Origin of the sequence: Shewanella sp. MF05960, assembly GCF_050849305.1 — a bacterium.
GTDB lineage: Bacteria > Pseudomonadota > Gammaproteobacteria > Enterobacterales > Shewanellaceae > Shewanella.
The window spans coordinates 1-115,343 of sequence record NZ_JBOZPS010000012.1 but is presented as its reverse complement, the minus strand read 5'-3'; the positions used below and the strand labels follow the sequence as shown (position 1 = coordinate 115,343).

The following is a 115,343-nucleotide window of genomic DNA, read 5'->3' as shown; positions in this document are numbered from 1 at the left end:
TTTAAGCGCAATGGACAAGGTGTTGGTGATGGATAAAGGTCTTATTGTGCAACAGGGTCATGTGAGCCAATTACAACACAGTGATGGATTGTTAGCGCAAATGATTAATCAGCAGCAGGAGGTGTACTAATGAATCACTCAACTGAGCAATCCTCACTGCAAACTGACTCGCCTCAAACTGCAGCACAATCGATATCAACGCGGAACACATTATTGCGAGTATTAGTGCCGTTTTTAGCCTTGTTTCGTCGCCAGTGGTTAATGATGCTGACCGGCTTAATATTAACCTTTATCACCTTATTAACCGGCATTGGTTTATTGTCGCTATCGGGCTGGTTTTTATCGGCGACGGCAATCGCGGGCTTATCGATTGTCACTGCGCAAATGTTTAACTTTTTTACCCCAGCAGGTGGGGTACGTTTTTTCTCTATCGCCCGAACCGCCAGCCGCTATGGTGAACGTTTAGCCACCCACGAAGCGACATTTAAGCTACTCACTCAATTACGGATTTGGGCATGGCAAAAACTTTTACCGCTCAGTGCTGCCAACCTGCAAGGTTTACGTAAAGGTGATTTGCTTAATCGTTTAGTGGCCGACATCGATACCTTAGATCATTTGTATTTACGCTTGCTTACGCCTTTAGTGGCATCGCTACTGATGATTGCAGGCTTAGGTGTTTTTCTAGCTTGGTTTGATCTCAGCTTAGCCTTGAGTTTGTGCAGCATTTTATTGTTAGCCTGGTGCGTTCTACCTGTGGTGTTTTATGTGCTCGGTAAAGCGCCTGGTCGGGCATTAATTGATGCGAAACAGCAATATCGAGTCATGTTATTAGATGTTATTCAGGGCCAAGCCGAATTAAGTCTATTTGCGGCTAACAATCGCTATTTAGCTAAACTTGAGCAAGCGCAAGCGCGATTGTTTAGCCAACAAACAGCCATGGCCAATATTACCGGCTTAAGCCAAGCTATGCTGATTATCGTTAACGGTATTGCGGTAGTGGTGATGTTGTATTTGGCAAGTCATGGCGTGGGAGATAAGGTGCCGCCAGGCCCATTAATGGCATTGATGGTGTTTGCCACCATGGCCAGCCTCGAAATGATGATGCCCATCGCCGGTGCATTTCAACATTTATCCAGTACCTTATTAGCCGCACAGCGTGTCACAGACATCACAGAACAAGCCCCTGCGGTAAGCTTTAATGCCCAAAGCCCGCTTCAAGCTAGCTCCGGCGCATTGCAATTGCATCAGGTGTATTTTGCTTATCAGCCAAATTCGCCGATTTTACAGGGTGTTAATTTAACCCTTAACGCGGGTGAGAAGGTGGCGATATTAGGCCCTACAGGCTGCGGTAAATCGAGCTTGTTTGGGCTAATTACCCGAGAATGGTTGTCACAGCAAGGCAATATTACCCTCGATGGGCACCCAATAGCCGATTACAGCGAAGCTGAACTGCGGGCAGCAATGACGGTGGTGAGCCAACGTATTTATTTATTTGCCGGCACATTGCGTGATAACTTAGCGCTAGCGTTACCTTTTATTCAAGACGAGCCGAAAAAAGCCCACGATGAGCGCTTTATAAATGTATTACAGCAAGTGGGTTTAGGGACATTGTTGCAAGGCGATAAACCTTTGGACATATGGATTGGCGAAGGTGGGCGACAATTATCGGGCGGCGAACAGCGTAGAATTGGCGTGGCGAGAGCGTTACTGCGTGATGCCCCGCTATTATTATTAGATGAACCTACAGAAGGTCTCGACAAACGTACCGAGCGCGAAATACTGTCACTGTTATTGAATTTTGCTGAAAATAAAACCTTATTAATGATTAGCCATCGCACCACAGCCTTAGACAAAATGGATGCGGTTTATACCATTGAACAAGGTATGTTACAGCGAACAAGTGCTGTGAATTAACCCGCTAAACACCCCGCCAATACTGAGGTTTATGCTTATTTGCTTTATTAGCGAGTAAGCATAAATGCTCATGTATGTAACAACCTTTCTGATACAAAAATTACATAAAGTGATTTCGCTTGTTGCGATAAATTGATCCTCCTCACAAATTTGCGATTAGGTTATGTTTCAAAATTACAGTCTGCGCTGGGAGTGTGATCTTTGTTCATATATTAGCAGTTGCAAACATATATCATAAGCTATCGAAATTTTTTATAGATGGTGAATGACATGTCTGGTGTTGCAAACCCAGTGATAACCATTAAGCGGGGGCTTGATATCCCGATTGCTGGTGAACCACTTCAGCAAATAGATGGCATGCCTAAAGCGACGCAAGTGGCGTTGATTGGCGAAGAATATGTTGGTCTAAAACCAACTATGATGGTTGAGGTTGGCGATCGCGTAACAGCAGGCCAAACGCTATTTGAAGACAAAAAAACGCCTGGCGTGCGATTTACCGCGCCAGCAAGTGGTGTGGTATCTGCGATTAACCGTGGTGATCGTCGTGTTTTACAGTCGGTAGTGATTGATTGTGATGCTGAGCAAACAGCGACTAAGATTTTGCAACCACAGGTGCTTAGCGGTTTAAGTCTTGAAAGCGTTAAGCAAGGCTTAGTCGACAGTGGCTTATGGACTGCATTCAGAACTCGTCCGTTTTCGCGCGTACCGCAACTTGATGCCACTCCAGCAGGCATATTTGTCACCGCCGTTGATACCAATCCGTTAGCGGCCGATCCTCGCGTCGTTATTGCTACTCAAACGGCAGCATTTGAGGCCGGGTTATATGTGTTGAGCATATTAACCTCTGGCAAAGTGTACTTGTGTCAGGACGCGGGTGAGTCTCTGATCAAGCAAGCAAATGAGTATGACTTATCAGACATTAGCGTTCAGCGTTTTAATGGCGTACACCCTGCTGGTCTAGTCGGTACCCATATACATTATCTCTTGCCAGCCAGTATTGAGCGTCAAGTGTGGCATTTGGGTTATCAAGACGTGATTGCCTTTGGCAAATTGTTTTTAACCGGTGAACTGTATACCGACCGCATCGTCGCTATTGCTGGCCCAAATGTATTAAAACCGCGTTTGGTGCATACCCAATTGGGGGCAAAGCTCAGTGAATGGGTTAATAGTGAAATTGACCAGCGTCAGTCGCGCATCGTGTCTGGGTCATTATTGTCAGGCCACACGGCGGCAGGGGTTTATGATTACCTTGGTCGTTTCCATAATCAGGTCAGTGTGCTAACTGAGAATGATCGCCAGGAGGTGTTACCTTGGGTGCGTCATGACAACAATAAGTTTTCGCTCACCGGTATCATGATGTCTGGCTTTAGCCGCACCAAAAAACTATTCGATTTTACCACTCATGCTGGGGGCTCTCCTCGCGCCATGATGGCCTTTGGTCAACTTGACCATGTTATGCCGCTGGATATTCTCCCTATCTTATTAGTACGTGATTTAGTGGTACGAGATACCGATGAAGCGCAACTGCTGGGCGCATTAGAGCTAGATGAAGAGGATTTAGCCTTATGTACGTTTGTGTGCCCAGGAAAGTATGACTTTGGTAAAGAACTTCGTGCTTGCCTAGATATTATCGAGAGGGAAGGTTAATGAGTCAGCAACAGAAAAAGCCCAGCCAAGATAGCTATTACGCTCATGGCGACTCGATGCGTAGCTTCTTACGTTCATTATGGATAGCCAATGGCCGCAGCACTAAAGGCCATGTGCATATTCGTGATGCAATTGATGTTAAACGCACCATGCACATTGTGGGTATGTGTTTATTTCCGGCGATGTTATTTGGCATGTACAACTTGGGGCTACAAGCTCAGGTCGCCATTATGGCCGGTGCCACGCAACCAGAAGCATGGCAACTGGCCATTTATAACTTATTGTTTGGCCCGTTAACTGAAAGCTCTGGCTTAATCAGTTTGTTTGCCTATGGTGCCAGTTTTTATGTGCCATTTTACCTCACCGCATTGGTAGTGAGCCTAGTGTGGGAGGTGGTATTTGCTAAAGTTCGCCACCAAGAGTTACACGAAGGCTTCTTTATTACTGCGTTGCTGTTCTCACTTATTTTACCGATTTCGACACCATTATGGATTGTGGCGTTAGGCCTCAGTTTTGGTGTTGTGGTGGCAAAAGAGATGTTTGGCGGCATGGGGTATAACTTCTTAAATCCTGCGCTTGCGGGTTATGCCTTTATTTATTTTGCTTACCCAACAGAGGTGGTCGCATTAGGCCAGTTTGTTGCGGCTGATGGCTATTCTGGCGCAACCACGCTAACGCTGACTGTGGCGAAAAAGCTCAGCTTCGTCGACACAAGTTGGTTCAGTGTGTTTAGTGATAGCACCTGGTGGGATGCCTTTTTAGGCTTTACGCCAGGCTCTGTTGGCGAAACCAGCACCTTAGCGATTTTAATTGGCGGCGGCATTTTATTCATGACCCGTATTGCTGATTGGCGCGTTGTGGCGGGTGTAATGGTTGGGATGATATTAACCGTCTTATTGTTTAACTACTTTGGTTCAAGCAGAAACCCTATGTCAGCAATGCCGTGGACATGGCACTTAGTGACAGGCGGTTTTGCCTTGGGGATGATGTTTATGGCAACCGACCCGGTTACCGCCTCATATACCCGCAAGGCCAAGTTTGCTTATGGTTTTACGATTGGTTTGATGACCATCGTTATCCGTTTACTCAATGCAAAAATGCCTGAAGGCATTATGTTAGCCATTTTGTTTACCAATTTATGGGCACCGTTATTCGACTACCTAGTCGCTCAAGCCAATATTAAACGGAGACTAAAACGTCATGGCCTTTAAAAAAGATACCGTTACCGGAACAATGATTTTTATCATCGTTTTAAGCTTGATTTGCTCGTTTATGATCACTGGTACTGCCGAGATTTTAAAAGAGCGTAAGTTGGCCAAAAAGCGTGATGAAGTGAAGCAATTTGTACTAAAAGCCGCGGGTATTGATATTAGCCAGGGTGACTTTAGCGAGCTGTTTGCGCAGCGTGTTAAGCCTAAAATGGTTAATTTAGCCAGTGGGCAAGTCACTGAAAAAGACAACTTGCTCGACTTTGACGAGCGTATGGCGGCCATCAATCCTGACACGTCTAGTAAACCTAAAAAAGACATCGCCAAGATTAAAACCATGGCAAATGATATCCGTATTTTTGAGGTTTACGATACCAATAACCAGCTGTCTAGCATTGTAATGCCAATTTACGGTAAAGGTTTATGGTCGATTATTTATGGCTATATGGCAATTAAACCAGACCTTAATACCATTGAAAATATCGTATTTTACGAACACGGTGAAACCCCGGGTATTGCCGATTTTGTTACCGACCCACAGTGGTTAGCGTTATGGCAGGGTAAAAAACTGTTTGATGAAAAAGGTAAAATGGCGATTAAAGTCATTAAAGGCGGCGCTAAAGACGGTGATATTCACGGCATCGATGGTGTCAGTGGGGCAACGCGAACAGGAGTTGGGATCCAACGTTTAGTTGAGTTCTGGTTTGGCGTTGAAGGATATCAAACCTATCTACACGCGATTGCTGCGGAGGGTAAGTAAATGAGTAATAACACGTCTACTCGCGAGATTTTAACATCGCCAATATTTGAAAATAACCCCGTCGCCATGCAGGTGCTCGGTGTGTGTTCAGCGTTGGCGGTGAGTAACTCAATGCAAACCGCATTAGTGATGACTTTAGCCGTGACCTTTGTACTGGTGTTTTCTAACTTAATTATCTCCAGTATTCGCCACTTTATTCCTAACAGTGTGCGGATTATTGCGCAAATGACCGTGATTGCCTCATTGGTGATTATTGTCGATATGGTGCTGCAAGATGTGGCGTATGAACTGTCAAAACAGTTATCTGTGTTTGTCAGTTTGATCATTACTAACTGTATCATCATGGGCCGTGCTGAAGCCTTTGCCATGAAACACCCACCACATTTAGCTGTGGTTGATGCATTAGGTAATGCCATGGGCTATGGCTTAATTTTACTGGGCGTTGCTTTTGTCCGTGAATTGTTAGGCCGTGGCAGTTTGTTTGGTCACGACATATTTACCACCATTGAAAACGGTGGTTGGTATCTTGCTAACGAAATGTTCACGTTACCGCCGAGTGCATTCTTTTTAATTGGCGTGATGATTTGGGCCATTAAAGTCGTTCAGCGTAAGCGCAGATAAGGAAGCATCATGGAACACTATATTAATTTATTTATCCAAGCTGCATTTATCGACAACATGGCCCTGTCCTTTTTCCTGGGTATGTGTACGTTTCTTGCCGTGTCTAAAAAGGTCTCTACCGCGTTTGGTTTAGGGATTGCCGTGATTGTGGTGATGGTGCTGGCTGTGCCATTAAATCAAATCATTTATGTGAATATTCTTGCACCTGGTGCGTTAGCCTGGGCAGGTTTTGCTGAGTTAAATTTAAGCTACTTACAGCTGATTACCTTTATTGGGGTGATAGCCGCATTAGTGCAAATTTTAGAAATGTTTTTAGATCGTTACATTCCTACTTTGTATCAGTCATTGGGGATCTTTTTACCGTTATTAACCGTAAACTGCGCCATTTTTGCTGGGGTTATTTTTATGGCTAACCGTGACTATAACTTTACTGAATCTGTGGTGTTTGCATCGGGTTCGGCTGTGGGTTGGGCAATGGCGATTGTATTACTTGCAGGCTTACGTGAGCGGATGAAGTTTCATGCCATACCTGATGGTTTACAAGGTATCGGTATTACCTTTATCACGACAGGGTTGATGGCGCTTGGGTTTATGTCTTTTGCTGGCATCACGTTATAACGCATTGATAAGAAGGGCTATGTAATGGAAATGGCAATAGGTATAGGCATGTTTACCATTGTGGTATGCATCCTAGTAATGGTGATTTTACTCGCCAAACGTAAGTTAGTCAGTACCGCTGATGTCACTATTGGCATTAATGGTGATGCAAGTAAAAGCGTGACAACACCCGCTGGTGACAAGTTACTTAGCGCGTTAGCAGGAAAACAAATTTTTATTCCATCGGCTTGTGGCGGTGGCGGAACCTGTGGCCAATGTCGCGTTAAAGTAAAATCGGGCGGCGGTGATATTTTAGCCACTGAGCTTGATCATATTACTAAAAAAGAAGCCAAAGAAGGTTGTCGCTTGGCGTGTCAGGTTGCCGTGCGCACAGACATGGAACTTGAAGTTGACGAAGAAATCTTTGGGGTTAAAAAATGGCAATGTGAGGTTATTTCAAATAATAACCAGGCAACCTTTATTAAAGAATTGCTATTAAAAATTCCTGATGGCGAAGAAGTATTATTTAAAGCTGGTGGTTATATTCAAATTGAAGCGCCTGCTCATGTAGTGCGTTATGCCGATTTTGATATTCCTGAGGAGTATCGTGGCGACTGGGTTAAGTACGGCTTATTCGACTTAGTGTCTACCGTTGATGAAGACGTTTTACGTGCTTACTCAATGGCAAACTACCCAGATGAAAAGGGCCGTATTATGCTTAACGTGCGTATTGCGACCCCGCCAAAAGAGGGCTTACCTCCGGGTAAAATGTCGTCGTACATCTTTAATTTAAAAGCCGGCGACAAGGTCACGATTTCAGGACCCTTTGGTGAGTTTTTTGTCAAAGAAACCGATGCTGAGATGGTGTTTGTTGGCGGTGGTGCGGGTATGGCGCCAATGCGTTCACACATTTTTAATCAATTAAAAAGTGTTAAAACCAAGCGTAAAATGAGTTTTTGGTACGGCGCTCGTTCAACTCGTGAAGTGTTTTATCAACAAGACTTTGATCAATTAGCTGCCGAAAATGATAACTTTGTCTGGCATGTAGCGCTGTCTGATCCGTTGCCAGAAGATAACTGGACGGGTTACACCGGCTTTATTCATAACGTGCTGTATGAGAACTACTTAAAACAGCATAAAGCGCCAGAAGATTGCGAGTTTTATATGTGTGGCCCGCCAATCATGAATGCATCAGTTATCGCCATGCTAGAAAGTCTGGGTGTGGAGTCTGAAAACATTTTACTCGATGACTTTGGCGATTAGTGCCAATGTATTTGAGGCGTTAACCGATTCAGTGTAGCGGTGAGATAACAAAAATCCCCAAGCGCGTTAAGCGCTTGGGGATTTTTTATGTGCTTGATGGTGTTTATCGCATTAACCTAAGCGGTCTGAAAAAGTTAAATAGCGCATGACTTCCACTTTATTAAAACTCAGTTCTTGGCCATTTTGCTCACTCAATAACAGATTCTCTCGAGCATAGCGTCTAATCGTTGTAGGACTTTTATCGAGTATTTCGCAGACTTCATCTAAAGTTAAATAATCATTGTCATTCATATTCTTCTCCATCCTTACCGGTTGCTTGCTAGAGTCTTTTACATCGTTAATCTATTGCTTCGTTTCGCTATTATCTCGTATTTCGTATTTCGTATTCCGAGCTCAGAGGCTTAATGTTGGCTGTTATGCATCATCACATTGGTGATTATTCTGGTTGTTGGTGCGGTTTGAGGCTTGAGTGCGACTTGGTACATCGCCTCCGCAACTGTGTTTGCATCAATCGGTTGAAACTTGCGTAATGGCCCAATGAATAGCCAGCCAAGAATGCTAAATAATGTTTGTCCAATCCCTTCTAAAAAACGCCCTTGAGCGCGCTCGCCTAATAATAAGCTAGGTTGGAAAATATTTAACACAGGCAATGCCATAGCCGTTAACCCTTGTTCGACTTCACCTTTAATCCGATTATAAAACACGGTTGATTTGGCGCTAGCGCCTTGCGCGGTAACCACCATAAATTTAAGTGTGGGATTATTTTGCACCAGGCATAATTTAGCAAAGGCGAGTACCGCAAGTTTATCGACTTGAATAAAGGCTTCTTCGCTACCGGCTTCTTTTATGGTGGTACCGAGGCAGCAAAACGCATGGTCGATTTTTTCTGATAAGGTTAACTCACGTAACTCATCAATTTGGCAGGCAATAAATTGCACTTTTTCAGCGCCAAATTGATGCTCAACCAGTGCAGGTGTTGAACGTCCAATCACGATAACTTTGCTGTACTGTTCACTTTCAATTAATTGGCTCAGTAACGCATTACCGACTAAGCCAGTCGCGCCCATTATCGCTGCAATCATATAATCCTTTATTATGCTAAAACGTTGAACTCATGCTATTGACTGTAATCTGTCGGCGATAGGGATTCAATAAGAATATTTGTATAGCATTTTTAGTGATGTTTGTTAGCTTATAGCATTATCTCAATCGGCTCATTTTAAGGACATGTTATGACAGCGCATTTGCCGCTTACCGATTTTATAGAATACCCGCAAGATGAAATGCTTAAACGTGCCCAAGATAACTATCAAGAGGTTAAGCGTCGTCACTCTATTCGGGCCTTTTCCGATCGCGCAGTACCGCAAGCCATTATTGAACAATGTATTTTAGCTGCAGGCACAGCGCCTAATGGGGCTAATCATCAACCTTGGCACTTTGTGGCGATTAATAGCCCTGAGATAAAAGCACAAATCCGTCAACAAGCTGAAGCGTTAGAGCAGGCTTTTTATGCTGGCCGCGCTGGAGAAGAATGGTTAGATGCGTTAAAACCATTAGGTACAGATGCAAATAAACCTTATTTGGAACATGCGCCCTGGTTGATTGCGGTGTTTAGTCAAAAACGCAGTGAGGATGAAGGCGAGCAAAAGACCAATTATTATGTACATGAGTCTGTGGGTATCGCGACTGGTTTTTTAATTCAGGCGCTTCATCATGCCGGGCTTGGTACATTAACCCATACGCCTAAACCCATGAGCTTTTTGAGCAAAGTATGCGGTCGAGACAACGATAACGAACGGCCATATATGTTAATTATTGCCGGTTATCCTGCCGACAATGCCACGGTTCCACAGCATGCAATGGATAAAAATCACTGAATGAAATGTGTGACTTTTTGTAAATAGACCAAGGCAGTCACAGCCATGCTTTCGGCCGAGGTGTGATTGCTATTCGTGACGGTGTTTCACGCTATAAAGTATTAAAAGGAGTTAATATGAAATTATCAAGCACGGTACTGACGTTGGCTTTGGGTGGCATGATGTCGATGTTGGCTGAGGCTGACAACCAAGATACTCAATCGGCTCAGGGCGATCTCGTTGAGTTGTCGATTACACTTAATGAAGATTCAATTGGGTTAAGTTGTTTGCCAAAAACAGAAGCGGCCAGTGTTACTGCCGATTGGGTTGTAGAATGTAATAGTTTGGCTTATTCGTATCTGAGCGCTAAATCCGCGCAAGGAATGATGTTTATGCGCCAAATTAATAAAAAGCCATTTGGTATGGCAGCCGATTTTATTGCAACCAATTTAATGCAAAATCCGGCAGGGTTTAAAGCGGCACATATCTCGCAAGAATTCGAGTTTACGACTAAAAAGACCTAAAGCATTGTTAAAGATTAAATAAAAAGCGCCTTCATGGCGCTTTTTTATTATTTGTATAACGACGGTGAGCCTTTAACTGGCCGAGTTTTAAATCGTCGATGGAGCCACATGTATTGGTTTCGATTGCGATTAATTAATTGCTCAACAATTTGATTACCGCGAATGGCGTCATCGGTTTCGTTGTCGCCGGGGAAGTTGTCGAGCGCAGGCATAATTTCGAGATTATAGCCTGTGTCGTCGGCGTTACGTTCAACAAAAAAAGGCAATACATTGGCTTTACCGAGTCTAGCCAGTGAGGTCGCACCGGTAATGGTTGCCGCATCGGGCACGGCAAAAAACGGGATAAATACTGCGCTTGAACGGCCAAAGTCTTGATCGGCGGTATACCAAATAACATTCGGGGCGCGTAAGCTGCGGATCATTTGGCGGACATCACGTTTGGGCACTAGGCCTTTATTTGAGCGCAACCGACCTTTTACCTGCAAATATTCCATCACCGGATTGTTATGCGGGCGATATACCCCAATACCGGGCGCAAATTGGCCAAAGATACGCGCGCCCATTTCAAGTGGTAAGCAATGCACCGCAAATAAAATCACCCCTTTACCACTGTCTAGGCTGTCGCTGACATGTTCGGTGCCTTTGATGGTCATGTGTTGTTGAATACGATCATTTGACCACCACCATGCGTTAATGGTGTCGAATAACGCTTTGCCGGTTTCTTCAAAGGTGCGGTCGAGGAGCTCTTGCTTATCTGTTTCGCTCATGTCTGGAAAACATAAATCAATATTACGACGGGCGGTATGAGCACGACTTTTAGCCAATTTTTTAACTAAGCGGCCAATGGCGCTGCCCATTTTCATTTGCCAGCGCAAGGGCAGCAATAACGTAGTGCGCATTAATAATACGCCAAACCACATAGGCCAATGTTTAGGATGATATAAATCAGAAGAAAATTCGGCTTTTTCGACCACAGATAACTCGTCTTGTTCTCAAAAATTATTTGTTATTCTAACTCATTATTCTGCTGAAAATTAGGTACAATTGCGGTTAAATTTTTACAACACAGTGAATACACAATGAAGGTTTCTCTCCCAGCGTTTGAAAACGCGCGTATTTTAGTGATTGGGGATGTAATGTTGGATCGCTATTGGGTGGGTCCAACGGGACGCATTTCTCCCGAAGCGCCTGTGCCTGTTGTTAAAATTAACCAGATTGAAGATAGACCTGGCGGCGCTGCCAACGTGGCATTGAATATTGCCGCTCTGGGCGGACATGTTCATTTAGCCGGCCTCGTCGGCCAAGATGAAACTGCCGAAGCGTTAACTCAAGGGGTTAAAGTGTTTGGTGTTGAACCGCAATGGTTAAGCGTTGCCGATAAGCCCACGATTACAAAATTACGAGTATTGTCTCGTAACCAGCAATTAATCCGTTTAGATTTTGAAGAATTGTTCGATAAAGCCAGTAGCCAAGCGCTGTTTGACCAAAGTGAATCGATTTTAGATAACGTAGATGTGTTAGTACTGTCTGATTACGCCAAAGGCGCGATTCACGAACCTAAAGACTTTATCGCCAAAGCCCGCGCGAAAGGCGTGACAGTATTGGTCGACCCTAAAGGCCATGATTTTGCCCGCTACCATGGTGCGTCACTTATCACACCAAACATGAGTGAGTTTGAAGCCGTAGTGGGTACCGTAACCGGTGAAGATGATCTGATTGAAAAAGCGCAGGCGTTAATTAAGCAACATGACTTTAAAGCCATTTTAGTGACTCGTTCTGAAAAGGGCATGACCTTGGTGTCTAAAGATCAGCCTGAACTGCATATTCCAACTGTTGCCCGTGAAGTGTATGACGTGACAGGCGCCGGTGATACGGTAATTTCTGCATTAGCCACATCGATTGCTGCAGGTGCGACATTGGCACAAGCGTGTGCCATCGCCAATACTGCTGCTGGTGTAGTGGTAGGTAAACTAGGCACTTCGACAGTGAGCCGCATTGAGCTGATTCAAGCATTAGCGCTCAATAGTGGTGAGTCTGGTTTTGGTGTTATGACAGAAGATCAATTAGCGTATGCAATGGAGCAGGCCCGTTTGCGTGGCGAGCGTATTGTGATGACCAATGGCTGTTTTGATATTTTACATGCTGGCCATGTGAGCTATTTACAACAAGCTAAAGCCTTGGGCGATCGCTTAATTGTGGCGGTGAATAGCGATGATTCCGTAACACGCTTAAAGGGCCCTGGTCGCCCTGTGAACCCTGTCGATCGCCGTATGGCGGTATTAGCGGGATTAGCGTCTGTGGATTGGGTTGTGCCTTTTGCTGAAGATACACCGCAGCGTGTGATTGCACGGTTATTACCTGACGCACTCGTCAAAGGTGGCGATTATAAAGTAGAAGATATTGCTGGCGGCGCAGAAGTGATTGCTGCCGGAGGCAAAGTGGAAGTGCTTGGGTTTGAAGAAGGCGTATCAACCACTGCAATTATCCAAAATATTATGTCGAAAAAATAGTTGATGGTTAAACACTGGCAATGGTTATTCATCGGCCTTATCGGTTACTGCACTAGCATTGCCAGTGAAACCTTATCTACTCAATCTACACCAACTGCTCAGCTTAAGCATACAGTCACGGCGTCATTGCAAATAGATGCTGTTACTGTATCGCCTCATTCACAAGGGTACTTCACCGATATCGGCATCAAGCGTGCATTAATTTGTCATTTGCCTCAATTAACCGCTTGCTTGCATTTATTGCCCCAAGCCCTGCAACAGCAAGGTGTATTTTCGCCGCAAGCTATTCGTGCTGCCATGGGGTATAAAAGTGCGATGGTGTTGTCGGCTGTTGATGAGCATATTGCCGGTATCATTGTGGTTAATCCAACAAAAGACATTGTCGAGCAAAGTGGCTCGATAGGGTTAACGACCTATCAATTGCCTTTACCCCAGCAAGCACAATTAACCCTATGGCATGAGATAGGACATTTACACAATATACGTCTGCAAAACCATATTTTACCGAGTTCATTAACCAAGTATCAGCATGAATGGCTGGCCGATTTATATTTACTGTGGCGAATTGCACAGCACTATTCTCAGCTTGATCTCGCGTGGCAACAATTTCACCGCCGTAATCTGGCGTTAATTAACGATAGCGGTAATTTATCTCATTGGAGTGCGCCGCAACTGCAAATTGTGTTAACTCACTATAATATTGAGCAATTACAGCATTTTATTCGGTACGATGATTTTATTGCTGAAGTGTATCCGTTAATGCCTTTATGGTCGTCACGCGACATGGGAGAGTTTTCGAGTTTAGTGCAACGAACGTTTGGTGCCGGTGTTGTCCAACCGTTACCCGGCTATATGTTTTGGCGTCAACCTAAGCTAGTTGAAGTGTTATCACCAACACTTGAACAGCTGATGGGCAAAGATGCGACGCAGCAATGGCTACAAAATCAGTTCAATACAATTCAATAATTTGTAACTCTTTGTGACTCAAAAAAAACACATCATATTTTATTGCCCGCCAATCATTTATCAGACAATTTCTATAACCTTTGATTTTAAAGGGGTAAACCATTAGTTATCGCGATAATGTTCTGTTTTAGGCTGCCTTTCTGGATATTGTACGGTTAAATATGTTGTAAATTTGCTAATTCTTAGCAGAATTTTCTAGTATGGTCTGGTAAGCTCTTGCACCAAAATAATTAGAGAGACTATGTTTATGGCCAAGCGTTCACGCGTTGAAACTGAGTTAACCGTTAACCAAATTTTAGACGAAGCCTTTAAGCAAATCCTCACGATTGGTTTTGAGGCCATGTCTTATACCACCTTATCAGCAGCGACTGGGGTAAGCCGAACTGGTATTAGTCATCATTTTCCACGTAAAACGGAATTTTTAGTGCGTTTAGATGAGCGCATAGGGCAGTTTTTCATTGAGGGATTAGATTTTTCTTCAATTGAGTCATTACAGCAATCTTGGTATGCATTGATGCAACAACCCGAGCGGAAAGCCGTATTACAACTATTTTTTAGTTTGTGCGGTAGTGTTGATGACAATGTAAAAACGCTGAAATCGCTTAACATGGCAAAAGAGACTGCTATCAGTCATTTTGCTGAGGCAGGTAGCCAATGTGTTGAGCAACTAATTGGACACAGTGCAATAGCACTGTTACACGATGGAAAAACTGCGCAATAAGCCATTGATCGTAGAGTAGATAATTTGGCTAAATAGTCATTTTACCTTGTAAGTAACACATCGGTGTTTAAATTGGCGAAATGATCAATAAAACACCGACATACCATGGCCTGAAGTGCAGCAATTTACGGGTTAAATTGAGTGTAAAACAGGATAGTAAAATGGTAAAAAACGCGAGCTGCACACCAAAGTGCAGCTCGCGTTTTTTTGTTTGGGTATTATACCAATCTGCATTAATAAGTGACCACTCAGAATGCGTCCAGCGCTTTTTGAGTACCGCGCAATGGTATTAAATACAATTAACGCTGTTTTCTACTTTCATAGGCGTCACACAATAGTTGTGCTTTTTCATCGTCATATTCACGTAAGCCACTCAACACTAACGTTTTCATCCCGCTACCAATCACTTTACCTTCGCTTTGCAGCTCAAAAGTTAGGGTGACATCACCACGCTTGCCATTAATGACCAGGGCCTGGTCAACGAGGTGTAAGCTCATGGTGGTAAAGTCAAAGTGGTCAAGATGGAACGACATGCTTTCGTAAATCACCAGTGGGCGGTCTGGATTAATCATCACTTGATGTTGCTTCATCATTGGCATCAACACATGAATGAAGTTAAGCCCTGAAAACGCCACATAGCTTTTAATGAATGCCGCAGTTTGTACATCGCACTTGCATACCTCACCTTGGCGTTCAATGTGCAGGTATTCTTTACCTTTGGTATCGCAAATACTGAATTTGTCGGTGACACCTTTATCAAGATGCAGTTCGACATTATCACCCACCATGCCGGCAAACTTAAACTTCATATTCGCGCTTAAACCGTATTGCGTTAATACCAAGGCAAAGAGTAAGTCACCAGGCACACAAAAACGCTTGGCGCCTACGTCATGGATAGGGTTAAAGTCTTCAGCCTCTTTTTTGGCAAAGTCACTCGCCTGCTGGGCAGAGATAAACACGCTTTGATCTTGCTGAGTAAAATACGGTGATAAAAACATAAAGAATAATTCTTATTGGTCAGTTGTCTGCTATCGCACAGCAGCGGTTTGTTACTGATTATGCAGCAATAAACATGCTTTTGGGCAACAATATATTAATAAAATAGCTAATTGAGCCAGAGTGTACTTTAAAACATCAAATAAACTCACCCGATGACTAGGGCTTGTCTCGCACTTAAGTTCAGTTTGTCGATAGTTTGTCGGTTATGCAGGTGCGTTTTGGCATGAGCATAAATGAATTGTGCTGCGCAGTTATACAACGTCTTGTTACCAACGGGAAGTTTCTTAACTGGTGTTAGGCGCCTAGTGGCCAATTTTTACCAAAATAAAAAGTTGTGTTTGCCGTGATTTTTGACGCTATACATGGCTTTGTCTGCTTGCTCGCACACGTTAGCAAACTCATCGAGTTCGTCGAATAAACTGATGCCTATGCTCAATCCGATACTTATTGTTTCGCCGTTGAGTTTGAGTGGTTTTCGATATAGGTCCAGTAGCCTGTTGGCCATCTGGGTTAATACATCAATATCATAACATTGGGTTAAAATGACAAATTCATCACCACCAAAGCGGGCAATATGAAAACTATATTGTTTACTTGCTGTATCGGGTGGCGAAAACAGCTGTTGGCATATGCGAGTGAGATCTTTGGCAATATGAATAAGCAAACTGTCGCCATAACGATGGCCTAAATGGTCGTTAATGATTTTAAAGCCATCAAGATCGATAAAGCATAATGCGCCGAGGTGGTGTTTATCTTGTTGTTGTTTTTCATGCTTAAAGGCGGTCACTATTGCCGTACGATTGAGTAAGTTAGTGAGCGGATCTCGGTGGGCGAGTTTGGCTAAATCTTCTTCGTAACGCTTTTCTTTGGTGACATCAATGTGCGTTCCCATAATGCGTAATGGGTTGCCATTAATGTCATGTTCAATAATGCGGCCACGGTCCGATACCCATGCCACAGTGCCATCTTTGTGGGTCATGCGGTGCACTGCTTCATAGGTTTCAGCTTTGCCAGCGACGTGACTTTCAAATGCTGCTATCACCCAGTCTTTATCTTCTGGGTGTAAGTTGTTTTTCCAGCTGTCGATATGGGCAGGGAGTTCTTGACGAGTAAAGCCGAGCAGATTGCCCCATTGTTGATTAAAAATGGTCAAATTACCGCTAGGGATGTGTTGCTCCCACAGACATAACCCAGTGCCATCAAGGGCAGCATTGAGTTGCTCATTTACCCGTTTGTTCACTAAGGTAAGGTGGCTATTCTCTCGCTCTAATTGCTTAATTTTGAGCTTACATTGTTCAAGTTCAAGCTGCAGCGGAGTCATGTTGTCCTGCAATGCCATTGATAACCGATAATCCTTTTAAGTCATATTTGCCTAGTTTAGCGAATTTTGAGGTAAAAAAATACCAGCTAATGAGCTGGTATTTTAACTGATAACGTCAAGCGTTAAAGTGCTTTTAAAATCGCTTCTACGCTGTCTTTGGCATCGCCAAATAACATTTGGGTATTGTCTTTAAAGAACAATGGATTTTGTACACCGGCATAACCGGTATTCATTGAACGTTTAAAGCCAATCACGTTTTGTGCTTTCCACACTTCGAGTACAGGCATACCCGCGATAGGGCTGCTTGGATCTTCCATAGCCGCAGGGTTAACCGTATCGTTTGCGCCAATCACTAAAACTGTATCGGTGTCGCTAAAGTCTTCGTTGATTTCGTCCATTTCGAGCACGATATCGTAAGGCACTTTAGCTTCTGCCAATAGTACGTTCATGTGGCCGGGTAAGCGCCCTGCAACAGGGTGAATACCAAAGCGAACCTTAATGCCTAATGCACGTAACTTTTTAGTGATTTCAGCGACTGGATATTGCGCTTGCGCAACTGCCATACCATAACCTGGGGTGATGATGACTGAGTCCGATGCTTTAAGCATATCAGCGACATCTTCAGCGGTAGTTTCACGGTATTCGCCCACAGTGTCATCACCCGTTGATGCCACGCTATCGTTACCAAAGCCGCCGGCAATTACTGAAATAAACGAGCGGTTCATGGCTTTACACATAATGTAAGACAGAATCGCACCTGACGAGCCCACTAAGGCACCGACAACAATCAGTAAGTCATTTGATAGCATGAAGCCCGCTGCTGCGGCTGCCCAACCTGAATATGAGTTCAGCATTGACACTACCACTGGCATATCTGCACCACCGATAGATGCCACTAAATGCCAACCAAATGCAAAGGCGATTAGGGTCATCAAAATGATGGGCGTTACTGCGCCGCCAGCTTGAACAAACATCACCATCAAAATGAATGAAACCACTACCGCAAGCAAATTAAGCTTGTGGCGGTGCGGTAACATTAATGCTTTTGATGAAATCAGCCCGCGTAATTTAGCAAACGCCACAATCGAACCGGTAAAGGTCACTGCACCGATAAACACGCCTAAAAACACTTCAACCAAGTGAATGTTGAGCATGGCACCGGTTAGGTGTTCGGATTGTTGTGCTGCGTTGGCTTCAATAAACGCCGCTTTGGCGCTAGCGAGAGTGGTATTCAGGTCTTGCCCTAATACCAACACGACTTCAGACACTTCATGGGGCTGAATATCAATAAAGCTGTTAAAGCCTACTAATACCGCAGCTAAACCAACAAAGCTGTGCAAAATGGCGACCAGCTCCGGCATTTCAGTCATTTCGACTTTCAATGCTAAGCGGATACCAATTGAACCACCAATGACCATGGCGAGAATAATCCATTCTACGCCGCTCGTAGCAGGATTGAGTATGGTTGCAATAAGCGCAATCGCCATACCAATAATGCCAAATAAATTACCATTTTTAGCGGTTTCTTGTTTTGATAACCCAGCTAGGCTGAGAATAAAAAACACCGCGGCAATGATATAAGATGCTGTAACCAGTCCTTGAGACACGATATGACTCCTTAATCTTTACGGAACATCTTCAGCATGCGCTGAGTGACGGTAAACCCGCCAAAGATGTTGATACTGGCGATAAGCACCGCAACAAACGCAAGCGCCGTGACTAATGCTGAACCTTGACCTATTTGCAATAACGCGCCCACCACAATAATGCCTGAAATGGCATTGGTGACCGACATTAGTGGGGTATGCAATGAGTGCGACACATTCCACACCACGTAATAACCCACCACACACGATAGGATGAATACGGTGAAGTGTGATAAAAACTCCGCCGGTGCAACCGACGCGACAGCAGCAAAGCCTGCAAGCCCTAACGCGCCTAAAATATACTTAAGTTTTGACGGTGCCTTTTCCACTTTTGCCGCTTTGGGTTCAATACTCGCGGCAGGTTTTTGTGGCGCAGCTGATACTGAAATTGCTGGTGGTGGGAAAGTAATTTCGCCGCCACGGGTCACAGTCATATTACGCATAACCACATCATCAAAATCGAGCACGGCATTACCGTCTTTGGCTTTACACATTAACTTCATCAAATTGACTAGGTTAGTGCCATAAAGTTGTGACGATTGCGCCGGTAAACGACCCGGTAAATCGGTGTAACCCAATACCTTAACGCCGTTGTCGGTAATAAAGCGCTCACCAGTAACGGTATATTCACAGTTACCACCCGTCGCGGCTGCTAAATCGACAATCACTGACCCCGGTTTCATGGTGTCGACCATGTCTTTAGTGATCAGCTTTGGCGCAGGACGACCAGGAATTAACGCTGTGGTGATGATGATGTCGACATCTTTGGCTTGCTCGGCAAATAATGCCATTTCAGCGGCAATAAACTCATCTGACATGACTTTGGCGTAACCGTCAGATGATCCGCCTTCTTTATTTTCAAATTCAAGCTTTAAGAAACTGCCGCCCATTGACTCAATCTGCTCAGCGACTTCTAAGCGAGTATCAAATGCGCGTACGATGGCCCCTAAAGAGCCAGCAGTGCCAATAGCGGCAAGACCGGCTACACCAGCACCAATAACCAACACTTTGGCGGGTGGCACTTTACCTGCAGCGGTAATTTGTCCGGTAAAGAAACGACCAAATTCGTGTGCAGCTTCAATCACCGCGCGATAGCCACCAATGTTAGCCATTGACGATAATGCGTCTAGCGATTGGGCGCGTGAAATACGCGGCACCATGTCCATTGCCATTACGGTAATATTTTGACTTGAAAGTTTTTCAACTAACTCAGGGTTCTGTGCTGGCCAAATAAAACTGACCAACGTCGTGCCCGGTTTCATTTTTTTAATTTCGTCATCGGTGGGTGCATTCACTTTAAAAATAAAGTCAGCGTCGAACACATTGTCGACTACCTCAGCCCCAGCGGCTTCAAATGCAGCATTATCAAAGCTCGACTTCACACCTGCCTGTGCTTCGACTGCCACACTAAAGCCGAGTTTTTTTAGTTGTACCACAGTGGCTGGAGTCGCCGCGACTCGAGTTTCACCTTCGATACTTTCTCTCGGTATTCCAATCTGCATGACTGTTTCCTGATGGTTAATAAAAGACCGTCTATTGCTTTCCCCATCAATAGACCATTGTGTTTGAGTATTACTAGCTTCACATGGGCACTTATAGGATAGAAAAAGTGCAGCATATGACCATTGAAGTCGGGTAAACTATTTAACCAATGGCATTGCTATGACATCGCGATATCATATTCATATGTCGTTTTACTCAGAGAACAATCAACCTGATAGTTTTTCATTAGTTAATTGGACCTCCTAGCTTGCGACATGAGGCGTGTTCGGTACAAGTGCCTTTAGGCTAATTCCTTGGTTTTAAATTGAGGTAATTTAAAAACTTTTAACTCCGCCACACTTTTGTAGCCTAAAAAAACACCTTTGCATATTCCTAAATGGAATAAAAAATTATCTTTTATTCTTTTTTGGTTTTCGAACCTAGTAGTAAGCTAACTCACATTACACTGTTATAAGGCCGTCTTATGTTGTTAAAAGAACTCTCAGCGCTAGCATCGCCATTGTCTCAAGGGCAAGTCGACAAGCTAAAACAATTCACATCAGAATTATCGTCTGTGCAACTTGCATGGGTTAGTGGTTATTTGGCAGCAAGTGCAAGTCAGGGCCAAACAGCAGGTGCGCCTGTTGCAGAGACTTCTGCAGCACAAACAGTAACCATTTTATATGGCAGCCAAACCGGTAATGGCCGTGGTGTTGCGCAGGCATTAGCCGCTAAAGCACAGGCACAAGGTTATGCTGTTAACTTAACCTCAATGGGCGAATACAATGTCCGTCAATTGAAGCAAGAAACAGTGTTACTGCTTGTTGTCAGTACCCACGGCGAAGGTGAAGCACCTGATGATGCCATTGAACTGCATAAGTTTTTAGCCTCAAAGCGCGCGCCTAAATTAGATAACCTACATTACTCGGTTTTAGCATTAGGCGATTCAAGCTACGAGTTCTTTTGCCAAACCGGTAAAGACTTTGATGCGCGTTTAAGTGCATTAGGTGCCAAAGCACTTTTGCCTTTAGTTGAATGCGATGTTGATTACGAAGATGCCGCGGCGCAATGGCAAGACAGTGTCGTCGAAGCGGCGAAGCCTCATATTCAAACCTCAGGTGCCAGCGTAACCGCTATTGGTGCAACTGCAGTAGTAGGTGAAAGCCAATACACCAAGCAAAATCCATACAGCGCAGAAGTGCTTGTAAGCCAAAAAATTACCGGCCGTGATTCAGACCGTGACGTACGCCATGTTGAAATTGATTTGGGCGAGTCAGGATTAAGCTATCAAGTGGGTGACGCGTTAGGCGTGTGGTTTAGTAACAACGAAGCCTTAGTTGATGAAGTGATCAACGGCCTTGGTTTAGGCGCTGACGAAAACGTTACTGTATCTAAAGAATCGTATTCATTAAAAGCGGCATTAACAGACAAAAAAGAACTCACTCAGTTATACCCAGGCCTTGTTAAGTCTTGGGCTGAGTTAAGTGGCAATGCTGAACTTGCTGCCATTTGTGAAGATAAAGAGCAAACCAGACAGTTTATTTTAGCAAATCAATTAGCCGACTTAATTGCAGCTTACCCAGCCAAAGTCAGCGCGACACAGCTTGTTGATATGTTACGCCCATTAACGCCACGCCTATATTCTATTGCTTCAAGTCAGGCAGAAGTTGAATCAGAAGTGCATTTAACCGTGGCGCTTGTTGAAGATGAACGTCAAGGTCATGCCCGTTTTGGCGGCGCATCGCACTTTTTAGCGTCAGCTGAAGAAGGCCAACAAGTTAACGTTTATGTTGAGCCTAACAACCACTTCCGCTTACCAGAAAACCCAGAGACACCTGTGATTATGGTGGGTCCTGGTACTGGTGTTGCGCCATTCCGCGCCTTTATGCAGCAACGCGCCGCAGACGGTGTGTCGGGCAACAGCTGGTTATTCTTTGGTAACCCACACTTTGAACAAGACTTTTTATACCAAGTTGAGTGGCAGCAGTATCTTAAAAACGGTGATTTATCACGTTTAGATGTGGCATTCTCACGCGATCAAGCTCATAAAGTGTATGTGCAGCACCGCATAGCTGAGCAAGCTCAAGCATTATGGCAGTGGCTGCAAGACGGCGCCCATGTGTATATTTGTGGTGATGCAGAGCGCATGGCCAAAGACGTACATCAAGCATTAGTGAATATTGCGGTTGAACAAGGTGGCTTAAGCGCTGATGACGCCGAAGCATACTTTGAAACACTGCGTAGCGAAAAACGTTACCAAAAAGACGTGTATTAAATTCGGTCTAGGTCAGTTTTCAATACCCAATCGCACTAATGAATTGAACAGAATTAAGAGAGGCCAAGGCCATGAGTGAGCAAAAGTTAGCGTTAAACGAATACTTAAAAATCGACAGTGATTATTTACGCGGCGACATCCAGGGTGGGTTAGATACCCAGGTGACGGGATCGTTTAGTGATGGCGATCAGCAGTTGATCAAATTCCACGGTTTTTATCAACAAGACGACCGCGATTTACGTAATGAACGTAAAGAGCAAAAGTTAGAACCATTACATAGCTTTATGCTACGTGCTCGTGTACCTGGCGGTATTTGTACCCCACAGCAGTGGTTAGAAGTGGATAAAATTTCATCTACGCTAACCACCTCAAACAGCATTCGTTTAACCACACGTCAAACGTTTCAGTACCACGGCATTCCTAAGCGTAATTTAAAAACCTTGATCCAGGGTCTTGATCGCGCTGCGCTAGACTCTATTGCCGCCTGTGGTGACGTAAACCGTAATGTGATGTGTAACCCAAACCCAGTTGAGTCTAAGTTACATGCGCAGGCTTATGCGGTTGCCAAGCATTTATCTGACCATTTATTACCACACACTCGCGCGTATGCTGAGATTTGGTTAGATGAAGAAAAGCTATTAGGCACCGAAACGGTAGAGCCGGTTTATGGCAAAACTTATTTGCCACGTAAATTTAAAATGGCTGTTGCGGTTCCGCCACATAACGATGTAGACGTGTATACAAACGATCTTGGTTTTATCGCAGTAGCAGAAGCTGGCGAGTTAATTGGTTTTAACTTGGTAGCGGGTGGCGGCATGGGCTCTACCCACGGTGAAGTTGAAACCTTCCCGCGTTTAGCGGACGACTTTGGTTTTATTAAAACGGCTGATGTCACCAAGTTTGCCGAAGCGGTAATGACCGTTCAACGTGACTGGGGTAACCGTGTTGTGCGTAAACGTGCGCGTTTAAAATACACCATTGTTGACCATGGCTATGATGCGTTTAAAGCCGAAGTTGAGAAACGTGCTGGGGTTAAGTTTGAGCCTAAACGTGATGTGATCATTGGCGATCGCGGCGATCGTTATGGCTGGGTTGAAGGTATCGACAATAAATTCCACTTAACGTTATTTATTGAAAGTGGTCGTATTAAAGATATGCCGGGTCAAACCTTGCAAACCGGTTTACGTGAAATTGCCAAAATCCACAAAGGCGATTTCCGCATGACATCTAATCAGAACATGATTATTGCCGGCGTTTCAGCAGAAGATAAAGCTGAAATCGAAGGTTTAGCGCGCAAGCACGGCTTATTAGGCCAGGTGCTAAGTGGCACTCGCGGGCATTCAATTGCTTGTGTGGCATTACCAACTTGCCCATTAGCGATGGCAGAAGCTGAACGTTATTTCCCAGAGTTTATCGATCACATCGATGCGCTGCAGGCTAAGCATGGCATTAGCGAGCAATCAATCGTGGTGCGTATGACCGGTTGTCCAAACGGCTGTGCTCGTCCATTTGCGGCTGAAATCGGCTTAGTGGGTAAAGCCCCTGGTCGTTATAACTTGTATTTAGGCGCCAGCTTTGAAGGCACGCGTTTAAACAAAATGCATAAAGAAAACATTCAAGAGGCTGAAATTTTAGCTGAATTGGATGCCTTGTTTGGCCGCTACGCCACAGAGCGTGATGCTGGCGAAACCTTTGGTAACTTCACAGTGCGCATTGGCGTTGTGAAGGCGGTAATAGACGCCGCTAAGGATTTTCATGCCTAATGAAGTGGTAACGACTGCATCGAAAGGTGCAGGCGTCGATCATAGTGTCACACCCGCTCAACTGCAGGAGTTGTTATCAGCGCCTAAAGCTGAGCAAGTGGCCGCGCTGGAAAGCATTAATCAGTTTTTAGCGGGATTAACGGCTCAGGAGCGGGTTGCTTGGGGGCTAGCGTATTTACCGGGCGAGCATGCGTTATCGTCAAGCTTTGGTATTCAAGGCGCAGTGATGTTACATATGGTCACTCAAGCGCAAAGTGATATCCCAGTGATTTTAACCGATACGGGCTATTTGTTTCCTGAGACATACCAGTTTATTGATCAGTTAACTGAGCGCTTAAATCTCAATCTTAACGTGTACCAGGCTGAGCAAACTCAAGCGTGGCAAGAAGCGCGTTTTGGTAAGCTTTGGGAGCAGGGGATTGATGGCCTAGAAAAGTATAACCGCATCAATAAAGTTGAGCCTATGCAGCGTGCATTAGCTGAGCTCAATGTGAGCACCTGGTTTGCGGGGTTACGTCGCAGTCAGTCTAGCACCCGTGAAGCATTGCCTATTTTAGCTATTAGTGGCAAACGTTTTAAGTTGCTGCCCATCATTGAGTGGAGCAACAAAGACGTGCACATGTACTTAACTGAACATGACTTACCCTATCACCCATTATGGGAGCAGGGGTATGTGTCGGTAGGCGATACTCACTCAAGTAAACCACTTGAGCTTGGTATGAGCGAAGAAGAAACTCGTTTTAATGGTTTACAGCGAGAATGTGGTCTGCACTTCGATATCTAGCTTAACCTCTTTCATCCGCGCGATAGAATATTATCGTGTTATATCATCCATCTGCAATTTGCAGATGGATGATAATCAAATTTTTATCCTCGTTTTACTGCTTGGTTATATCCTCTTTTTCTCCCCGTGATTTTTGTCATGCAAAAGTTTGAATTGTTAGCGCAGCTTGGTAGAACGATTATTCAATTTTGCGTCCATATGATTGCGAAAAACCGAGTGTGGGTCTGCGAAAATAGAGGTAACAATCGCCCACATTCCACATGACGGTTTAGATGAAATAATCGCGATAAATAAAAACGTTAAATTTTATTTAAATTTTTATGCATCGATGCCGATAGTAGTCTAGATTTAGATGTTCCCGTAGACGGTTTTTGTCGACGTTTTGGGATTGTTTTTGCAATCCACGTACCTTCAAAAGCTTCGCTCGCATCCTCGAGCACTTTGATTGACTTGTTAGCGTATAAGCAATCATTTGAGTTAGCCCCGATAACCCTGATGTACATGGGTTATCGGGTAGCCTCTTAATCGTTAAATCACATCTCCTCTCTCTACGTCATCATTTGTTTTGCTCAGCTATCGTCTAATTTAATTGTTATTATTTTGTTTATTTTTTTGTGTTTAGGCCTCAGCAGATGCCAAATGACTCAATTAATGTTAAATTAATCCGCTGTTTATCGATGTAATTGATAATTCACACTTAAAGAATTTTAACGCTAACTCATTTCAAGGAAGAGTTAACAGTCATATAAATTGGAGTTTATAGATGAATAAAATGGCAATTGCTGCTGTGGTATTAGCCGTCGGTGCTGGTGGATATTTACTAACACAACAAGGTGGTTCGGTAAGTACAAGTGACCCCATGCTTGATTACATCCCCGCAGACACATTAGCGTTTTCAGGACAATTAGCGCCATTCCCACTAAAAGACTATTTATATAGCATTGCGGGTAATTACCAAGCTCAGGACATTGATGAGTTACTGCAAATTGATGATAGCTCAAGCCCACAAGCGCGCTTCTTTGTAAGCTTATACAAGCAATACATGACATTACTGCCTACACCAGATGCATTGCTTAGCACTTATGGTTTAGCTGATTCGATAAAAAGCTATTTTTATACACTCGGTGCATTGCCTGTGATGAAAACTCAGCTAAGCAATCCTACTGCATTTTGGGCTGAGCTTGACCGTGCAGAGCAAGACAGTGGTTTAGTGCATACCACTGGTAAGGCTGGCGACAGTGAATACCGCGCCTATGCGTTAACCGATGCCGATGACAAAGAGCAAATCAGTATTATCTTTTCTGAAAAGCAAGGTTGGTTAACGGTCACGTTAAATACTTCAGTAAATGATGTGGCGCTGCTTGAAACCGCACTTGGTGAGAAAAAAGTCGATAACCCACTAAGTGGTACCACGATGTTACAAGACATCGCTAAAACACACGGTTTTATGCAAGACAGCATTAGCTTCATTAACCATGTTGAACTGGTTAAAGGATTAACAACCACCGACGGCAACATGCTGGCTAAACAAATTAGCAAAATGGCTGCAGCACAAGGTGAAGACCCACTGGCTGAGCTTAAAACACCGACTTGCCAAGCGGAGTTTTCGGCTATTGCAGCTAACTGGCCGCGCACAGTAATGGGGCTCAACAGTTACTCTATTAGCCGTGCAGAAAGCACCATTGATGCTGCGGTTGTGGTTGAAAGTAATAACCAAGTTATTCTGTCTGCGTTGAACAAAATGCGCGGCTTTATTCCGGCGTTTAATAATAGCGACCACGAAAATATTTTATCGCTTGGATTAGGCATTGATGTTAATCAATTAGCGCCAGCATTGAATGAAATATGGAAAGACTTACAAGCGCCATCTTATCAGTGTGAAGCTCTTGCACAAATGCAAGGTGAGCTAGATGAATTAAACCCTGCAATGGTCGGCATGATGACCGGCATGGCCAACGGTGTTAAAGGTATTAGTGTGACGCTAGCTGATTACAAGTTAGCAGAAACCAATGGTGAACCAAGCTTTGAGAAGCTTGATGCCTTAATCAGTATTTCGGCTGATAATCCAATGATGTTAATTGATATGGCTAAGCCATTCTTTCCACCGTTGGCGAGTATTGATCTTAAAGACAATGGCGACCCAGTTGATATCACTCCAATGTTGATGTTACCTCCAGAGTATGGTGTCAGTGCGAAAGTGGCTATTAAAGGTAATCACCTTGTGGTTTACACTGGCGACAGAGGCACCGAACTGGCTGATGGCCTTTACACGCAAACATTAGACGCGAATGGCTTCTTTGATTTTGCCGTCGATTATCAAAAAATGTTTATGCCGTTAGTGGACATGATTGAAATGAGCGGTGAGCCAATGCCAGAAGAGTTATCGGTATTAAAAGATTACGACATGCGGTTAAAGATGTCTGTCGACTTTACTGATAAAGGCATTGTGATTGGTTCTAAAGTGAACAGCAAAGCCAGCGCTGAGTAGTTCAAAACCAGCCTCAACAAGCAAATAAAAAGGTGACCGAATGAGGTCACCTTTTTTGTCTTTAACCTAAATTCAGGTGAGTTATAAAATATCGTTTAACGCAATACCAATACCAAAACGTTGATTATGATGGTTGTAGTCGATAAGGCTTTCGCCGTAACCATTAAAGTATTGAGTATATATTCGCAGATTACCGATAATAGGATAACTCCAGGTTAACTCGACTGCACCACGATTTGGCGATTCAAAGTTATTACGCAGTAACATCGTAAAACGATGCTCATCTAGGCCATACACACCCGTGAGCTCAAAGTTACCCATGTAGTCGTTAATATCAGGGTTATCATCGCCATCAGCTGAATTAGGCATTTCTTTCTCGTCTTCGGGAATACGCCACCAGACTTTTAATCCTAGCGCGAATGGGCCTTTATCAAATACGGCACTGCCGTAAATGCGGTTCCAGCTGCGCGATAATTCAGTCGTTTGGCCGTTAGATTGATGCACTGCACCAACTCCTAAAAATGAGTTAGTAAAACCACCAATTTTCCAGTCGTTGTTAAACAGCATAAACACTTCAGGTTCGTGGTTAGTTTCACGAAACGGCGACGAAGCATCTTGGTTGTACACTTGCCAATAGGACTGATTAGTATAAGCAAAAAATAAATGGCCGTTGTCGCCAAACACGTTATACCAAACCGGAAACTTAAAACTGATTTGAAACTTAGCTTCTAACTTATCAATGTTAATGTCGTCGTCGGGGTATTTCGCTTCAAATGGTGCAGGGTTCGTTCTGGTTTGATACGTAACCGGCAACAAGTAGTTAGCTTTATGCGGCGTGAGCACAAAAGGCTTTTCTGAGGTAGCAAGTTCTCTTTTAACACGTTCTTCTACTAGTGAATCTTCAGCCAATGCGCTATTGATACTGCCAAGCATTAACAGTGACATTCCAAGGTATTGCGTGCTTTTTTTCATTGCATTATCCATTAGCAAAATAGTCAGTATGAATTCTTTGATACACATTGTTATCAATTGTGCCGCTTTTGTCGAACAAAGTTCGTTTTTGTGTGCTTATCGGGGTAGCTTATACGTTTTGGTGTCGTAAATAGATTAATTTACGGCTTATTCTTTTTGGTTATAAAAACTAACTTTTTACTATTGTATATGGAATATAGAAACCGCTATATTTGAACATAGTAAATTATCTTGAGGTAGATGTGATGGAATTAGTATCGATGCCGGGTCAGAAGGCCAAAGGCAAAGTATGGTTAGTTGGCGCAGGTCCTGGTGACGTTGAGCTATTAACCCTAAAAGCCTATCGCATTCTTAAAAACGCTGATGCAGTGCTATATGACGCATTGGTGAGCCAGGATATTTTAGATCTTATTCCCAACAGCGCTGAAAAAATTGCCGTAGGTAAGCGCGCGGGTAAACACAGTGCCGCCCAAGATGAAATTAATCAGCTATTAGTGACAAAAGCGTATACCCGTAAAAACGTAGTGCGTTTAAAAGGTGGCGACCCATTTATTTTTGGTCGTGGTGGCGAAGAGCTACAAACATTAGTGGCATCAGGCATTGCCTTTGAAGTTGTACCGGGCATTACCGCTGCCAGCGGTACATCTGCTTATGCCGGTATCCCGTTAACACATCGTGATTATGCACAAGGTGTCACGTTTATTACCGGACATTGCCAGTTAGCCAGCCGCCCAATGGATTGGCAAGGTTATGCCAATCCTAACAATACCCTGGTGGTTTATATGGGGATTTTAAATGCCAATATTATTAGCGAAGGGCTCATTGGCGCAGGTAGAAGCGCTGATACACCTGTGGCTATCGTGTCAAAAGCCACGACATCATCGCAACAGCGCTTTATTGGTAAATTAGGCGAGCTTGCACAGTTAGCAGCCGATCCCGCATTACACATGCCAGCATTAATGATCATTGGCGAAGTGGTTGAGTTAGCAGACACTTTACACTGGTTTGAGCCCAACACTGAACAACATGTGATCGATTTAGAGGCTGCAGCCAAAGCGCTGTAGTCACACAATTTTAACCCGCTGTGTAGACAGCATATTAGGTAATGGAGAATCATCATGGCAGGCCGTTCGTTAAGCCATTTACAACAACTGGAAGCTGAAAGCATCCAGATCATCCGCGAAGTTGCCGCCGAGTTTGATAACCCTGTCATGATGTATTCGATAGGTAAAGATTCATCGGTGATGCTGCACCTTGCACGCAAAGCGTTTTATCCAGGCAAAATTCCATTCCCGTTGCTCCACGTCGATACCGGTTGGAAATTTAAAGAGATGATCGCTTTTCGTGATGCCCAAGCTAAGGCGTTTGGTTTTGAGTTATTGACTCATACCAACCAAGAGGGTGTTGAGCAAGGTGTTGGACCCTTTACCCATGGAAGTGCTAAACACACTGACATCATGAAAACCCAGTCTTTAAAGCAAGCGTTAAACAAATACGGTTTTGATGCTGCTTTTGGTGGCGCCCGTCGTGATGAAGAAAAGTCTCGCGCTAAGGAACGTGTGTATTCGTTCCGTGACAAACACCATCGTTGGGACCCTAAAAACCAACGTCCAGAATTATGGCGCACTTATAACGGCGCGGTAAACAAAGGCGAAAGCATTCGTGTATTCCCATTGTCTAACTGGACTGAGTTGGATATTTGGCAATATATCTATCAAGAAAACATTGAAATTGTACCGTTATATTTTGCCGCACCTCGCACTGTGGTGAATAAAGGCGGACAGCTCATCATGAAAGATGATGACCGTATGCCTGTAGAAGCCGGTGATGTTGAGTCTGTTGAGCGCGTGCGTTTTAGAACCTTAGGGTGTTATCCGTTAACAGCCGCGATGCCATCTGAAGCTGATACGTTAGAGAAAATTATTGAAGAGATGTTGCTTACTCGCTCAAGTGAACGACAAGGCCGCTTAATCGACTCGGACCAAAGTGCGTCGATGGAGCACAAGAAACGTCAAGGTTATTTCTAATTAACCCCGCGGGCAACGCCACTAGACCTAATTTGAGTGAGAGAGATGATGGATAAAGCAACAGCAAATACCGACCGCATGGCAGCAGAGATCCAGCTGCATGGTGTAAAAGAATACTTAGCCTTACAACAAAATAAAGGCTTATTACGCTTTTTAACGTGTGGCAGTGTTGATGATGGTAAAAGTACCTTAATTGGCCGTTTACTGCATGACAGCGCTCAGATTTACGAAGACCAGCTAGCCAGTTTAAAAAATGACAGCGCTAAAATGGGCACCACAGGTGAAGCGATCGATTTAGCGTTATTAGTTGACGGCCTGCAAGCAGAGCGCGAGCAAGGCATTACGATTGATGTGGCTTATCGTTACTTTTCAAGCGAAAAGCGTAAGTTTATTATTTCCGATACGCCTGGCCATGAGCAATACACTCGTAACATGGCAACCGGTGCGTCTACATGCGACCTCGCTGTTATTTTGGTTGATGCGCGTTACGGCGTTCAAACGCAAACTAAACGTCATGCGTTTATTGCTTCACTTCTTGGTTTGCGTCACTTTGTTGTCGCAGTAAACAAGATGGATTTAGTGGGTTTTGATCAAACTGTATTTGATAACATTCAGGCAGATTTTGCTGACTTCGTAAAAGACTTCGGCGACTTAGATATTCACTACGTGCCGTTATCAGCATTAAATGGCGACAACGTGGTTAACCGCAGCACGCAGTGTGATTGGTATCAAGGTGGTACCTTATTGGAACTACTTGAAACGATTGATACTCAGCGCGAGCTTAGCGAGTTACCGGTTCGTTTTCCTGTGCAGTATGTTTCTCGCCCTAACCTAGATTTTCGTGGTTTTGCAGGCACATTAGCTTCTGGTGTGCTTAATGTAGGTGATGAAGTTGTCGCACTTCCTTCAGGCAAGCGCAGCAAGATTGAACGCATTGTGACCTTTGATGGTGACTTGCAAGAGGCTGTAGCAGGTCAAGCTGTGACTATTACCCTTGAAGATGAAATTGATATCTCTCGTGGTGATTTGTTAGCGAAACCAGACAGTGCACCAGAAATGGCTAACCATATCGTGGCAGACTTAGTGTGGATGGATGAAAAGCCATTACAAATCGGTCAGTTATACGATGTAAAAGTGGCGGGTAAAAAGACTCAAGCTGTTGTCAGTGAAATCGAATATGTTACCGATGTAAATACCCTTGAACGCAGTGCAGCGACTACGTTGAGCTTAAACACCATCGCGAGAGTTAAGTTAGATCTTACAGAATCGATTGTATTAGATGCATACAGCTTAGTGCGCGATACTGGCGGAATGATTTTAATCGACCGTTTATCAAATGCGACAGTCGCAGCCGTAATGGTTGTGAGTGGTCATCAAGGTGATAAGCAAACCAATACTGAATTTAGTGCATTTGAAATTGAGTTTAATGCGTTGGTCCGTAAGCATTATCCACACTGGAATGCCCGCGATATTAGCGTACTTGGAAAATAATTAATGAGCGAAATATGGTTGTTAGCGATTATCTTGTTAGCACTGGTCGGCGGGCTCCTTGCTGGGCTTGCTACTCCGGCCGCCATGTTTTTTTTCGCTTCATTATTGTGTTACATGCTCGGGTTGGTGGATTTAAATGTCAGCCTGAGTAGTTTTACCAATAACGGCTTAATCACACTTGTGCTCTTGGTGCTTGCCGCCACAGCGCTCGAGAAAACCTCTTTGTTAGGTAAATTAAGCCAAGTGATTGGTAAAGGTTCGCTGTTTTCAACCCTAGCTAAACTCGGTGTCTCGACAGCATTGTTGTCATCGTTTACTAACAATACTGCCGTTGTGGCTTCGCTTATTGGTGTTGTGCGCCGAAACCAAGCACATGCACCGTCTAAGCTGTTATTACCGTTAAACTATGCTGCCATTTTAGGTGGCACGTTAACGTTAATCGGTACCTCAACCAATCTTATTGTTAACTCATTTGTGGAAAATGCGGGCTTAAAGCCATTAGGTTTTTTTGAATTTTCACAGGTGGGTGCACTGTTGGTGGTGGGTGGATTAACTTTACTGACCATTCTCGCTAACTTTTTACCCGACAGACGCGAAGAGTCAGAAGACGAGGCATTGCCTTATTTGCTTGAAGCTCACGTAGCTAAAACCTCCACCCTGGTGGGCAATAGTGTTATCGATAACCGCTTACGTGCACTTAAAAAACTGTATTTAGTTGAATTAGAACGCAGTGGTATTCGCATTTGTCCTGTGCCGCCACAAATGGTGTTGCAAGCAGATGATGTATTGCGATTTAGTGGCGCGGTGGAGTCGGTCGAATTATTGCATCAATTTGATGGCTTAGAATGGTTTGGTAAGCAACACGCTAAAGGCCAAAACTTGGTGGAAGCGGTGTTAGCACCATCATCAAGTTTAGTGGGTACGAGCTTAAAAGACTCTCGATTTCGTGAAGTGTTTGACGCTGCAGTCATGGCGATTCGTCGTGGCAATATGCCGTTAAAGGGTGGCCTGGGTGACATCGTATTACAGCCTGGAGATGTATTGCTATTAACCCCAGGCGATCGTTTTTCAAAATGCCCCAATTTAACCACAGATTTTGCGGCCATTAGTGGGTTAGACCTCAGTGTCCGGTTAGATGAAAAACGTGGTAATTGGGTGTTAGCGGGATTTGCATTAACTATCTTAGCGAGCATTTTTGAAGTATTACCCTTAGCCAAAGGGTTAGTGTTATTACTGCTCAGCTATGTGGCGATTGGCGCGGTAACGTTAACTGAACTAAAACGACGCTTCCCGCTCGAGTTGGTGGTTATCGTCGGAAGTGCGTTAGGGTTAGCCAACCTAATGGTCACCACAGGCCTCGCAGATCAAATGGCTCAGGGCTTACTCAGTGTGTTTAGTGGTTATGGTGTATTTGCTGCTTTTGTTGGCGTGTATTTTATCACTTTGATTGTCACTGAACTGATAACCAACAATGCTGCTGCGGCGTTAGCGTTCCCGGTCGCTTATGCGATAGCCATAAGCTTTGGTGTTGATCCTCGCCCATTTATTATGGCGGTAGTGTTCGGCGCAAGCGCGAGCTTTATTTCTCCTTACGGTTATCAAACTAACCTGATGGTATACAACGCGGGCAACTATAAACTCAGCGATTTTGTGCGTTTAGGTTTACCATTATCAGTTTTGTATTCCGCCATAGTGTTAATGGCTGTACCGTATTTTTTCCCGTTTTAGTATGAGTTTTCGTGCGGTGTATATTGCCGTAGATCAGGAGCTGTTATGAGCAATATTGTTTGGCATCAACATTCGATAGACCAAGCCGCCCGAGGGGCGCAAAAAGGCCAAAACCCAGTGTTGTTATGGTTTACTGGTTTGTCTGGTTCTGGCAAGTCAACGCTTGCTGGCGCCTTAGAGAGGGCGTTATTTGAGCATGGTTTTCATACCTATTTGTTAGACGGTGATAACGTTCGTCATGGCTTATGTAAAGACTTAGGTTTTAGCCTTGAAGACCGAGATGAAAACTTACGTCGTGTGGGCGAAGTGTCTAAATTGATGGTTGATTCAGGCTTAGTGGTACTGTCGGCGTTTATCTCACCCACCCGCGAAGAGCGTGATCGCGTCCGTGCATTATTTCCTCAAGGTCAATTTGTTGAAGTCCATGTTTCAACGCCATTGAGTGTGTGTGAATCGCGAGATCCTAAAGGGTTATATGCTAAAGCGCGTAAAGGCGAAATTGCTAACTTTACCGGTATTTCATCACCATACGAAGTGCCTGAATCTGCTGAGTTAACCATAGACACCAGCAAAGGCGATCTTGGTACTCAAGTGAATGGCTTATTAGCTTATTTAAAAGCAATCGAAGTGTTAAATCCACCGAGACAAATAGCGGGTGCGGGAATTTAAGCTGCACTAAATTGATGAAATAACGATAAGATGTCAATTAACCTATGAAGCTTATTCAGCCCCTGCTTGATGACAGATATAGTCGCCCTGAGTGCTCTGGCTATTGAGATGAAACGAGGTGGGAGTGCTTTTAAGACTGTGACCTATTCAGGTCAACCTTACGTTGTTTTTCAAGGGTATGCTCGTTTAAGGAGAGATTTAACCGGCAGTCGTTATTTGGCTAACAATCCCAAAGTTATTTCATTGGGGATTGGTAAATTGGGTGCCTTAAAATCTATTACTAAGGGGAGTATTCTTACCATACTGATTTCAGGTGCATTTTACTCTTTAGAGCAAATGATGAATGATACCAGAACTTGGCGTCATTTTGTTGGTGGAATGGCCGTTGATATTGCAATTGTCTCTGCTAGTTCATTGATTACTTGGGCTGCGATAGGTATCGCCGGTACAGCAGCTTCATTAACTATTGGTTCAATGGTAGTAATTGTCATCGTAGGTGTGGTTCTGGCTGTCGTGACTAATTTATTTATAGACACTAATTATTGGTCAGATAAAATAAGTCAATCATTGTTATTGGCTGAAAAAAATCTTATTAATAATGGGGATAGGTTGAGCGCTGAGGCTAATCGTTTAATCGATGATTATAATCATGATCCTATGCGTTTTTTACATAAATTATTTGGGATCCCTTATTTTTATGGAAGCCTAAATGAGTGATAAATCAGATATTATTCACGATGAGTATAGTGATAAAAAGAGATATAAATTCTTAGCCATATTCTTAATTTTTTTATGTTGCCTGGGTATTTATGGTACTTTTTTAGGATTTATAGAAGAATATAGTGTTTTAGAAAAGATTAATGAAAAGGCTATTTATATCGGGCATAGAAGCTTTGCTATTGGTGCGTTTTGGGTGGTGCCATTTTTGATTGTATCTTGTTATTTACTGTACCTAAGATTAGTGAATAAACTGACTATTCAAGTGCAGATGTGGCTTGTTAAAACAGCCGGATTTGGATTGGTTGCTTGGTTTTTGACTTGTAGTGTTTATGGTTTTTGGCTTGATTCACACCTCAGAATAAATGGTTATACTCATTGTTATTGGTATGATTCTCCAGCTCGAGGCAGTCCAACGATTTGGGTAGAGTCGGAGCGTTTTTGCCAGAAGAGAGCTTCAAACACTCGGATTGAATTATTTAACTATTTTGACCAGCAAGATGCATTAAATCGTAAACCAACAGATAAAGAGTTAAATGCAGAGATAAAAAATATAGTTGAAAATAGTATTTTTTATAAATATCAGAATGATCTGCTTTAGTATTGTATATAAATGGTAATTTAAATTTGATGTAATGATTATCAAATTTGAAATCAATCACTTAAAAGCTGAGCTTAATGTTCAGCTTTTAAGTAACTTAATATTAAATTTACACCAATACTTTTTTCATCACTCTTTGCCAGTTTCCGCCCATAAAACGATCGCGATCAGATGATTTAAAGCGCGCTTTTTTGAGTGCGTCGTCGATGCGGCTCATGCGATCGATATGATTAAACTCTGGGATCACCACATGCTTAGGTTCTACATCAAAACCGAGTACGTTTCTACTCTGTAAACTGTGCCACCAGTCAAGGTACTCTTTTACCCCTTCGCTATTATTGTTGTTTAACGCTAATAAATTCTCTTGGCCCCGCAGTGGGAAATCATTGGCTATCGCCACGCAATCCACACCACCGATCTTGGCGACATATTCAAGCTGATCGATGTAATCTTCTATGGTTGGAGTGGGGTTGTTTGTGAGCCAAAAACTCATCATAAACACCCCAAATACACCGCCGCAGTCGCCTATTGCACGAATAACCTCGTCTGACGAGCAGCGTGCATGATTGACAAAATGTCTCGCAGCGCCATGGCTTAGCACAATAGGTGATTGGCTAGCCTTGACGGTATCAAGCGCGGTTTGTTCGCTTGAGTGGCTAACATCAATCATAATGTTTCTTTGATTAAGCTCTGCGATTAGCTCAACACCCGCAGCGCTAAGAGGCTCATTAAGGCCCTGGCTGCCATTGTTGTCTAATGCGCCACCTGCAAAACGATTACCGTAGTGATGGGTAAGCTGTAATACCCGCAACCCGTGTTGATGCAGTGAGTCTAGCTGTGGCCAAAGTGGAGGCTTGCCATTGGTTGAAATGCCATCGGCTTCAACACAATCAGCACCTTGGATTTGAAAGTACACTGCTGTGCGTTGTTGTGCTCGAGCCTTGTCTATATCGGCGCCTGTGAGGCCTTGCAAGTAAACGTCAGGGTTAGCATTAACTGAGCTTGCTGCTTGTTTAATGCTGTTAATACAGGCTTGATAAGTGCGTTTATAGTTTTTGGTGCCATCGCTTTGCTCGATGGTTTCAATTGCAGAAATGTCAGCAATAAAAGCATCGAGTTTTGAGGCTTTAACATCATTGATGTCATTGGGTAAAAACGATAGCCCGTCAACATACAGACGGTGAGATTGAGCTCCCCATGCAGGAAGCGTACAAAGTGGACTTAATAATGTGGCTGCTCCAAGGCCTTTTATGATGTGGCGGCGTGTTGGGTTGCAGACTTTTAGGGTCATTATTATTCCTTAGTTGAGGCCGATATTGGCGGCACTTTTTTAGGTGACACTCTCTTTTGCATAACGTTTTATTGCTTCGGCTAATGCATTGAGGCCATTTGTTCGTGATGGACTTAACTGGCCACTAAGGCCTAAGCGATCAAAATAAGCTGATACTTCGAATTGGCTGATTTGTTCAGTGGTTTTACCCTGGGTTGCCACAAGTAAAATGGCAATCAGTCCTTTGACTATCCGCGCATCGCTGTCAGCGAGATAAAAATGCTGGCCGTTGTGCTGATGATGATATAACCAGGCCTGGCTTTCACAACCTTTAACTTGAGCATCAGCTTGCTTGAATTCATCGGCTAATGTCGGTAATTGTTTACCGAGTAGCATAATGTGACGATATTTGTCTTGCCAGTTTTTGGCTTGCTCTATCTGAGTGACTGCCGTAGATAGCTCTGCAGGTAACGAGATAAATAACTGACTTTCTGGTGTATTAGTTGCACTAATTTGGGTCATTAACTGTGTTGTCTCATAAAGCGCGTAGGTTGCCAAGTTATAACAGTAACTCTTTTACCGTAATTAACGCATGAATAAATTGATCTATATCTTGCTTATTAGTATAGATGCCAATTGAAGCGCGGCAGCAGCCGGCTAAATTAAGATCGCTCATTAATGGCATAGCACAATGATGGCCGCAACGAACGGCAACCGCTTGTTGGTCTAGTAATATACCAACATCCTGGTGATGCTCATTCGCTACGTTAAACGCCACAGAGCCAATATTATTATGCAGTGGGTTATCTGCAATGCCGTACAGGGTTATATCACCCAAGCTAAGCAGTTGTTGCTGTAAATAACCCATTAGCTGTTGTTCGTGGGCTTTAATGTGCTGGCGCGGTATGTCTTGTAAGAATGTGATTGCCGCGCCTAAGCCTATGACTTCTGCAATGGCTGGTGTGCCCGCTTCAAGTCTGTTTGGCAACTCACCATATTCAGTACGATCAAAGCTAACGGTTTTGATCATCTCGCCGCCAGTGAGCATGGGGGTTAATGCATCTAGTTGTTCAAAACGACCATATAAAATACCTACACCAGTAGGGCCATACATTTTGTGGCCTGAAAACACATAAAAGTCGCAATCAATGTGTTGTACATCGATATCAAGGTGAGCAATAGCTTGTGCGCCATCAACTAAGGTTAGTGCGCCGACGGCTTTGGCTTTTGCGACTAGCTCATTGACTGGGTTTAATGTGCCCAAGGCATTTGACACATGACATAGGGCAACCACTTTAGGTTTTAGGGCTAATAATTGATCAAAAACGGTTATATCCAGTTGCGCGTCAGTTGTCAGCGGGATCTGTTTGATCACCGCACCGGTGCGTTTAGCAAGCTCTTGCCAGGGCACGATGTTGGCATGATGGGCTGCAGTATCAATTAAAATAATATCATTAGCTTGTAGGTGCGCAGTTAAGCCGTATGCCACCATATTGATTGCTTCAGTCGTGCCATGAGTGAAGATAATTTCTTGCGGCTTTGCGGCATTTATAAAGTGGCCAACCTGCTGCCTTACCGCTTCATATTGGCTGGTAGCTCGAGCCGATAATTGGTGCGCTGCGCGATGAACATTGGCATTGTTGAGCTGATAATACTCATTCATTGCATCTATTACAGCCTGAGGTTTTTGGCTGGTTGCGGCGGTGTCTAAATAACATAAAGGATGATCGCCTAGGGTCTGTTTGAGTGCCGGAAATTGATCGCGAATGGCAGGGTGATCAAATGGCGCTTGCGAGGGCAATGGGGATATCGACTTCATGAATATGGGGTTCTTTATCAAAATTAAAGGCATCAAGATCTTCAGTGATCTTGATGCCTAATGCAAGGTTTGTCGGCAATTAGCGTAATGTTAACCGCGAGCCAATTAACCTAATGCAGCGAGTTTACGGACAAGGAAAACGATACAGTGTTGATAGTTCATTAATCCTAACCATTAATTCCGTCGATAATGTCACTTTATGGCTGTCGATATTTTGTTTGAGCTGATGCAAGTCTGTTGCGCCAATAATGTTAGAGGCCACAAATTTACGGCTATTAACAAACGCTAAGGCCATTTCTGTTGGGGTTAAGCCAAACTCGCGCGCCAGGTCGATATAGGCCTGAGTGGCTTGTAATGCAACTTGTGTGCTGTTGTAACGAGCAAAACGCTTGTATACCGTTAAGCGCGCGCCTTCCGGCCATTGATCATTTTCATATTTACCCGTCAACATCCCAAATGCCAATGGCGAATAAGCCAGTAGTGGTACGTCTTCGCGGTGACTGATTTCAGACATGGCTATCTCATAACTGCGATTGAGTAAGTTATAAGGATTTTGCACACTCACAATACGCGGTAAATCGTGCTTTTCAGCCAACTTAAGGTATTTCATAAAGCCCCAAGGGGTTTCGTTCGAAATCCCAATATAGCGGACTTTACCTTGTTTTATGACTTCAGCGAGGGCTTCAAGGGTGTCTAAAATAGGCGTGTAATGTTCATCTTCATCGTGCTCATACATCATTTCGCCAAAGAAATTGGTATTCCTGTCAGGCCAATGCACTTGGTATAAATCGATGGTGTCGATTTGTAACCGACTTAATGAATCATCCACTGCTTGATGTACATTGCGCCAGTCTAGGGCCATATTGTCGCGAATATAGTCGCCTTTGCCCCCAGGCGCGGCGATTTTAGTGGCGATAACGAGCTCGTCACGATTACCTTGCGCTTTTAAGTAGCAACCTAAAATGCGTTCAGTTTCGCCTTGAGTTTCAGCTTTGGGTGGCACTGGATACATCTCAGCGGTATCAATAAAGTTAACGCCTTGGCCAATGGCATAGTCAAGTTGAGCGAAAGCTTGTGCTTGGGTATTTTGTTCACCCCAAGTCATCGTCCCAAGGCAAATTTTACTCACCTCAAGCGTAGAATGTCCGATACGTTGATATTCCATTACCTTCCTCCTATGGAATGTGCTTAATTTTAGGCTACCAAGCTTTTGCATCCTTGCAAAGCGCTATCAAACGGTTAGGAGAGGACTGCTTAAAAATTACTCTAAAGTAAGCTGAGTAGTAGGTAAATTAATGGAATGCTTTTTAGCTATAAGTCCATTATCATGGCGATTTCGCAGGCATCGTGACCGGTTTCGCCTAAATGCTGACAGTGTTTAAATCCTAATTTTTCATAGAGCGCTAAGGCTTCAACTAACACCGCTGTCGTTTCTAAATACATTGATTGATATTGCTGGTTTTTAGCAAATTCAATGCATTGACGAGTGAGCTTTTTGGCCATACCCTGGCCGCGGATGGCGCGGTTAAAATACATTTTTTGCAGTTCGCACACGCCAATATTCCCCGCAAGCGCTGCAACGCCGGCGCCGCCAACGACCTTACCTTGGTATTTAATCACCCAATATTGTGAGCCTTGTGCTTGATACACTTTACTTAAGCTGTCGAGGGTTTTATCTGCCACGCTAAAGCCTTTGTCTGGGGTTAAGCCGTATTCTGCCGACACTTCACGGATAACAGCAGCTATCGCGGCATCATCTTGTGCTGTGAGTGGACGGATTATGGCATCGACGCTGTGGCTTAAAGTACTAGAGTGTTGAGTCATTAAATAATTCCGCATTAATAAAGGGATTCATGGCCAGTAACAGCGCCTGAGTATAAATGCTTTCACGAGTGGCTAAACCTTGGGTCAGCAAGCCTATCGCGCCGCCTTTTTGTTTAATATTTTGGGTGCTAAACATTCGGTCCATCACATGGCCGAGTTCTTCGCCCGCGGCTAGAGCATCATATACGGTCGACGGTAAGGGTAAGTTGGCGCTACGGCCGACCGATAAAGTGCCATTACTGATAATCGCCATATATGCAAACGTGGCTGGACCATGATCAAAATGATCTACGCCGCCTTCCATTGCTACATAAAAGTCTGCAGCTTGTGCCTGTTGTTGGCAATATCGAGCGCGATTAATGGCGCCTAGTTTGGTTTCGGCTTCGGTCATCGGTTGTTCTGCCACTTGCGAGGGGGCATGCATACCTTGGCAGCGCACAGTGCTGTTGGGGTAATACTGCGCTATGGCGTTTTTGGCAGCATTTATTTTTACTGGATTGGTAGAGCCGACAATGATATCGATGCAATGAAGATGGTCGTGTTGAATTGTTGTCATAAGTTGTCGTTATTCGTTGTTCAATATTTGTTATTCAATATTGGATTTATCGGGTAGTGATATTCACCACTTTGTGTTGTTTTAGATGAAGTTTTAATTTTTTAGCTCAATGAGTATTATCATAAAATAATTATAAGCGATTTAAAACAACAGCTTACTTTTTTGGTATGAAACCTGCTTAGTGATAGTTATATATGGTGATGATATGTATTAGTCAGTTTGCGACTAACCTTGTGTATCAGCCTATTCTATTTCGAATCTCTTTTAAAAGGAATTTAACCTATGTCTATTCGTATTGCGACTATTAGCCTAACTGTAGGTTTAGTATTAGGTGCGACGATTTTTGGCGCGTCATACACTGAAGCTGAGTCGATATTCTCGTTAACAGATTCTGCCGACGTGAATGCAGAACTAACTCATACCCAACAAAAAATGACCCTAGACAGCCAATCACTAAACCAATTAGTGGCTAATACTGGCGCGGGTAAATTAACCGTTAAAGGGGTAGAGGGGCAAACACACATTGAAGTCACGGCCGATATTTATACCGATAAAGACAGTGACGATGTTGAGATTGAATTAACCTTAAACAAACAAGGCGACAATGGCATGTTTGTTGCCGATATTCAGTCTGACGGTTTTATGGAGCAATCTCCTTTTATCGATGTGTTACTGACTGTACCAACGGCTTTAGCACTAGATATTACCGACGGTTCTGGCTCGATTAAGATAACTGATGTAGCGGCCGCCATTAAACTTAAAGACGGCTCCGGTAGCATTGTGATGGACCATGTCGGCGAAGTGACGCTGGCTGATGGTTCTGGTTCAATTAATATGAAAAATGTGAATGGTGATGTGACCTTGCAAGACGGTTCTGGCTCTATCAACATCTCACAAGTGGTAGGTGATATTGAGGTGAGCGATGGTTCGGGCTCGATTAATATCGATCAGGTTAACGGTAAAGTCACCATTAGTGATGGTTCTGGTGGCATTAATGTCAGTAATACTAAAGGACTTGAGATTGTGAGCGCAGGCTCGGGCGGGGTGAATCATCAGCATATCGATGGCCCGATTATCGTCAACTAGTCATATTGTGCGTTGTTGTTTTGATTGATTTGAATAAACAATCAGCAAAACCTGCCTATGTTGTAGGTTTTGTTTTAAAGCCAAAATTAATCGTGGCATGATGTGAATTTGGCAAGGATAAACCACAATGGCAAAGAAGTATTATGTAGTTTGGGCAGGGCGCGAAACGGGTATTTTTACCAGCTGGGATGTGACCAAACGTTCCGTTGATAAGTTTCCTCAGGCTAAATACAAATCCTTTACCACTGAAGCTGAAGCAAAAGCGGCTTTTGCCAAGTCGCCGCACAGCAGTATTGGCAAGGCAGCCGCTAAATCATCGGTCACTAAAACGACAAGCCCTAAGGCGAAAACGAGCACCAGTACTGCAACCCAAGCGTCTAACAATGCGGTACTGTCGCAGTTTGATGTAGTGATTTACACCGATGGCGGTTGTGAGCCCAATCCGGGTAAAGCGGGTTCTGGTATTGCAGTATATCGTCAAGCTCAACTTGCCGAGCTATGGTATGGTTCATTCAACCCTAATGGCACCAACAATACCGCAGAGCTTAATGCATTACATCAAGCCTTATTGATGGCTAAAACGGCTTTAGATGCCGGGCATAGCGTGCAGATTATGAGTGACTCGCAATATTCTATTAAGTGCATTAGCGAGTGGGCTTACGGTTGGAAGTCAAAAGGCTGGACCCGCAAAGGTGGCGAAATCGCTAACCTAGATATTATTAAACAAGCGCATGAACTTTATGATGCGATTAAAGATAAGCTCACCATTCAACATGTTGCAGCCCATATCGGCATTGAAGGTAATGAGCTAGCCGACAGAATGTCAATCTATGCCATTGATCAACAGCACACCGCTTTTAGTCAATTTAAGCCACCATTGGATATCGGTAAAATATTAGCATTGCGTACAGGCTAATTTCACTAACAAAAAAGCCGGATTGCTCCGGCTTTTTACGTTTTAAAAGGCTGCTCAATTAAGGCTGCTCAATTAAGGCTGTTAATTGAGCTTTTGCTTAATGCTCACACAACGCTGTTCTTGTTGGCGAGTTTCAAGCAGTGCGCGTCTGGCCAGTTTTGATAAACCGGTTTCGCTGTTTAACACCTGACTAATAGCATCAATATTGCTTGAACTGCAATCGGTTGGAATTAATTGCGCTGCAAAGCTGCGCATAAACACCGGCCCTTTATCGTCCATTAGCGCTAAGTTTGCAAAGCGTTGATCGGCAGTGGCTGCACTCAATAGCTTTTGCTCGGCAGGATAAAGGTTATACATAGCAACGCGTACCTTTGAAAATGCCATGCTGTCGTTATGTTCAATGGTATTTAACCACTGGCGCTTAAGGGATGATTGTGGGCGGACAACTTCGGCTGCAATCGCGGCCTTTTCACCAGAGTCAGATTGATCAAGGTGTTTCTCTTTAGCCAAGAATGCTTGAGCATCACCGTAATCATAACGGTTTAGCTGGCGGATCATGGCCCAGCGTAAGTCTTGATCTATGCTTAAGCCTTTAATGTGGCTCTTGCTTTGCAGTAACGATTGAATATGCTCAAGCGCATCGCCGTGGCTTGATAAGCTGATGTAGGCATCGAACCAACGACGTTGAAAATCACGATTACGGTAGCTTTCCATGCTCATACGCAAACTCATTTGGCTAAGTGCTTTTGATATTTTGCTGTTATAACTGGCATGCATCGGCGCCATAAGGTCAAGGTAGTTTTTGGCTCGCTGCATGTTATCCAGCACTTGACCTAAAATGGTGTAATCTTTTTCGAGCGGCGCATTAATCAGGGCAATATTTAAGAATTGATCCAGTGATGTTTTACCGTCAATCACGCTGTCCCACATACTTTGCCATAACATCGAACGTAATAACGGATCGCTCACTTGGCTCAGTAATTGTTTGGCGGTCGTGTATGATTTTTGATCTAATTCGACTTTAACAAAACCCCAATCGTCGTAGTTTGGATAGGCTAAATCTGGGCAAATCTCGCCAATCAATTCGTTGACTTCGGTATAAGCCCCTTTATAAGTTACCGCAATAGACTGCAGCATTTCTAAGCCATAACGTTGCTTGCTAAACAATCCAATTTGTACACGTTGCTCACGTAACGTTGGGTGTTGGCTGTCTTCTGCGGTTTGTATTATTGCAAATGAGTCTATTTGATTGCCTTGGCAAGTGTATTGCGCCTTGATGGTGTTAACGCCTGCTGCGTATAACCATTCTTTGGTCCATAGCGATAAATCGCGGCCACTGGCTTTGGCTAAACTGTTAATAAAATCGTTGAGTTCGGCATTTTGATAGCTGTATTGTTTTAAATATTGGCTAACGCCACTGCGGAAAATTTCTTCGCCTAAAAGATGTCGCAGCTGTTTAATGGTCGAGGCGCCTTTTTGATAGGTGATGGCGTCAATGTTATCAAATGCATTTTGGCTAGTGGCTACAGGTACTTCAATTGGGTGAGTGGTGACTAAGCTGTCTTGATGATATGCCGCTTGTTTACCAGAGGCATAAAAGGTGCGCCAAGCATGGCTAAACTCGGTGGCTTCGCTGGTGGCCAATGTGCCCATAAATGAGGCGAAACTTTCGTTTAACCATAAGCCGTTCCACCATTTCATGGTGACTAAATCACCAAACCATTGGTGAGCCATTTCATGCATGATAACCCCGGCTAAACGCTCTTTTTGTTCGGCGGTCATTTTGGCATTAAATAAGAAACGATCTTCTGAGAAGGTAATTGCGCCCGCATTTTCCATCGCGCCGTATAAAAAGTCTGGCACTAGCACCTGATCGTACTTTTTGAACGGGTAAGGAATACCAAAATAGCGGTCAAAAAAGTCTAAACCTTGTTTGGTATAGGTAAACCAATCTTGTGGTGTCACTTGCTCGGCAACCGATTGACGCGAGAATAAGCGCATCGGATAGCGGCCAGAATTGTCTTCCCAGACTTTATAAGGGCCCGCATGCATCGAGAAGTTATATGGGCTTAATTTAGGCGTAACAGGGAAGGTCCACAGGTTGGTATCGCCTTGATCGACCACATTAGTTTCACGCATGGCGCTGATCACTTGCCAGTCTTTGGGCGCGTGTACATTAATTTGGTAGGTGGCTTTTAAGTCTGGCTGATCAAACACGGCAAACATTTGTTGCGCGGCCGCAGGCTCAAAATGCGAGTATAAGTAAACTTTACTGTCTATTGGGTCAACAAAGCGATGTAAACCTTCGCCATTGGTGCTGTGCTCACGAGTAAACTCGACTGCAACAGTGTTGTTGCCGCTCACCAATAAACTTTGATTAATAACGATGTAAGCGCCGTTGTAGTTAGGGTATACCTTGGTGCCGTTAATGATAAATTGTTTAATGTTGGCTTTATTGAGATCGAGCGTTAACGATTTAGGCACACTGCTTAGGTCAAAGTGTACTGTCGAGATGGCACTGAATTGACTGTGTTCACTTAAAAAGAAGGTTAAATCGTATTGTACATTTGATACCACATTGGCACGTGCTTGCGCTTGCACCTGGCTGATATAAGCCGAACCGTCACGTTGTAACGATGAGGTTGAAAGTGAGCTACTGCAGCTGAACACGCTGGCACAACATAATGCAACAAAAGCGGTTTTAATAACCCGTGGACTAAACAATTCAGTGGATAACAATTTCACGTTAGTGTTCCTAACTTATTATTGGGTGTATGAAAAAGCCGACATCAATGTCGGCTTTATTGCTATGTGCTTGTATATTACAAGCCTAAAAATGACTTCGATTTAACCTTACGAATTTCTTTTTCGTCAGACCATTCAATTAAGCCTGTTTCAAGATCCATTAAGCGCATGGTCATTTTGTAGTACACGTCTTTGGTGCTGCCATCTTGCTTAACGATGCTCGATAAGTTGCCGTATAACATGTACTGCGCGCCAATTTGACGGCCAAATTTAATCGCGGTTGTTGGGTCTACCATGCCAGCATTATTTTGATAATCTAGTTGTTTACGCACAGTATCGACTTTTGTCATGTCGATAAAACGGAACTTACCAGAACGGAGTAACTTGTTGCTAATCGTGTCGGTAACAGACTCGGTATCAATATGCTCAGAGGTTTTGTTTTTAATTTTATCGACAAATATAATCGGACGATTATTTTGGGTAATGACAACCACTGGTGGGAATGTCATCATGCTGTCGACCATTTTAGCAGCAATGTCTTGCAGATCAGTTGATCCAAAGTTTTCGTTAACAGTTTCGACTTCAGTAGCATCGCCGTATTCTACTTTAGATTGACAGGCGCTCAGCCCTATCACTGCGGCTAACACAAATATCAGTTTCAAGTTTTTCATAATAAATTCCATTGGTGATGAGTGACAGTTGATAAGGGTTATCATCTATTAGATGATTATCGAATAAAAACGGGTACGATTTCCAGTCTCTATTGCCCAAATTAATGTTGTACGGCTTGGTTTTACTTCAATTTTCACATTTTGGCTGTTATTTAAGCGAATATCGTAGTCGCCAGCATCGATAAATTGCTTTGCTATTTGTGCTTGGCGCGGCAAGGTTAACCAGCTTCTGCGGTCTGCTTGTTCGCTAATCACGTTAAAAATTTGCATCACAAGTGCGCCAGCATCAACTTGATTGTTGGCTCGTCGGCTACTACTTTGCACACTTTGATTTAATTCGTACTTGGCGTAAATCCTTGCTGCCTGGCGAAATAACGCTGCAGGTAGGTCTTCTTTTAAGGCATTAATCGCTAATGCGTCGATATTGGCAATGTTTTGCGCTTCTAGATTATCACCCAAGCCTTGAATTAGACTTGTCGTGGTTAATTGTCGTTGCGGTTGATATGTGGCGAGTGACGCACTTTGTATATTGCCATTAATCGGAAACGGTACAGTAATACTTTGTTTTTCTGGCACAAAGCTTCGCTCAACAATGAATACCACTTGGCCTTGACCAGCCGTTGGCATCACCGCATCGCCCCAACGTTGTTGAAACTCATCAAATTGAGGCATGGCCAATTGCTTGGCTAAGCGGACTAAATCTTGTTGCAAGTAACGATTGTCTGGGGTGATTTGCGCGGCTTTACGGTAATCAATAAATGCATCGTTTGGCTCGTTAGCCAGTTCGTGCAGTAAGCCGGTTATGTAGTAGCTATATGCATTTAAAAATGAACTGGTGACGCTCCCAGCAGATTGGCCCAATTGCGCCATTTGCGCATCGATGGTGCCATTCGCCATATTTTGTACTGACTTTTGCGATTTTTGATAACGCGCTTGCTCAATGCTTTGCAGCTCATTACTGCGGCGCACTTCGACTAATGCGCCTTGTGCATCACCACTAAATAAATAATTAAATGCTTGATACTGGTGCACCATAATGCGCTCATAACCTGGGCCGCGATAAGGTATGGCATTGTCGTTTAGTAATAAACTGCTTGCGCCAGAGCCGAGTTTGCTAGCACTAATAATAGCTTTGTCGTCAAAGGCTTGATATGCCGAAATCGCTTGTTGATAATAGGTTTTACTGCGCTCAAAATCGCCGGCAATTTGCATAATTCGTCCCGACTCTTGGGCATAGAGCAGGCCATCATTGCCGCTAATATTGTCAGCTAAATCGGTGATATTTGCCGCTGGAGAGTCACTACTCAACTGCTGCTTATACGGGGCGATTTGTGAGGGATAATTGACAAACACACTGTTATAAGCACAACCCGACAGCCCGACCATGAGTAAAAACGCTATAGAGAGTGATTTTAGCATGGCATCACCTCTGGTTGAGACGTCATTAAGTCAATGCGTTCAAGTAAAGTAATGCCTTGCAGGTGGTCATATTCATGCTGGAAAATACGCGCAACAAAACCGTTTAACACTTGTTGTTGCCATTGTCCGTCAAGTGATTGGTATTGCACTTCAATTTGGCTATGACGCACAATACTTATGCGTTGCCCCGGGATGGATAAGCAGCCTTCAATGCCAGCTTCTGTGGCCGCTGAGGTTGATAATATCTTGGGGTTAACGACTACAGTTGGCGACATCACTGGGGCATCTGGATAGCGTTCATTTGGATTGGATGCCATGATAAACATTGCCACTGGGCTAAACACTTGTGTGGCCGCGATACCGACACCGTTAGCATTAAGCATGGTGCTAAGCATGCTATCGGCCAATGCACGCAATTTATCGTCAAACACCGTCACAGGCTCAGCTGTCAGCGTGAGAATATCATCGCCTGTTGTGGCTATTGTGAGGTGTTGATTTAAGTTCATGTATGCCTGCTAATCGTTAAGGGGAGCAATGACAAGCTATTTACCAATGAGCCCAACCACACGTGTGTTGTCATGGTATTGAGTATGACGATATTAATAGTGCGGTGGCGGTGTTTCATCGGCTTGGGATGCCATATTACTTGGCTCCATAGCTTGCATTTTGTTGACCATTAATAGCATTTGCTGTTGTAGTCTGGCAACTAATGTATTGAGTTTAATCACTTCTTGATTAAGTTCTTCAATGGTGATGTCTTGAAAAGAAAGCTTCATTTCAAGGTCGTCAATCTTCTGCAAAACGTGCTCCATATGGGCCTCTATTTATCTCTGTTACTGCTGCCAATATTCAATTAAACCTTGGCTACTAATGCTGACAATGGTGCCTTGGGCTGTCATTGCGGCAGAGTATACTACAGCGCCTCTGTTTTGGGTGTTTTTACTCAGCTGAACTTGCCAGTGCCCTGAGGATTCACCAGAGTCAACTTGCCACAAAAAAATCTCTTTTGAGGGCGTACCTGTGAGCAGTTGTGTATCATTTTTGACAAAGCGTGCCGAGGAAAAGTTCATTTGGCGGCGAATAATATTCAGTTTACTCAACGGCTCACCAGAAGCTGATTGCCACACGGTAGCATTGCCGGTGATGTCAGCCGCAAAACTTAAGCTGCCACTGTCGTTGATGAGAACTTTGGTAATACGTGAACTTAATTGCCATTGCTTGATGGGTTGGCCGCTTTGGCTATTCCATAACATCACTTTGCCATCATTTCCGCCTGTTAGCGCCGTTTGACCATCGGCACTTATCGATACGCTATTGACCTTTTCTTGATGGCCTAAAAATTGAATTAAACGACTTTTTTGTGGGGATAGTGACATCACGGAACCATCCACAAGTCCCACTAATGTTTGGCCATTATCGGCGATAGCGACACTTTGAGCATACGAGGGCAGTGACCACCACCCGACTGAGCTGCCATCATTTAAGCGCCAAATGGCTAATGAGCTACTGCTAATGGTCGCGGCAAAGGTATTGTTGGCTGATATTGCCGTATCGATGACATTACTGGTGTTATCTTGCTGACCTTGAAGCCATTGGTAGGACATGCTTGGGCCAGTTAAATCCCACACTTGTACCCCATTGTTGGCGGTGCTCACCAATGCTAATTGGCCGTCGGCAGACAAGCTCGCACTGTAACTGGCGTCAGTCGTGATCTCTACAACCTTGTTTGGTGCGGGTTGGCAACCTGATAAAAGCCATACGCACAGCCAAGTTGAGCAAAAAAACAGCATTGAAACCCGTGTCATGAACTTGCCCCTTGAATTATTGTCGTAAACCTTGTGATATAAGGTTGACCCAATGGTATAACCCCATTAACTAGTATAAAGTGGCAAGCGAACATGACCACTAAAACATCTCATAGTTAGAATGTATTAGGTTATTGTAACCACTAAAGGATGCTGAGGAAGCTTTAATGAAATCTATTTACAAATTATCGTTAGTTGCATTAGCTGTTGTTGGTTTGACTGCATGTAACCAAGAACAAGACGTAGCACAAAAGAAAGTAGAGTTAACAACTGACGCTCAAAAAGAAGCATACAGTGTGGGTGGTTCAATTGGTAAGTACATGTCTGGTCACATTAAAGAGCAAGAAGAGTTAGGTTTTGCTGTTGACCGTACTATGGTTATCAAAGGCTTTAGCGATGGCTTAGGCGAAGAAATGCAGTTGACCGAAGAAGAAATGCAAACTGTATTACAAGACCTAGACAAAAAGTTAAACGACAAGCGTTTAGAGCAAGCTGAAGCGTTAGCGGCTAAATCAGTTGCTGAAGGCAAAAAATTCTTAGAAGACAATAAAGCCAAAGAAGGCGTAACGACGACTGAATCTGGCCTTCAATACGAAGTATTAGAAGCGGGTAAAGGCGACAAACCTGCTGCAGAAGACACCGTTGAAGTACATTACCGTGGCACGTTAATTGACGGTACTGAGTTCGACAGTTCATATGCTCGTGGTGAAACGGCTAAGTTCCCATTAAACCGTGTTATTCCTGGTTGGACTGAAGGCGTACAGTTAATGCCTGTAGGCGCTAAGTATAAGTTTGTTATCCCTGCAGAACTTGCATATGGCGACCGCGATACTGGCACTATTCCAGCTAACTCAACATTGGTTTTCGAAGTTGAACTTGTGTCTGTAGAAAAAGCAGCTGCTGCCGCAGCTGCGACCAAGTAATAGTGTGAATACATGCTGACTCGTGTTTGGTGTTAACGCCCAAATGATTGAGTTAATAACAAAAAGGACGCTAAGCGTCCTTTTTTATTGGGTGTAACTTGGTCGTTTTACCCAGATATATTGCTAATAACCTAAGCCCGGGATAATAAACGCCTTTCAAACAGCCCTTTGCCCTGCTAACTGTGTTGAATCGACTTACAATAGGCTAGCTATTGACGCGTCAATTCGCCTTGTTAGCAGAACAAATGACAATCTTGAAAGTTAGGAGGTGTAACATGCTGATTTTAAATAACATAAGTTCACCCCTTATCCCGTACTCAGGTTAATAAACCTAACGTTTACAGCCACTTTAAACGATAAAATAAATACATTTGCAAGGCGATAAGGCCAAATAAGCCACCGCAGAATGCGGCGAATGCCCAGTTAGTCTCTGCACCTGGAATACCACCAATGTTGACGCCGAGCAGGCCAGTTAAAAAGCCCAGTGGTAAAAATACGGCCGATATCAAAGATAAAAAGTACAGCCGTTGGTTCACCTGTTCTGATTGTTGCGATTGCAGTTCTTCTTGCGTCACACTGGCCCTGTCACGTATGGCATCAAGATCTTCAATCACTCGAATTAAGGTTTCATGAATTTCACGTAAACGGACTTTGTCATTATCGTCAAAGAGCTCGTTGGTTTCGTGTAACATCCGCGAAAAGGCTTCACGCTGTGGCGCTAGGTAACGACGAAGCACTACGGTTTGACGGCGAAGTTCGGCAATGTCGGTACGTAAGCTTTTATTGACTTTAGTCACCACGCGCTCTTCTAACTCGTCGAGTTGCTCCTCAAGTTTACCGATAAATTCAACTTTACGATGCGTTAAACGTTCACAAATGGCCATGATAAATGCAGCGGTATCGATAGGGCCTTTACCTTGGGAAATGGCATCTGCAATGTCGATAACCGATTGCAGCTGACGCTCGCAGGTTGAAATGATTTTATGCTCTTCGGCATAAATGCGTATCGCGACCATATCTTCAGGATCTGAATTGGGATTTAAGTTCACTCCGCGCAGCGCTAACAACACTCCCTTGTTTGAGTTGACGACCCTAGGGCGAGTATCGGTGGCTAATAAGGTATCGGTTTCGACACGGTCGAGCCCCGAGTTAAGGATCCATTTACGGGCTTTAGGTTCACGATAGCGAAGGTGTAGCCACAATAAGCCATCCTGAGGCTGCCATTGAGCCACTTGCTCCTCGCTCAGAGACTGGCCTGCATTTGGCCCCGTTAACAGTAAGCTATAAATAAAACCAGTATTCATTGTTTATCATTCCAAGTGTTCGCTATCACAGCCATTAAGTTTGGCCCAGGTTTATTGGGTATATATATTGATTATAGCGAATGAAACCCTATATTTATCTAACATTTAATCAGATGTGGACTGATCCGACGACATTACAGGCAGCAGGTTTTGGTTTCTTCGGTTAAAATAGTGATAACGCTAATTACAGAGCAACAATAATGGAATATCAATTTCGTCGTAACCGTTTGGAAGGAACGGTTTTTGCTGAGTTTAGTATGGGGCATGAAGTATTAGGCCGCTGGTTTGCTGAAGATCTAGGTGACGATAACAGCCGAGCTAATAATATTCTAACTCAAATTATTTTAATTAAATCAGGCAGTAAAAACCAGTGGCGTCACGTCGGTGCTGACTTGACCATCGATATCGACACAGAACAGGTGCGAGTTTTTGCTAATGTCATCGATTTTGAAGAAGAGCATTATTTAGATGACGCAATGAATTTGTATGATGCGGAGTCGGAGTCGTATTGCGGTTTAGAAGACTTTGAGTCTGTATTGCAAAGCTGGCTTGCCTTTATTAATCAAAAATAATAATACCCCACACTCTGGTGTGGGGTATCGCCAATCGCAATGTTCATCAAAAGCGTGTTGACTGGGTGATTACTTTACAGCGTTTACTTGGCTAGTTATTAAGATAACGTACTGCCATTTCGGTGCGTGATTTGGCATTCGCTTTACGCAGTAAATTTTTTACATGCACTTTTACCGTGCCTTCACTGATGTGTAAGTCTTCAGAAATCATGCGATTACTTTTCCCTTCCGCAAGTTCCTGCAAAATTTGTAATTCACGTGGCGTGAGGCTTTCAATCCAGGTGTTGTCATCAGTAGCATTTTTTAGCTCGTAAAGATAAGCCTCAACTTCTTCGCTAATGACTCTATGGCCTAACATGGCTTTTTTGAGTTGCTCAAGTAATAAATCAGGCTCAGTGTCTTTAAGTAAATAACCATCAGCACCTGCACGAAGCAGTCTAATAACGTCTTGCTTGGCGTCTGATACGGTTAAAATGACAATTCTCGCGGTAACCCCTTCTTGGCGCATGGCGTTAAGCGTGTCGAGGCCTGACATACCTTTCATATTTAAGTCGAGTAAAATGATATCGGGTTCATTGTCAGCAACGGCTGTGAGTGCTTCTAAGCCAGTGCCCGTTTCGCCAAAAAGTAAAAAATCACTGTCTGAGGTGACAAGCTGGCAAATGCCACGGCGTAACAGGGGATGATCATCGACAACAAGTACGGAATACGGCTTACCCATTTAAAGGCTCCTGTTGAGGTGGAAAACTGAGCGTAACGGTGGTGCCGCCATGCTGATTACTGTTGAACGACACTATGCCATCTAGTTTATTAGCTCGTTCATGCATAATACCGATACCAAAATGTTGGTCGCGTTCTTGTAAATGTGCAACACCAATACCGTCATCGCATATCGCTATGGTTATCATACCATTTTTTGTTAACTGACAATCTACCATTATATGAGACGGACTGGCGTGTTTTATTGCATTTAGCGTTGCTTCGCGTATCAATTGCAAAATATGAATATGTTGCTTTGCTTCCAGTAAATGAGCCGACAGTTTGTAATTAAGCTTAATATCAACATCACTTTGTTGGCGCAATTGATCGAGCATGACCTCAATCGCCTGGCTTAAGTTGGGTTCTTTAATGGTTAATCTAAAGGTTGATAATAATTCACGTAATTGTACATACGCTGTACTCACGCCTTCATTGATCTCTATCAACTGCCCCTCAACTACTGGGCTGCGGCAGCTTTGATCTAAGCTTTTTCTAAGTAAACTGACCTGAATTTTTAAAAATGACAATAATTGCCCAATCGAATCATGTAACTCTCTGGCGATAACAGCACGTTCTTCCATTAACGCCAGTTGTTGGCGTTGTTCTGTTGCATTATGAATGGTGATAGAACGCGACAGCATCATGGCAAAATTTTCAAATAGCTGACGGTTTAAGGGCTGACTTGATATGACGTCTAAATAGCCCAGTTTGGTTGCCTCAATCGTTAATGGAAACTGTACTGACTTTATGTTGTTTGCTTCATCTGGCCAGCCGCCTTCCGCTTTAATGACATCGCTTGAGTCATCTTCATGCTTAATCACTAACCTGAGAAAATCCAGGTTTTCAAAGCCTTTCAGTTGATTGATTGCAGATTGTAACGCTTTGTAGTCGAGTTTATCGGCATGGAGCATAACGAGGTTGTCATAGAGGAAACCAAGCTCGTTATTGGCTCGAGTCAGAGCTAGGGTTTTGTCGTTAACTTGACCTTCTAAATCTTCATACAAATCGGCTAACTCGGCCGCCGTTTTTTTCAATGCATTACCCAGCGCGGTGAGCTCTATATAACCCGTTTTAGGCATCTCTACTTTAAAGTTACCCTTAGAGATTGTGGCCGCGCTGTCCATTAATAATTGCAACGGTTTAACAACTCGTTTACGCGTAAATAGTACCGAAATAAATGCAATCACAAGCAAAATCACTAAGCCAATAATTTGGCCAATAACCAGTAGTTTTAGCTTAAATGCCGCAAACAATTCCATCTTCAATACTAACGTATCAATGGTATCGACAAAGTCTTTTAATGCTACTGAATAAAGGCGTGCATTGCCTTCTTCAATGTAGGTTTTCATCACCTGCCATTTGTCGATAACCAACAAATATTGTTCGCTCAATTCTTGTGGGCTGTACCAGGAAAGCGTTCTTTTTAGTGCATCAGAATTAAGGGTATTTTCAAATTCGATAATTTTTTCATCGGTGTTGATGCTGCCGGCATTGGTAAAGAGCAATAAACGGTAACTTTGCATGCGCATTGAGCCAGAAGCATTAATCCCTTTCGCATCGTCTAGACTAAAAGTTAAGTTAACGATGGAAAACACTGCTAAGCTTGATGACAATAAAATCAGCAACAGCATTAAGCTTAAAATGGTGGAGGTAAGACTGCCTCGAGTGAACATAAAATCCTACTTAACATGACGAAAAAATGGAATATTGATCAGACAAAAATAGGGTTTTAACCCTTATCTAATCGTGTGTTCTACATTAGGTGTGTCTGCATTACATTAACCATTTTACAGAAATGTGAGATACATCCTGTTTACATGTTGATCTGGCGCAAACTTTCATCTCTATACCCCATTAGGGGTATGTCTAAGTTCGAGGTTAATGGCTACTTTTGTTAGTGGAGATGTCGTGATTATTAACATAAATATAATGTAACACGGAGATAAAGGGTGATGAAGATGAACGTAAAATCAATTGCACTCAGTGCTGTTATCGCTGCCAGCTTTATGGCTGCAGGCGCAATGGCGAGTGATAAAACCGAGCCTCGTAATGAGGTTTTTAAAGAAAATTTTCAAATCAATATAACAGCTGGCATGAAACTGATGAAAGCAAAGACGTTGTTGATATGTTGGAAAAAGTACCTAGTCTAGTTGTGTTATGGGCAGGTTACGGTTTTGCTAAAGACTATAGTGCACCACGTGGTCATATGTATGCAATTACTGACGTAACCAATTCATTACGCACGGGCGCACCCAAAAATGCAGAAGACGGTCCAATGCCAATGGCATGTTGGAGCTGTAAAAGCCCTGACGTACCTCGTATGATTGAAGAGCAAGGCGAAGACGGCTACTTTAGCGGTAAGTGGGCTAAAGGCGGACCAGAAATCGTTAATGTTCTAGGGTGTGGCGACTGTCATGAAAAGGGTTCACCAAAGTTACGCATATCACGTCCTTACGTTGATCGCGCAATGAACACAATCAATACCCCATTTGATAAAGCCTCTCGTAAAGATAAGCAATCAATGGTGTGTGCTCAATGTCACGTTGAATACTATTTCGAGAAAACAGCAGATCGTCCTGGTTTTGTTAAATTCCCTTGGGATATGGGTACCACTGTTGAGCAAATGGAAGTGTACTATGACAGCATAGAGTTCTCTGACTGGACTCATGCCGTGTCTAAAACACCTATGTTAAAAGCTCAACACCCTGGTTATGAAACTTGGAAAATGGGTACTCACGGTCAAAATAATGTGAGCTGTGTTGATTGTCATATGCCTAAAGTGACTAATGACAAAGGGCGCAAATATACTGACCATAAAGTGGGTAATCCATTTGATCGCTTTGAAGAAACCTGTGCAACATGTCATAGCCAAAGCAAAGAGTTTATGGTTAAGCAAGTTGAAGAGAGTAAGCATAAAGCAGCAGATTTAAAAGCGCGTGTTGAAGCACAACTCGTTAAAGCTCACTTTGAAGCGAAAGCTGCTTGGGATGCCGGCGCGACTGAAGCTGAAATGAAGCCAATTCTAATGGATATTCGTCATTCACAATGGCGTTGGGATTTTGCAACTGCATCACATGGTGCCTCAACTCATGCTCCAGCTGAAGTATTGCGTATTTTAGGTACTGCATTAGATAAAGCTGCTGATGCTCGTGTTAAATTGGCTCAGGTATTAGGTGCTAAAGGTGTTAAACAACCTATTGCATATCCTGATACTTCGACTAAAGCAAAAGCGCAAGCAGCATTAGGCATGGATATGAAAACCATGAATGCTGAAAAAGCTGAATTCAAGAAAACACTTGTGCCTAAGTGGACTGAAGAAGCGAAGAAACGCGAAGCAACCTATAAGTAATCAGCAATGATGGAATAGCGACTTATACCGTTATTTTGTTAATGATTAGCCAAAACCGCTCCCTAGTGAGCGGTTTTTATTTTTGCGGTTTAATACCAATCCGCATTAATAAGTGACCACTCAGAATACATCTAGCGGTTTTTGATTAAGGCGTCGTTATGTCGTCATGGTTGTTCTTTTTCAAATAGCGAGTACGTAGCGTAAAAGCTGCTTATTTCAGCGATAATTCTTTTCATCACTCTGATTTGTCAATAACTACCATTTCTAATCTTTCTCAGCCATCGCGACTTTTTGCTCTTATAACTCTCTGTTTCCACAATACTCATTTTTCAACATCCTCAGTTTTCAACATCCTCAGTTTTCAACATCCTCAGTTTTCATAATCTTATTTTAATTAACAGTGTCCCTCCTTTAACTCATACAAATGGATTGACACCGTTGTTGCACCAAAATAAGGCGCTACTGATTTTTTAATGCACGCCATTGGTGCTTTTGTATACGTCTATAATCAAGAATATAAATTAAAGTGTTTTAAAACATAGCTTTAAAAAAGTGGCCTAATGATTGAATTAGTTAATACAACAAATCAATAACAACTATATTTTTTCACACTTTTGGAGGTCGAGATGAAACTCGTCAGCGCTATCATCAAACCATTTAAATTGGATGATGTCCGTGAAGCCATTGCAGGCATGGGCATTGAGGGTATGACTGTTACTGAAGTTAAAGGCTTTGGACGCCAAAAAGGGCACACAGAGCTTTATCGTGGTGCAGAGTATCAAGTGGATTTTTTACCGAAAGTAAAATTAGAAATTGCCACTAAATCTGAAAACTTAGAAATGTTAATTGAAGCGATCACCACCGCGGCTCATACCGGTAAAATCGGTGATGGCAAAATTTTTGTGACTGAATTAGAACAAGCGATCCGTATCCGTACGGGTGAACTTGATAACGAAGCGTTATAGGGGGCAATTATGGAAGAATTAACAAAATTAGGGCTCACAGTAACTGAATTACGTTTCGCATTAGATACCTTCTACTTTTTAATTTCAGGTGCGTTGGTCATGTGGATGGCTGCTGGTTTTGCCATGTTAGAAGCTGGACTTGTCCGCTCTAAAAACACCACAGAAATTTTAACTAAAAACGTGTGTTTATACTCAATCGCTTGTGCCATGTTTTTGCTTGTTGGCTACAACATTATGTACGTTGACAATACTGAAGGTGGTATTTTGCCATCGTTTGGTTCGTTAATTGGCTCACAAGCAAGCGATGCAGACCATGCATTAGAGTCTGACTTCTTCTTCCAGGTTGTGTTTGTGGCAACTGCGATGTCTATCGTATCAGGTGCAGTAGCAGAACGTATGAAACTGTGGTCTTTCTTAGCATTCTCTGTAGTAATGACAGCCGTTATTTACCCTGTTGAAGGTTACTGGACATGGGGCGGCGGATTTTTATCAGAAGCCGGTTTCTTTGACTTTGCTGGTAGCGGTATTGTGCACATGGCTGGCGCGGCTGCTGCAATTTCGGGTGTATTGTTACTCGGTGCACGTAAAGGCAAGTATGGCGCGAACGGTCAAGTTAACCCTATTCCTGGTTCAAACTTACCGATGGCGACATTAGGGATGTTCATTTTATGGATGGGTTGGTTTGGTTTTAACGGTGGTTCACAGTTATTAGTGTCTGATGCTGAAAACGCAACCGCAGTAGCTAAAATCTTTGTTAATACCAACTCAGCCGCGGCCTTTGGTGCAATCTCTTCTCTACTCGTTTGTAAGGTAGTTTGGGGCAAAGCCGACTTAACCATGATTTTAAACGGTGCGTTAGCTGGTTTAGTTGCCATTACCGCAGACCCATTATCGCCATCATTCTTAATGGCTGCCGTGATTGGTTTAGTTGCAGGTGCCGTGGTTATATTCTCTATCATCGCATTAGACCGTATCAAAATTGATGACCCAGTCGGTGCGATTTCTGTTCACGGTGTAGCCGGTTTCTTAGGCTTAATGTTAGTACCTTTATCAAATGCCGATGCAAGCTTTGGTAGTCAGTTATATGGCGCAGCAGTTATCTTTACCTGGGTATTTTCTGCATCGTTACTCGTATGGTTTGTGTTAAAAATGACCATGGGCATTCGAGTGACAGAAGAAGAAGAATACAACGGTATGGATGTGTCTGACTGTGGTGTTGATGCATACCCTGAGTTTGTGAGTGTTAAATCTGCAAGTTAATTAGATCCGTCAACGACGTATAAAAAACAGAACCTTCGGGTTCTGTTTTTTCATATTTGTAGTAAGTTGGTGGCATATGATGTAAATAATACCATTGCGCATTAATAAGTGACCACTCAGAATGTATCCAGCGGTGTTTGATTAAGGCGTCGCTATGCAGTAATGGTTGTTCCCTTTCAAATAGCGAGAACGCAAAGCAAAAGCCGCAGGGGCATTCCTTTCAGGCGAGTTTTAAAAGGGCTTACACTGCGTTGCATGACTTCGAAAGAGAACAACTATTCATTCAGTCATACGCCTTGTTTAAGCCCTTTTAAATTCTAGCTGAGAGATCATTTACTAACACGCAATGGTATAAAGAGGCATGTGGCAATGGTGAATCAATTTAAGTTGGCTTGCGTAATATCATTGGTGATGTTGAGTTTTGCTGTGAATGCAGGCACTGTTGTGGTGCGTAAATCCTCTGAAGCATTGATGCATTTGCGGTGCGTAACGAGGTTTTGTTGCAACATGAATGGCAACAGTTAATGAGACAACAACAGCAATTAAATATTTTGCAATCTCTCCCGTTAAACTGCATTTCTGTCGATACTACCTACCTATACTTTCAATGTGGTCAATATCATTACCGACCTTATCAATATCAAGACCGACAATTATTTATCGAAATTGACCCTTATCAACGCAATCCTTCTTTACCCAAATAATCATCATAGTGCGCAACACTCTAAGCAATACTCTGCACAATGAGTGTCAATTAGTGGCTGAAATTAGGACTATTGACTACGCTTTTAGATAGCTTAGTCCTATCTGAGGGTTGAATTATGTTCGCTTATCACCCAAGCAGGAGCGCCAAAAAGGCATTATGCCCGAATCAAAATGGATTTTTATCTAGTGTAAAAATATTAAGCTTTATCGCTCTGAGGCTAATCACGCCAAGTGCTAAAGTACTGAGAGTCAGGTCATTTATCTTAATCGGCTTAATATGCAGCTTAACCGCTTGTCAGTCTACCTCATCAGCAGTTAAGCAACTTGATGTACAGACCCTATTTAAAGATGAGCTGTTTACGCCTGTAAGCACCATTAATGTGGATGATATTTATCGTTTGCCTGCATCCTTTGTTGCTAAATTTAGACGTCAATATCAAGCTGAAAATTCTCTTCGTAGTCACAATAAGTTAGCCAATGAATGGTTAGCGCAATATATTGGAGCACAGGCGGGGGGATTTGAATACCGTGATCATTACACTCGTTCTGCCAGTGAAACCGTGTTAAATCGACAAGGCAATTGCATGTCTTTGGTTGTGTTGTCTGCTGCGCTAGCTGACGTGTTAGGCGTACCTGTTGAGTTTAACGATATTGATGTTGAACCTATTTGGGACCGTCGCGGCGGATTTTTCTTGGTCAATGGCCATGTGAATTTGAGTTTGATGCCGCCAGAAAATAATCATACCGTGCTATTTAGAGGGGCAGAGGTGTTGGTTGATTTTTTACCTGAGCGTTCGGTTCGAGCGTACAAGAAAAAGCAGGTCAATAAACGCCAACTTAGCGCTATGTATTACAACAACATTGCCGCTGAAGCTTTAATTAACAGTGATTATGACAGGGCTTATGCTCTGGTGAAAAAAGCCATCATTTTACATCCGCGTTATGTTGCTGCCATTAATACACTTGCCGTTATTTATCGCCATAAAGGTGACAACGATGCCGCCGAACGGGTATATCGCACCGCACTGAATGTTGACCCTCACGATTTATCTACATTGTATAATTTGGCGTTAATATTAGGCGAGCAAGATCGCTTAGAAGAGTGGGCGCAAGTGCATAAAGTGCTTGAACTGGCACGTATTAATAATCCTTTTTATTATTTTGATATGGCTCAGCAAGCTTATTTTGATAAACAATATCAAGATGCGTTGGTGTGGTACAAACGTGCCGTTGAAAAAGCAGATTATCGCCATGAGTTTTATTTTGGTTTATCGCGAGCATATTGGGCAACGGGTGAGGAGCGCTTGGCAGAGAAAAATATGAAGCGGGCTTTAGCGTTAAGTGATGGCAATAATAAACAGCGCTACCAAAGTAAATTACAAGCAATGAAACAGCGTTAACATGTTAATGCTGAGTTGATTCAAGATTTATCTATTCAGTTGTTTAACGCGTTATCGAGTGAGTTGATTGTAATATTGCGCGGGTTGGTAACTATTTTTCTCTGCTAAATCGAGGATCTCTTGGTAACGATAAGACTGCTTTAGCGTTGATATTGCAAGGTCTACGATGGCGGCAGTGTGTTTGTCATGGCAAGCAATTTTGCGTTCAGCAGGAGCAAATAATGCCACTTCAGTCACCGGGAGGCTGGTATTGAGTTTGTCACGTAGTTGGTGGCGATAATACTCAAAAATACGACGCTCGAGCACAATTGATTGTGTATGGCCATTAAACAGCATGACTACCTGACTTTTTTGATTTGATATTTCGCTGTAACTTGAGCTGGCTGTTGCTAATGCTTCAAATTCGTCACCAAGGTAATTTTTTGCGTTTTGAAATCCCAAAATAGTGATGGGTTTAAGATCTTGTACATTATTAACCTGTAAATGATTTTTAGTTAAATAAAATACACTATTTTGATACTCAATTAAGCTTTGGGTGTAAAACATCCCCTCGACATTATCTGGTGTATTCACCATGCAATCGATTATTTTAGTATTCACTAATCGTTGTGCGCGTAGATTCGGCGCATGCACCAGCTCTTTAATTGCAATGTCGTTAAGCTCAAGCGCGGCAAGCAATAAGTCATATTGCACACCCTGTGGTTTATCAGCAAAAAAATAGGGCGCTATGCTGTTACTTGTTGAGAAGCTGATTTGTTTTAAACTTGGTAAGGATGCTTGTTGATAGTGCTCTGCATGCTGGTCAACTAATGGGTGGGCTTTTTCAGAAGGATGAATCGTTTCTGTCGGATCGGCAACAACGGTGACCGTTGAAACGGTGTGACCGATAAATGAGCTAAGCGTGATGAGCAAAAAAATAATGCCAAATTTCAAACGTTAACTTCCTTCTATTGCTACTGACTCATTGAAACGTATGTATTGAAAAATCGCTTCCTTGTAATGACGTCACTCTGCGAAGTATTACGTGTTAAGTATCGAGTGTTAGGGATCGATTGTTAGAGTTCTACGATGATGTCATTGAGCTCATTAAGATAAACACTAACCGTTAAAATATAGTTGTAAAGCGTGCCATTATCAATGCGGTTAGATTGCACGAGTATGACTTTTCTGCACATAACTTAACGTTAATGGTAACGATGACTTATTATCGGCTGTGATGAATAATACTTGATTGATTTGTCGATAGATACTGGTTAAATTGAAGATTCTTGTTCATTTTCCTGATGTACTCTACTCGTTTTCTATATCACTTTTATGAATTAATTTTTCTGTTTTTCAATCTATTGAATCAGAGTTCCAGTAGGTTTTGCCGGAGTTGTAACCACTATGTATTATCAAAATGACGATATTCGTATCGATGAAATAAAAGAATTGCTACCTCCGATCGCGATTCTTGAACGATTTCCGGCAACTGAAAATGCATCAGCAACCGTGTTTAATGCGCGTAACAATATCCATCATATTTTGACCAGAAAGGACGACCGCCTATTAGTGATTATTGGCCCTTGCTCTATTCATGATCCGGTTGCAGCACTTGAGTACGGCCAACGTTTAGTGGCATTGCGTGAACAATATAAAGATCAGCTTGAAATTGTAATGCGAGTGTATTTTGAAAAACCTCGTACTACCGTTGGCTGGAAAGGATTGATCAATGACCCTTATATGGACAATAGCTTTCAATTAAATGATGGTTTACGTACCGCTCGTAAGCTTCTTGTTGATTTAAATGAGCATGGCATGCCTACGGCGGGTGAGTTTCTCGATATGATTACGCCGCAGTACGTGGCTGACATGATGTGCTGGGGCGCCATTGGTGCTCGCACTACAGAATCACAAGTACATCGTGAACTGTCATCAGGTTTGTCTTGTCCTGTTGGGTTTAAAAACGGTACCGATGGCACGATTAAAGTGGCAATCGATGCAATTGGTGCTGCAAATGCACCACATCATTTTTTATCGGTTACCAAGTTTGGCCACTCTGCGATTGTGTCGACCAAGGGTAATCCTGATTGTCATATTATTTTACGCGGTGGCCGTGAGCCAAACTACAGCGCCGAGCATGTCAAAGATATCTCTGTGCAATTGGCAAAAGCAAATGTTGCCGATAATATTATGATCGATTTTAGCCATGCAAACAGTAGTAAAGATTATAAAAAGCAAATGCTCGTTGCTGATGATGTCGCGGGGCAAATCTCTGCCGGTAATCAAGCTATATTTGGTGTGATGGTTGAAAGCCATTTGGTGGAAGGTCGTCAAGACTTAGTGGAAGGTGTAGCGCTGTGTTATGGACAAAGTATTACCGATGCCTGCATAGGTTGGACAGATACCGAGTCATTACTTGCGACACTCAGCCAAAGTGTGATTGAGCGTCGCAAAAAGTAACTAATTGATATTAATAAAAAATAAGGCGCAATATGCGCCTTATTTTTTTACCTGTTCGACTAAATATTCATTTGCTTTTGCCAAGCTGCCAAAGGCTGAAATAAGATTATCGCGGCCTTTATCTTGTAATTCAGGATTACCTGATTCAATCATCATCCATACCCAGGTTTGTATTAGTTGTAATGGTGGGTATTGAACTTTCGTGCTATCCAACATAAAGCATCCTTCAAACTGTAAATCGTTGTTTGCTTATAACCAAACAGTCGTTTCTTTATACCTGAAGAGTATCAAATAATATCCATAGAAATAACTCTATTTGGGCTTTAAAAGCACAAAATGATGAAATAAAACCAGATAGTAGTATAAAAGTGTTTGTTTATGGCTAACGCAGTAAGTCTAAAGTGCTACATTTTTTAATGGCAACAAGTGAAATGGCTTATTATACCTTCGTGTTTAATCAAGTAGAATGTGACGCAAGTCTGATAAGAAAATGCTTTATAATAAGACAATATTGATAAACCTCATGAACACATTGCCACGTTAAGCGGCCTAACATTGGAGTCACGATGAGACCTTCTGCGTATTTTGAAGGCCCAGTAGGGAAACTAAACTGGCATGTTTTACGATTATTATGGCCGTATCTCATTGAGTTTAAAGGCCGCGTTCTATTGGCCATGTTGTGTTTAGTTATTGCTAAAATTGCGAGCGTAGGCTTACCGTTTATTCTGAAAGATCTTGTCGACACCTTAGATAAGTCAAGTACAGCACAGGTCTTAGCAGTGCCGTTTGGTTTGGTTGTCGCATATGGTGCTATTCGTTTTTTAAACGTGATTATTGGTGAGGTGCGCGACACCTTATTTGGCCGGGTGACAGAACGCGCTATTCGTCGTTTAGGGCTGACTGTGTTTGATCATTTGCATCGCCTAGATCTCGATTTTCATCTTGATCGCCGTACCGGGGGTTTGTCTCGTGATATTGAGCGAGGCACGAGTGGTGTGAGCTTTTTAATGCGCTTTATGGTGTTTAATATTGTGCCTACGTTGCTCGAAATTACGTTAGTTATCGGCATTTTCTTTTTTAATTACGGTATTAACTTTGCACTCATCACCTTAGTTTCAGTGATTACCTATATTGGCTATTCGATAAGAGCAACTGAGTGGCGCACCGAATATGTGCGCGATGCAGCAAAAGCTGACTCACTAGCTAATACCCGTGCGATAGACAGCTTGTTGAATTATGAAACGGTAAAATATTTTAATAACGAACACTACGAATCACAGCGTTATGATGATGCGCTAGCCCAATGGGAAGTTGCTAAGCGTAAAAACCGCTTATCGTTATTGGCTCTTAATGGTGGCCAGGCATTAATTATTGCTATAGCAATGACCGCAATGATGGCATTAGCAGCACACCAAGTCGCAATGGATGTGATGACCATTGGTGATTTTGTATTGATTAATGCCTTTATGATGCAGTTATTTATTCCGCTTAATTTTTTAGGTTTTGTATACCGTGAAATCCGTGGCGCATTAGCCAATATCGAACGTATGTTTGATATTATGGCTAATGTACCGCAAGTAGAAGATCAAGATAACGCTTCACCACTAAGTCCAAGTATTGGTGCTATAAAATTCAATGATGTCAGTTTTCAATATGATCAACGGTCTATTTTAAAGCAGGTGAGTTTTGATGTCCCCGCAGGTAAAAAAATTGCTGTCGTCGGCGACAGTGGGGCTGGCAAGTCGACCATTATTAAGCTTCTGTTCCGTTTTTATGATGTAAAAAGTGGTGCAATTACCATAGATGGTGTCGATATACGTGATTTGACTCAACTCGCATTGCGTAAAGCCATTGCTGTGGTGCCACAAGATACTGTGTTATTTAACGATTCAATCTATGAAAATATTCGTTATGGTCGCCCAGACGCGACAGAAGAGGACATTAAGCAAGCGACTCAACTAGCCCACTTAAGCGACTTTATTGAATCACTCCCGGATAAAGGTGACACCAAAGTTGGAGAGCGAGGTTTAAAACTGTCGGGTGGTGAAAAACAGCGCGTCGCTATTGCGCGGGCAGTGTTAAAAGGCGCGCCTATTTTAGTGTTCGATGAGGCAACATCATCATTAGACTCTCGTTCAGAGCAAGCAATATTAAGTGCATTACGCGATGTAGCTAAAGGCCATACGAGTTTAGTCGTAGCACACCGTTTGTCGACCATTATCGATGCGGATCAAATCGTGGTGCTCAGTAAAGGATGTATCGTTGAGCACGGTACTCATAGTAGTTTATTAGCGCAACAAGGCTTGTATTCACGTTTATGGCATATTCAACATGAACAAAATGAGTTGCAGGCAAATTAATGAAAAGGGTTAACGGGGTCAGCACGATTATGAGTGCTGTATTCTCGTGATTGAACTTTATTGGCGATAGATGAGTATTGTTACATTTATAATGAATGTTTGTTTTGACGACAAAGATTAACGCAGTTACCCTTATAGCCAATTAGTTTGAAGATGCTCTGAATCATGTATTTTTTAGCTTGATTGGGGATACCCAATATCAATGATATAACTTATTTGCGATATACTGCTTTGTTTTCTAAATATCTTATTAATCAATTAGTTTTTAAATTAAGGTGCAAAATGATGTGTGGAGGTGACTTGTGCATAATATTGCGTTGATAGCGGCGCTTGAAGGCACCCGGCATCAAGTGACAACAGATTGGTTTGCGATTATGGCCATGCTGAAAACGCGAAATATGTCAGATGATGCTATTGAGATTGTGTACAATGATTTGTGTGCAGGGTTACGCGTTACTACTCGTGGGCTGACGTTAGCTAAGGCTGTTGAAAAACAGCAAAATGAGAATATTGTAAAGTAGAGATATAGACTGCAAAGACGACATTTCGTGCCTATTTTAATCCCCAATATGTTTGACTCATATCTTACTTAACTTAAAAAATGTAACAGAATTGATACTCATTTAGGTATAGATATTAATGAAAATGTGATGCTGGGATAAAAAATGTGATTGGGTAAGTGTGATAGGACTATTAACTGAGTAATAATGCTAAAGTAGGCGTTGCTGATATAAAAAGACTATTTTTTACGCCAACCGATACACACCATTTTGACCAAAGATTTTGGAGAGGTGTCGAGAACTAAACGCTTAATCTTACCGTGTTCAAAGCACACAAGCTCACCTTCGATCTCAATCATGCGATCGCAGTTTTTACAGCTAGCACTTAAGCTTTTTTCGTTAACAGGTATATTTTCCGCTGTAACTTTCAACATATGATCCTTGGCTTACAAGTGTTCCTAAATCACATCAATCTAAATTAATGTGATCAATATCAACTTCTATTCTACACCCTATTAGTATTTTCAGCAAAGCCATGCTGTACAAAAAAAGATATATCAGTACTACCTAATTAGTCTAGGTTAGCCGATCTATTGCATGTGTCGATAATGTTTGTCGAGTGTCACAGCAACGCCCGTGGTTTGCACAATGCGGGCATGGTGACGGGTAAGATGTCTTGGATCGGTAACGCCACATGAATGGGCTATCATCGTTAAATCATAATGTAGAAAATGATTATAATTAGCGACTCGCGCAGACTTGTCTTTAGGATCTAACCCTTGCTGTAAGCGTGTATTGTGGGTGGTGATGCCGGTAGGGCAGGTGTCTTTATTGCACTGTAGTGATTGAATACACCCTAAAGCAAACATATTGCCTCTGGCGGAGGCAATAAAGTCAGCTCCTGTCGCCAAGGCCCATGCAACATAAGATGGCATGACTAATTTACCCGTGGCGATAATTTTTATCCGCTGCTTTAAACCGCGCTCATTGAGTAAATCGACCAATAAAGGCAAGCTTTGTTTTAGGGGTAAGCCTACATTATCCATTAATGCCTGAGGTGCTGCGCCAGTGCCACCGTCTGAACTGTCGAGGGTAAAAAAGTCAGGCGCAGATCCCATACCACGCCGTTCAATTTCATCACATAAATCGTTCACCCAAGTGATATCACCTAATACGGCTTTAATCCCTGTTGGTTTACCGGTGATGTCACGAACTTGATTAATCATGTCAAGAATATCGGCTACGCAGGTAAATTCGATATGACCATTTGGACTAATAGAATCTTGACCGACAGGTATGCCTCTTATCGCTGCAATTTCTTCGGTGACTTTAATGGCTGGCAAAATCCCGCCTTTACCTGGTTTGGCCCCTTGGCTTAATTTAATTTCGAACATTTTTACTTCAGGATGAGCGGCTACCTCGGCGAGCTTTTTAGGATCTAAGTGACCTTGTTCGTTGCGCACCCCATATTTAGCAGTACCGATTTGAAAGATTAAATCACAATGACCTTTTAAATGGTGCGGGCTCAATCCACCTTCACCGGTGTTTAACCAGCAACCCGCTTGCGCGGCGCCATGCGACAATGCCGTGATTGCAGGGCGAGACAAGGCGCCGAAGCTCATTGCTGATATATGGCAAATTTTGTTAGTGCTATATGGATGCTGACAGTCTGGCCCTAAGGTTACTGCGACGGTGTTATGTTGGTCATGATCACTGATAGGAAAGGCTGAGTTCATAAACATCACAGTGCCAGGCTTATCTAATACTTGGGTTGAGCCAAATGCGATGGTGCGATCAACATTTTTGGCGGCACGATAAACCCAGCTACGTTCAGCACGATTGAAAGGCAGTTCTTCACGGTCTTGAGAGAAAAAGTATTGTCTAAAAAACTCGCCTTGTTTTTCAAATAAATACCGAAAGCGACCAATCACAGGGTAATTATGCCTAATTGCCTGTTTAGTTTGTAGTTTATCTGCGATATACATATAAACCACTGCAATCAATAATAGCCAAAATAGCACCAAAAATAGACCTGAGAAAATGTCTATTCCCCACATAAACCAATGTTGTTGCGGCATGATGCTGTCCTTGTTTAACAAATATTTTTATTACCATATTAGCAGACATGTCTTTGAGCAAGTTAAATTGATGATACTAATCAGTAGGCTAACGTTACTCGACTAAAATGATGTGAAAATATGACAACGATGACTTCAGAAATAAATTTTTTGGTCGATAATTAAGCTATCTGCCATTGTAAGTGAGTCAAGATTATGGATATTAAAAGCACCAATAACGCGAGTGTGAACTCGCAGACTAACAATCAAACTAACAATCAGACGACAGCCAGCCAACAAGCAACAAAAAACGCCACCGCTGAGCCTAAAATGACTAACAATCAAATTAGCCGTCAAATGATGAATAATTCGATTTTAGCTGCGCAAGAAGAAGTGAGCATTGCCGCGGGTGATAAGTCGATGGCACTGCTTTATCGCGCAGCTATTGAAGCCATTAACGAAGAGCTCACACCGACCCTAGGCGAAAATTCGGTACAAAAAAATGCCGAAGAAGGCATTGATTATTCGCCTGAAGCGACCGCCGATCGCATCGTGAGTTTTGCGACAAAGTTTTTTGCTACCCATCAGCAACAAAATCAATCAATGGGGTTTGATGACCAAGTTAGTAGCTTTATGGTGAAAATTGGCGACGCCATCGATCAAGGCTTTAAAGAAGCCAGTGATATTTTGTCTGGACTCAAAGTATTGCAAGGTGATATTGCCGAAGGTGTTGATCAAACGTATGAATTGATCCAGCAAAAACTGGCTCAATTTGCACAAGACAGGCTAGATGCTAACGCTGCTAAAGCAGAAACAAAAGAGGCTTAAGCTTACGCAATAACATTTTCGCCCTATTCAAGAGGTTGAGTTTTATATCCTAAACACGCTTAGACTGTTCATTCAGCAAATATCTGTATAGATTGGTATTATTATTCATACCAATCTCAAAGGATAATCGCCATGTGGATTAACGGTACCGTCATTAAACGCATAGACTGGAATGACAAATTATTTTCTTTGCGTATTAAAGCTGATATTGAGCCCTTTATTGCAGGGCAATTTATTAAGTTAAGTCAAATACGCGATGACAAGCGCGTCGCCCGGGCTTACTCCCTCGTTAACCCACCCGGCACCGATTATGTTGAAGTGCTTGCGGTGGCAGTAGAAGATGGTCAGTTATCGCCAGATTTACAAAACCTCAGCCCAGGCGACACCATAGAAATAACCCCTAAAGCCACCGGATTTATGACCTTAGATGAAATTCCCCAAGGCGCATTACAAGGTAAACACTTATGGTTTTTGTCGACTGGCACAGCCGTAGGACCGTTTATTTCAATGCTAGGCACACAAGCGCCTTGGCAACGGTTTGAGAAAGTGGTGCTTGTTTATGGCGTCAGGCTAGCTGAAGATTTAGCTTATCTAGACACCATTAAGCAGCTTCAAGTAAAACACCCGCAACAATTTGTCTTTATTCCCATTGTGACTCGCGAAGCATTTCCTGACGGATTATCTTGCCGGATCCCTGACGGTCTGAGCAGTGGTTTGATTGAACAAAAAGCCGGTTTAGGCATTAATGCCGAACATTCCCAAGTGATGATTTGTGGCAATCCAGGGATGATCAGTGATGCACAAACAGCGTTAATGGATAAAGGTCTCACTAAGAACTTACGAAGAGCACCTGGGCAGGTTACCGTTGAGAAATATTGGTAACTTGCAATTTTGACCAATTGAAACTGGTGCAGAGGCTACGCTGTTTACATTCTGTTGACTTAAAATACGAAAAAATCAAACAGCACTTGCTCAATATGTGACGTTTATTTATTATGCATGCAATTGATAATTATTATCACTTACATTCTAAAGGGCTTATTAAAGCTTGATCACAGGAGAGTGCCACAATGAAATTGCTTAATAACATCGCATTGTTAGGGTTAGCCGGAATGGCTTTTTCGGTCAGTGCTGCTGAACCACTAACCGTTTATTCGTATCGCCAAGCATTTTTAGTTGAGCCAATCTTAGCGCAGTTTACTGAGCAAACAGGCATTAAGGTTAACGTGGTGTTTGCCAAAGACGGTATTGCTGAACGTATTGCCCGCGAAGGCCGTTTATCGCCTGCTGATGTGGTACTCACATCTGACTTTTCTCGCTTGATGGAGTTGGTTGAGAAAGATCTGGTTAGCCCTGTCAATAGCCCTGTCATTAATGACAATATTCCTGCTCAATATCGTTCGCCGAAAAACGATTGGGTTGCCTTAACCATGCGCGTACGTAACGTTTACTCTTCAAAAGAGCGCACGGGTAAGATTGATATTAATTATGAAGACTTAGCTTCTGCACAATACAAAGGTAAAATCTGTACTCGCAGTGGTAAACATCCTTACAATGTCGCCTTAGTGGCCTCGATGATTGCCCATGATGGGGAAGCGCAAACCAAAACCTGGCTAGAAGGCGTAAAAGCCAACCTTGCGCGTAAGCCACAAGGCAATGATCGTGACCAAGTGTTAGCGGTTAAAGAAGGTTTGTGTGATATCGCCATCGGTAACAGCTACTACTTCGGTAATATGTTGATGGATAAAAACCAAAAGAGCTGGGCAGAGGCCGTTAACATTAATTTCCCTAATCAGCAAAACCGTGGCGCGCATATCAACGTATCAGGTATGGCATTAGCAAAACACGCGCCTCATAAAGACAATGCAGTTAAGTTAATGGAGTTTTTAACTTCAAATGTTGCCCAAGGAATGTATGCCGAAGTCAACATGGAATACCCAGTTAAAGCAGATGTACCACCGTCTAAACTTGTGGCATCTTGGGGTGATTTTAAAGCGGATTCATTGCCTATCTATAAATTAGCAGAGCACCATCAAGCCGCGGTTAAATTACTTGATGAAGTTAAATTTGATCTGTAACTGAGTTATAGGGAAAATTTCAGATAACAACAGTGTCGGCACATTATTACCCGTTAATAGTGTGCCGTAATTAATTCGGTAAACGTTATGATTTTAGGGTTAACCAGAAGCTGGTCGCTTACTGGTTATGTGATAACAGCAATATTACTGTTACCACTTTTAGCATTAATCGTACAGGCAACATTGCCAGACGAAGCGGTATTCTCTCATCTGTTTAATACCGTATTACCCACCTATATTTTCAATAGCCTGATATTAATGTTGTTAGTAGGCTTAGGCTCACTAATCATTGCTTTACCTGCGGCGTGGTTTATTGCTCGTTGTGAGTTTCCTGGTCGGCGTTATTTTCAATGGTTGTTATTATTACCTTTAGCCATGCCAGCATACATTGTCGCCTATGTTTATACCGATATGCTTGATTACGCGGGCCCCGTGCAACGTGCATTGAGGGCTTGGTTTGAGTGGCAAACGCCTCATGATTATTATTTCCCTGCCATTCGCAGTATTGGCGGCGCAGCCATTGTATTGTCGCTGGTGTTATTTCCGTATATTTACTTGTTAGCCCGCACCGCATTTATGGAGCAATCATCGAACTTGCTGCACGCGTCTAAAGTTATGGGCTGTGGACCTTGGCGTAGTTTTTGGCGGCTAGCTTTACCTATGGCAAGGCCTGCTTTAGCGGTTGGCGTTGCATTAGTTGCCATGGAAACCGCCGCTGACTTTGCCACTGTCAGCTATTTTGCGGTACCGACATTAACCACGGCGGTGTACGACACCTGGCTAGGTTATGGCAGTTTAACCGCGGCAGCTAAACTCTCTGCAATCATGTTATTAGTGGTATTTAGCATGGTGGGTGTAGAGCGTTTTGCTCGGCGTAAACAACAGCTATTTCAAAAACAAGCGAGATTAGATGAGTCCGACAGGTATCGTTTAACTTCAGTAAAAGCTTGGACTGCATGGGGCTACTGTTTAAGCTTATTAACCCTCTCATTTTTATTACCGTTTGCCGTGTTATGCAGTTATGCCATTGATTACTTTGCCGAGAGTTGGGATGTACGTTTTTGGCAATACAGTTTAAATAGCTTGTATATTGCCGCTGTCGTCAGTGCCGTTTGTGTGGTGTTAGCGGTACTTTTAATGTTTTTAAGGCGTGTGAGCCCACGTTCAAGTGATCATTTAGCCTCACGCCTCAGCAGTACTGGTTATGCATTACCCGGCACCGTTTTAGCCATTGGTGTATTGGTACCACTGACGTATATCGATTTTGCCATTAATGATGTAATGGAATGGTTTGGTGCTCAAGGCCCTGGGTTATTATTTACTGGCAGTGTATTTACGCTGATATTTGCTTTTTGTGTGCGCTTTGTCGCCATCGCGATTGGCAGCTTAGAAAACAGTTACAAGCGTATTTCACCTTCATTAGACATGGCGAGCATTACGTTGGGGCAATCGCCGATGCAATTATTGCGGCGTGTGCACTTGCCGTTATTACGCAAAGGCATGTTTGCCGGTGCGTTATTGGTGTTTATTGAAAGCATGAAAGAGCTACCCGCAGCATTATTACTACGCCCAATAGGCTTCGAAAACCTGGCTACGTATGTGTTTCAATTTGTCTCGGATGAAAAGCTAGAACATGGTGCATTAGCGGCCATTGTGATTGTTATTGTCGGGTTAATCCCATTGATTTATTTAAATCGTTCGTTGGAGCAGTCACACTAATATGTCGACTTTATCTATCAGCAATGTCAGCAGTGACTATCAAGGTCAGGTGATATTACATCAGTTAAATTTAACCCTACAACAAGGTGAAATTGTTGCCTTGTTAGGCCCAAGCGGTTGCGGTAAAACCACATTATTAAAAGCCATCGCGGGTTTGCAGGGAATTAGCCAGGGCAGTATAAAAATTAACGGTGAAGTGCTCAGTGGTGAAGGTATTTTCATTGCCAGTGAACAGCGCGGTGTTGGAATGATTTTTCAAGATTATGCGCTGTTTCCGCATTTAACGGTGGGCGATAATATTTTGTTCGGTGTGAAAGGCTTAAATAAGCTTGAGCGCCAAACAAGATTAGAGGACATGCTTGAATTGGTTAAGTTAACCGGGCTAGGAGGGCGTTATCCTCATGAGCTTTCTGGCGGGCAACAACAGCGAGTTTCGATTGCGCGTGCATTAGCTTACCAACCCGAACTCATGTTACTTGATGAGCCTTTTTCTAACATTGATGCACAAGTTAGGCATGAGATGATGTTAGAGATCCGCGCGATATTAAAACAGCGTAACGTCAGTGCGGTGTTTGTGACTCACAGTAAAGATGAAGCATTTGTGTTTGCCGATAAACTCGCGTTATTTGAGCAAGGGCATATCGTTCAACATGGCGCCGCAGAAACCTTGTATGCCAATCCCAATAGCCGTTACGTCGCAGACTTTTTGGGTACCACAAATTATTTACCCGTTACGTTATTAAGCAGTCATCAGGTACAGAGTCCATTAGGTGTGCTAACCAGTTCTACTGCGTTAAGCCATGCTGTTGGGGCGCAGGGGCAATTATTATTAAGGCCACAACAAATGATGCTGCAAGCCGATCCAAAGGGCCTCGGGGAAGTCATCGATCGGCGGTTTTTAGGCTCAGTGTGTCATTACCAAGTTAAGTTAAATGATATTTATATAGAAGTGAGCAGTCCAATCATGAGTTTTGCAGCGGGCCAGCGAGTCAGCCTTACCGTTGCCGAGCACCCACTGGTGGTTTTTCTTGATTAACATATTGCTCAACTTAGTCGTTATTTGCTTGCTGCGGTGATAATTGACTGTGAATGGCAGTTAATCATCTAAATGTGAGTGTACTTCAAGTAATTTGTGGTTATTTAGGCTAAAGTGATTTGGCTTAATGATTACAAATCTAATATCATCAATTTGTTAAGTAATAAGCATTTAGGCCGACAAACAGTATTAAGGTGGATGAGTTTATATGGGTAACCAAGTTATGCCTCGTGAACAGTTAGGAATTTGCGCAGAAGGGAATTTACACAGTGTGTATTTGATGTTTAACGCTATTGATGGTGTTGAAGAGCAGTTACGCCCATCAATTGCTAATGTGGCGCAATACATATACGAACTCACGGACCAATATGCCGACAGTGCTTTTAATGGCTTTGTGGGGATTGGCGCTAACTTTTGGGATACTTTTTATCCTCAAGCACGCCCTGCATTGTTAAAACCGTTTCCGGCGATGAACGAAGGTAACCGTGACGCACCTGCAATGGAGTATGATATTTTTGTGCATATCCGCTGTGATCGCTACGATATTTTGCATTTAGTGGCCAATGAGATTAACCAAATGTTTGAAGACTTGGTTGAACTCGTTGATGAAGAACGTGGTTTCCGCTTTATGGACAGCCGTGATTTAACTGGCTTTGTCGATGGCACCGAAAATCCGAAAGGACGTCATCGTCAGCAAGTCGCATTAGTGGGTAATGAAGATCCTGAGTTCACTTCAGGTAGTTATGTGCATGTACAAAAATACAAACATAACCTCAGCAAGTGGCATAGATTACCTCTAAAAAAACAAGAAGATATTTATGGCCGTACTAAGGTCGACGATATTGAATATGAATCTGAAGATAAGCCGTTAACAAGCCATACAAAGCGGGTTAATTTAAAAGATGATCAAGGTAACTCATTAGAGATTTTGCGCCAGAGCATGCCTTTTGGTTCGGTAAAAGAGCAGGGATTAGTGTTCATTTCTGTGTGCAAAACACCAGAACATTTTGAGAAAATGTTACGCAGTATGGTGCACGGTGATGCTCATGGTAATCATGACCATTTAATGCTGTTTACCAAAGCCTTAACCGGGTCGTCTTTCTTTGTTCCTTCGCTGGATTTTTTAACCCAGTTTGACGACGCATAATCGGTTCTCTGCTGTTTAGGGTTTACCGTTAGGCAATAAAAAAGCAATGCCGAGGCATTGCTTTTTTAAATCTCAACATTGTTTAATTCGGCTTAATGCTAGAATTAAAATTCAGTTTAAGTGCTTTATTATTCTGTGTAGTTAAACAGAGATTTAACGGTTTCTAGTGTGTCATCAATTGTTTTGATGCTGGCAGGGCAGATGAAAATAGTATCATCACCTGCGATAGTGCCTAAAATACCTTCGGGCTTACCTATAGAGTCGAGTAAGCGAGCAATTAATTGTGCAGCACCAGGACTGGTTCTTACCACAATCATGGCTTGGTTATGATCAACATCTAGCACGAGATTTTTTAGTGGGCTGCCAGCTGTTGGTACACCTAGCTCTGCTGGTAAACAGTACACCATTTCTTGTTTAGCATTGCGTGTACGTACCGCGCCAAACTTGCTAAGCATACGAGATACTTTTGATTGATTAATATTGCCGAATCCTTCGGCTTGAAGCGCAATAACAATCTCACTTTGGCTTCCAAAACGCTCTTCTTTCAGAATCGCTTTAAAAGTTTTAACGAGCTCATCCTGATTTCTTGTCGCTGGCATAATGATATTTCATCTTATAGTTGTTATTCAAAAAACTTGTACATTTTGAATATATCCACTTATTAAGTCAAGAAAGAATCATATTTTCTGAATAAAAATTCAAATTAAGAGTGGAACTTAATGCTGACACCTTGCGGGTTATATGAACAATTATCATCTCGATATGGCGATTACAGTGCTTTTGGTGGTTCGCCTAAGTCATTTAAGCGGCTAAGCACTAATAAAGTATCACCATTTTTAGCCAGTAAATTGAGCTTCCCATTAGAAAAACCTGCATGCTGTACTAATGATATTGCTTGCATTAAGTCGGCTTCTTGCGCCATTAATGAATCGATACATGCTTTCATCGTGGCGCCAGCGGTGGTGAGCTGTAACAGATTACCTTGTTGAGTATATTGGCCAAAAAATTGATTACAGCTATTGTTACCCGTGAGTTGTCCGTCTTGAGCAAACACGATATTGGCTGGGCTGTGGTAAATAGCAGGCGTATCGAGAACAGTTTCGACATGCCATGTGCCAATGAGTTGATCGCTTGAGAGTTGTAATGCTGGGTTTTGACAAGCACTGAGGCCAAAAAGTAAAACGGCGGCAGTAAGAATAGGCTTTATCATGTTGTTAATGTTCCTAAAATAACAAAAGCCATTATTCTACTATTTGTTCAGCGCATTTAGGGGGATAATAACCTAATTATTGGTTTAATTAACATAATTTAACCTGTTTACGGGTACACCATATGATCAAACTACTCAAAATTTTACACTTTATTGGCATCGCTATGTTGCTGGTGGGTGTGTATTTATACCTGCAGACAGAGTTTGGCCAGCAAGTGAGTGGCATGTTAGTGATTGCCTTGCTCATTGGGATTGGCACGTTAATTATGTCGCCGTTACCTGTTGCACTGGTTATCGAGTGGGCACAAAAACAACCTTCTTCTTTCAATTCAAAGGAATAACCATTGTCATTCATCGTCCGTAAAGCTGTATTAACCGACGCCAAAGCCATCGCGCACTTAGAACGTGCCCATGTTGATGACGAACTAACCACCCCTAACGGCATTTTACATGCTCATTCGTTAACCATTAGCGAAGTTAAACAATTAATTATTCAGCACTGGATAGTGGTTGCCGAACAACAAGGCGACATTATCGGTTATGTTGTTGCCGCGAAATGGGTCTTTGTTTCTTCTCAGCCATTGTATCGTAATATTATCCAACGGATTAAATTTGCTGATTTTGAAGGACGTCCTTTATCGACCACCAATACCTGCCAATATGGGCCTGTTTGGATTAATAAATCATATCGAGGTAATGGTATATTTGAGGCGATGGTTAACGAACTTAAATTGCTTTTAAAAGACCGTTATCCGTTTATGGTGACCTATATTGCCGCCGATAATGCTCGTTCACTCGCTGCGCACCAAAATAAAGCGGCTATGCAGATATTAGAAGGCTTTAGTTTTGAGCAGCGTGATTATCAATTGCTGATCACTGAAACACAAAAGTAAGCGGTTGTTCCATACAGTGGCCGTGTGTGATGTCACGGCTGCTTAAATCAATGCCGCAGAGGGTCACCGATGACAACTCGTTTTAACACACTTTTTGAACCGTATTTGGCGCTGACGCTGTCGGCCTTTGATAACATGAAGCTTGTTGTTGCTGTGTTGTCTGAGATTAATGAACCCTATCAATGCGTTGAAGCTAAGATGTCAATATCGCCTGTCAATACTTCAATGGAGACGGGGTATTTTGTGCGTTGGCATGAGGCATGGTTATTTTGCGGGTTAACGAACTCCTATTGTGCTTCTATTGTGTTGTTTACTGAGATTGAGCGAATTGATATGACATCATTAACGAGTCTCAATATCCCTGTAATGACGATGCAACAAGTTGGGTTTATGTGTGTTGAAAGTGCCCATTTTGATCACTGCTAACGTCTGCTATATGCTCATCATGTTTACCGTTTCACGGTAGCTGCATAATAATAAGCGGCCTGCTTTCACTGTGATAACGCTGATACAATTGCATTATCTCTGCAGGAACTTGAGCTATATGAGCGGGTTGTAACCACTGAAATTGTTGTTGCTGCTGATATAACGCCTGCAAGCTGATATCCGTAAAAAGGAAGCACTTTTGCGGTATTAATGTGGGCGCAATAAATTGAAGTAGTTGAGTCGCTAGTTTTTTACCCCGCAGGTGCGGCGCCACTAATAAGCCGCTGATCAGCTGATATTGACCAACATGTTTAATTCTTACAGCAGCAATGATTTCGCGAGACTCCAAACCTTCACGACCAGAGGTGATAGTTGAATTTACCTCATTGTGTGGCAACGCTTGCGGATTAGCCGTATCGAGTGCTTTAACATCCTCTTGATAAATAACCGCAACAGACTCTTTGCTCGATACTCTGGCATAAGCCATATGTTGGCGATAAAACAACTTAATTGCTGACCACTGCTTTATTTGCTGCAACGATGCAGCGCAATGCTCATATTGAGTGGGTAAGTTAGTCTCTACCCAGCGGATGTTTATCATAATGTTTATTTTTCTAATGTTAACAAAAAACCGCCATGCGGCGGTTTTTGTGTAGGCTGGACAGCTCGGTTAATTATAAACCGGCGTCAGCACGTAATGCTTCAGCTTTGTCTGTCGCTTCCCATGGGAAAATATCGCGACCAAAGTGTCCATAAGCTGCCGTTTGTTGGTAGATTGGGCGAGCCAAATCTAACATCGCGGTTAAGCCATATGGGCGTAATTCAAAGTGTTGACGTACTAACTTAATCAATACTTCTTCAGACACTTTACCTGTACCGAATGTTTCGATACTGATTGAGGTTGGTTCTGCAACACCAATTGCATAAGACACTTGAAGCTCACAGCGATCAGCAAGACCGGCAGCAACAATGTTTTTAGCAACATAACGTGCCGCATAAGCTGCGCTACGGTCTACTTTTGATGGGTCTTTACCAGAGAAAGCACCACCACCGTGACGTGCCATACCGCCGTAGGTGTCAACAATGATCTTACGACCTGTTAAACCACAATCGCCAACAGGACCACCAATGACAAAACGACCGGTAGGGTTAATAAAGTATTTAGTGTCTTTATTTAACCACTGTGCAGGTAATACTGGCTTAATAATGGTTTCCATTACGGCTTCAATCAAATCAGCTTGGGTAACATCTTCACGGTGTTGAGTTGACAGTACGATTGCATCAATACCAATAATTTTGCCGTCGTCGTATGCAAAAGTGACCTGGCTTTTTGCATCAGGGCGTAACCAAGGCAAGGTGCCGTCTTTACGAACTTCAGACTGACGCTTCACTAATTTGTGGGCATAAGTAATTGGTGCTGGCATTAATACGTCGGTTTCATTGCTGGCATAACCAAACATTAACCCTTGGTCGCCCGCGCCTTGCTCTGCAGGATCTGAACGGTCAACACCTTGGTTAATATCTGGAGACTGTTTGCCAATCGCATTTAAAACTGCACATGAATCGGCATCAAAACCCATATCTGAATTGGTATAACCGATTTCGCGTACCGTTTTACGGGTAATTTCTTCAATATCGACCCAAGCAGAAGTGGTGACTTCACCACCGACTAATACCATGCCTGTTTTAACATATGTTTCGCACGCAACACGAGCTTTAGGATCTTGCTCAAGGATTGCGTCTAATACCGCATCAGAAATCTGATCGGCGATTTTATCTGGATGACCTTCTGAGACCGACTCAGAGGTAAACAAGTGCTTTGCCATAATAGGAGAATCTCGTTGGTTGCATTTGAATATACGTCTAGACGTCTATTTTAGTCGAAATCGAAATCGATAACACCCCCTAATACGAATTTAACTGGAGAATTGTGCAGTGGTGCATGAATATTTTTTATTTACAAGGAGGATGTTTAGCTTTGAGGTTAATTAACTTTATGATTAAAAAGGTTTTTAAAGTTTTATTTTGTTCTGTTTTAATCACTTTAGTATCATTAATTGAACAATGTTAAGGTTGGTTATTGGGTATTAGCTAAAGATGTAATATGTTTTTTTACTGATGTTGAGTTGCTTTTTAGCTTGACTGTCAATAAATAATTACTCAAAACATCAATGTCTCAGATTGGTTTTTACTTTTGAGAGGTGGTGTATAAAATTGAGCTGTTTTGAGACCTGTAGTGGTCAAAAATGTGCTTTATTAGCGACAAAAAATGTAATGAGAGAAATTTTAATTTGCGTCACATCGCCTTGTAGGGGAAAATATGGCTTCACAATTGCCCGTTAGACCTTACAAACAAGCAGGAGAGAGCATGTCATCTCGTAAAGTACTCGCTAACGCTATTCGCGCCCTAAGTATGGATGCGGTTCAAAAAGCCAATTCTGGTCATCCAGGTGCCCCAATGGGGATGGCTGATATCGCCGAAGTGCTATGGAATGATTTTCTAAAGCACAATCCAACTAATCCTAACTGGGTCGATCGCGATCGTTTTGTTCTGTCAAACGGTCATGGCTCTATGCTTATCTACTCTTTACTGCATTTATCTGGTTATGAATTGCCTATCGAAGAGCTAAAGCAATTCCGTCAGTTGCATTCTAAAACACCTGGTCATCCTGAATATGGTTATACCCCTGGTGTTGAAACCACAACGGGTCCTTTAGGTGCTGGTATCAGTAACGCTGTGGGTATGGCGATTGCGGAAAAAACCCTAGCTGCACAGTTTAACCGTCCTGGTCACGATATTGTTGACCACTACACTTATTGTTTCTTAGGTGACGGTTGTTTAATGGAAGGTATTTCTCACGAAGCCAGTTCATTAGCCGGTACATTAGGCCTTGGTAAGTTAGTGGCATTTTGGGATGACAACGGTATTTCTATCGATGGTCATGTTGAAGGTTGGTTTACTGACGATACCCCTAAGCGTTTTGAAGCTTACGGCTGGCATGTTATTGCGGGTGTTGATGGTCATAATCCTGATGCTATCCGTGCCGCAATTGAAGAAGCTAAGTCTGTAACAGATAAGCCATCTATGATTTGCTGTAAAACCATTATTGGTTTTGGTTCGCCAAATAAGTCTGGCAGCCATGACTGTCACGGCGCGCCACTAGGTGATGCTGAAATTGCAGCCGCACGTGAATTCTTAAACTGGCCACATGCGCCGTTTGATATTCCGTCTGACGTGTATGCTGGTTGGGATGCTAAGCAAAAAGGTGTGGCTAACGAATCATTATGGAATGATAAGTTTGCTGCGTACCAAGCTGCGTTCCCAGAATTAGCTGCTGAATATGATCGTCGTGTATTAAAAGGCGATTTACCTGCAGATTTCGAAGCTAAAGCACAAGCGTTTATCCAAGAAAGCCAAGATAAAGCTGAAGGTATTGCTAGCCGTAAAGCGTCTCAAAATGCCATTGGTTTCTTTGGTGCTATGTTGCCTGAATTACTTGGTGGTAGCGCTGACTTAGCGGGTTCAAACTTAACGCTTTGGTCTGGTTCAAAAGGTATTCAAGACGATCCTGCCGGTAACTACATCTATTATGGTGTACGTGAATTCGGTATGAGCGGTATTATGAACGGCGCGTCGTTACATGGTGGTTTTATTAACTATGGCGCAACTTTCATGATGTTCATGGAGTACGCACGTAACGCGGTACGTATGTCAGCATTAATGGGCATTCAAAACATTTTCGTTTATACCCATGACTCTATTGGTCAAGGCGAAGATGGCCCTACTCACCAACCGGTTGAGCAATTAGCTAACTTACGTTTAACGCCTAATATGGCAGTATGGCGTCCATGTGATGCAGCGGAAACGGCTGTATCTTGGAAAGCGGCCATTGAACGTCGTGATGCACCTACATCATTAATCTTTAGCCGTCAGGGTCTTAAAGCCCAAGCGCGTACCGCTGAGCAATTAGCTAACGTGGCTAAAGGGGCTTATGTACTGTCTGATTGTAAAGGCACTGCTGATGTGATTTTGATTGCGACCGGCAGTGAAGTGCAATTAGCCATGGATTCTGCTGCAGAGTTAACTAAGCTAGGTCAAAAAGTGCGTGTGGTTTCTATGCCATCAACCACTGAATTTGATAAGCAAGATGCAGCATATAAAGAATCAGTGCTACCAAAAGCAGTCACTAAGCGTGTAGCAATTGAAGCTGCGCATGCTGATTTTTGGTACAAGTACATTGGTTTTGACGGCGGCGTAGTGGGCATGACCACCTTTGGTGAATCAGCGCCAGGCGGTGACTTACTTAAGCATTTCGGCTTCACTGTTGATAATGTAGTAAAAACTGTCCAGTCTTTAGGATAATAGCGTGCCATTAAACACTTATCTATTAAGTGTTTAATCTGTATAATGACGACCTGCAATGCAATTGTAGGTCGTTTTTTTATGCCTGCAATTTCACGTAATTTGATAAAATAAATCAATCGCTTAGTGGATTGTTACTTATGCGTAACCCCATTTGTGCGTTGATTAATTACTCTGGACCCTAAATGATTCGAGTTGCAATTAATGGTTATGGCCGGATTGGCCGCTCAATTCTTCGTGCATTGTACGAGTCTGGAAAACGTCAGCAAATTCAGATAGTGGCCATTAATGAGCTCGCCAAGCCTGAGGCTATTTGTCATCTCACTCAATATGACACCACTCATGGTCGTTTTCAGTATGCAGTTAAACTCGATGGCGATAAGTTACTGATTGGCGATGACAGCATTCAATTACTCAATCAAGCAGATGCCAATTTATTGCCTTGGAGCGATCTCGATATCGATATTGTGTATGAAGCGACAGGCAGTTTAATTGAACGCCAAGCGTGCGAAGCGCATATTCATGCCGGCGCCAAACAAGTGTTGATTAGTCACCCATCGTCAGCCGATGTTGATGGCACCATCGTATACGGTGTTAATCATGATTTATTGCGCCCTGAGCACACCATTATTTCTAATGCGTCATGTACAACCAATTGTATTGTGCCGGTTATTGATGTGTTAGACAGGCATTTTGAAGTCAAAAGTGGCGCCATTACTACCATTCACTCAGCAATGAACGACCAACAAGTGATTGACGCCTATCATGATGATTTACGTCGAACGCGCGCAGCGGGCCAATCTATTATTCCGGTAGACACAAAATTAGCGCGAGGCATTGAGCGTATTTTGCCGCACATGAAAGATAAGTTTGAGGCCATATCTGTTCGAGTGCCAACCATCAATGTGACCGCGATCGACCTGTCAGTCACGTTAGAGAAAAAAGTCAATATTGAGCAAATTAACAGTGTGCTGCAACGTGCGTCAAACGGCAGTTTTAATGGTATTTTAGGTTATACTGACGAGCCGTTGGTGTCGTGCGACTTTAACCACGATCCACGCTCAAGTATTGTTGATGGTACCCAAACACGTGTAAGCGCCGGACATTTAGTCAAATTACTTTTATGGTGCGATAACGAGTGGGGCTTTGCGAACCGCATGCTCGATACGAGCTTAGCGATGATCCAAGCAAAGCAACCCGACCAATAAGGTTAAATATTTTAGTAATGGGCGCTAAGCCGGTTACTTGAGAGATGAGCATTAGGATTTGTAAACCTAGTCGTCATCTAACTCAATACAAGATTTGTTTTTAACTTAAAAAGGAAATGCTAATTATGGCAATTATTAATATGACAGATTTAGATCTGCAAAATAAGCGTGTGCTTATTCGTGAAGATTTAAACGTACCTGTCAGTGATGGCGTTGTGACCAGTGATGCGCGTTTACGAGCATCATTACCAACCATTCAACTCGCACTGAAAAAAGGCGCCGCCGTAATGGTGATGTCGCATTTAGGTCGCCCAACTGAAGGTGAGTTTAATGCAGAATATTCAATGCAGCCGGTAGTCGATTACTTAGCTAAAGCGCTTGATTGCCCAGTGCGCTTAGTGAGTGATTATCTTGATGGCGTTGATGTGAATGTTGGCGAAGTTGTTGTTTTTGAAAACGTTCGTTTTAACGTAGGCGAAGGCAAAAACGATGAAGCCCTGTCTAAAAAAATGGCGGCTTTATGTGATGTTTATGTCATGGATGCCTTTGGTACCGCTCACCGCGCTCAAGCATCTACCCACGGTGTAGGTGTTTATGCTCCTGTTGCTTGTGCTGGCCCACTATTGTCACAAGAATTAGATGCATTAGGCAAAGCGCTTGATAATCCTGCTCGCCCAATGGTAGCCATTGTGGGTGGCTCAAAAGTATCAACTAAGTTAACGGTACTTGAAAGCCTGTCGACCAAAGTTGACCAGCTTGTTGTGGGTGGCGGTATTGCTAATACCTTTATTGCTGCTGCAGGTTATAAAGTCGGTAAGTCATTATATGAGGCAGACTTGGTTGAAGAAGCTAAGCGTCTTGTGGCAAATGCTAGAAGCCGTGGTGGTGATATTCCGGTACCAACAGATGTGGTTGTGGCCAGTGAGTTTAGCCCAACGGCCTCGGCTACACTTAAATCAGTCGCTGATGTCACTGATGGCGATATGATTTTTGATATTGGTCCTGATAGCGCAGAAGCACTGGCAAAAATAATTGAACAAGCCGGTACGATAGTCTGGAATGGCCCTGTGGGCGTATTCGAGTTTGATCAATTTGGTGAAGGCACTAAACGCATTGCGCAAGCAATTGCCAATTCGAAAGCATTTTCTATTGCCGGCGGTGGCGACACGCTCGCAGCCGTAGATAAATATAATATTGCTGACAAAGTGTCTTACATCTCTACTGGTGGTGGTGCTTTCCTTGAGTTTTTAGAAGGCAAAGAATTACCTGCTGTAGCAATGCTTGAAAAACGTGGCGCTTAAGTTCACGTATTCAGCATTTGTGTTGTAATACCTAATAATAATTATTATAAAAAAATGCTTTGTCATCATCGACAGGATGTCGATGGTGGCAGAGTTAAAAATCCGTCCAAACGATAGCGACCTAGGTGAGTAATCACCCTATTAATGGAGAACAAAATGGCTCTTATCTCTCTACGACAACTGCTTGATCATGCTGCTGAGCATGGTTATGGCGTCCCTGCATTTAACGTAAACAACCTTGAACAAATGCGTGCCATTATGCAAGCGGCTGAAGCAACAGACAGCCCTGTCATTGTGCAAGCATCTGCTGGTGCGCGTAAATATGCTCGCCCACAGTTTTTAAAATATCTTATGGCTGCTGCTCTTGAGCAGTACCCTGATATTCCGGTTTGTATCCATCAAGACCACGGCACTGATCCTGACATTTGTCAGCGTTCAATTCAGTTAGGCATGTCATCAGTAATGATGGATGGCTCGTTAATGGCGGATGGTAAAACACCTGCGTCATATGACTATAACGTTGATGTGACTCGTCGTACGGTTGCATTTGCACATGCGTGTGGTGTGTCTGTTGAAGGTGAAATCGGTTGTTTAGGCAGTTTAGAAACTGGCCAGGCAGGCGAAGAAGATGGCGTTGGCGCATCAGGTATTTTAAGCATGGATCAAATGCTTACAACACCAGAAGAAGCGGCACGTTTTGTTGCAGACACTCATGTAGATGCATTAGCGATTGCAATTGGTACTAGCCATGGTGCTTACAAGTTTAGCCGTAAGCCTACCGGTGATGTGCTGCGTATTGACCGTATTAAAGAAATTCACGCACGTATTCCAAACACTCATTTGGTTATGCACGGTTCTTCATCGGTACCGCAAGAGTGGTTGCAGATCATTAACCAATACGGTGGTGAAATTCCAGAAACTTATGGCGTACCATTAGAAGAAATCGTCGAAGGTATCAAGCACGGTGTGCGTAAAGTGAATATCGATACTGATTTACGCTTAGCGTCAACAGGTGCTATCCGTAAGTTCTTAGCTGAACATCCTGCTGAATTTGATCCACGTAAATTCTTAAAAGCATCGATGGAAGCAATGGCAGACATTTGTACTACTCGTTACGAAGCGTTTGGCTGTGCGGGTATGGCGTCTAAAATTAAGCCTAAGTCTTTACAAGCTATGTATAAAGCGTATCAATCTGGTGAACTTGATCCAAAAATCATGTAAACCAAATTAGCGCATGTTGTTATTAAATGGCCCACTGAATTCAGTGGGCCATTTTTTTGTAAATAAATTACGAAAAATGTTGTTTTTTTAAACATCATCACGCATGATTTACGCCCTCAAAATGTCATGTTTTATTGATATAACCCTATCTAGAACGCAATTTCAATTTCACAGTAGAATACCTAATGCATTCAAATTCAGACAAGCCTTTATCATTATTTTCATTGACTTGGCCACTACTTGTGGATTTTGCGCTGCATTTTTTAACCGCAGCAATTAACACGTTTATGATCAGCCATGTGTCATACCAAGGTGTAGCCGCTTTATCGGTCGGTAATATGGTGTTTGAACTGGCGATTACGTTATTTAGTTTCGTCAGTATTGGTGCGAGTGTGGTGATTACCCAATATTTAGGGTCACAAAATAAGGCCTCTGCCAGCGCGGTGGTGTACTCATCTATTGGCTTTAACTTTTTAGTGGGATTGGTTGCTGCCGTGGGTATTTTAACCGGCTCCACTATGATGTTGAATTTAATGAACCTGCCCGCAGAATTAATGGCAGATGGAGAGTTGTACCTGCAAATTGTTGGCTTGTGTCTTATTCCCGAAGCCATGGCAATGTGTTTAGCCGCAGGCATGCGTGCCCATGGATTTACTCAACAAGCCATGTGGGTTACGTTGTCGATGAATGTGATTACTTTTGTGGGTAATTTATTACTGCTTTACGGCTGGTTTGGCCTACCGCAAATGGGTGTTGCTGGAGTGGCGATTAGTACGGTTGCAGGTCGACTTGTAGGCATGACTATTATGGCGGTGCTGTTTGTGCGCTATACCGGCATTACGTTACATATTCCAAGCATATTGCGCCCAGAAACAAAGATGCTCAAAAAAGTGTTCCATATTGGCTTGCCCGCAGCGGGTGAAAACGTGTCATGGATGCTGCAATTTATGGTGGTCACCTCATTTGTGGGGTTAATGGGTGATAAAGCGTTGGCAGCACAGTCGTTATATTTTCAGATCTGTATGTTCATTTTGCTGTTTGGATTATCGATTGGTATCGGTAACGAAATCATTATTGGTCATATGGTGGGTGCGAAAAAGCTTAAAGCCGCAGAACACCAAATGTATCGCGCATTAAAGTTAGGCTTAATTGTTACCACGATAGTGGCATTATTTGTGGCGATATGGGGCCCAAATCTTGTGAGCTTATTTACCGATGAAGCTGACATCGCTTTGCTTGTTGGCCAATTATTTATACTCACGTTGGTGATGGAACCTGGGCGAACATTTAATCTTATTGTGATTAATGCATTACGAGCGAGCGGAGATGCTAAGTTCCCGTTCTTTATGGGCTTATTTTCGATGTGGTGCATTGCTGTACCTGGCGCATATTTGCTCGGCATTCATTATGAGTTTGGTTTGTTAGGCATTTGGGCTGCTTTAGCGTTAGATGAATGGGTGAGAGGGTTGGCGATGTTGTGGCGCTGGCGCAGCGGACGTTGGCAAACAAAAAGCTTAATAGCCTAAATATGCTTACCTCGTTTTAAATATTATTGAGTTAAGCAGATCGTTTCGTACTCATGATTCGTATTCATTTTTTAGGATCAAATCTTGGGTTCATGTAAGCAAGTTAATATTGATTTTGGTCACTATTTTTTCAATCCAGTGGTTAAAGTGTTAATATGCGAACAAATTTGGACAAGATAGCCATCCAAACGTTTTTGTAAATCGTAATTAAAGGACGTAATGACATGAAGAAACTGCTACTAACTGCAGCTATTACACTGGCCATGCCATTTGCAGCACATGCTGGAAGTGAGTTTGTTGAAGGCGATGCGACTCTTGCAGGCGAAGCTGAATTGGGCGCTACGTTAACCACGGGTAACACCGATACCTCTTCTTTTAAAGCGCGTTTAGCCTTAAAGCAAGAATTAGGTAATTGGGAAAACCAATATGTCGCCGAAGGTTTATACAAAGAAGACACTGACGAAGTTACGGCTAAACGCTACTTCTTTGGTGTACAGGGCGACTATCAAATTGATGACCTTAGCTACTTGTTTGCTAACACTAACTACGAAGTAGACCCTTTCACCGGTTACGACTTTACCTCTACAACCTCAGCGGGTTACGGTTATCGTTTTATTGACACCGAAAGAATGTCATTAAAAGCAGAAGCGGGTCCTGGTTATATTTATCAGCAGCTTGATGATGAGCTCGCTGTTTCAGAAGGTTATGATAGTGATGACAGCGTGGTTCTTCACGCCGTGGTTGACTTTCAAACTAAGCTTGGCGAATCGTCTAAGTTTCAACAGAAGTTTGTTGCCGACTGGGGTGAAAAATTAGATGCCCGTTCTGAATCCTCACTCACGGCAAACATCGTAGGTGCATTAGCGATGAAATTTGCAGTGATTGTGCGTTACAACAGTGACCCACTTGATGGCAAAGAAAGCACAGACACTGAAACCAACATGACATTGCTTTACGCATTTTAATGCAATGTGTTAACGCTTAAAAAGCTGGCTTAGCCAGCTTTTTTTATGGTTTATTTTTAGCGAAAAAACTCAGCGTATTAGCGTTCGCTATATTTGTAATCATGCAATGATATCTGGCTCAAAAAACAATCATATTCGAGTCTAGGTTCACGGAACCGGACTTTTATCTACTGATTTAGGCCCATTTGCCCATAAGTCTATTGCTTTAGGAGTATACTTTTTTTATCAGTAGCGACGCTGAGAAAGGACGATGCAAATAGGATGTTGTTGGTTTGATAATGAGCGACGTTTGTTGGTTGATCAAACAAATTCGACTCAGTGGCAATTAAACGATAATGAATATTGGGTATTAACTCAATTAGTTCAGCATCGGGGCCAAGTTGTGCCTTTGAGTATGCTAGAAGCAGTGGTGATTTCAGGTGAAATTGCCCATCAACTCAGCCACACTGAGCTCGTTAGTATCATTTACCATACCATCGATTATTTGTGTAACAGTCACAATGACTTAATCGAATATATTCCAGAACAAGGGGTGATTTTATACCCCATGACTCACGTTAAACATCCCAGAATTTTCGATTTACCAAATCGCTTGTTATCGTTGGGCCAATATGGCGTCATTATTGGCGCACTGTTAGCGTTACTGTTTTTTCTCTGGTCACATATTACTCCCCCCTTGCTTGCCAAAGCCGATGTGCTGCGACAGGTTGTAACGCCTAATGGCAAAGTAGTTCAGTTGTCGGTATTTGATGGGAAACACCCGCAAGATGCTATTTTGCATGGCGAGTGTTTATCCACACAATTGCGTTTATGTCACGATGTGCGATGGGATTCGATTAGTGCGGCTATTTCTGCTGATCGTCACTATGTGAGTTTCATGCTAACCCAATCTAATGAGCCGATAAGACGCTTTAAAAATGTGAAAGTTAGGGTAGAAAATATGCACTTGCCATTTATTACCCAGCAATGGCTTCATGAGGTGCATATTTGTGGTTAGGTTATCAGTGCGCACGCGACGATGGCGCAGAAAAACGCGTCGTTTTGTACAATCAAAACGCGGTAAGTTGACGTTGATATTGAGTATTTTGTTACTCGTGTTGAGCGGCGCCAGTGCACTTGAAAAATGGGTAACCCCACATCATCTATGGCGCTTGACCTGCCATGCTGATGGATATTTATCTAATGTTCAACCCCTTAAATCGGATGCTATGCCTACTGATTTAACGCTGAACTTTGACATTGAACATCAACAAGTTTCATTGCATTATCAACTAGGTTCTAACACTACGGTGGCCGAATTTGCCGTATTAACAGGCGAGGTGAATGAGGTTGATTTAAGTTCGCTAAGTTATCAATTAACGTTACAGATAAAAGCACGACAATTGCAAGACGAGAGTATCTTGCATCCCTATCTCATCAATGAGCTTTCATTATCAAGGGATAGATTACAGCTTTTTGAGTCTTTACCGCTTAAGGTACAAATACTCAATATCGATAATGAGCATTCTCGCGCCACAGTGAAGTTTATTCCAAGCAACAGTTTATGGTCTTGTCAGATAGCGTCTGCAGATCTACATCAGTAACATTGAATAAATTATCTATTAGGTTACTATCCATAACATAGGGAATAATTTAAACGGTAAGTAATCAAAAACTGTGGCAAAAGTTAAAGTAAAACAAGAAGAAGCATTATCAATCAAATTTAGTCATCAAATGGCACCAGGGGATCAGCGTACCTTTGATTTGTACTTTTATTTGCCTAATGAGATGGGGATTGGCTCACACACACTAGACGAAGAGGAATACTATCACAGTGGTATTCTTGGGCGTCGCTCCTATTATTCAAAAGGCTTGCACCTGCCGTTAGTTCAATCGCGTTTTATCAGTTTAAATAAGCGCACCTTAGAGGAATTTCGTTTATACCTTAATCTATTTGCTTATCAATTTGCGGTCGCCATTGAAACCGACGGCAAAGAACTACGGCAAAAAAGTGATGCCAGTGAATTTTATATGGCACTCGATGAGCTGTGCGATGTCGTGATCCAGCTCCTTAAAAAGTTTCGTCGAAATGAACCTAGCGATCCAAAATGGAAATCGTATTTTGAACATGCCGATAATTATCTTTCATGGTTTTGTGAGCAACAATTACTTAAAACGTTAGCGTATTCGCCGCGCAGCTCAGATTTTAGCGACGTGAAAGAGAAAGTATTGAATTTATGCCGCAGTGAAAATCATTACCGTGAAATGGTGTGCAAATACAATTCGATGCAAACTCAGCTAGATGCTAATCGGATTTCGAATAAAATGCTGCTGCTGCGCCGCTTGATCCAACAAGGTGTAGTATTAAAAGAAGAGCTAAAACCTCTGGGCGTGGGGCTGAAAAAGTTTGTCACAGGTCTTGCCACCGGGTTAGTGATGTTAGTCGTTTCGGCGTTAATTATTAAAGCTCAAGGCTTTTTTAATGGCCTAACGTTAACATTATTACTTACGCTTGCGGTTATTTACGGTTTCAGGGAAATCTTTAAAGAAGACTTTCGTAATGCGATGTGGCGCTTTATACAGCGAGGACGCCCGCGTTGGAGCCGCATTTTACGTGATACCACCACTCAGGCTATTGTCGCAAAACAGCTAGTCTGGCTTGAGTTTATGCGTTCGCAAGACATCCCCGACACTGTGTCTGAGATTATGAAACAACGTCATAGCCAAAACAAAGTCGACTCGACCGTGTTGCATTATCGTATTGCCACAAAAGTGGCCAATAAACCGTTTGAGGCGGGGTATTCGCAAATCCAGGAGCAAGTGAACTTCAGCTTAGTGCCATTTGCGCGTCATTTAGAGCGTGGTAAAGCTAAAATTTATAAAGAGTCCGACGGTAATATCAGTAATGAATCTGTTGAGCGTCGTTACCAGGTAAATCTGGTTGCGGTGTTACGCGATGGCAAACAACAGCCTGAATATGCGCGTTTTAAAGTCACGATGAATCGTTCAAGTATTGTCGAAATTACCGAAAGCAAGCTGCCTGATAACGTTCAACCCTTTACGTTGGAGTCAGAAAGCAGTTTAAATGAAGACACTCAAGTTGTGGACCATCATCAAGTAGAGCCTTAAATAAAACAACCCTGATCCAAGTACAGCTTGAATCAGGGTTGTCGTTATTCTACTAAACATTCATTGAGCTAACCGTTAGTTAAGATGGTCAGTATGAGCTGGGCGGGTAAATGCTTGGCAGATATTTTGATCAACTGACTGTTTAGCACGCTTAAGTGCAATTTCAGCATTAGCCAAATATTGCTCTAGCGTTTGTGGTGATACGTAACCTGCAATTCCCATGTTGATGCCTTCACAAAGGTTATTTTCAGTTAAGCATTGCATAACATTTAGCGCATATTGATAGGCACTAGTCGCATCCGTGTCGGGCAATAAAATGACTAATTTACCTAGCTGCCATTGCGATATTTGATAGTTTAATGGCAGCTCAATTAAGAGTTGTAACTCAATGTCTTTTTGGCGCTTTTCTAATTGGCTCATATTACCCATATGGCTGAAAATACCTTCTGGGTTAATCTCCATCACCATTAAGCTCGACTCCACTTTAGTTTGCTCACTGAGATTATTAAAGTGATTTTCAAGCTCATTAAGTCGTAACACAATTGCGCTGCGATGACCAAATACGTTGCTGCTGTTATTAACCTCGACAGTTGGTACCGTTTCTTCGAACGTACAAATCAGGTACTCAATATCTCCGTCATAAGCTAACTGACCCGCTAAAGTGGTTTTTAAGCATTGGCTGTAGCGACTTTTAGTAAAAGGCATGATTTGCGCTGTCCATTCGCCTTGTAAGCTGATTTGCGCACAAATATTTTGCCATTGATTGTTAAGTTCATTACCCAATAGCTCAGTGATGGCAATATTGGTTTCCCCATTTAACGACATTAAATGATCAAACTTGCTGTTGCACTTTATCAGTTTGCCATTGGCATCCGTTAACGCGGTTGCGACGGCACTATCACTGAGTAATTGATATAAGTAAGCTTGGCGCTGACTATCGTAAAGAATGGTGATGTCGTCAAATGTGACCAACCAATACTGTTCTTTACTGTGTGGGCATACTTCACTGCGTATGTGGGTTTGCAAGGTGCTGCTATTGGTATTTTGTATGCTGATTTCGCCGCGCCACTGTTGGTGATGTGCTAAAGCTTCTTTGATTTGTTTAACGCGCTCATCATCGAGGTTTAATACTCGTTGAAAGCTGCGATCGATTAGGGTTTCAATCGATAAGCCGAGTGCTTTTGATGCTTTAGGGTTGGCACTGCCTATGCGGCCGTTATCATTAATAATCAAGCAGCTTAATTCGCTGTTAAATAGGCCATGGCTGAGTTGCAAACTGTTGTGTTTAGCGCGTCGTTCAAGTACGAATAAGTGGCGTAATACGATTAATGCCGATGCCAATAATGCGATGAGTACCCCAGCAATAAGGATCACCATTCGCCACTCAAGGTAGCGTGCTGCAATATCATCGTGGCGAATATAAGACAGTAAAAAATACTCTCTTTTGGTTTCATATTGGCTGGTCAGCTCTACCTTCAAATAAACAAAAGTCGCATTTGTACTATAGAACTGGCCAAAGTTATTCATGGCCATGTCTTTCCATAAGTCAGGGTAAGTTTGTTTTAAACTTGAGCCTAAATTATCGGGCATATTAGTGAGTGGCTCTGGTTGGTTAGCGCCTGCGTATAAAAAGCCTTGAGTGTCGAGCAACAATAATGGCGAATTATGATTAAAAAAGGCCGGCTTAATAGACTCAAGCAACTTGGTGATTGAGTTGTAGGTAACTAAGTAGCCTTTAATACTTTGATCGGGATTTTCTATCCACGACAATTGATAGAAGTAAGGCTCAAGTATGCCGTCAATTGGTGTGAACGACATTGGCGATGTATAAATGTCGCTGCCGCCCATATTACGTCCCGAGCCCAGTAATGCTGCAGGGATTTGCATATTGTCGAAACTGTCAGTGGTTGAGAAGCGTAATTTACCTTCTGGAGAAAACAAGGCTAGGCCCAATAACTCTGGAATATTTTGTGTCAAAGAGTCCCAGCTTTCAGTGACTTTTTGTTGCTGAGTTTTGGAGGGGTTTTGCAGGTATTGGCGCAGTAATTCTGCTTTGGCAAATGTTTGGGTTCTAAACTGCAAAAATGCGGCTTTGTCTGATGCCAGTGATGCGACAGTTTGTAATTCGCTGTAGCGCTGATCTGCCCAGTCTTCTTGCAAGCGACGTTCGCCAAGATTAACGACCATATGGGTGGCAATAAACACTGTAATTAACAGTATAAGTAATTGACTTAACAGAGACAGAATATGTTGTTGAGACCAACGTGCTGCTTGTGATGAGATTAATAACGAGTTAGGAGAACTCACTGCTGTACGTTTAAACATTGCGCCACTTTTTTAGCATTCACTGAATGGCAATACTAGCATGAAGCTCGCGCAGGCAAAACGCCTAGATGTGGATAATTATTTATCCAGAGTTAACCCAGTTTATCTAATTCTCGTTGCTTAAATATAGCGCCATTTTGTTCAGCAATGGCGCGGCAACGTGTTATGTCTACATTCGCTAGACCGTTAATAGCACTCACTTGAACTTCTGGAATAAACTGCGGAGCTTGTTGAATAAATTCAAGCAATGCTTGATAAGAACCCGCAAGCTTTGGCTGACAATGTTGCTCATAGCTTTGTGGGGTATCGGCATTGAGTGAAATCGATAAACTGTCAACGCATTGGCTCAGTTCTGGCAAAATATTACGTCGATGAAAGTGATTACCTAACCCGTCGGTGTTTAATCTCACGCGGCCGCCTTGCGCCTTAATGGCATGAGCTACCTGCAATAAACACTCTAGGTTCAGCGTAGGCTCACCAAAACCACAAAACACATATTCATCAACTTTTTTTACATCCCCAAGCAATGGAATAATATCGTCTGCAGTGATCCGTTTACTTAATGACAAATCATATTCATGAATTTGTTTAGATCCATTGTGTTTAGGGCAGAACTGGCATCTTAAGGTACATCTGGCGGTGATATTAAGATAACGGTTGTTGCCGATATCATAAACTAAGGTGGGGGTTGTGGTGGTCATAATGGTTAACATGACAAGAATAACATCGTATTATTGTAGCTAACTGTATGCCGGTGCTTTGTTGCTTAGCTCGCACTTATGGCAATCAGTCGAAATAAAATATTGAAATAAAAAGAGCGAATGTGATGACATTCGCTCTTTTTTGTAGCCTAAGCTTGGCGTAGGCTCTATTAACTTAACTTAACTTAACTGCGGGCGGTGCTTAAGGTTGCTCATCAAGGCCAAGTGGTTCAGTAGGCGCTTTAGGTTGCCACCACCAATTAAAAAAGCGTCGCCATGTGCGTTTTATGTCATCAAGAATGATGTACAAAATTGGCACTAATATTAACGTCACTAATGTCGAGAATAAAATACCAAACGCCAGTGAGGTTGCCATAGGGATAACAATTTTAGCCTGTAAGCTCTTTTCCATAATAATTGGTACTAAGCCAACAAACGTGGTCAGCGAGGTTAAAATAATCGCCCTAAAGCGATAACAACCTGAGTCGATAGCCGATTGCAATAACGACTTACCTTCTTCTCGTGCGCGGTTAACAAAATCGACTAAAATTAACGAGTCGTTTACCACGACCCCTGCCAGTGCCACGATGCCACACAAGCTCAATACACTCATGGATAATCCAAGCATATAGTGGCCAAATAAAGCACCAATCATACCAAACGGAATTACCGACATAATGATTAATGGTTGGGTATACGACTTAAGCGGAATGGCCATTAGGGCATAAATGGTAAACATGGCAAAGAAAAAGCCTTGTGCTAAGCCCAACATGGCATTTTGCTCATCCAGGCTGCCGCCATCTAATGCCGAAGCCACTTTAGGAAAGCGAGCGGTGAGTTCAGGTAAAAAATCTTCCTGAATTTCAGCGACCACTTTTGAAGGTTCAACGTTGTTTTTATTTACATTAGCCGTAATGGTGATAGCGCGGCGACCATCAACACGTGTAATTGACGCGTATGATTCTCCTAACTCAATCTCGGCTACGGTTGAAAACGGTACCGCAGCACCTGACGGGGTGCGTATCAACATGTTTTCAAGATCGCCCACGGTACGACGTTGCTCCAATGGGTAGCGCACCATGACTTTCACTTCTTCTTTATTACGCAAAATACGTTGAGCTTCATAGCCATAAAAACCGTAACGTACCTGGCGTGCTAAGTCTGACAGCGTCAGCCCTTGAGCTTCAGCTTCTGGGCGGATGTTTAAGCGTATTTCATGCGAGCCTGAAGAGAAGTTATCGGTAATGTCGTACACGCCTTCATAGGTGGCGAGTTTGGCTTTTAGCACTTTGGCTGCTTCTGATAACTGGTCTAAATCACTTGATGTTAATCGGAATGATAAATCACCGCCGGCATCGTTGGTGCTGGCGTTGATGTTCAACTTTTTAATCGACAATAACTCAGGTAGCTGTTTACGCCATTCTTCTGCTATGGCAACGCCATCAACGTCGCGATCTTCAGCTTTTGTGAGCTCTGTAAACACAAAGGCACTGCTGCGCGAGCTAAGCTCGATATAGCTGTGTTTCACCATGGCGTAGCCGTATTCATCTTCAAGTTTTGCGTTCATTTTGTATAACGCATCTTCAACTTGTTGCAGCACTTTTAGGGTGTTTTGCTCTGAGCTGCCTTCTTCCATTTCAAGCTGTACTTGAATGAAGTCCGATGGAATATCTGGGAAAAATACCCAACGAACCTTACCGCTTTGTACAAGGGCTATCGATATAATAAGTACGCCAATAAACACGGCAACCACACTATAACGGCGGCCAATGCAGCGCTCTAAAAAGTGGCGATAAGTGTGATGAATAAAATGTTGTAGCCATTCGTTGATGGCAAATTTAACGCGTGAGAACACATTTGTGGGGGCTTTACGTTTGTTAATTTTCATATTGGCTAAATGCGCCGGTAAAATCAGTTTTGATTCAACTAATGAAAAAGCTAGACACAAAATCACCACCATACCGATGGATTTCCAAATGATGCCCATGGGGCCTGACACCATGATCATTGGGATAAAAGCTGCAATGGTGGTCAATACCCCAAACGTGGCTGGCATGGCTACTTTTTGCACCCCTTTTACGACATTATCCAACGAGTGGCCGTTTTCCTCTAACTCGGTGTAGGCACTTTCGCCGATGACAATGGCATCGTCGACAACTATCCCCAATACCAGAATAAAGGCAAACAATGTCAGCATATTAATCGACATATTAAATGGTTCAAGTGGCATTAATAACAGGGTGCCTAAAAAGCACACTGGCAATCCCATCATGACCCAAAAGGCCAGTTTGAGATCTAAGAATAACGCCAAAATAATGAACACCAACAAGGCACCATAAAACATGTTCGACAGCATCATGTTTAAACGGCCTTGCAAGTAGTGGGTTAAATCTCCCCAGGTATCAAGCTCAATATTGCTGGGTAAGGTTTTTTTACGTTCTGCCACATACGCTTTGACTTGTGACGAAATATCTAATGCATTTTGATCGTCAATACTGGTGATTTCAATCACCGCGGCAGGTTTGCCGTTAAAGCGGGTGTATTCTAAACGCTCTTCGAAGTCGTCATTTATCGTCGCAACTTGTGGCAGCATAATACGGCTACCGTCTGCGCGTGTTTCTACTACTATTTGGGCAAAGTCATCTGCGGTATAGGCTTGGCCTTTAGTGCGCAACAAAATATCGCCATCTTGAGCGCGAATAGAACCACCGGGTAAATCAATAGACGAGTTTTGAACCGCTAAAGCCACTTGCGTAAAAGTGATGCCGTACTCGCGCAGTTTGTCTTCTGACAGTTCAATGCCGATTTCGTAGTCACGTACACCCGTCACTTTAGCGCGGGTTACAGCGGGTAAATCCGTAATGTCATCACGGATTGCTTTGGCCATTTCTTTCATGTCATGCAGCGTCATGTCGCCATAGACCGACACCCAAATAACATTGTTTTCAGGCTTTATTTGGTAAATATTGGGTTTTTCAATGTTGTCGGGGAAGGTGGCAATTGCATCGACCCGAAGTTTCGCTTCATCAAGCACTTGTTGCACATCGTAACCATCCTCCACTTCAATGGTCACCGAACCAACACTGTCACTGGCGACGGATGTGACCTTTTTAATGCCACTAATGTCTTGAATCGCCTCTTCGATTTTTATGTTAATCCCTTCTTCAATTTCTTGTGGCGCAGCACCAGGGTAGGCCACATTGATATTGATGAGATTAAGCTCAAACGTTGGAAACACTTCTTTGTTAATAATTACAGCACTGAATAAACCGCCTATGAGTAACGCGGCCATCAATAAATTAGCCGCCACACTATTGCGGGCAAACCAGGCAATAATTCCTTTATTGGTATCCATGATTATTCACCTGCCGTTGTAGCAGTTTCAGTCTCAGCTACGGGCTTTGCTGATTCTTCACCAAGCACTTTTACGCTTTGGCCGGCATTAAGGCTGTTAATGCTGGTGGTAGATACTCGCTCTCCGGCGGTAAAGCTGCCTTTAATGTACAGGCTATCAACATCTGAGCGGATAATATTCACTTGGCGCATATCGATAATATTGTCTTTGTTCACCACAGCGGCTTGGCCATTACGAATCACATGGCGTGGTAGCTTTACTACATCATCAACCGATTTTCCGGTGATGATGGCATTCACAAAGCTGCCGTATTTAAGCGGTAATTGACCGGGTGTTTTGTTGTTACGTAGATAAGGGTCATGTATTTCGGCAACGAGGTATACCATACGGGTTTGCTCATCAATGACGTTTTCGCTGCGAACAATATTGCCTTCCCAGGTCACTTGTTTACCTGCCAGTAACGCAGTGAGAGTGACGGCGGTTTCTGGATTGTCGACAGATTCCAAATAAGCGAGGTCTTCGTTTGTGAGTGGCAACCTAATTTCAGCAATGCTGGTGTCGTATAGCTCACCTAGATTAGTGCCTAAGGTGACGTATTGGCCTAAGTCGACATTGCGTGCTTTGATGATGCCGTCAAACGGTGCGCGGATCACTGTACGTTCTAAGTTACGCTGGGCGCGCGCTAATGCCGCTTGTGCATATTTGACGTTTGCTTGTTCTTTTTTCAACTGCGGAATACGCAATCCAAGCTCGGGTGGTAGCCCATTGCCAAAATCTTTAAATTCGACTTTAGCGACTTCACCACGTGCTTTTTCCTCGTTTAGCGCAGCCGTTGCTTGCGCGACAGACGCTTCTGCTTGAATGAGGTCAGCTTCATAATCAGATGGCTCTATAATGGCCAGTTGCTCGCCCTTTTTGACAACGCCACCAGCAACAAAATTGGCTGAAACACTCAGCAGACGACCTTGAACCTCGGTGACCAATTGAGTTTTATATTTAGGGTTTACGACGCCATAGGAAGGTAAGTTAAGCGATAAGGTTTGTGGCGTGACGGTTTGCACGTCGATAATCGGTACCGTGATGGGAGTGTCTTTTTGTTCTGGCGCTTCTTTAGTATTAATTAATAACCAGGCTGCGACAGCAAACACTGCGATAATAAAGAGCGGTGACAATCTTCTTAGTATGATTTTTATCATTTCTATTGCTTATCCATGCTGAAATAATGCCGAAGACAGTTAACTACGTTGGCTAACCTGTTCATTCAGATTCATTTTTATTACTTATTACACCTAAATTAACAGAGTCTCAGGTTTATCTAAATAGTTTGATGTAAATAAAATGTTTCAAAGTTTGGTTTTTTACCGATTTTGGCGTTTAGGTTGCCTAAAGTGACTTTTTGGAAGGGGTTACTGTTTGGTTAAGCGGCTTTATATAATGTTATATATTAATAATCATGGGGTTATGCGCACTTCTTTGGTTGGGTATTTTTTGTGCACAATTTGACAATTATTGACATTTTTTTGCCGTATTGCGTCTAGTTAACTGTGGTATATCTTGCTTAGAGTATAAAAAAAGCGAATTACTTAATAATTCGCTTTTTTTGGTGAGTTCAGTGTGAAAAATTACTTTTTCTTAAACTTCTTAGACTTCACTTTTGCATCTTTAGCGTTGGCTTTTTTCTTACCAGGCACTTTAGCTTCTTTATGCTTTGGGCGAAGCTCTTCAATCACACGGCGTTTAAGTGGCAGTTCAATGTAACGCTCAATTTTAGACACAATACGCATGTCATGTGCTTCAACTAAAGAAATCGCCGTTCCTTTTGCGCCAGCACGTGCTGTACGGCCAATACGGTGTACATATGCATCGGCTGAACGCGGCATATCGTAGTTGATAACATGGGTAATGTCGTCAACATCAATGCCTCGGGCGGCAACGTCGGTTGCAAGCAACACATTCACTTCGCCTTTTGAAAACTTACCTAACGCTTGGAAACGTTTTTTCTGTTCCATGTCGCCACGCATAAAAGCACAAGGGATATTGGCTTTAAGCAATAAGCCTTCTAGGCTGGCGACCATTTCTCGAGTTTTAACGAATACAATGGTGCGGGTAACGTTTTCTTGGCGCAAAATGTGGCAAAGCAAAGCAAATTTGTGTGCATTATCATCAGCAAGGTGAATCCACTGGTGCACTTTAGCTTTTTCGCTGCGTGGTGATTCAACATCGACAACGACAGGGTCGTTTAACAATTCACGCGCAAATCGATTAACACCATTACCTTCTAAGGTTGCAGAAAATAACATGTTCTGCTTACGGCCTTGGGCTTCAATCGCAATGGTTTGCACTACTGATGAGAATCCCATATCTAGCATGCGGTCTGCTTCGTCGATGATTAAAATTTCAACTTCAGTCGCATCAAACTTATCTTTGTCTAGATATTCCATTAATCGACCAGGCGTGGCGATTAATAAATCAACGTTATCTTCAAGCGCTTCTTCTTGTGGGCCGTACGGCACCCCACCCGTAATAATCACAATATTAAGATCAAGCCCCGTCGCTAAATGGCTCGCATAACGGTGAATTTGACTGGCTAATTCGCGTGTTGGTGTTAATACCAAAATACGCGCCTGGCCTTCAAAGCGGCGAGGGAAGTCGATAAGGTGTTGTAACGCTGGCAGTAAAAAACTGGCTGTTTTACCGGTACCGGTTGGCGCACGCGCTAAAATATCCCGCTGATCCATGGCCAATGGAATGGTTTGCTGTTGAATAGTGGTAGGGGTGTTATGTCCCATGGCCCTGAGTGACTCTAATAAGCTAGGGTCGAGCTGGAAATCTTCAAATTGCATGCGCTGGTCTCGCTGAAAAATAGTTGAGTATTATAACTGACCTAATCAACAGGCTAAAGCTTTAAGTAGAATGGGCGGCATAAATCTATCATCGTTTGGCTGTATCCCGATTGTTTATTACGTATCGCCATTTGTAGATATTGTGTTTTGCTTGTGTTTTCGGATGTTTGTCGCTCTGTTGTTAAGGCATGTTGTATCACCAAAATCGAACGATTTGGCGATTTGCCTTCTGCACTGATTATCTCAAGGTGCTTTGCGACAAACAAACCATGGCCATCGAGCTGCTGAATAAAACTCGCTAAACTTTGTTGCGGTAAAATAATACTGGCATTGCCTTGAGGCGCAAGCAACTGACTGATTGCTTTTTGTAACTCTGCAAAAGACAAGGTATTGGTATGCCTTGCATCGGCACGGGCGCTATTTTTGGCTTGTGTGCCTTGTTCAAAATAGGGCGGATTACAAATGATATGATCGAATAAAGGCGTGATACTTTTATCAAATTGTTGTTGGTAGTCTTGAATTGCACCATGAAATAATTGGACTTTCTGCGGCCAAGGACTTTGTTCAATATTATGTTTACAGGCGTTAGCTGCCGCGGTGTCTAACTCGACTGCAGTAATGTGAGTTTTCTCAGGGCTACGCTGGGCTGCCATTAAACTGAGTAAGCCACTGCCAGCACCAATATCAAGAATATACTGAGATTGGGTGAGTTCTGCCCACGCGCCAAGAATAACGGCGTCAGTACTGACTGCCATACCACATTGTTCATCATCGATATGGAATTGTTTAAACGTAAAAGACATAGGTAAGCTGTAATGGATTGGTTAATGAAATCGTTAACTGAGATCATAATCGCTTTGGATTGTGATGTCGTCGGTTAAATGATCTACCACAATTAAGCGTTGGAATTATGTTATACAAAAATGACGTAAATATGATGGCTTGGCTATTATGTACACAAGTGTTGACATAAATTCAGCATAAAACGGTTATTTTTATTATTTCAGCGGCCAAAGCTTGTGTGGTCTAGCGATGTTTGATATTAGTTTGGCCACTTAATACCAATAAAATTGAGTAAAAAGTCTAAGTTAAGCCATTTTGACAAGGATGTGGCTTCTATAACTGGGCTTAGTGCTCGTTTTTGGTCATTGTTAAAGCAGATTTTACTATTTAAAAGTGTATTTTTAACTTTACAAATCTGAGTGGCATTCCGCTCGGGAGTAGCTAATTAACGCATAATCAATTAGGTTTGTTAAAAAACATAACAATAAAAAGAGGCGAGTAGTGCAAACAACCAAGATGAGTTTTACCGATACGCTAGGGTTAGGGTTTATGACCTTTGCGTTTTTTTTAGGCGCAGGTAACTTAATTTTTCCTCCCTTCGCAGGAATGCTAGCAGGCGAGAATATGTCGTTTGCCATGCTCGGTTTTTTGATTACCGCGGTGGGTATGCCACTGATTGGTTTGATTGCCGTAGCAAAAGCCAACGGTAAAGTGATGGCGTTATTGCCAACCTTTGCCGCCACAACATTAGCCATTGCGATTTACATCATTATTGGCCCTGCATTTGCTGCCCCGCGTACGGGTTTGGTTGCATTTGAAATTGGTGCCAGACCATTTATCTCCAATCCTGATGCACTCATGATGTTAGGTGGTAAAGAGTTTAATATCGCCCAACTTATCTACACCTTAGTGTTCTTCTCTATCGTGATGGTCTTGTCGTTATTTCCAGGTAAGTTACTGGATAATGTCGGTAAGGTGCTGACACCTATTTTGATTTTGTTATTAGTCAGTTTAGCCAGTTCAGTGATTATTTTGCCGGGATTTGAAGTTAATCAACCGGTTGGCGAATACATCAATAGCCCACTCACCAAAGGGATTATTGAAGGTTATAACACCATGGATACCCTGGCATCGTTGATGTTTGGTATGTTGATTATTGATTTGCTGCGTAAAAAAGGCGTTAACGACGCGGCGGATCAAACGAAATACCTAGTCAGAGCCGCTTTTATTGCCGCAGGTGGTTTGGCTTTTGTTTATGTATCTCTATTTTATCTTGGTGCCTCAGCGGGTGATTTTGCGATTGGTGCTGATAACGGCGGTCAAATATTAACAAACTATGTTACCCATCATTTTGGCAGTATCGGCTCGTTAATGTTGTCGATTGTGGTGACTTTGGCTTGTTTAACCACCGCGGTAGGTTTAGTAACAGCATGTTCTGAATTTTTCAATGAACTCATGCCTAGCTTGTCATATAAACTGTTAGTCGTCGTTTTAAGCGCAATTTGTGCCACTGTTGCAAACGTTGGTTTGGTGCAATTAATCAGTATCAGTATTCCGGTATTAATGACCATCTACCCGGTGGCGATTGCCCTCGTATTGGTAACATTTTTAACGGAGCGTTTTGCTCGTCCTGCGTTTTCGCATCGGGTTATTTTAAGTGTGGCGCTATTTTTTGGTATATTTGACGGCTTACAAACTGCCGGTATGGACATGAGTTTCCTAGATTTTATGCCATTGCATAAAGAAGGCATGGCGTGGTTATTACCTACAGCACTAACAGCTTTAGTGTGTTTATTTTTACCTAAAAACAATACTGCCACTGCGTAAAATTTAGCGACAGCCATGGGCCAACGTTCACACTGTAAGTGAATAAAGGCAAACAATAAGACGACGTTATGATATTTTATCTAACGTCGTTTTTTTTACCCAGTTTGAGATTTTATTTTGGTTAAACCTGCATATCAGCCCAATCCGTTAATTAACCAATTTTTAGATGACCTTTGGTCAACCAAAGGGTTAAGTGACAATACCTTGGCTTCATACCGAACTGACTTACAACATGTTGAGCGCTTCGTGTTAGCTCAAGGTGTTGATTTATTAACTGTCGACCAAGGCTTGTTGCGCGACTATTTAACGGCACGGTTTGAACAAAATTTTGCTAAAAGTAGCACCGCAAGAATGTTAAGTAGTGTTCGTCGATTTTACGGTTATTTGTTGGTTAAGGCGTTGATCAGTGAAGATCCTACCGCGCTTATCAAATCTCCCAAATTAGCGCGTCAATTACCCGATTCTTTGTCAGAAGCTCAAATCGACAGTTTACTGGCAGAGCCTAACAGTGACGACCCAATCGAATGCCGTGATAAAGCGATGTTAGAACTGCTCTATGCCACCGGTTTACGGGTAACCGAATTGGTAAGCTTAACAATGGAGCAAATTAGTTTACGCCAAGGGTTAGTTAGGGTGGTTGGAAAAGGGGGCAAAGAGCGTTTAGTGCCACTGGGAGAGTTAGCGGTAGCAGAAGTTGAGCAGTATATGCGTTTTGCTCGGGGCGAATTATTACATATGAAGCAATCTGATGTGGTGTTTCCATCTCGGCGTGGGCAAATGATGACGCGGCAAACCTTTTGGCATCGTATTAAGCTTTATGCTTCTCGGGCTGGGATTTCGTGTCATTTGTCGCCACACACATTGCGCCATGCATTTGCTACTCATCTATTGAATCATGGTGCCGACTTACGTGTGGTACAGTTACTGCTCGGTCACAGTGATTTATCAACGACGCAAATTTATACTCACGTGGCTAAAGTGCGATTGCAGCAACTGCATAGTCAGCATCATCCCCGTGGTTAGCTGTCCTTGTGAGGTTTCAAATCCTTACATTTAAGATTTTGAGTATTTGTTGCGTTCATTTAATTAAATCTGTAAGTTTTGCTTACGAAGTCGGGTCTATACATTTTGAACCCGTGTAATTTAGGAATTATCATGAAGTTAACCAAAGCATTTGCCCTCGCTGTCAGTATTGTTATTGCACCTATTGTGTCTGCTGCACCCGCAACTGATGTACCAAACGAATCTGCTTTAAAGCAGAAACTGACCGACACCTTGGGTGTGAATGTTTCGCTGATCCAATCTTCTCCTGTCGACGGTCTTTATCAAGTGTTGACCGACCGTGGCGTGCTTTATGTGACTAAAGATGGCACTAAGCTATTTCATGGAAACTTGTACGACTTAGAGCAGGGCATGAAAAACTTAACCGAGGCTGCATTAGCCGGTCCGCGTTTAGAAATGCTTAAACCATTTGAAAAAGACATGTTGGTCTACAAAGCCAAAGATGAAAAACATGTTATTACCGTATTTACAGACGTTGATTGCGGCTATTGCCGTAAGTTACACAACCAAATGCAAGGGTATAACGATTTAGGGATTACCGTTCGTTATTTAGCTTATCCGCGTGCGGGTGTACCCTCTGCAAACGCTGATGAAATGCAAGCGGTCTGGTGTGCAAAAGATCCGCTTAAAGCGATGACAGAAGCCAAAAATGGTGGCAATGTTAAAGCAGCAAGCTGTGATATCGATATTACAAAGCAGTATCAGTTAGGCCAGTCGTTTGGTATTAATGGTACTCCTGCGCTGGTGTTAGAAAACGGAACTATGGTGCCAGGTTATCAATCACCTGCTGACTTGTTACGAACCATTGAAGCAAGTCTTTAATTCTATCGTCATGCCGTTATTAACCGCGTAAAATTAAAGGTGAGCTTAGGCTCACCTTTTTGTTATTCATTTTAATTCAATTTATGTCAGTGAGTCAGACAAGCTAAGCCGTGATTTTATTATTAATTATCATATTAAAAACTGATCTGATTGACTCATTGTTCGAATAAGGTTGTCTCTTTGTCACACAAAATAGTCCGTCGTCCTCAGGTTGATGATTCGCATTTACCTTCAGCATTACCCCCCTTTTTAAAGCAACTTTATGCTCGTCGTGGTGTAACAGAGGCAGACTGCGAATTAGTGTTAACGAAGTTACTTCGTCCTGAAACCATGAAAGGCTTGTCTGAGGCAGCAGTGTTAATTGCTGATGCCATCGCGGCCGAGAAGTCGATATTAATTGTCGGTGACTTTGATGCCGACGGTGCAACATCTACTAGCGTATGTATGTTGGCGTTAAGGATGATGGGCGCTAAAAAAGTCGATTATTTAATCCCTAATCGGTTTGATTATGGTTACGGCCTAAGTCCTGAGATTGTTGCTGTGGCCTATTCAAAAGCAGCAGATATGCTCATTACTGTGGATAACGGTATTTCATCCATTGAAGGTGTTGCTGCGGCTAAGTTGCTTGGCATGCAGGTGGTGGTAACCGATCATCACCTACCGGGTAAAACACTGCCTAATGCTGATGTGATAGTGAATCCTAATCAACCAGGGTGTGAGTTTGCCAGTAAGTCTATAGCTGGTGTCGGTGTGGCCTTTTACTTAATGTCGGCATTGCGGGCAGAGTTACGACAACGCAATTGGTATCAACAACATCATATTGCTGAGCCCAATTTAGGCACACTATTAGACATAGTTGCGTTGGGCACCGTTGCTGATGTGGTGTCGCTAGATGCCAATAACCGTATATTGGTGAATGCGGGTTTACAGCGGGTAAGAAGTGGCCGTTGTCGTGTGGGGATCACTGCGTTACTTGAGGTGGCCAAACGCAGTCCTGAAAAAATGGTGGCAGCTGACTTTGGCTTTGCTGTTGGCCCCCGTTTGAATGCTGCAGGGCGCTTAGATGAAATGGCCTTAGGGGTGGAAACGCTATTATGTGATGACATCATGCGAGCCAGAAGAATGGCTGCAGAGCTTGATGGTTTAAACCAAGAGCGCCGTGAACTGGAAACCGGCATGCAACAAGAGGCGCTTAAGAGTTTACAGAATGTGTCGCTTAATGAAGATGATTTACCGTGGGGCATTGCGATATTTCAAGAAGATTGGCACCAAGGTGTGATTGGTATTTTGGCATCACGGATTAAAGACCGCTACCATCGTCCTGTGATTGCATTTGCCGATGCTGGTGAAGGTGAAATTAAAGGGTCGGCTCGCTCAATTAAAGGCTTACACATGCGTGATTTACTTGAACGCATCAATAGCCAGCACCCAGGAATGATCATTAAGTTTGGTGGTCATGCTATGGCGGCAGGTTTATCGCTTAAAGCCGATGCATTTGAGCTGTTTAAGCAAGCGTATGATAATGCCGTGCGAGATATTTTAGATTATGAGCAGTTAACCGGTGAGCTATTGTCTGATGGTGAGTTAGCTGTAGAGCTGATGAGCTTAGATACAGCATTTGTATTACGTAATGCTGGCCCTTGGGGGCAATCATTTGAAGAGCCGTTATTTGATGGTGTTTTCAGAGTGGTTCAGCAACGTATTGTGGGTGAGAAGCATTTAAAATTACTGCTTGAAACGCCATGTGGCACCTTAATGCTCGATGGTATTGCGTTTAATATCGATTTAGCCATTTGGCCAGATGCAACGATCCAGCAGGCAAGGGTTGTTTATAAGCTTGATGTGAATGAGTTTCGTGGTAACCAGACAGTGCAGTTGATGGTGGATTATATCGAACCAATGTAATTGGGTTGTACTGGTATAACATTAATCGCTAAAAACAAAAAAGCCTCGCAATGCGAGGCTTTTTTGTAATCTTTTATTAGTCGCGTTAGCCACCAATGTATATATGGTGCCCGAACCCGGAATCGAACCAGGGACACGAGGATTTTCAATCCTCTGCTCTACCGACTGAGCTATTCGGGCGACGGACGCAATTTAAAGGGTTTTGACCTGTTGAGTCAACTGGTTTTTACTATTTATCTTAAAAATTGATTCGTTTGAACGTATTTTGCCCGTATCGGCGTTAATTTATCCATTGTGTGGTATGAATCACGAAAAAAATTTTCCACGATTCAAATATATTTTGTTGAAGCATTTATCGTCATTGGAATAAAAATGACTGTTTTACGAGATGTTCTGAATAGATTATGACAAAGGCAATGTCGTTACAGACATAAAAAAACGCTCCTAAGAGCGTTTTAGTATTCAATGTTAAGGTTAACTTCGATTAGTTCGTTAACATTTCATTGTTTGGGAAGTTAGTTCTCATCACCATTTTAATGTGTTGTTGTAACTTCTCTTGGCCTAATTCACCATATGCTTCAGACATAATTTCTAATGCACGCTCTGTTGCGGGTGTACCAGGGAATTTTTCCATTACGTTTTGCGCACGCACTGCAGCTGCACTCCATGCGTTCATTTTGATATAATACTCCGCGACCTGAATAGAATACTGCGCTAAACGGTTTTTCAGAAACTGCATGCGATGCTGTGCATCGGCCGCATACTTACTGTTTGGGTAAGATTTAATCAAGCGATCAAAATCTTTAAATGCATCTTGAGCATTTTTAGGGTCGCGATCGGTACGATCGATATTCATTAAATCGTGAAATAAATAATTATCTGCCTGCATATTGGTCAAACCACGCATATAATGCACGTAATCAATATTGGGATGCGTTGGATTGAGGCGTAAAAAGCGATCAATGTTAGCAATTCCTGAGGCAGCGTCGTCCATTTTGTAATACGCATAAATCAAGTCTAATTGAACTTGAGTTTTGTGCGGGCCAAACGGATAACGAGAATCTAACGCTTCAAGCGAACGCACGGCTTTAGAGTAATTCCCTAATTCCATTGATGTTCTTGCTTGAGTATAGAGCTGATCAGGAGATGCTTTTTTTGCAAATTCATCTTCTTCTGGACTGCTACTACAGGCTGTTAAAGCCAGTGAAAGTAATACTAGGGCGGCACCTTGGGCAAATTTATACATACTTGAATTCAATTCTTTTTAAGTTGTTGTTAAGAATTTTTCCATTTCACGGTAAAATAGAAAACATCCGATTGTAACAGATAGCACATTCACTTTGGACCCCTAAACTGGGGTACGGTTCCTATGACACAAGAGATTAATCTAAAAAGCGAGATAACAGCAACACAAACCGGTCTGAGATTAGACCAAGCATTAGCTGGTTTGTTCCCTGACTACTCGCGCACACGCATCAAGGAATGGATCCTATCTGGTGCAATTACTGTTGACGGTATCACAGTCGACAAGCCACGGGAAAAGGTTTTCGAGTCTCAGTTGATAGAAGTTGCAGCCACACTTGAAGAAGAAGTGCGTGCTAAGGCGCAAGATATCGACTTAAATATTATTTATGAAGACGATCATATTCTTGTTGTAAATAAGCAAGCGGGTTTAGTTGTTCACCCTGGTGCGGGTAATGCCGACGGCACATTAATGAATGCGTTATTGCATCATTGCCCCGATATTGAACATGTACCAAGAGCCGGTATTGTCCATCGTTTAGACAAAGACACAACAGGTTTGATGGTTGTGGCTAAAACGGTTGAAGCACAAACTCATTTGGTTGCAGCATTGCAAGCGCGCGATATCGTACGTGAATATGAGGCAGTGGTTCTTGGCACGATGACGGCGGGTGGCACGGTAGATGAGCCCATTGAACGTCATGCGACAAGACGGACACAAATGGCGGTAATTCATGGTGGTCGTCCTTCGGTGACACATTACCGTGTTGCTGAAAAATTCCGTGCTCATACTCGTTTACGTTTGCGTCTTGAAACCGGTCGTACTCATCAAATTCGTGTGCACATGGCACATATTGGTCATGTTTTAGTTGGCGACCCAGTATACGGCGGTCGTCCAAGACCCCCTAAAAATGCCAGCCCGGAGTTTTTTGATCTACTCAAAAACTTTAACCGCCAGGCGTTGCATGCAGTACGTTTAGAACTGGCTCATCCATTTACCTGTGAAATCATGACTTGGCATGCGCCGATCCCTGATGACATGGTTGAGCTAACAAAAGCATTGCGTGAAGATACTCTGTTAAATCCTATCGAGTATTTATAGTGCTTAAGCACGATTGGTCCTTACCCGATAATGTCGCAATTGCGATGACTGATCGACATGGCGGTTATAGTTTACCGCCATTCGACAGTTTAAATTTAGGGTTGCATGTTGGTGATAATCATCAACATGTTTTAGCTAACCGTGCTGCGTTATGCCAACAACTAGCGTTACCGACCGAGCCGTTGTGGCTTGACCAAGTACATGGTGTTGATGTGGTGAATATGCCGCATCGAGCACGAAATGAATCGTTAATCGATTCGACAAGTCTTTCACCGATCAAAGCAGATGCAAGTTACAGTAATAAAGTGGGTGATGTTTGTGTCGTCATGACAGCAGATTGTTTACCTGTGTTGTTATGCAATAAACAAGGTACTGAAGTTGCAGCTGTGCATGCTGGGTGGCGCGGCCTTTTCGCTGGTGTCATTGAGCAAACGGTTGCTTTATTTAATTCCCCCCGGGCGGAATTAATCGCTTATCTTGGCCCAGCAATTGGACCAGATGCTTTTGAAGTAGGCGCGGAAGTGCGTGATGCTTTTATGCAAAAACACCCTCAAGCTTCGCAATACTTTATGCTTCACCATAATAAGTACCTTGCTGATTTGGCTGGTCTTGCAACGCTACGTTTATCGCAAATGGGTGTGTCGCAAGTATTCAATGCTAATGTGTGTACTTTTAACGACCCTAACTATTTTTCGTATCGTCGTGATCAACAAACCGGCCGTATGGCTTCGTTTATTTGGCTAAAATCTTAACAATGCGTTTAAGTTTAAAAAACAAACGATTTATTGATCTAGATTAAGTTTTAAGCTTGAAATCACATTAATTGCCCCCATCTTTAAGTTAACAGATTATTCATTTCTGAATTAATTTCCCACTCAATAAGTATCAGATCCTAGGAGGTTATATGAGACTCGATCGTATGACTAATAAGTTTCAAATTGCCATTTCTGATGCCCAGTCATTAGCTTTGGGGCGCGATCACCAATTTATCGAACCCATTCACTTAATGATGGCGCTATTAAATCAAGATTCTGGCTCAATTCATCCACTGTTAACGCAAGCAGGGATCCGCGTTAGCGCGCTTCGTTCTGCCGTTACTCAAGAATTAGAACGTTTTCCTCAGGTAGATGGCACAGGCGGAGATGTTCAATTATCTCAAGGATTAATCCGCTTACTTAACTTGTGCGACAAGCTGGCGCAAAAACGTAAAGACAAATACATTTCATCAGAGCTATTTGTGTTAGCGGCATTAGAAGGAAACGATGCGCTGTCAAAAGCGCTAAAAGATTCTGGTGCGAGCAAAGAATTAATGGAAAAAACCATTGAAGACATGCGCGGCGGCCAAAAAGTGGATGATCCTAACGCAGAAGATCAACGCCAAGCGTTGAAAAAGTTTACCGTTGATTTAACCGAGCGAGCCGAGCAAGGAAAGTTAGATCCTGTGATTGGCCGTGACGAAGAGATTCGCCGCACAATTCAAGTTCTGCAACGCCGCACGAAAAATAATCCGGTGTTAATTGGTGAGCCTGGTGTTGGTAAAACCGCGATAGTTGAAGGATTAGCACAGCGTATTGTGAATGGCGAAGTCCCTGAAGGGATTAAAAACAAACGTGTTTTATCATTAGACATGGGCTCGTTAATTGCGGGAGCTAAATATCGCGGTGAGTTCGAAGAGCGCTTAAAAGCGGTATTAAATGAATTGTCTCAAGAAGAAGGTCAAGTCATCCTCTTTATTGATGAACTGCATACTATGGTCGGCGCCGGTAAAGGCGAGGGCGCAATGGATGCGGGCAATATGTTAAAACCTGCCTTAGCACGTGGCGATTTACATTGTGTCGGCGCAACCACACTCGATGAATACCGCCAATATATTGAGAAAGATGCCGCACTAGAGCGTCGTTTTCAAAAAGTGATTGTCGATGAGCCTAGCGTTGAAGACACGATTGCCATTTTACGTGGATTAAAAGAGCGTTATGAATTGCATCATCATGTGGAAATTACCGATCCTGCCATTGTTGCTGCAGCGACGATGTCACATCGTTATATTTCTGATAGAAAATTGCCCGACAAAGCAATCGACTTAATTGATGAAGCGGCTTCAAGTATTAGAATGCAGATAGATTCTAAGCCCGAAGCGCTTGACCGATTAGAACGCCGTGCGATTCAACTTAAATTGGAAGAGCAAGCACTCAGTAAAGAGTCTGATGAAGCCAGCCGCAAGCGTCTAGATTTTTTACAACATGAGTTGAAAGAAGTCGAAATCAATGCTGCTGAGATGAATGAGATCTGGCATACCGAAAAAGCGGCATTAGCAGGAACTCAACATATTAAAGCCGATCTTGAACAGGCTCGAATGGATCTGGAAGTTGCTCGACGTGCAGGTGATTTAACTCGTATGTCTGAATTGCAATATGGACGGATCCCTGAGCTTGAAAAGCAGCTTGATTTAGCCTCACAAGCTGAAATGCAAGACATGACTTTACTGCGTAATAAAGTCACTGACGTTGAAATTGCTGAAGTGCTCTCAAAAGCAACCGGTATTCCGGTATCAAAAATGCTTGAAGGCGAGCGAGAAAAATTATTGCACATGGAAGACGCATTGCATGAACGTGTTATCGGCCAAAATGAAGCTGTCGATGCAGTGTCTAATGCAATTCGTCGAAGTCGTGCTGGGCTTGCAGATCCACAACGTCCAATAGGTTCATTTTTATTCCTCGGTCCAACCGGGGTCGGTAAAACCGAGTTATGTAAATCGTTAGCTAAGTTTTTGTTTGATACTGAATCAGCATTGGTGCGCATCGACATGTCTGAATTCATGGAAAAACATACCGTGTCACGCCTAGTGGGTGCACCTCCCGGATATGTTGGTTATGAAGAGGGCGGGTATTTAACAGAAGCTGTTCGTCGTAAACCTTATTCGGTTATTTTGCTTGATGAAGTTGAAAAAGCACATCCAGATGTGTTTAACATCCTGCTTCAAGTGTTAGATGACGGACGATTAACGGATGGACAGGGTCGTACGGTTGATTTTAAAAACACCGTTATCATCATGACATCTAACTTAGGCTCCGACAGAATTCAAGAAAGCTTTGGTCGAGCCACTTATGATGAAATGAAGCAGAGCGTAATGGAAGTGGTAATGCAAAACTTCCGTCCTGAGTTTTTAAACCGTGTCGATGAATCTGTGGTGTTCCATCCATTAGATGCAGACAATATTAAGCATATTGCCAGTATTCAACTTGAACTACTGCGCAAACGTTTAGTGGAAAAAGAGTTTGATATCCAATTAACCGATGCCGCACTGTCATTCATTGCTGAAGCGGGCTTTGATCCTGTTTATGGTGCGCGTCCATTAAAACGTGCATTGCAGCAGGAAGTCGAAAACCCATTAGCGCAAAAATTACTTCGGGGTCAATTGTTGCCAGGTAAGATGATTAACGTTGATGTGGTTAATGGTCAGTTAGTGTTTGAGCAATAATCACTAATATCAAATGCAACAAAAGTAAAAACAAAAAGGGAGCTTGCGCTCCCTTTTGATTTTCTAACGTTCAACATTTTAGGTTACTTACAAAACAATTTAACTCGTTCTGTGTTTTCAGCTATCGCTGCTTGTCTTTGCTCTTCGGTTAACTTTGAAGTGTCACCGGTTTCTTTGTTTTGTTGGCTTAAATCTGTGTGCGTTTTTAGTACATTTAAGCTGTGCTTAGCACTCTCACAAATATCATTAGCTTGTTGTTTGTCTTTTTCATTAATGATTTTTGCAGACTTGGCTAGTTCAGACTCCTCAGGCTTTTGTTCCGTTTTTCTCTGAGGTGTACTTGTCCCTATTTTTGCCGGTTCCATATCTTCAGTGAAAATTTTCTTGGCATCGACATCTTTTGGCGGTTGTTGGCTGTAATGTACTACGCCTGCTTTATCTACCCAGGTATATATAGTGGCGGAGTACAAAGAACAGCTAAACGCGAGTACGGCTAAACTAGTAACTAAACGAAAAATTCCCATGTGAGTTCCCAAGGCTAAATTGACGCTATGCTTGATTGATTCAAAATATGCTATCTTGAATATAAATCCAACATCTAAAAGATATTGTTTAAAGTGTATGCAAAATTCATCAAATCAAACAGCAAAAAATAAAGGTATTTACTTATTACCTAACTTATTTACCACTGCAGGCCTGTTTTCTGGCTTCTATGCGGTGATAGCTTCCATGAATAGTCACTTTGAATTAGCAGCAATAGCAATCTTTATTGCAATGATCTGTGATGGACTCGACGGAAGAGTTGCAAGACTCACCAATACACAAAGTGATTTCGGTGCAGAATACGACAGCATGGCAGATATGGTGTCTTTTGGTATGGCTCCTGCGATACTCGTGTATAACTGGGCTTTGCAAGATTTAGGTAAAATAGGTTGGCTCGCTGCATTTATCTATTGTGCATGTGCAGCATTAAGATTAGCTCGTTTTAACACTCAAGTGGGTGTCGCTGATAAACGCTATTTCCAAGGGCTTGCAAGTCCAGCTGCTGCAGCATTAATTGCAGGAAGTATCTGGAGCGGCAGTAAATATGAAGTCGATCCAACCGATATTAGCTATATCGCCGCTTTCATCACAGCATTCGCCGGGTTATTGATGGTGAGTAACTTTAGGTATCATTCATTCAAAGAAGTAGACTGGCGTGGTAAAGTTAATTTTATTGTAATGCTATTGCTGGTGGGCATTTTTGTCGTGATATCAGTCGAACCTGCAATTATCTTGTGTTTAAGCTTTTATCTATACGCACTGTCAGGGCCATTTATTACGATTAAAACCATTAAAAAGTTAAAAGTAGAACACGTTCTTGGTGACACAATCGCAAGCAGTAATAAAGATGAGCAGTTACGAGACACTGTAGACGAAGGCGACGTCAACAACAATGAATCAACATCGACTAAAGGTAAAGCTGAATAGCCACTTACCCATAACAGTAACGTTGTTTTATCTTGACGATGAATAGCGCTTAACAAAAAGCGCTATTCATCGCCTGTCACAAACCCTAGGGTCTCAAACGTTTTACCATCCTCTCGCAGTATTATCGTTAATCCCGCTTAAAATAGCTTTTTACTCATCGCGATAAACAGCTTTGTACTATTGAGAGTGTATAAACATGATGCCAATTGGAGCAAACCTCACTCATGCTTATACAAATAACCGCGCAATGGAGGCAGAGTTAGTTGTACTGAGCGAAGCCCGCAGTTAATCAAAGGTGCATATTAACGGCGCATCAATAATTAAACCGCAAACCTTTCATCAGCGAAACCTAGGCAATACAACAACAAGAAAAGCATATCTAGATAAGAATACTGGCTGTTATGTTGGCTTTTTAACCGGATATACACGCTTTTGTTTGATTAGTGTTCGCTTAAACCCTTTTTCAATAAAATAGCCAAAAAAGGGGTTGCACTAAATCTCATGGTGCCTATAATGCGCATCCACTGACACGGCAGACAGCGAAAGCGGTCACCGGGTTAGGTTGAATGAAGTGCTTCAAAACACTGAGTTCAAGGCGAAAAGAAAGTTTGAAAAAACACTTGACGCCGAGACGGGAAAGCGTAGAATACGCAGCCCAAGCCAACGACCTAGCGTCAACGGCCACTAAGCGAAAGATTGATTCTTTTGGTATTAGTACGCTCTTTAACAATCTAAACAAGAAATCTGTGTGGACATTCACAGGTATTGAGTTATTCGAAATTGTCTTCTTGTTCTTCGGAATGTAGGCAATCAAAAAATTTAAACTCAATGCGATGATGAGTGTTCATAGTAATATGTACAAACGTTTTATAGATTCTTCCGAGTTTATAAAATGAAATCAGAATTCATTGAGCCGAGACTTTGTCTCAAAAAACTTTAATTGAAGAGTTTGATCATGGCTCAGATTGAACGCTGGCGGCAGGCCTAACACATGCAAGTCGAGCGGTAACAGAGGGTAAGCTTGCTTACTTTGCTGACGAGCGGCGGACGGGTGAGTAATGCCTAGGGATCTGCCCAGTCGAGGGGGATAACAGTTGGAAACGACTGCTAATACCGCATACGCCCTACGGGGGAAAGGAGGG

General features: G+C 42.8%; 99 protein-coding genes, 1 tRNA gene, 1 rRNA gene and 2 pseudogenes (1 of these 103 running past the window's edge). 63 read left to right on the top strand and 40 right to left on the bottom strand.

The features are described from left to right. The 8 genes from cydD to nqrF form a co-directional block, all read left to right on the top strand. Positions 1–130: the final stretch of a heme ABC transporter permease/ATP-binding protein CydD gene (cydD, locus tag ACROAE_RS13580; RefSeq protein WP_432402600.1), read on the top strand. 1,649 nt of this gene lie to the left of the window's left edge; the window shows 130 of its 1,779 coding nt (coding positions 1,650–1,779); its start codon lies off the left edge, out of view; it ends in the stop codon at positions 128–130. An 83-nt stretch (positions 131–213) separates the two neighbouring features. Further along, positions 214–1,914 carry a heme ABC transporter ATP-binding protein/permease CydC gene (gene cydC / locus ACROAE_RS13575; RefSeq protein WP_432402631.1) on the top strand — a complete coding sequence of 567 codons (1,701 nt, stop codon included), beginning with the start codon at positions 214–216 and terminating at the stop codon, positions 1,912–1,914. A gap of 270 nt (positions 1,915–2,184) precedes the next feature. Beyond that, complete coding sequence (locus ACROAE_RS13570) at positions 2,185–3,561, top strand: Na(+)-translocating NADH-quinone reductase subunit A (protein ID WP_432402598.1); 1,377 nt, start codon at positions 2,185–2,187, stop codon at positions 3,559–3,561. After that, positions 3,561–4,772, top strand: a complete 1,212-nt coding sequence (locus ACROAE_RS13565) for an NADH:ubiquinone reductase (Na(+)-transporting) subunit B (RefSeq protein ID WP_432402596.1) — start codon at positions 3,561–3,563, stop codon at positions 4,770–4,772. Before ACROAE_RS13570 ends, ACROAE_RS13565 begins: the two co-directional genes overlap by 1 nt. After that, entirely contained in the window at positions 4,762–5,529 is a 768-nt protein-coding gene (locus ACROAE_RS13560; RefSeq protein ID WP_432402594.1) for a Na(+)-translocating NADH-quinone reductase subunit C, read from the top strand. Before ACROAE_RS13565 ends, ACROAE_RS13560 begins: the two co-directional genes overlap by 11 nt. Further along, positions 5,530–6,150, top strand: a complete 621-nt coding sequence (locus ACROAE_RS13555) for an NADH:ubiquinone reductase (Na(+)-transporting) subunit D (protein ID WP_432402592.1) — start codon at positions 5,530–5,532, stop codon at positions 6,148–6,150. 9 nt (positions 6,151–6,159) lie between these two features. Beyond that, positions 6,160–6,768, top strand: coding sequence for an NADH:ubiquinone reductase (Na(+)-transporting) subunit E (gene nqrE / locus ACROAE_RS13550; protein WP_432402590.1), 609 nt, complete (start codon positions 6,160–6,162; stop codon positions 6,766–6,768). A gap of 24 nt (positions 6,769–6,792) precedes the next feature. After that, complete coding sequence (gene nqrF, locus ACROAE_RS13545) at positions 6,793–8,010, top strand: NADH:ubiquinone reductase (Na(+)-transporting) subunit F (RefSeq protein ID WP_432402588.1); 1,218 nt, start codon at positions 6,793–6,795, stop codon at positions 8,008–8,010. Positions 8,011–8,121: 111 nt separating this feature from the next. Here nqrF and ACROAE_RS13540 read toward each other — a convergent pair whose 3' ends face one another. Both ACROAE_RS13540 and ACROAE_RS13535 read right to left on the bottom strand, forming a co-directional pair. Further along, complete coding sequence (locus tag ACROAE_RS13540; RefSeq protein ID WP_432402586.1) at positions 8,122–8,301, bottom strand: helix-turn-helix domain-containing protein; 180 nt, start codon at positions 8,299–8,301, stop codon at positions 8,122–8,124. A 110-nt stretch (positions 8,302–8,411) separates the two neighbouring features. Continuing rightward, positions 8,412–9,092: a nucleoside-diphosphate sugar epimerase gene (locus ACROAE_RS13535; protein WP_432402584.1), complete on the bottom strand. Its 681-nt coding sequence runs from the start codon at positions 9,090–9,092 to the stop codon at positions 8,412–8,414. Between the two features lie 150 nt (positions 9,093–9,242). On the opposite strand from ACROAE_RS13535, the pseudogene ACROAE_RS13530 reads away from it, so the two are divergent. Next, positions 9,243–9,910, top strand: a pseudogene (locus tag ACROAE_RS13530) (nitroreductase family protein). 93 nt (positions 9,911–10,003) lie between these two features. Next, positions 10,004–10,390 (top strand): hypothetical protein, encoded by a 387-nt coding sequence (locus tag ACROAE_RS13525; RefSeq protein WP_432402582.1) that lies wholly within the window; start codon positions 10,004–10,006, stop codon positions 10,388–10,390. 47 nt (positions 10,391–10,437) lie between these two features. On the opposite strand, the gene ACROAE_RS13520 is transcribed toward ACROAE_RS13525, so the two are convergent. Next, on the bottom strand, positions 10,438–11,364 hold the full coding sequence (locus tag ACROAE_RS13520; RefSeq protein ID WP_432402580.1) for an LpxL/LpxP family Kdo(2)-lipid IV(A) lauroyl/palmitoleoyl acyltransferase: 927 nt from the start codon (positions 11,362–11,364) through the stop codon (positions 10,438–10,440). Between the two features lie 105 nt (positions 11,365–11,469). Between ACROAE_RS13520 and hldE the strand changes: the two genes are divergently transcribed. The 3 genes from hldE (at position 11,470) to ACROAE_RS13505 (ending at position 14,587) form a co-directional block, all read left to right on the top strand. Next, complete coding sequence (gene hldE, locus ACROAE_RS13515) at positions 11,470–12,900, top strand: bifunctional D-glycero-beta-D-manno-heptose-7-phosphate kinase/D-glycero-beta-D-manno-heptose 1-phosphate adenylyltransferase HldE (RefSeq protein WP_432402578.1); 1,431 nt, start codon at positions 11,470–11,472, stop codon at positions 12,898–12,900. 3 nt (positions 12,901–12,903) lie between these two features. Further along, entirely contained in the window at positions 12,904–13,866 is a 963-nt protein-coding gene (locus ACROAE_RS13510; protein WP_432402576.1) for a hypothetical protein, read from the top strand. A 247-nt stretch (positions 13,867–14,113) separates the two neighbouring features. Further along, positions 14,114–14,587 (top strand): TetR/AcrR family transcriptional regulator, encoded by a 474-nt coding sequence (locus tag ACROAE_RS13505; protein ID WP_432402574.1) that lies wholly within the window; start codon positions 14,114–14,116, stop codon positions 14,585–14,587. Positions 14,588–14,886: 299 nt separating this feature from the next. Here the strand turns inward: ACROAE_RS13505 and ACROAE_RS13500 are convergent, their stop codons facing one another. The 4 genes from ACROAE_RS13500 to ACROAE_RS13485 form a co-directional block, all read right to left on the bottom strand. Continuing rightward, complete coding sequence (locus ACROAE_RS13500) at positions 14,887–15,585, bottom strand: DUF3581 domain-containing protein (protein ID WP_432402572.1); 699 nt, start codon at positions 15,583–15,585, stop codon at positions 14,887–14,889. Between the two features lie 317 nt (positions 15,586–15,902). Then, complete coding sequence (locus ACROAE_RS13495; protein ID WP_432402570.1) at positions 15,903–16,925, bottom strand: diguanylate cyclase domain-containing protein; 1,023 nt, start codon at positions 16,923–16,925, stop codon at positions 15,903–15,905. A 104-nt stretch (positions 16,926–17,029) separates the two neighbouring features. Continuing rightward, complete coding sequence (pntB, locus tag ACROAE_RS13490) at positions 17,030–18,514, bottom strand: Re/Si-specific NAD(P)(+) transhydrogenase subunit beta (RefSeq protein ID WP_432402568.1); 1,485 nt, start codon at positions 18,512–18,514, stop codon at positions 17,030–17,032. A gap of 11 nt (positions 18,515–18,525) precedes the next feature. Beyond that, positions 18,526–20,055, bottom strand: coding sequence for a Re/Si-specific NAD(P)(+) transhydrogenase subunit alpha (locus ACROAE_RS13485; protein WP_432402566.1), 1,530 nt, complete (start codon positions 20,053–20,055; stop codon positions 18,526–18,528). 464 nt (positions 20,056–20,519) lie between these two features. Here ACROAE_RS13485 and ACROAE_RS13480 point away from each other — a divergent pair, with 464 nt between their 5' ends. The 4 genes from ACROAE_RS13480 to ACROAE_RS13465 all read left to right on the top strand — a co-directional run bounded on the left by ACROAE_RS13480 (position 20,520) and on the right by ACROAE_RS13465 (position 27,345). Next, positions 20,520–22,310 (top strand): assimilatory sulfite reductase (NADPH) flavoprotein subunit, encoded by a 1,791-nt coding sequence (locus ACROAE_RS13480; protein WP_432402564.1) that lies wholly within the window; start codon positions 20,520–20,522, stop codon positions 22,308–22,310. Between the two features lie 71 nt (positions 22,311–22,381). Continuing rightward, the gene (cysI, locus tag ACROAE_RS13475) at positions 22,382–24,073 is read left to right on the top strand and encodes an assimilatory sulfite reductase (NADPH) hemoprotein subunit (RefSeq protein WP_432402562.1); all 1,692 of its coding nucleotides are present in this window, start codon (positions 22,382–22,384) and stop codon (positions 24,071–24,073) included. After that, positions 24,066–24,857 carry a phosphoadenylyl-sulfate reductase gene (locus tag ACROAE_RS13470; protein ID WP_432402560.1) on the top strand — a complete coding sequence of 264 codons (792 nt, stop codon included), beginning with the start codon at positions 24,066–24,068 and terminating at the stop codon, positions 24,855–24,857. The genes cysI and ACROAE_RS13470 overlap by 8 nt, the downstream gene beginning before the upstream one ends. A gap of 763 nt (positions 24,858–25,620) precedes the next feature. After that, on the top strand, positions 25,621–27,345 hold the full coding sequence (locus tag ACROAE_RS13465; protein WP_432402558.1) for a hypothetical protein: 1,725 nt from the start codon (positions 25,621–25,623) through the stop codon (positions 27,343–27,345). Between the two features lie 81 nt (positions 27,346–27,426). Here the strand turns inward: ACROAE_RS13465 and ACROAE_RS13460 are convergent, their stop codons facing one another. Then, the gene (locus ACROAE_RS13460) at positions 27,427–28,317 is read right to left on the bottom strand and encodes a phospholipase A (RefSeq protein ID WP_432402556.1); all 891 of its coding nucleotides are present in this window, start codon (positions 28,315–28,317) and stop codon (positions 27,427–27,429) included. A gap of 245 nt (positions 28,318–28,562) precedes the next feature. On the opposite strand from ACROAE_RS13460, the gene cobA reads away from it, so the two are divergent. The 7 genes from cobA (at position 28,563) to ACROAE_RS13425 (ending at position 35,550) form a co-directional block, all read left to right on the top strand. After that, the gene (gene cobA, locus ACROAE_RS13455; RefSeq protein WP_432402554.1) at positions 28,563–29,381 is read left to right on the top strand and encodes a uroporphyrinogen-III C-methyltransferase; all 819 of its coding nucleotides are present in this window, start codon (positions 28,563–28,565) and stop codon (positions 29,379–29,381) included. Between the two features lie 54 nt (positions 29,382–29,435). Next, positions 29,436–30,344 carry a sulfate adenylyltransferase subunit CysD gene (cysD, locus tag ACROAE_RS13450; protein ID WP_432402552.1) on the top strand — a complete coding sequence of 303 codons (909 nt, stop codon included), beginning with the start codon at positions 29,436–29,438 and terminating at the stop codon, positions 30,342–30,344. Positions 30,345–30,392: 48 nt separating this feature from the next. Continuing rightward, complete coding sequence (gene cysN, locus ACROAE_RS13445) at positions 30,393–31,835, top strand: sulfate adenylyltransferase subunit CysN (RefSeq protein WP_432402629.1); 1,443 nt, start codon at positions 30,393–30,395, stop codon at positions 31,833–31,835. 3 nt (positions 31,836–31,838) lie between these two features. Then, positions 31,839–33,563, top strand: coding sequence for an SLC13 family permease (locus ACROAE_RS13440; protein WP_432402550.1), 1,725 nt, complete (start codon positions 31,839–31,841; stop codon positions 33,561–33,563). Between the two features lie 45 nt (positions 33,564–33,608). Next, positions 33,609–34,232 (top strand): adenylyl-sulfate kinase, encoded by a 624-nt coding sequence (gene cysC / locus ACROAE_RS13435; protein ID WP_432402548.1) that lies wholly within the window; start codon positions 33,609–33,611, stop codon positions 34,230–34,232. Positions 34,233–34,301: 69 nt separating this feature from the next. Next, positions 34,302–34,949 carry a hypothetical protein gene (locus tag ACROAE_RS13430; protein ID WP_432402546.1) on the top strand — a complete coding sequence of 216 codons (648 nt, stop codon included), beginning with the start codon at positions 34,302–34,304 and terminating at the stop codon, positions 34,947–34,949. Then, on the top strand, positions 34,942–35,550 hold the full coding sequence (locus tag ACROAE_RS13425; protein WP_432402544.1) for a hypothetical protein: 609 nt from the start codon (positions 34,942–34,944) through the stop codon (positions 35,548–35,550). Before ACROAE_RS13430 ends, ACROAE_RS13425 begins: the two co-directional genes overlap by 8 nt. 109 nt (positions 35,551–35,659) lie before the next feature. Here the strand turns inward: ACROAE_RS13425 and ACROAE_RS13420 are convergent, their stop codons facing one another. The 6 genes from ACROAE_RS13420 to yjjX form a co-directional block, all read right to left on the bottom strand. After that, positions 35,660–36,841 (bottom strand): membrane dipeptidase, encoded by a 1,182-nt coding sequence (locus ACROAE_RS13420; protein WP_432402542.1) that lies wholly within the window; start codon positions 36,839–36,841, stop codon positions 35,660–35,662. Between the two features lie 39 nt (positions 36,842–36,880). Next, a complete protein-coding gene (gene csdE / locus ACROAE_RS13415) occupies positions 36,881–37,342 on the bottom strand; it encodes a cysteine desulfurase sulfur acceptor subunit CsdE (RefSeq protein WP_432402540.1) in 462 nt (153 codons plus the stop codon). Between the two features lie 37 nt (positions 37,343–37,379). Beyond that, complete coding sequence (locus ACROAE_RS13410; protein WP_432402538.1) at positions 37,380–38,639, bottom strand: aminotransferase class V-fold PLP-dependent enzyme; 1,260 nt, start codon at positions 38,637–38,639, stop codon at positions 37,380–37,382. Positions 38,640–38,763: 124 nt separating this feature from the next. Beyond that, positions 38,764–39,804, bottom strand: a complete 1,041-nt coding sequence (locus ACROAE_RS13405) for an NADP(H)-dependent aldo-keto reductase (RefSeq protein WP_432402536.1) — start codon at positions 39,802–39,804, stop codon at positions 38,764–38,766. A gap of 146 nt (positions 39,805–39,950) precedes the next feature. Next, entirely contained in the window at positions 39,951–40,463 is a 513-nt protein-coding gene (locus ACROAE_RS13400) for a GNAT family N-acetyltransferase (RefSeq protein ID WP_432402534.1), read from the bottom strand. Beyond that, complete coding sequence (gene yjjX, locus ACROAE_RS13395) at positions 40,447–41,019, bottom strand: inosine/xanthosine triphosphatase (RefSeq protein ID WP_432402532.1); 573 nt, start codon at positions 41,017–41,019, stop codon at positions 40,447–40,449. The genes ACROAE_RS13400 and yjjX overlap by 17 nt, the downstream gene beginning before the upstream one ends. A 282-nt stretch (positions 41,020–41,301) precedes the next feature. On the opposite strand from yjjX, the gene ACROAE_RS13390 reads away from it, so the two are divergent. Together ACROAE_RS13390 and ACROAE_RS13385 are read left to right on the top strand one after the other, a co-directional pair. Then, complete coding sequence (locus tag ACROAE_RS13390) at positions 41,302–42,105, top strand: hypothetical protein (protein WP_432402530.1); 804 nt, start codon at positions 41,302–41,304, stop codon at positions 42,103–42,105. 127 nt (positions 42,106–42,232) lie between these two features. Then, positions 42,233–43,021, top strand: coding sequence for a viroplasmin family protein (locus ACROAE_RS13385; protein WP_432402528.1), 789 nt, complete (start codon positions 42,233–42,235; stop codon positions 43,019–43,021). Positions 43,022–43,102: 81 nt separating this feature from the next. Here ACROAE_RS13385 and pepN read toward each other — a convergent pair whose 3' ends face one another. From pepN to ACROAE_RS13355, 6 genes are all read right to left on the bottom strand, one after another. After that, positions 43,103–45,766, bottom strand: coding sequence for an aminopeptidase N (pepN, locus tag ACROAE_RS13380; protein WP_432402526.1), 2,664 nt, complete (start codon positions 45,764–45,766; stop codon positions 43,103–43,105). Between the two features lie 77 nt (positions 45,767–45,843). Next, the gene (gene lpoB / locus ACROAE_RS13375; protein WP_188958353.1) at positions 45,844–46,437 is read right to left on the bottom strand and encodes a penicillin-binding protein activator LpoB; all 594 of its coding nucleotides are present in this window, start codon (positions 46,435–46,437) and stop codon (positions 45,844–45,846) included. Positions 46,438–46,485: 48 nt separating this feature from the next. Further along, a complete protein-coding gene (locus ACROAE_RS13370; protein ID WP_432402524.1) occupies positions 46,486–47,856 on the bottom strand; it encodes a COG3014 family protein in 1,371 nt (456 codons plus the stop codon). Then, complete coding sequence (gene def, locus ACROAE_RS13365) at positions 47,850–48,362, bottom strand: peptide deformylase (RefSeq protein WP_432402522.1); 513 nt, start codon at positions 48,360–48,362, stop codon at positions 47,850–47,852. Before def ends, ACROAE_RS13370 begins: the two co-directional genes overlap by 7 nt. Before the next feature lie 93 nt (positions 48,363–48,455). Further along, positions 48,456–48,668, bottom strand: a complete 213-nt coding sequence (locus tag ACROAE_RS13360) for a SlyX family protein (protein WP_432402520.1) — start codon at positions 48,666–48,668, stop codon at positions 48,456–48,458. 21 nt (positions 48,669–48,689) lie between these two features. Beyond that, a complete protein-coding gene (locus tag ACROAE_RS13355; protein ID WP_432402518.1) occupies positions 48,690–49,661 on the bottom strand; it encodes a WD40 repeat domain-containing protein in 972 nt (323 codons plus the stop codon). A gap of 167 nt (positions 49,662–49,828) precedes the next feature. Between ACROAE_RS13355 and fkpA the strand changes: the two genes are divergently transcribed. After that, on the top strand, positions 49,829–50,584 hold the full coding sequence (fkpA, locus tag ACROAE_RS13350) for an FKBP-type peptidyl-prolyl cis-trans isomerase (protein ID WP_432402516.1): 756 nt from the start codon (positions 49,829–49,831) through the stop codon (positions 50,582–50,584). 338 nt (positions 50,585–50,922) lie between these two features. On the opposite strand, the gene ACROAE_RS13345 is transcribed toward fkpA, so the two are convergent. Then, entirely contained in the window at positions 50,923–51,888 is a 966-nt protein-coding gene (locus tag ACROAE_RS13345) for a zinc transporter ZntB (protein ID WP_432402514.1), read from the bottom strand. Between the two features lie 200 nt (positions 51,889–52,088). Here ACROAE_RS13345 and ACROAE_RS13340 point away from each other — a divergent pair, with 200 nt between their 5' ends. After that, the gene (locus ACROAE_RS13340; RefSeq protein ID WP_432402512.1) at positions 52,089–52,460 is read left to right on the top strand and encodes a YacL family protein; all 372 of its coding nucleotides are present in this window, start codon (positions 52,089–52,091) and stop codon (positions 52,458–52,460) included. Between the two features lie 91 nt (positions 52,461–52,551). On the opposite strand, the gene ACROAE_RS13335 is transcribed toward ACROAE_RS13340, so the two are convergent. Further along, complete coding sequence (locus tag ACROAE_RS13335) at positions 52,552–53,181, bottom strand: response regulator (RefSeq protein ID WP_432402510.1); 630 nt, start codon at positions 53,179–53,181, stop codon at positions 52,552–52,554. Next, a complete protein-coding gene (narQ, locus tag ACROAE_RS13330) occupies positions 53,174–54,892 on the bottom strand; it encodes a nitrate/nitrite two-component system sensor histidine kinase NarQ (protein ID WP_432402508.1) in 1,719 nt (572 codons plus the stop codon). The genes ACROAE_RS13335 and narQ overlap by 8 nt, the downstream gene beginning before the upstream one ends. Before the next feature lie 279 nt (positions 54,893–55,171). Between narQ and nrfA the strand changes: the two are divergent. From nrfA to ACROAE_RS13305, 5 genes and pseudogenes are all read left to right on the top strand, one after another. Then, positions 55,172–56,568 (top strand): annotated as a pseudogene (gene nrfA, locus ACROAE_RS13325) (ammonia-forming nitrite reductase cytochrome c552 subunit). Positions 56,569–57,194: 626 nt separating this feature from the next. Further along, positions 57,195–57,533, top strand: coding sequence for a P-II family nitrogen regulator (locus ACROAE_RS13320; protein ID WP_432402506.1), 339 nt, complete (start codon positions 57,195–57,197; stop codon positions 57,531–57,533). A gap of 9 nt (positions 57,534–57,542) precedes the next feature. Continuing rightward, positions 57,543–58,793, top strand: a complete 1,251-nt coding sequence (locus ACROAE_RS13315) for an ammonium transporter (protein WP_432402504.1) — start codon at positions 57,543–57,545, stop codon at positions 58,791–58,793. A 524-nt stretch (positions 58,794–59,317) separates the two neighbouring features. Next, complete coding sequence (locus ACROAE_RS13310; RefSeq protein WP_432402502.1) at positions 59,318–59,497, top strand: hypothetical protein; 180 nt, start codon at positions 59,318–59,320, stop codon at positions 59,495–59,497. A 117-nt stretch (positions 59,498–59,614) separates the two neighbouring features. Further along, entirely contained in the window at positions 59,615–60,898 is a 1,284-nt protein-coding gene (locus ACROAE_RS13305; protein WP_432402500.1) for a tetratricopeptide repeat protein, read from the top strand. Between the two features lie 51 nt (positions 60,899–60,949). Here ACROAE_RS13305 and ACROAE_RS13300 read toward each other — a convergent pair whose 3' ends face one another. After that, positions 60,950–61,831, bottom strand: coding sequence for a substrate-binding periplasmic protein (locus ACROAE_RS13300; RefSeq protein WP_432402498.1), 882 nt, complete (start codon positions 61,829–61,831; stop codon positions 60,950–60,952). A gap of 453 nt (positions 61,832–62,284) precedes the next feature. Between ACROAE_RS13300 and aroG the strand changes: the two genes are divergently transcribed. Further along, the gene (gene aroG / locus ACROAE_RS13295) at positions 62,285–63,340 is read left to right on the top strand and encodes a 3-deoxy-7-phosphoheptulonate synthase AroG (protein ID WP_432402496.1); all 1,056 of its coding nucleotides are present in this window, start codon (positions 62,285–62,287) and stop codon (positions 63,338–63,340) included. 39 nt (positions 63,341–63,379) lie between these two features. Here aroG and ACROAE_RS13290 read toward each other — a convergent pair whose 3' ends face one another. After that, the gene (locus tag ACROAE_RS13290) at positions 63,380–63,556 is read right to left on the bottom strand and encodes a hypothetical protein (protein WP_160053507.1); all 177 of its coding nucleotides are present in this window, start codon (positions 63,554–63,556) and stop codon (positions 63,380–63,382) included. Positions 63,557–63,906: 350 nt separating this feature from the next. Here ACROAE_RS13290 and ACROAE_RS13285 point away from each other — a divergent pair, with 350 nt between their 5' ends. Both ACROAE_RS13285 and ACROAE_RS13280 read left to right on the top strand, forming a co-directional pair. Continuing rightward, the gene (locus ACROAE_RS13285) at positions 63,907–65,700 is read left to right on the top strand and encodes an ABCB family ABC transporter ATP-binding protein/permease (RefSeq protein WP_432402494.1); all 1,794 of its coding nucleotides are present in this window, start codon (positions 63,907–63,909) and stop codon (positions 65,698–65,700) included. Positions 65,701–66,002: 302 nt separating this feature from the next. Next, positions 66,003–66,221, top strand: coding sequence for a hypothetical protein (locus ACROAE_RS13280; RefSeq protein WP_188958389.1), 219 nt, complete (start codon positions 66,003–66,005; stop codon positions 66,219–66,221). A 218-nt stretch (positions 66,222–66,439) separates the two neighbouring features. On the opposite strand, the gene ACROAE_RS13275 is transcribed toward ACROAE_RS13280, so the two are convergent. Next, positions 66,440–66,634 carry a hypothetical protein gene (locus ACROAE_RS13275; RefSeq protein ID WP_432402492.1) on the bottom strand — a complete coding sequence of 65 codons (195 nt, stop codon included), beginning with the start codon at positions 66,632–66,634 and terminating at the stop codon, positions 66,440–66,442. A gap of 156 nt (positions 66,635–66,790) precedes the next feature. Further along, positions 66,791–68,278, bottom strand: a complete 1,488-nt coding sequence (locus ACROAE_RS13270; RefSeq protein WP_432402490.1) for an FMN-binding glutamate synthase family protein — start codon at positions 68,276–68,278, stop codon at positions 66,791–66,793. Positions 68,279–68,473: 195 nt separating this feature from the next. Here ACROAE_RS13270 and ACROAE_RS13265 point away from each other — a divergent pair, with 195 nt between their 5' ends. The 6 genes from ACROAE_RS13265 to ACROAE_RS13240 all read left to right on the top strand — a co-directional run bounded on the left by ACROAE_RS13265 (position 68,474) and on the right by ACROAE_RS13240 (position 75,065). Then, positions 68,474–69,085 carry a DUF5610 domain-containing protein gene (locus ACROAE_RS13265; RefSeq protein ID WP_432402488.1) on the top strand — a complete coding sequence of 204 codons (612 nt, stop codon included), beginning with the start codon at positions 68,474–68,476 and terminating at the stop codon, positions 69,083–69,085. A 132-nt stretch (positions 69,086–69,217) separates the two neighbouring features. Next, the gene (locus tag ACROAE_RS13260) at positions 69,218–69,967 is read left to right on the top strand and encodes a ferredoxin--NADP reductase (protein ID WP_432402486.1); all 750 of its coding nucleotides are present in this window, start codon (positions 69,218–69,220) and stop codon (positions 69,965–69,967) included. A gap of 188 nt (positions 69,968–70,155) precedes the next feature. Next, positions 70,156–71,163 (top strand): Fe(3+) ABC transporter substrate-binding protein, encoded by a 1,008-nt coding sequence (locus ACROAE_RS13255; protein ID WP_432402484.1) that lies wholly within the window; start codon positions 70,156–70,158, stop codon positions 71,161–71,163. Positions 71,164–71,250: 87 nt separating this feature from the next. Then, positions 71,251–72,882: an ABC transporter permease gene (locus tag ACROAE_RS13250; RefSeq protein WP_432402482.1), complete on the top strand. Its 1,632-nt coding sequence runs from the start codon at positions 71,251–71,253 to the stop codon at positions 72,880–72,882. A 1-nt stretch (position 72,883) separates the two neighbouring features. After that, positions 72,884–73,918, top strand: coding sequence for an ABC transporter ATP-binding protein (locus ACROAE_RS13245; protein WP_432402480.1), 1,035 nt, complete (start codon positions 72,884–72,886; stop codon positions 73,916–73,918). A gap of 208 nt (positions 73,919–74,126) precedes the next feature. Further along, complete coding sequence (locus ACROAE_RS13240) at positions 74,127–75,065, top strand: Dyp-type peroxidase (RefSeq protein ID WP_432402478.1); 939 nt, start codon at positions 74,127–74,129, stop codon at positions 75,063–75,065. A gap of 128 nt (positions 75,066–75,193) precedes the next feature. Here the strand turns inward: ACROAE_RS13240 and argR are convergent, their stop codons facing one another. Both argR and ACROAE_RS13230 read right to left on the bottom strand, forming a co-directional pair. After that, positions 75,194–75,664 (bottom strand): transcriptional regulator ArgR, encoded by a 471-nt coding sequence (gene argR / locus ACROAE_RS13235; protein ID WP_432402476.1) that lies wholly within the window; start codon positions 75,662–75,664, stop codon positions 75,194–75,196. Between the two features lie 170 nt (positions 75,665–75,834). After that, positions 75,835–76,275 carry an META domain-containing protein gene (locus ACROAE_RS13230; protein WP_432402474.1) on the bottom strand — a complete coding sequence of 147 codons (441 nt, stop codon included), beginning with the start codon at positions 76,273–76,275 and terminating at the stop codon, positions 75,835–75,837. A gap of 122 nt (positions 76,276–76,397) precedes the next feature. Between ACROAE_RS13230 and ACROAE_RS13225 the strand changes: the two genes are divergently transcribed. From ACROAE_RS13225 to ACROAE_RS13215, 3 genes are all read left to right on the top strand, one after another. Then, positions 76,398–76,616: a hypothetical protein gene (locus tag ACROAE_RS13225; protein ID WP_432402472.1), complete on the top strand. Its 219-nt coding sequence runs from the start codon at positions 76,398–76,400 to the stop codon at positions 76,614–76,616. A 3-nt stretch (positions 76,617–76,619) separates the two neighbouring features. Beyond that, positions 76,620–77,168 (top strand): GNAT family N-acetyltransferase, encoded by a 549-nt coding sequence (locus ACROAE_RS13220; protein ID WP_432402470.1) that lies wholly within the window; start codon positions 76,620–76,622, stop codon positions 77,166–77,168. A gap of 69 nt (positions 77,169–77,237) precedes the next feature. Beyond that, the gene (locus ACROAE_RS13215) at positions 77,238–77,594 is read left to right on the top strand and encodes a hypothetical protein (RefSeq protein ID WP_432402468.1); all 357 of its coding nucleotides are present in this window, start codon (positions 77,238–77,240) and stop codon (positions 77,592–77,594) included. 31 nt (positions 77,595–77,625) lie between these two features. Here the strand turns inward: ACROAE_RS13215 and ACROAE_RS13210 are convergent, their stop codons facing one another. Continuing rightward, a complete protein-coding gene (locus tag ACROAE_RS13210; protein WP_432402466.1) occupies positions 77,626–78,195 on the bottom strand; it encodes a hypothetical protein in 570 nt (189 codons plus the stop codon). 73 nt (positions 78,196–78,268) lie between these two features. Continuing rightward, positions 78,269–79,420 carry a methionine adenosyltransferase gene (gene metK, locus ACROAE_RS13205; RefSeq protein WP_011636133.1) on the bottom strand — a complete coding sequence of 384 codons (1,152 nt, stop codon included), beginning with the start codon at positions 79,418–79,420 and terminating at the stop codon, positions 78,269–78,271. Positions 79,421–79,962: 542 nt separating this feature from the next. Between metK and tkt the strand changes: the two genes are divergently transcribed. From tkt to ACROAE_RS13160, 9 genes are all read left to right on the top strand, one after another. After that, a complete protein-coding gene (gene tkt / locus ACROAE_RS13200; protein ID WP_432402464.1) occupies positions 79,963–81,957 on the top strand; it encodes a transketolase in 1,995 nt (664 codons plus the stop codon). A gap of 185 nt (positions 81,958–82,142) precedes the next feature. Beyond that, entirely contained in the window at positions 82,143–83,165 is a 1,023-nt protein-coding gene (epd, locus tag ACROAE_RS13195; RefSeq protein ID WP_432402462.1) for an erythrose-4-phosphate dehydrogenase, read from the top strand. Between the two features lie 125 nt (positions 83,166–83,290). Next, complete coding sequence (locus ACROAE_RS13190) at positions 83,291–84,466, top strand: phosphoglycerate kinase (RefSeq protein ID WP_432402460.1); 1,176 nt, start codon at positions 83,291–83,293, stop codon at positions 84,464–84,466. 156 nt (positions 84,467–84,622) lie between these two features. Continuing rightward, positions 84,623–85,687: a class II fructose-bisphosphate aldolase gene (fba, locus tag ACROAE_RS13185; protein WP_188958423.1), complete on the top strand. Its 1,065-nt coding sequence runs from the start codon at positions 84,623–84,625 to the stop codon at positions 85,685–85,687. 185 nt (positions 85,688–85,872) lie between these two features. Continuing rightward, complete coding sequence (locus ACROAE_RS13180) at positions 85,873–87,213, top strand: MATE family efflux transporter (protein WP_432402458.1); 1,341 nt, start codon at positions 85,873–85,875, stop codon at positions 87,211–87,213. Between the two features lie 224 nt (positions 87,214–87,437). Beyond that, a complete protein-coding gene (locus tag ACROAE_RS13175; protein WP_432402456.1) occupies positions 87,438–88,178 on the top strand; it encodes a DUF481 domain-containing protein in 741 nt (246 codons plus the stop codon). Between the two features lie 289 nt (positions 88,179–88,467). Continuing rightward, a complete protein-coding gene (locus ACROAE_RS13170; RefSeq protein WP_432402454.1) occupies positions 88,468–89,175 on the top strand; it encodes a hypothetical protein in 708 nt (235 codons plus the stop codon). Positions 89,176–89,182: 7 nt separating this feature from the next. Next, complete coding sequence (locus ACROAE_RS13165; protein ID WP_432402452.1) at positions 89,183–89,761, top strand: hypothetical protein; 579 nt, start codon at positions 89,183–89,185, stop codon at positions 89,759–89,761. Positions 89,762–89,834: 73 nt separating this feature from the next. Next, on the top strand, positions 89,835–91,286 hold the full coding sequence (locus tag ACROAE_RS13160; RefSeq protein WP_432402450.1) for a hypothetical protein: 1,452 nt from the start codon (positions 89,835–89,837) through the stop codon (positions 91,284–91,286). Between the two features lie 75 nt (positions 91,287–91,361). Here the strand turns inward: ACROAE_RS13160 and ACROAE_RS13155 are convergent, their stop codons facing one another. The 6 genes from ACROAE_RS13155 to ACROAE_RS13130 form a co-directional block, all read right to left on the bottom strand. After that, positions 91,362–93,611: a PAS domain-containing protein gene (locus tag ACROAE_RS13155; protein ID WP_432402448.1), complete on the bottom strand. Its 2,250-nt coding sequence runs from the start codon at positions 93,609–93,611 to the stop codon at positions 91,362–91,364. A gap of 92 nt (positions 93,612–93,703) precedes the next feature. After that, positions 93,704–94,312 carry a TatD family nuclease-associated radical SAM protein gene (locus tag ACROAE_RS13150; protein ID WP_432402446.1) on the bottom strand — a complete coding sequence of 203 codons (609 nt, stop codon included), beginning with the start codon at positions 94,310–94,312 and terminating at the stop codon, positions 93,704–93,706. Positions 94,313–94,514: 202 nt separating this feature from the next. Beyond that, positions 94,515–97,667 (bottom strand): efflux RND transporter permease subunit, encoded by a 3,153-nt coding sequence (locus tag ACROAE_RS13145; RefSeq protein WP_432402444.1) that lies wholly within the window; start codon positions 97,665–97,667, stop codon positions 94,515–94,517. 2 nt (positions 97,668–97,669) lie between these two features. Beyond that, the gene (locus ACROAE_RS13140; protein ID WP_432402442.1) at positions 97,670–98,863 is read right to left on the bottom strand and encodes an efflux RND transporter periplasmic adaptor subunit; all 1,194 of its coding nucleotides are present in this window, start codon (positions 98,861–98,863) and stop codon (positions 97,670–97,672) included. 426 nt (positions 98,864–99,289) lie between these two features. Then, positions 99,290–100,510, bottom strand: a complete 1,221-nt coding sequence (gene srmB, locus ACROAE_RS13135; RefSeq protein WP_432402440.1) for an ATP-dependent RNA helicase SrmB — start codon at positions 100,508–100,510, stop codon at positions 99,290–99,292. Between the two features lie 53 nt (positions 100,511–100,563). Further along, positions 100,564–101,313, bottom strand: a complete 750-nt coding sequence (locus ACROAE_RS13130) for a tRNA1(Val) (adenine(37)-N6)-methyltransferase (RefSeq protein WP_432402438.1) — start codon at positions 101,311–101,313, stop codon at positions 100,564–100,566. A 496-nt stretch (positions 101,314–101,809) separates the two neighbouring features. Between ACROAE_RS13130 and brnQ the strand changes: the two genes are divergently transcribed. The 4 genes from brnQ to recJ all read left to right on the top strand — a co-directional run bounded on the left by brnQ (position 101,810) and on the right by recJ (position 106,909). Continuing rightward, positions 101,810–103,120, top strand: a complete 1,311-nt coding sequence (gene brnQ, locus ACROAE_RS13125; protein ID WP_432402627.1) for a branched-chain amino acid transport system II carrier protein — start codon at positions 101,810–101,812, stop codon at positions 103,118–103,120. Positions 103,121–103,237: 117 nt separating this feature from the next. Then, the gene (xerD, locus tag ACROAE_RS13120) at positions 103,238–104,143 is read left to right on the top strand and encodes a site-specific tyrosine recombinase XerD (RefSeq protein ID WP_432402436.1); all 906 of its coding nucleotides are present in this window, start codon (positions 103,238–103,240) and stop codon (positions 104,141–104,143) included. A 132-nt stretch (positions 104,144–104,275) separates the two neighbouring features. Further along, positions 104,276–105,004 carry a bifunctional protein-disulfide isomerase/oxidoreductase DsbC gene (gene dsbC, locus ACROAE_RS13115; RefSeq protein ID WP_432402434.1) on the top strand — a complete coding sequence of 243 codons (729 nt, stop codon included), beginning with the start codon at positions 104,276–104,278 and terminating at the stop codon, positions 105,002–105,004. A gap of 180 nt (positions 105,005–105,184) precedes the next feature. After that, positions 105,185–106,909: a single-stranded-DNA-specific exonuclease RecJ gene (gene recJ / locus ACROAE_RS13110; RefSeq protein ID WP_432402432.1), complete on the top strand. Its 1,725-nt coding sequence runs from the start codon at positions 105,185–105,187 to the stop codon at positions 106,907–106,909. A gap of 104 nt (positions 106,910–107,013) precedes the next feature. Here recJ and ACROAE_RS13105 read toward each other — a convergent pair. Together ACROAE_RS13105 and ACROAE_RS13100 are read right to left on the bottom strand one after the other, a co-directional pair. Then, positions 107,014–107,089, bottom strand: a tRNA-Phe gene (locus ACROAE_RS13105). A 304-nt stretch (positions 107,090–107,393) separates the two neighbouring features. After that, positions 107,394–108,155: an outer membrane protein assembly factor BamD gene (locus tag ACROAE_RS13100; RefSeq protein ID WP_432402430.1), complete on the bottom strand. Its 762-nt coding sequence runs from the start codon at positions 108,153–108,155 to the stop codon at positions 107,394–107,396. 123 nt (positions 108,156–108,278) lie between these two features. Between ACROAE_RS13100 and rluD the strand changes: the two genes are divergently transcribed. From rluD to clpB, 3 genes are all read left to right on the top strand, one after another. After that, positions 108,279–109,253, top strand: a complete 975-nt coding sequence (rluD, locus tag ACROAE_RS13095) for a 23S rRNA pseudouridine(1911/1915/1917) synthase RluD (RefSeq protein ID WP_432402428.1) — start codon at positions 108,279–108,281, stop codon at positions 109,251–109,253. Then, complete coding sequence (gene pgeF / locus ACROAE_RS13090) at positions 109,253–110,005, top strand: peptidoglycan editing factor PgeF (protein ID WP_432402426.1); 753 nt, start codon at positions 109,253–109,255, stop codon at positions 110,003–110,005. Before rluD ends, pgeF begins: the two co-directional genes overlap by 1 nt. Before the next feature lie 152 nt (positions 110,006–110,157). Next, the gene (clpB, locus tag ACROAE_RS13085; protein WP_432402424.1) at positions 110,158–112,731 is read left to right on the top strand and encodes an ATP-dependent chaperone ClpB; all 2,574 of its coding nucleotides are present in this window, start codon (positions 110,158–110,160) and stop codon (positions 112,729–112,731) included. Between the two features lie 83 nt (positions 112,732–112,814). Here clpB and ACROAE_RS13080 read toward each other — a convergent pair whose 3' ends face one another. Then, complete coding sequence (locus ACROAE_RS13080) at positions 112,815–113,255, bottom strand: DUF4124 domain-containing protein (protein WP_432402422.1); 441 nt, start codon at positions 113,253–113,255, stop codon at positions 112,815–112,817. Between the two features lie 97 nt (positions 113,256–113,352). On the opposite strand from ACROAE_RS13080, the gene pssA reads away from it, so the two are divergent. Continuing rightward, the gene (gene pssA, locus ACROAE_RS13075; RefSeq protein ID WP_432402420.1) at positions 113,353–114,201 is read left to right on the top strand and encodes a CDP-diacylglycerol--serine O-phosphatidyltransferase; all 849 of its coding nucleotides are present in this window, start codon (positions 113,353–113,355) and stop codon (positions 114,199–114,201) included. A 937-nt stretch (positions 114,202–115,138) separates the two neighbouring features. After that, positions 115,139–115,343: ribosomal RNA gene (locus tag ACROAE_RS13070) — 16S ribosomal RNA — on the top strand; the annotation flags it as partial.

Excerpts from the sequence above, each read along its gene's own strand:
- ACROAE_RS13570 (WP_432402598.1), top strand. The coding sequence starts at position 2,185 with ATGTCTGGTGTTGCAAACCCAGTGATAACCATTAAGCGGGGGCTTGAT.
- ACROAE_RS13565 (WP_432402596.1), top strand. The coding sequence starts at position 3,561 with ATGAGTCAGCAACAGAAAAAGCCCAGCCAAGATAGCTATTACGCTCAT.
- ACROAE_RS13560 (WP_432402594.1), top strand. The coding sequence starts at position 4,762 with ATGGCCTTTAAAAAAGATACCGTTACCGGAACAATGATTTTTATCATC.
- ACROAE_RS13555 (WP_432402592.1), top strand. The coding sequence starts at position 5,530 with ATGAGTAATAACACGTCTACTCGCGAGATTTTAACATCGCCAATATTT.
- nqrE (WP_432402590.1), top strand. The coding sequence starts at position 6,160 with ATGGAACACTATATTAATTTATTTATCCAAGCTGCATTTATCGACAAC.
- nqrF (WP_432402588.1), top strand. The coding sequence starts at position 6,793 with ATGGAAATGGCAATAGGTATAGGCATGTTTACCATTGTGGTATGCATC.
- ACROAE_RS13540 (WP_432402586.1), bottom strand. The coding sequence starts at position 8,301 with ATGAATGACAATGATTATTTAACTTTAGATGAAGTCTGCGAAATACTC.
- ACROAE_RS13535 (WP_432402584.1), bottom strand. The coding sequence starts at position 9,092 with ATGATTGCAGCGATAATGGGCGCGACTGGCTTAGTCGGTAATGCGTTA.
- ACROAE_RS13525 (WP_432402582.1), top strand. The coding sequence starts at position 10,004 with ATGAAATTATCAAGCACGGTACTGACGTTGGCTTTGGGTGGCATGATG.
- hldE (WP_432402578.1), top strand. The coding sequence starts at position 11,470 with ATGAAGGTTTCTCTCCCAGCGTTTGAAAACGCGCGTATTTTAGTGATT.
- ACROAE_RS13510 (WP_432402576.1), top strand. The coding sequence starts at position 12,904 with ATGGTTAAACACTGGCAATGGTTATTCATCGGCCTTATCGGTTACTGC.
- ACROAE_RS13505 (WP_432402574.1), top strand. The coding sequence starts at position 14,114 with ATGGCCAAGCGTTCACGCGTTGAAACTGAGTTAACCGTTAACCAAATT.
- ACROAE_RS13500 (WP_432402572.1), bottom strand. The coding sequence starts at position 15,585 with ATGTTTTTATCACCGTATTTTACTCAGCAAGATCAAAGCGTGTTTATC.
- ACROAE_RS13495 (WP_432402570.1), bottom strand. The coding sequence starts at position 16,925 with ATGGCATTGCAGGACAACATGACTCCGCTGCAGCTTGAACTTGAACAA.
- ACROAE_RS13485 (WP_432402566.1), bottom strand. The coding sequence starts at position 20,055 with ATGCAGATTGGAATACCGAGAGAAAGTATCGAAGGTGAAACTCGAGTC.
- ACROAE_RS13480 (WP_432402564.1), top strand. The coding sequence starts at position 20,520 with ATGTTGTTAAAAGAACTCTCAGCGCTAGCATCGCCATTGTCTCAAGGG.
- cysI (WP_432402562.1), top strand. The coding sequence starts at position 22,382 with ATGAGTGAGCAAAAGTTAGCGTTAAACGAATACTTAAAAATCGACAGT.
- ACROAE_RS13470 (WP_432402560.1), top strand. The coding sequence starts at position 24,066 with ATGCCTAATGAAGTGGTAACGACTGCATCGAAAGGTGCAGGCGTCGAT.
- ACROAE_RS13465 (WP_432402558.1), top strand. The coding sequence starts at position 25,621 with ATGAATAAAATGGCAATTGCTGCTGTGGTATTAGCCGTCGGTGCTGGT.
- ACROAE_RS13460 (WP_432402556.1), bottom strand. The coding sequence starts at position 28,317 with ATGAAAAAAAGCACGCAATACCTTGGAATGTCACTGTTAATGCTTGGC.
- cobA (WP_432402554.1), top strand. The coding sequence starts at position 28,563 with ATGGAATTAGTATCGATGCCGGGTCAGAAGGCCAAAGGCAAAGTATGG.
- cysD (WP_432402552.1), top strand. The coding sequence starts at position 29,436 with ATGGCAGGCCGTTCGTTAAGCCATTTACAACAACTGGAAGCTGAAAGC.
- cysN (WP_432402629.1), top strand. The coding sequence starts at position 30,393 with ATGGATAAAGCAACAGCAAATACCGACCGCATGGCAGCAGAGATCCAG.
- ACROAE_RS13440 (WP_432402550.1), top strand. The coding sequence starts at position 31,839 with ATGAGCGAAATATGGTTGTTAGCGATTATCTTGTTAGCACTGGTCGGC.
- cysC (WP_432402548.1), top strand. The coding sequence starts at position 33,609 with ATGAGCAATATTGTTTGGCATCAACATTCGATAGACCAAGCCGCCCGA.
- ACROAE_RS13430 (WP_432402546.1), top strand. The coding sequence starts at position 34,302 with ATGACAGATATAGTCGCCCTGAGTGCTCTGGCTATTGAGATGAAACGA.
- ACROAE_RS13425 (WP_432402544.1), top strand. The coding sequence starts at position 34,942 with ATGAGTGATAAATCAGATATTATTCACGATGAGTATAGTGATAAAAAG.
- ACROAE_RS13420 (WP_432402542.1), bottom strand. The coding sequence starts at position 36,841 with ATGACCCTAAAAGTCTGCAACCCAACACGCCGCCACATCATAAAAGGC.
- csdE (WP_432402540.1), bottom strand. The coding sequence starts at position 37,342 with ATGACCCAAATTAGTGCAACTAATACACCAGAAAGTCAGTTATTTATC.
- ACROAE_RS13410 (WP_432402538.1), bottom strand. The coding sequence starts at position 38,639 with ATGAAGTCGATATCCCCATTGCCCTCGCAAGCGCCATTTGATCACCCT.
- ACROAE_RS13405 (WP_432402536.1), bottom strand. The coding sequence starts at position 39,804 with ATGGAATATCAACGTATCGGACATTCTACGCTTGAGGTGAGTAAAATT.
- ACROAE_RS13400 (WP_432402534.1), bottom strand. The coding sequence starts at position 40,463 with ATGACTCAACACTCTAGTACTTTAAGCCACAGCGTCGATGCCATAATC.
- yjjX (WP_432402532.1), bottom strand. The coding sequence starts at position 41,019 with ATGACAACAATTCAACACGACCATCTTCATTGCATCGATATCATTGTC.
- ACROAE_RS13390 (WP_432402530.1), top strand. The coding sequence starts at position 41,302 with ATGTCTATTCGTATTGCGACTATTAGCCTAACTGTAGGTTTAGTATTA.
- ACROAE_RS13385 (WP_432402528.1), top strand. The coding sequence starts at position 42,233 with ATGGCAAAGAAGTATTATGTAGTTTGGGCAGGGCGCGAAACGGGTATT.
- lpoB (WP_188958353.1), bottom strand. The coding sequence starts at position 46,437 with ATGAAAAACTTGAAACTGATATTTGTGTTAGCCGCAGTGATAGGGCTG.
- ACROAE_RS13370 (WP_432402524.1), bottom strand. The coding sequence starts at position 47,856 with ATGCTAAAATCACTCTCTATAGCGTTTTTACTCATGGTCGGGCTGTCG.
- def (WP_432402522.1), bottom strand. The coding sequence starts at position 48,362 with ATGAACTTAAATCAACACCTCACAATAGCCACAACAGGCGATGATATT.
- ACROAE_RS13360 (WP_432402520.1), bottom strand. The coding sequence starts at position 48,668 with ATGGAGCACGTTTTGCAGAAGATTGACGACCTTGAAATGAAGCTTTCT.
- ACROAE_RS13355 (WP_432402518.1), bottom strand. The coding sequence starts at position 49,661 with ATGACACGGGTTTCAATGCTGTTTTTTTGCTCAACTTGGCTGTGCGTA.
- fkpA (WP_432402516.1), top strand. The coding sequence starts at position 49,829 with ATGAAATCTATTTACAAATTATCGTTAGTTGCATTAGCTGTTGTTGGT.
- ACROAE_RS13345 (WP_432402514.1), bottom strand. The coding sequence starts at position 51,888 with ATGAATACTGGTTTTATTTATAGCTTACTGTTAACGGGGCCAAATGCA.
- ACROAE_RS13340 (WP_432402512.1), top strand. The coding sequence starts at position 52,089 with ATGGAATATCAATTTCGTCGTAACCGTTTGGAAGGAACGGTTTTTGCT.
- ACROAE_RS13335 (WP_432402510.1), bottom strand. The coding sequence starts at position 53,181 with ATGGGTAAGCCGTATTCCGTACTTGTTGTCGATGATCATCCCCTGTTA.
- narQ (WP_432402508.1), bottom strand. The coding sequence starts at position 54,892 with ATGTTCACTCGAGGCAGTCTTACCTCCACCATTTTAAGCTTAATGCTG.
- ACROAE_RS13320 (WP_432402506.1), top strand. The coding sequence starts at position 57,195 with ATGAAACTCGTCAGCGCTATCATCAAACCATTTAAATTGGATGATGTC.
- ACROAE_RS13315 (WP_432402504.1), top strand. The coding sequence starts at position 57,543 with ATGGAAGAATTAACAAAATTAGGGCTCACAGTAACTGAATTACGTTTC.
- ACROAE_RS13310 (WP_432402502.1), top strand. The coding sequence starts at position 59,318 with ATGAGACAACAACAGCAATTAAATATTTTGCAATCTCTCCCGTTAAAC.
- ACROAE_RS13305 (WP_432402500.1), top strand. The coding sequence starts at position 59,615 with ATGTTCGCTTATCACCCAAGCAGGAGCGCCAAAAAGGCATTATGCCCG.
- aroG (WP_432402496.1), top strand. The coding sequence starts at position 62,285 with ATGTATTATCAAAATGACGATATTCGTATCGATGAAATAAAAGAATTG.
- ACROAE_RS13290 (WP_160053507.1), bottom strand. The coding sequence starts at position 63,556 with ATGTTGGATAGCACGAAAGTTCAATACCCACCATTACAACTAATACAA.
- ACROAE_RS13285 (WP_432402494.1), top strand. The coding sequence starts at position 63,907 with ATGAGACCTTCTGCGTATTTTGAAGGCCCAGTAGGGAAACTAAACTGG.
- ACROAE_RS13275 (WP_432402492.1), bottom strand. The coding sequence starts at position 66,634 with ATGTTGAAAGTTACAGCGGAAAATATACCTGTTAACGAAAAAAGCTTA.
- ACROAE_RS13270 (WP_432402490.1), bottom strand. The coding sequence starts at position 68,278 with ATGCCGCAACAACATTGGTTTATGTGGGGAATAGACATTTTCTCAGGT.
- ACROAE_RS13265 (WP_432402488.1), top strand. The coding sequence starts at position 68,474 with ATGGATATTAAAAGCACCAATAACGCGAGTGTGAACTCGCAGACTAAC.
- ACROAE_RS13260 (WP_432402486.1), top strand. The coding sequence starts at position 69,218 with ATGTGGATTAACGGTACCGTCATTAAACGCATAGACTGGAATGACAAA.
- ACROAE_RS13255 (WP_432402484.1), top strand. The coding sequence starts at position 70,156 with ATGAAATTGCTTAATAACATCGCATTGTTAGGGTTAGCCGGAATGGCT.
- ACROAE_RS13250 (WP_432402482.1), top strand. The coding sequence starts at position 71,251 with ATGATTTTAGGGTTAACCAGAAGCTGGTCGCTTACTGGTTATGTGATA.
- ACROAE_RS13245 (WP_432402480.1), top strand. The coding sequence starts at position 72,884 with ATGTCGACTTTATCTATCAGCAATGTCAGCAGTGACTATCAAGGTCAG.
- ACROAE_RS13240 (WP_432402478.1), top strand. The coding sequence starts at position 74,127 with ATGGGTAACCAAGTTATGCCTCGTGAACAGTTAGGAATTTGCGCAGAA.
- argR (WP_432402476.1), bottom strand. The coding sequence starts at position 75,664 with ATGCCAGCGACAAGAAATCAGGATGAGCTCGTTAAAACTTTTAAAGCG.
- ACROAE_RS13230 (WP_432402474.1), bottom strand. The coding sequence starts at position 76,275 with ATGATAAAGCCTATTCTTACTGCCGCCGTTTTACTTTTTGGCCTCAGT.
- ACROAE_RS13225 (WP_432402472.1), top strand. The coding sequence starts at position 76,398 with ATGATCAAACTACTCAAAATTTTACACTTTATTGGCATCGCTATGTTG.
- ACROAE_RS13215 (WP_432402468.1), top strand. The coding sequence starts at position 77,238 with ATGACAACTCGTTTTAACACACTTTTTGAACCGTATTTGGCGCTGACG.
- ACROAE_RS13210 (WP_432402466.1), bottom strand. The coding sequence starts at position 78,195 with ATGATAAACATCCGCTGGGTAGAGACTAACTTACCCACTCAATATGAG.
- metK (WP_011636133.1), bottom strand. The coding sequence starts at position 79,420 with ATGGCAAAGCACTTGTTTACCTCTGAGTCGGTCTCAGAAGGTCATCCA.
- tkt (WP_432402464.1), top strand. The coding sequence starts at position 79,963 with ATGTCATCTCGTAAAGTACTCGCTAACGCTATTCGCGCCCTAAGTATG.
- epd (WP_432402462.1), top strand. The coding sequence starts at position 82,143 with ATGATTCGAGTTGCAATTAATGGTTATGGCCGGATTGGCCGCTCAATT.
- ACROAE_RS13190 (WP_432402460.1), top strand. The coding sequence starts at position 83,291 with ATGGCAATTATTAATATGACAGATTTAGATCTGCAAAATAAGCGTGTG.
- fba (WP_188958423.1), top strand. The coding sequence starts at position 84,623 with ATGGCTCTTATCTCTCTACGACAACTGCTTGATCATGCTGCTGAGCAT.
- ACROAE_RS13180 (WP_432402458.1), top strand. The coding sequence starts at position 85,873 with ATGCATTCAAATTCAGACAAGCCTTTATCATTATTTTCATTGACTTGG.
- ACROAE_RS13175 (WP_432402456.1), top strand. The coding sequence starts at position 87,438 with ATGAAGAAACTGCTACTAACTGCAGCTATTACACTGGCCATGCCATTT.
- ACROAE_RS13155 (WP_432402448.1), bottom strand. The coding sequence starts at position 93,611 with ATGTTTAAACGTACAGCAGTGAGTTCTCCTAACTCGTTATTAATCTCA.
- ACROAE_RS13150 (WP_432402446.1), bottom strand. The coding sequence starts at position 94,312 with ATGACCACCACAACCCCCACCTTAGTTTATGATATCGGCAACAACCGT.
- ACROAE_RS13145 (WP_432402444.1), bottom strand. The coding sequence starts at position 97,667 with ATGGATACCAATAAAGGAATTATTGCCTGGTTTGCCCGCAATAGTGTG.
- ACROAE_RS13140 (WP_432402442.1), bottom strand. The coding sequence starts at position 98,863 with ATGATAAAAATCATACTAAGAAGATTGTCACCGCTCTTTATTATCGCA.
- srmB (WP_432402440.1), bottom strand. The coding sequence starts at position 100,510 with ATGCAATTTGAAGATTTCCAGCTCGACCCTAGCTTATTAGAGTCACTC.
- ACROAE_RS13130 (WP_432402438.1), bottom strand. The coding sequence starts at position 101,313 with ATGTCTTTTACGTTTAAACAATTCCATATCGATGATGAACAATGTGGT.
- brnQ (WP_432402627.1), top strand. The coding sequence starts at position 101,810 with ATGAGTTTTACCGATACGCTAGGGTTAGGGTTTATGACCTTTGCGTTT.
- dsbC (WP_432402434.1), top strand. The coding sequence starts at position 104,276 with ATGAAGTTAACCAAAGCATTTGCCCTCGCTGTCAGTATTGTTATTGCA.
- ACROAE_RS13100 (WP_432402430.1), bottom strand. The coding sequence starts at position 108,155 with ATGTATAAATTTGCCCAAGGTGCCGCCCTAGTATTACTTTCACTGGCT.
- rluD (WP_432402428.1), top strand. The coding sequence starts at position 108,279 with ATGACACAAGAGATTAATCTAAAAAGCGAGATAACAGCAACACAAACC.
- clpB (WP_432402424.1), top strand. The coding sequence starts at position 110,158 with ATGAGACTCGATCGTATGACTAATAAGTTTCAAATTGCCATTTCTGAT.
- ACROAE_RS13080 (WP_432402422.1), bottom strand. The coding sequence starts at position 113,255 with ATGGGAATTTTTCGTTTAGTTACTAGTTTAGCCGTACTCGCGTTTAGC.
- pssA (WP_432402420.1), top strand. The coding sequence starts at position 113,353 with ATGCAAAATTCATCAAATCAAACAGCAAAAAATAAAGGTATTTACTTA.